This window comes from Ramlibacter sp. AN1015, from assembly GCF_037726105.1.
GTDB lineage: Bacteria > Pseudomonadota > Gammaproteobacteria > Burkholderiales > Burkholderiaceae_C > Ramlibacter.
Map to the genome: position 1 here is coordinate 108,017 of NZ_JBBJUM010000002.1, position 115,343 is coordinate 223,359.

Below are 115,343 nucleotides of genomic sequence, written 5' to 3' on the forward strand. Positions count from 1 at the left end.
GCCAGCCGACCCCGCCGAGGAGCCGCCCGTCGCAGAGCCGCCCATGCCGCCGGCGGAACCCCCGGCGCTGCTGCTGGATCCCATGCTGCTGCTGGTGGGGAAAGGGGTCTTGCTGGTTTCGCTGTTCATGGTGGTCCTCTTGGCGGGTTGGATGAAGCACCAGCGGGCCCGCTGGCTGTCGATTACTCTATGAAGCACAGCGTTTACCCCCTGTCGGCCAAGCATCGGGTCCGACTGTAGGACGCGGCCGCAGCATCCGTGCAGCCGCCTGCGCGGCGGTGAGCGCGGCACGGACCCGCGCCACGCCCAGCCGACAACCGTGCATCATTGCCAACGACACAGGAGCCCAAGATGGAACATCCCGACAACGAAGTACCGGCTTCCACCGCCGAGCCGCGTAACTCGTTCCTTGAAGAAAAAGCGTTCAAATCCCGCACGGTGCTGGTGTTCGGTGCCATCACCGACGATTCGGCGAGCGGCGTCGCCCGGCGGCTGATCGCCCTGGACAGCGACTCGCCCGCGCCCATCGACATGCTGGTCAGCTCCCCCGGCGGCCACCTGGAATCGGGCGACGCCATCCACGACATCATCCGCTTCATCACCGCGCCGGTGAACATGATCGGAACCGGTTGGGTGGGCAGCGCGGCCACCCACCTCTACCTGGCGGTGCCGCGTGAGCGACGCTTCTGCCTGCCGAACACGCGCTTCCTGATTCACCAGCCCAGCGGTGGCGCCGGCGGACAGGCCACCGATATCGCCATCCACGCACAGGAGATCATCAAGGCACGCGAGCGCATCGCCCGCACGATCTCACGGGAGACGGGGCGGCCGCTGGACAAGGTGCTCACCGACATCGAGCGCGACCGCTGGCTGTCGGCCGAGGAGGCGGTGGAGTACGGCCTGGTCGGGCGCGTCATCGCGCACAAGACCGAGCTGCGAAGAGGTTGATCACGGGGCCGCGCGCCCCTGGGCCATTCCACTCGCAACCCAGCGATACGCCGAAGCACACGTAACTCCCGCTCACGGCGCCGCAGCTGCGGCGGCTGCCACACTGCCTCCTGGCAATGGCGCCGCTCACTTCCGGGCGCCGCTCTTCCTTGCCCGCCGGTACGCCGGCGGCGCTTCCTTTTCGCTGCTGGAGCAGTTTGCAATGTCGATAGGCAGCCGTCTGCTGCCGGCGCTGGTCGCCGGGTGCAGCCTGATCGTCGCCCAGGCGCAGCCCTGGCAATCACGGAGCGCCCCTGGCGAAGGGCCGAACCCCGCGCGCGCGCCCGAACCCGTCGAGGTCCATCCGGCCTCGGAACAGCTGGAAGAGGCCCGGGAGGACCTGCTCGAGGCGGTCCACGTGGTCCGCCGCATGAAGGCCGATCCGCAGGTGCTGCAACTTCTGCAGCGCGCACAGGGCCTGTTCATCGTGAACGACTATGCGCACGCCGCGCTGGGCGTTGGCGTCCAGGGCGGCGAAGGCGTGCTGGTGACGCGGCGTGGCAATGATTTCGGCGATCCCATCTTCTTCAACATGGGCGCCCTCAGCATCGGTGCGCAGGCCGGCGCGACGCGCGGGGAGATCGCCTTCCTGCTCATGACCGAGCGTGCGGTGCAGCGCTTCCTGGACGAGCGCACCTTCTCTCTCACGGCGGGTGCGGGCCTGAGCTTTGCGAACTATCAGGCGCGCGGAATGGCCGCGACCGGCAAGCTGAGCGACGTGGTGGTGTGGACCGGCGCGCCCGGCCTCTACGCGGGCATCAACGTCGGCGCCCTCGGCGTCCTTCCAGATGGCGAGGCCAACCGCGCCTACTACGGCCGCGACGACGCCACGGCATTGCAGATCGCGAGCGGCCGCATTCCCAACCCGCACCGCAACGTGCTGGCCATGGTGCTGCGGATATGAGCGGCGGGCGACGTTGTTTCCTGCTGCTGGCGGCGACCGGGATCGCGCACCGCGCATGGGCGCACCACGGATGGGAGGCGTTCGAGCAGGCGGCGCCCGTCTACCTGCAGGGGCCGGTGAGCACGCTGCTGTGGGCCGACCCGCACGCCACGATGGAACTGGTCCACCGGCCGCGCGCGGAAGTGCCCGGTGAAGTGCGGTCGCTGCAGGTGCCGCCACAGCAAGCCGACGTGGACATAGCAGACCTGCTGGCGCGCGCCCGCGTGCCCCAGGGTGAAGACCGCTGGCGCATCGAGCTGCCCGAGCTCGCACGCCTGTCCGCGTGGGACGTACAGCGGCCCGCCATCGGAGATGTGATCGGCGTCCTGGCGCGGCCCGGCCCCGCCTACCGCGGATCGCCCGCCGCGCGCGCCGAGGTGCTGTTCATCCGCGGGCGGGCCTACCCGATGCGCTCCGACCCGCGCTGAGCCGTCAGGGAGCGGCCGTGCTCGGCCACAATGCGGAGCCTCCGCATTCCACCCGCTCCGCATGCCATCCGCCTCCCATCTGCAGGCCCTGCTCGACCGCCCCGCCGGCGCCATTACCGACGTTGCCGGCATCGAGGTCGGCCACCACACCGACACCCGCCGGCCGACCGGCTGCTCCGTGGTGCTCGCGCGCGGCGGCGCGGTGGCCGGCGTGGATGTGCGCGGCTCCGCCCCGGGCACGCGCGAGACCGACCTGCTGGCGCCGGGCAATGCGGTGCAGCAGGTGCATGCCGTGCTGCTGGCGGGTGGCAGCGCGTTCGGACTGGATGCCGCTGGCGGCGTGATGCGCTGGCTGGAGGAGCGCGGCATCGGACAAGCCGTCGGCCCCGTGCGCGTGCCCATCGTGCCCGCGGCCGTGCTGTTCGACCTGATGGTCGGGGACGGCACCATCCGTCCTGATGCCGCCGCCGGCTACGCCGCCTGCATCGCGGCCGGCACGGCGGCGCCGGCGGAAGGGGCGGTGGGCGCCGGCACCGGCGCGGCGATCGGCAAGGTTTTCGGCATCGACCGCGCGATGAAGGGCGGCATCGGCACCGCGTCGTGCCGCGTCGGCGGCATCACGGTCGGCGCGCTCGTCGCCTGCAACGCGCTCGGCGACGTGATCGATCCGGACACCGGCGCCATCCTCGCGGGCGCCCGAAGCGAAGACGGCCGCCACCTGGTCGATACGCGCCGCGCCCTGTTGGCGGGGGTGCCCCCCAAGGCGCTGCTCGCAGCGGCGAACACCACCATCGGCGTGGTGGCCACCGACGCCACCCTCGACAAGGCGCAAGCCCAGCGGCTTGCGCAGGTGGCCCATGACGGGCTGGCCCGGGCGATCAACCCGGTCCATACGGTGTCGGATGGAGACACGCTGTTCGCCCTGGCGACGGGGCAGTCGCAGGCGAGGGGGCAGCCCGGCATGGTGGTGCTGGCGACGATGGCCGCCGAGGCGACTGCGCGCGCTACGGTGCGCGCGGTGCTGGCGGCGCGTAGCCTGCGGATCGGCGGGCTGCACCTGCCGTCGGCGCGGGAACTGCAGCAGCCCTGAAGGACTGCCGCCCGTGCGCAGCGGGCGGCAAGCCTCCCCGGTTACTTCAGGGCCTTGTAGCGCATGCGCTTGGGCTTGGCGCCTTCCTCTCCCAGGCGGCGCTTCTTGTCGGCCTCGTACTCCTGGTAGTTGCCGTCGAAGAACACCCACTGGCTGTCGCCCTCGGCCGCCAGGATGTGGGTGGCGATGCGGTCCAGGAACCAGCGGTCGTGGCTGATCACCAGCACGCTTCCGGCGTATTCGAGCAGTGCGTCCTCGAGCGCGCGCAGCGTTTCCACGTCGAGGTCGTTGGACGGCTCGTCCAGCAGCAGCACGTTGCCGCCCGCGATCAGCGTCTTGGCCAGGTGCAGGCGCCCGCGCTCGCCACCCGAGAGCGTGCCCACTTTCTTCTGCTGGTCGCCTCCGTTGAAATTGAAGCGGCCGCAGTAGGCGCGGCTGGCCATCTGGAACTTGCCCACCGTGATGATGTCCAGCCCGCCCGAGACGTCTTCCCACACGGTCTTGTCGTCGGCCAGCACGTCACGGTGCTGATCGACGAAGGCCATCTTCACGGTCTGGCCGATCACCACCTCGCCTGAGTCGGGCTGCTCCTTGCCCGCGATCAGCTTGAACAGCGTGGACTTGCCCGCGCCGTTCGGGCCGATGATGCCGACGATGGCGCCGGCCGGGATGTTGAAGCTCAGGTTGTCGATCAGGAGCCGGTCGCCGAAGGACTTGCTCACGTTCTTGAACTCGATCACCTGCGTGCCCAGGCGCTCGGCCACCGGGATGAAGATCTCCTGCGTCTCGTTGCGGCGCTGGTATTCGTAGTCGGACAGCTCCTCGAAGCGGGCCAGGCGCGCCTTGCTCTTGGCCTGCCGGCCCTTCGGGTTCTGGCGCGCCCACTCCAGCTCCTTCTTCATGGCCTTGGTGCGGGCGTCCTCGGTGCGCTGCTCCTGCTCGAGGCGCGCCTCCTTCTGCTCCAGCCAGGTGCTGTAGTTGCCCTTGTAGGGAATGCCGTGGCCGCGGTCGAGTTCGAGGATCCACTCGGCCGCGTTGTCCAGGAAGTAGCGGTCGTGGGTGATGGCCACCACGGTGCCCGGATAGCGCTGCAGAAAGACTTCGAGCCAATCGACCGATTCGGCGTCGAGGTGGTTGGTGGGCTCGTCGAGCAACAGCATGTCGGGCTTGGACAGCAGCAGCTTGCACAGCGCCACGCGACGCTTTTCGCCACCGGACAGCAGGCCGACCTTGGCTTCCCAGGGCGGCAGCCGCAGCGCATCTGCCGCGATCTCGAGCTGGTGCTCGGAGTCGGTGCCGGCGGTGGCGATGATGGCCTCCAGGCGGGCCTGCTCCGAGGCGAGCGCGTCGAAGTCGGCGTCGGGCTCGCCGTAGGCGGCGTACACCTCTTCGAGGCGGGCCTTTGCGGCGTTGACCTCGCCCATGGCCTCCTCCACCTCCTCGCGCACGGTGTGCTCGGGATCGAGCTTGGGCTCCTGGGGCAGGTAGCCGATGTTCAGCCCGGGCATGGGGGTGGCTTCACCCTCGATCTCCTTGTCGATGCCGGCCATGATCTTGAGCAGCGTCGACTTGCCGGAGCCATTGAGGCCCAGGACGCCGATCTTGGCGCCGGGGAAGAAGGAAAGGGAGATGTCCTTGAGGATCTGGCGCTTCGGCGGAACGATCTTGCCGACGCGGTTCATGGTGAAAACGTATTGGGCCATGTGCGTGTAATCGGGTCGTGTGTGGGGGGTGGTGCGTAGGGCCGTGGATGCGATGCCGGGGCCGCGCGCTGCGGTGGCAGGCCCCGGCGCGGGCGGGCCGCGCGGTACAACAACCCGGCATTATCGTGCCCCCGGGCTGCCGCGCCCCCTGGCCTGGGCAATCTAGGCCGCGTCGCCGGGTTCGATGCTGTTGCGCAGAGCGGCCCGGGCGACCTGGTCGAGCGCTTCGTCCACGAGGCTGCGGTCCGCCACCATCCGCAGCTGCCCGCCGGACTGCAGCCGCTCGAGCGTGCGGCGTGACATCGAATGTGCACTGCCGCGCGGCGAGGTGAACATGAACAGCGTGCGGTGCGGGCTGGCCCAGCTCAGCTGCACGCGCTCCCAGTTGCCCTGCACCTGCAGCTCGACCCAGGCGCCGATCGCGGGCAGCTCGCCCGTCTGTGCAGCGGCCGGCTGCGCCGGCGCGTCGGCGGGCTCGGCAGCATCGGACGCAGCCGGGCCCGGCTGCCGATCCCGCTCCCGATCCCGATCCGCGTCGGGCTGCGGCTCGAGATAGCCCGATTCCTGCGCCTCCTGAGGGGCCAGCCACACCTGGGCATCGTCGAATGCACTGGGGCCGAACTCCGAAGGCGCCTCGCGCGCCTGCTCCGCGGCGCTGCGCGAGGCGGCATCGCGGCCATCCTTGAGAGCACTGGCGTGCAGGGCGCCGAGCCGCTCGAAGAAACGCTCGGCCAGCTCGGGCGGGTAGTCGATGCTGCGCATGCCCACGCGCAGCCGCGCCACCATCCCGGGAATCAGCTGGGCCAGCCGCTGCAGGCGCCCGCGTCGGGCCGGCGCGGGTTGCACGCTCCATGCAAGCTCGTCCACCAGCGCGCGAAGCCCCAGCGCGTCGTCTGCGCCGTCGAGTCGCCGCAGCTTGTCCTCGGCCACGACATGGCACCACGAAGTCTTGAGGAAATCGGCGACGAACTCCGGCACCTCGGTGCCCGCCAGCACCTGCTCGAATTCCTCGGCCAGCCGCTGTGCAAGGAGGTTGCGCTGCTCGGCATGCACCAGCGCGCGCGCCGCCTCCTCGCGGCGGCGAAGCGCCACGGCGTCGTGGCGCTCCCATTGCTCCTGCAGCTGCGCGAGCGCCGAGCCGAACTCCGCTGCCTCGGGGGCATCGGCGGCTGCCAGCCGGGCGACCACTGCCTCGATGCTGGCGACGAACTGCTGCCAGCCCGGATCGGATTCGCTGCAGAACGCCATGCTGCGCTGCGTCATCTGCTGCAGCAGCTCACGGGCGGGATGTCGCGGGTCGCTGAAAAAGCGCGAGTCGTCCTCCGCCAGCCGGACGATGGCTGGTTCGAGCACGCGCAGCTGCCGGCGGTACTCGGCCACCAGCCTTCCTTCGCGGGCGAGGTTGTCGAACAGGAGACGGATCACCTGCTCGCCCAGCTGGCGCCCCAGGCGAGGCGACTCGACCGCAGCCGGCGCATGAACGGCAGCGGTCCCGTCGCCGCGCTCGGCGCGCGCCTGCTCCAGGCGCTGGACCAGCGCATCGACCTGCCCCATTTCCTGCAGCAGCGACAAGGAGGCCGGCACGGTGTGCAGGAACTCCGGGGGAGTGGACGGCGCATCGAAATCGCCGGCCAGCAGCTTGCGCAGCCGCTCGAGCGTGAGCAGCGTCTTGGCAACCGAGCGGCTGACGGGGGAGTCGGCCACGGCCGCACCCCTGCGACCTGCTGCGGGCGGGGCCGGCTCCACACCGGTAGACCCCAGCCAGTCGGCCATCTCGCGATAGAGGGTGCGCAGCTGCACGCCCAGCAGGCCTGCGCAGGGCACCACGAGCGCCTCGCGCACCGCCGGCTCGGCGAGTCGCGACCACAGGCTCGCCTGCAGCGCCTGCACGAACACTTCGGGGCGCACGGGGTTGAGGCCGGGCTGCACGGTACGCCAGCCGAGCAGCGTGCTGACCAGCGCGTCCAGCGGCGGCAGCACGTCGTCCACCATGCGCGCGACCTCCTGCTCGGCGCGCGCCTGCTCGATGCTCTCGTCGAGCGTGCTGTCGTCCAGCAGGTGCAGATCGTCGAAGCGCAGCGGCTCCTTCGTGCGCTGGTCCCTGCCGCCGCCCTCATACACGAGCCGGGTCAGGGCAGCACGGAAGTCGCTGCACACCTGCGCCTGGCCGGCCCGCAGGGCCTCGATGGCGGTGCGCACCACGGGCTGCTGGAGCGCCGGATTGCGGCGCGGGCCCTGCGCCTCGCTGCCGACGAGCAGGCCCTCGATCACGTTGGCCGCCAGCAGTTCGCACCGCGACAGCAGCGTCTCCAGGCAATCCTGCAAGGAAGGCTGCAAGACGGCGGGATCGTCCGAGACACCCCAGCGCAGGTTCAGGAGCTTGGCCATGGTCCAGCCATTATCAGCACATCCGTTCGCCCAGGCCTGTCCCCAGACGCGCCATGCCCGCGAGCGCGTGTGATCCGTGCGACAATGCCCGGGCCGCGCAACCAGTGCGTGCGGCACCAGCAGTCCTGCTGGGGACGACGCGGCCCACGGCCGACTGGCTCCCACCCCCCAACTGATCAGCCTCAACTGGCCCGGTGCGACGCACCGGTACTGGCCGATCCCATGCGCCTCGGTACGGCGCACACACACTGCATGAATTTCGAAGAACTGAAACTGGCTCCCGCCATCCTGAAGGCTGTCCGCGAGGAGGGATACGAAACCCCCACTCCGATCCAGGCCCAGGCCATCCCCGCCGTGCTCGAGGGGCACGACCTTCTCGCCGGCGCGCAGACCGGCACCGGCAAGACCGCCGCCTTTACCCTTCCCATGCTGCACAAGCTCTCGATGAGCCGCAGCGCCACCAACAAGTTCGGTGGCTATGGCATCCGCGCACTCGTCCTCACGCCCACCCGCGAACTCGCGGCCCAGGTCGAAGAGTCGATCCGCACCTACGGCAAGTACCTGCAGCTGAGCTCGACCGTCATCTTCGGCGGCGTCGGCATGAACCCCCAGATCGACCGCATCAAGAAAGGTGTGGACATCCTCGTGGCCACCCCCGGCCGCCTGCTCGACCTGATCCAGCAGGGTTTCGTGGATCTCTCCACGGTGCAGATCCTGGTGCTGGACGAAGCCGACCGCATGCTCGACATGGGCTTCATCCACGACGTGAAGAAAGTGCTGGCGCTGGTGCCGCGCGACAAGCAGAGCCTGTTGTTCTCCGCGACGTTCAGCGACGAGATCCGCGAGCTGGCCAACGGTCTGCTGCGCAATCCGCAGAGCATCCAGGTCACGCCGCGCAACACGACCGTCCAGCGCATCACGCAGGTGGTCCACCCGGTTGGCCGCGGCAAGAAGAAGGCACTGCTCGCACACATCATCCAGCAGCACGACTGGAGCCAGGTGCTGGTGTTCACCCGCACCAAGTTCGGCGCCAACAACGTCGCCGAATTCCTGAACAAGAACGGCATCACCGCCATGGCGCTGCACGGCAACAAGAGCCAGGGTGCGCGCACGCAGGCCTTGTCGGGCTTCAAGACCGGAGAGATCCGGGCGCTCGTGGCCACCGACATCGCTGCCCGCGGGATCGACATCGACGAGCTGCCGCACGTGGTGAACTACGAAATTCCGAACGTGCCGGAAGACTACGTGCACCGCATCGGACGCACCGGGCGCGCGGGCAACAGCGGCGAAGCCGTGAGCCTGGTCTGCCTGGACGAGGAAGGCTTCATGCAGGAGATCGAGCGCTTCACCAAGCAGCAGATCGTCTCCCAGCTCATCGAAGGGTTCGGCCCCGAACCCGGCGAGCGCGCCGAACCCATCGCCATGGGCCGCCAGACCATCTGGGGCGGCGCCGGCAAGCCGCCGAGCCGTGAAGTGATGGCGGCAGCCGCGAAGGCGGCCCGCCAGGAGATGATGCAGCGCATCCGCGACAACAAGGGCGCCGGCGCCGGCGCCGGGGGTGGCGGCGGTCGTGGCGGCAATGGCGCCGGTCGCGGTGCCACCGGTGCAGCGCAGCAGCCCCGAGCACCGCAGCAGCGCTCGCAGGATGCGCGCCTCGGTTCGGCCAACGGTCACAAGGCGGGTGGCGGCGCACGCACAGGCGGCCGACCGCAGCACCCGCACCAGCACCCGCACCAGCACCCGCACCAGCACCCGCGCCGACCCGAGGGCGAAGCACAGCCGCGCATGGGCGCGCATCACAACGCCAGCCCCTTCGTGCAGCGTGACCCGACTCCCGTGCGGCCAACCGACGGCCAGCCCGACCCGCTGCGCACCAGCGTCGACAGCATGGGCGGCCGCGGTCGTCGGGGCGGCGGCGGTGGCGGCCGCGGAACCGGCGGCGGTCGCAACTGGGGACGCTGATCGGCTGATCGGCTGATCGGCTGATCGCCAATTAGCTGAGCGGCCGATTCGCATTAACTCTGCCGTTCCTCGAAGCGGCTGATCGGACGCTCGTCGATCGATCAGCCGCCGAACCGAACCTGGCACAACGCAGCACAGCGGCGGCCCACGGACTGCCGCTGTGCTGCTTTTGCGTCTGCCGTGCGGCCGGTTCTCGCCGGGCGGGCGTCCCGGTTACTTGCCTCTGTGCGGCGCGCCCCAAAGCCAGCCGTTCTGCCAGCCGCGACGCGGCATCGCGCATACGTCCAAGCGCCCTCGCGCGCCACTACCATCTCGGGCATGTCCACGCCCGCTCCTGCCTCCTCTTCGCCCAACGCCTCCCCGATCTCCTTCGGCCTTGCCGGGCGCGTCTGCCTCGTTACGGGCGCTTCCCAGGGCATCGGAGAGGCCTGCGCCCGGCGGCTCGCGCAGGACGGTGCACAGGTGGTGGCCTGCGACATCGACGACGCCCGCGGCCAGGCGCTGGCCGATGCGATCGGCGCCTTCTATGTGCACTGCGACGTGGGTGACCAGGCGCAGGTTGCCCGCTGCGTCGCGGAGATCGTGCGACGCCATGGCCGCATCGACGTGCTGGTGAACAACGCAGGCATCTTCAGGGCCGCCGACTTCCTGGACGTCACGGAGGCCGATTTCGATGCGGTACTGCGGGTCAACCTCAAGGGCGCCTTCCTGATGGGCCAGGCGGTTGCACGCGTGATGGCCGGTGCCGGACGCGGTGCGATCGTGAACATGAGCTCCGTCAATGGCTCCATGGCCATTCCTTCCATCGCCAGCTACAACGTGAGCAAGGGTGGCGTGAACCAGCTCACGCGCGCCATGGCGCTGGCACTCGCGGACCGGGGCATCCGCGTCAACGCTGTGGCCCCGGGGACCATCGCCACCGAACTGGCGGCCCAGGCGGTGCTGACCAGCGAAGACGCCCGCAGGCGCATCCTCAGCCGCACGCCCTTGCGCCGCCTGGGCACTCCCGCCGAGGTCGCCGATGTGGTCGCCTGGCTGGCGAGCGACGCCGCCAGCTATGTGACCGGAGAAATCGTGGTGGTCGATGGCGGCCGAACGGCGCTGAACTACACCGTAGAGGCCTGACGAGATTGGCTGCGCAGCCGTCGGGGCGGCGCAACACCAGCCGGCCGCGGGCGCTTCCATACGTAACTTTCCGCCTGCTGGCCGGGTAAGCGCTATCCAGCGCTGCTGCGGCCCGCTACTGGATGGGCAGGGTTTTTTGCCACCCACGGCGAGGCGGCGTCCGTGCAGCCTACTTACGTTCTGTGGGCAGAACGCTACAAATGTCGGCGCGGTCCTACTAGCATCGGATTTGTCTCATCCTTAGCCGTTTCCGACATGCGCCGCCCCGGCTTTTCCAGCAGCACCACCGCGTTTCCGCCCTCACCCGAGCTGGCACCGCCGAAAGAGGCCGAGGACGTCCTGGCGCGCTACGGGGCGAGCAAGTGGGAGATGGCCGACGGCACCAGCGGCGGCGACGAGGCCGTCGGGCCGGCGCAGATCGGCGAGCCGTTGCGCTCGGTGCCGGACACCGGCGGCCGCAGGAAATCCATGGACATGCTCAACTGGGTCGATACCCGGCAGCCCCGCGGCGCACGCGTGCTGCCGCCGGTGATGCGCCGCGTCAACGGTTTCGCCTGTTCGGACCACAGTGCCCGCAACACCTGGGGGTTCTGGTGCCGCCGGCCCGCCAGCCAGCCGGGGGTTCTCCCGCTGGCGCCGGTGCGGGTGCCCTACCACCTGCACGACCCCCATTTCATCGTGGTCGCGCTGAGCGTGCCCGGCAGCGGCCACAGCGGCGTGGTGTTCCAGGCGTCCAAGGCCCAGGGCGAACACGCGGCCGAGATGGCCCTCTCGAATAATCGCCCGCAAGCCCGCTGGATCGACACCGAAGGCCAGCGCGTCGTGCTCACCAGCGCCGTCACCCTCGCGCCCGATCGGCCGGTGGTGGTGGCGATGTGTGCACGGCCCGGCCTTCAGCTGCTGCGGGTCGATGGCGTCGAGGTAGCGCAGGCGCACGCGGACTTCGCACCCAGCAATTTCGCGCAGCTGCTGATCGGATGGGGCTTTCGCAGCTACTTCCCCAACGAGGGATTCGGCGGACATGTCTACGCGGTAGCCACCGGCAAGGGTGCACCGGACGAGTCCGAACTGTCCGTGCTCGAGCACTATCTGGGCAGCAAAGCCGGGCTCACCTTCTGAGGTGTGCTGCGGCGCGACCCCACGCCCGGCGCTGCACGGCCGCCCGATAATCACCGGCATGAGACTGCTGCACACCATGCTGCGGGTCGGTGACCTGCAACGCTCCATCGACTTCTACACCCGCGTGCTCGGCATGAAGCTGCTGCGCACCACCGAGCGTCCGGCACAGAAGTACTCGCTGGCCTTCGTCGGCTACGGCAGCAACCCCGAACAGGCCGAGATCGAGCTCACCTACAACCACGGCGTAGACCGCTACGAGATGGGCACGGCCTACGGACACATCGCACTGGGCGTGGCCGACGTGCACGCCACCTGCGAGGCGATCCGCGCGGCCGGCGGCACCATCACCCGCGAGCCGGGGCCGGTTCAGGGAGGCAGCACGGTCATCGCCTTCGTCGCCGACCCCGACGGCTACAAGATCGAGCTCATCGAACGCAAGAACGAGCTACCCGTTTGAGAACGGGCGGTCCTAGATCCCGCACCACAAGGCGATGCGCTCGGCCAGATCCATCCACAGCGCGAACACGGCCGCCCCAGCGAGCAGGCCGCCGGCGGCGCGCGTGCCCCAGTCACCGCGCAGGCGGTTGCCGAGCGACCGCACGCGCGCCAGCAGCAGCGGCCCGGCGATCAGTCCGAGGCTGCTGGCCGCGGCGAACAGCGCCATCGACAGGGCACCCTGCAGCGCGTCGCCGGTGAGGCTCGCCACCAGCAGCGCCGACCACAGCAATCCGCAGGGCATGAACGTCCAGAGCGCGCCCGCCGCGAACACGCCGCCCGAGCGGCGCACCAGCGGCCGCACCCGGTCCCAGGCCGCACGGCCAGCCAGCTGTGCCCAGACAGGCTGCCTCGCCAGCACGAGCAGGGTGAGTCCCCAGGCGAGCACCCCGAGGTGGAACACGGTCCAGGCGGGGCGCAGTGGCGCTGCGTTCGCGGTCAGCCACGCGAGACCCTGCACAGCGCTGGCAGCCGCGGCGCCGGCAACGGCGTAGCCGGCCAGGCGGCCGGCCTGGAACGACCACGCCGCGCGGCGTGGCGACACGCCCGCGCCCCGCGTCACCCCGGCGCAGGCCGCACCGCACATGGCAGCGCAGTGCGGTCCGCCAGCGAGGCCCATCAGCAGCGCGGTCATCGCCAGCGAGGTGCTCATGGGGCGCTCAGATGATCCGCGAGAACTGCGCGCGATGGCGGTCGGCCTGCAGGTAGCGGTCGAACACCATGGCGACCGCACGCACGAAGAACCAGCCCTCGCCGGTCACCTGGATGCTGCGCTCGTCGATACGTACCAGGCCCTGCCCGGCAAGCTCGTCCAGGAGCTCGAGCTCGGCGGCGAAATAGCTGCGGAAGTCCAGCATCCAGGCCAGCTCGATGGACTCGAACAGCACCTGGCCCTGGCACATCAGCGCCATGATGACGGCGCGCCGCGCCAGGTCGTCGCGGGTCAACGCGAGCCCGCGCGTGACCGGCAGCCGACCCTGGTCGATCAGGTCGCACCATTCCTCCATGGTCTTCGCGTTCTGGCTGTAGGTGGCGCCGACCCGTCCGATGGAGGACACGCCCAGGCCGATGAGGTCGCAGTCCGGCTGGGTGCTGTAGCCCTGGAAGTTGCGATGCAGCCGGCCTTGCCGCTTGGCCACGGCCAAAGGATCCTGCGGCAGGGCGAAGTGGTCCATGCCGACATACACGTAGCCCTCCTGCTGGAACGCTTCGAGCGCCGCGGCGAGCATGCCCAGCTTGGATGCGCCGTCCGGCAGTTCGGCCGGCGCGATGCGGCGCTGCGGCTTGAACCGCTCGGGCAGGTGGGCGTAGGCGTAGAGGGCGATGCGATCGGGCCGCAACTGCCCGACCTGTGCGAGGGTGCGGGCGAAGGAGTCGCGCGTCTGCCGGGGAAGCCCGTAGATCAGATCGACGTTGACCGATTCGAAACCGATGCGCCGCGCCTCCTCCACCAGTGCGAACACCTGCTCGGCTGGCTGTACGCGATGCACGGCCTTCTGCACCTCGGGGTCGAAATCCTGCACGCCGAAGCTGATGCGGTTGAAGCCCAGCTTCGCCAGCGCCTGCAGCCGGCCGGCATCGACGGTGCGCGGATCCACCTCGATCGAGTATTCGCCGCCGGGCACCAGCTCGAAGCTGCGACGCAGCATGGCCATGAGCTGGCCGAGCTCGTCATCGGAAAGAAAGGTGGGCGATCCGCCGCCCAGGTGCAGCTGGCTCACCGACTGCCCGGCGCCGAGGTGCGCGACCTGCAGGTCGATCTCGCGGGCGAGGTAGTGCAGGTACTGCGCGCCGCGCTCGCGGTGGCGCGTGATGATCTTGTTGCACGCGCAGTAGTAGCACAGGGAGGCGCAGAACGGCACGTGCACGTAGAGCGAGAGCGGCAGCACCGAGGCGCGGCCGCCGCAGCGCTGTTGCAGCGCCTGTGCGTAGTCGTCGCTGCCGAACGCCTCCACGAAGCGGTCGGCCGTGGGATACGAGGTGTAGCGCGGCCCCTGGATATCGAAGCGCCGCAGCAGTTCAGGCGAAACCGATGTCATGCCGTCCTCAGCGCACCACCAGCACCGGCACCTTGGACTGCGCAACGACCTTGCCCGCCACGCTGCCCAGGAACACACGGCCGACGCCGGAGCGCCCGTGCGAGCCGACCACGATCAGGTCGGCACCCTCGTCCCGGGCAGTGTTCAGGATGCCGTCCAGCGCGCTCACGTCCTCGACCAGCCGCAGCTGCACGTCGAGTGCCTCGCCGGGGCCCCCGGCCAGCTGCGTGACGCGGGTGTGGGCCTGCGCCGCATGGTCGCGCGCGGCGGCCATGTAGGCGTCGAAGCCCATGGGATTGGCTTCGCCGATACCCAGATAGGGATACGGATCGACCACGTACACCGCGGTGAGCCGAGCGCCGTGCGCGCGTGCGAGCTCCACGGCCGTCCGGGCTGCGTTCTCGGAAGCGGCGGAGCCGTCGGTTGCGAGCAGGATGCGCTTGAACATGGGGAACCTCGCTGTGGAAATTGGCAATGCCCCAATGGTGCGCCGAGGCGCCGCACCGCGCATTGACGTGTATCAAACAGTGGGCTGCGCGGCCCCGCCCCCGCGACGGGCACGTTATACATACGAACGTAGTCCGCGTCCTACCCGACGGGTCGGCAGTTTCTGGCATGCTGCGCGGCTTTTGCGAGCAATTTTCGCGTGAGTTGCAGAGTCCGCCGGCGCCCGGCCGGGGAACGCGCCCGGGCCCTCGGCTCCGGACGCACCGGAGCCCCAGACATTGAAGCAAGACCATTCGCCTGACCTCAAGCAATGCGCGGACGAGCCTATCCGCGTTCCAGGCGCCATCCAGCCGCATGGCCGCATGCTGGTGCTTTCCGCGTCGGCGGCCCTGCTGGCCTGGAGCGACAACTGGCCCCAGCAGCGCAGCGCCCTGGCCGCGCTGGCGCAGCTTCCGCGTTCGCTGGAGGCGCTGGAGCCGTCCGCCCCTCCCGCGCCGGTCGGCACCCTCGATATCGACGGGAAGGCGATGGATGCCAGCGCGCACCGCAGCGGCGAGCACATCGTCGTCGAGTTCGAGCCCTGCTCGCCGCAGAGCGGCATCCGGGCACCCATCTACGAACTTGCGCGCAGCTTCCTGCCGCACCTGCAGAAAGCCGATTCGGTCGAAGTGCTGGCCGAAGCTGCCGCGGCCGAGATCAAGCGGCTGACCGGCTTCGGCCGCGCGCTCGTCTACCGCTTCGACGAGGAGGGCCATGGTCACGTGCTCGGCGAGGCATGCGAGCCGTCCTATCCGTCGTACCTGAAGCACTGCTTTCCGTCCTCGGACGTGCCGACGCAGGCGCGGGCGCTCTACTGCCTGAACACCATCCGCCTGATTCCCGATGCGCACTACGAGCCCGTCCCGCTGCGCGGTGCCGATGCACAGTGGGACCCGCGCAGCCTCGATCTGTCCTTCGCCACCCTGCGCAGCGTCTCGCCCGTGCATCTGGAGTACATGCGCAACATGGACACCCGCGCCTCCATGTCGGTGTCCATCGTGGTCGGCGGCCGGCTCTGGGGCCTGATTTCCTGCCACGACCACGCGCCTCGCCACCTGAGCTTCGAGACGCGCGCCGCCTGCGAGCACCTGGGGCGCCTGCTGTCCTTGCAGATCGAGGCGATGGAGAACACGGCCGACGTCGCCACGCGCCTGGAGTTGCGCAAGCTCACGCTGGAGATCGTCTCGCACCTGGCTGACGGCGACGCGACCCTGCAGCGCCTGGTGGACGAGCCGGTGCCGCTGCTGCGGCTCGCCCGCGCGGGTGGTGCGGCGGTGGTGCTGGACGACCAGTGCTGGACCACGGGCGAGACGCCCCGGACGGCTCAGATCCTGGCGCTGGCGCGCTGGATTGCGCAGCGCGGCGCATCGAGCTTCGCGAACGACCGGCTGGCGCAGGAGTTCGCCCCCGCAGCCGAGTGGCAGGCAGTGGCTGCAGGCGTGCTGGCGATCTCGATCTCGCAGGTGCACCAGCACATGGTGCTGTGGTTCCGCCCCGAGCAGGTGCAGACGATCCGCTGGGCGGGCGAGCCGCATGCGAAGCACGTCGATGCCCAGGGGCGCCTGCACCCGAGGCGCAGCTTCGCCGCCTGGCAGGAGCAGGTGCGTGGCCGCTCGCTGCCCTGGGGCGCGGCAGAAATCGCCGCCTCGGTTGAGCTGCGCCACGCGCTCATCGGCATCGTGCTGCGGCGCGCCGAAGAAATGGCCGAGGTGGCCGCCGAGCTGGGCCGCGTCAACAAGGAGCTCGAAGCCTTTTCCTACACCGTCTCGCACGACCTGCGTGCGCCGATGCGGCACATCGCGGGCTACGTCGATCTGGTGCAGGAATCCGACGGTGCGCAGCTGAGCGAGCGGTCGCTGCGCTACCTCGCGAATGTCCGTCACGCCGCGGCCTATGCGGGCCAGCTGGTGGACGCGCTTCTCGACTTCTCCCGCATGGGCCGCGCCGAACTCCGGCGCGGCAGCATCGACATGTCGCTGCTGGTGCGCGAGCTCGCTGCCGAATTCGCTCGGCAGGAAGGCGGCGCACGCATCGCCTGGGACATCGAGGATGGCCTGCCTGCGTTGTGGGGCGACCCGTTCCTGATGCAGGTGGTGGTGCGCAACCTGATCGGCAACGCGGTGAAGTACACGCGCCACCGCGAGGTGCCGCAGATCCGCGTTTGCGCCGTGCGCCGCCCCGAGGGCGCCGGCATCATGGTCAGCGACAACGGCGTCGGCTTTCAGCAGAAGTACGTCGGCAAGCTGTTCGGTGTCTTCCAGCGGCTGCACAAGGCCGAGGATTTCGAAGGCACCGGCATCGGACTGGCCAGCGTGCGGCGCATCATCGAGCGGCATGGCGGCACCGTGTGGGCCGAAGGACAGCCCGATCAGGGCGCCCGCTTCGGCTTCGTCATTCCCCCTGTCGCCGCAGACCGCGCGCCGCATAGCAATCCGAAGGACTGATTACCCCTCATGCTCAAACCCATCCTGCTCGTCGAAGACGATCTGCGCGACCTGGAGCTGACGCTGATCGCGCTGGAGCGCAGCCAGCTGGCCAACGAGGTGATCGTCGTGCGCGACGGAGCCCAGGCACTGGACTACCTGTTTCGCCAGGGCGAGTACGCCGCGCGTGCGGAAGGCAATCCTGCGGTCGTCGTGCTCGATCTGAAGATGCCCAAGGTCAACGGGCTCGAGGTGCTGCAGAGAGTGCGCGAGACGCCCTCGCTGCGTTCGATGCCGGTGGTGATGCTCACCTCGTCGGAAGAAGAGGCGGACGTGGTGCGCAGCTATGAACTGGGCGTGAACGCCTATGTCGTGAAGCCGGTGGAGTTCAAGCAGTTCGTCACCGCCATCGCCGACCTTGGCATCTTCTGGGCCGTGCTCAACGAACCGCCGCCCGGTTCCGCCAAAGCCAGGCGCACCGCATGACGTCCGCGCCCGACGCCTCCGGCGCAGCTGCGGCCGCCGCACGACACGGCGCCTTGCGAGTGCTGCTGCTCGAAGACTCGCGCTTCGACGCCGAACTGCTGCGCGAAAGCCTGCTCCTGAGCTACCCGCAGGCGCTGCTGGCCGTCGTCAACAACGAGCGCGATTTCACCGAGGCCGTGGAGCACGGTCACTGGGACGTCGTGCTGTCCGACTACGAGATTCCCGGCTTCAGCGGCGAGCAGGCGCTGACGCTCGCGCGCGAACGCAGCCCGGCCACGCCCTTCATCTTCGTCTCGGGCGTGATCGGTGAAGACAACGCCGTGGAGATGCTCAAGCGCGGCGCCACCGACTACGTGAGCAAGGGCCGCCTGAACCGGCTGCCGCTGGTGGTCGATCGGGCGCTGCGCGAAGTGGCCGAGCGCAACGCGCGCGGCGAGGCGCAGGTGCGGCTGCGCGAGGCGAACGACGTCTATGCCCGCGTGGTCGATTCACTGCGCGGCTACGCGGTGATCCTGCTGGACCTCCACGGCGAGGTGCGGGCGTGGAACCGCGGTGCGACCGAGATCTTCCGGCTGCAGCCCAAGGACATCATCGGCGCGCCGATCGCCCGCCTGTTCACGCCCGAGGATCGTGCGGCACGCGTTCCCGAGCAGGAGCTGCAGCAGGCGCTGAGCACCGGAAAGGCCGACGACAACCGCTGGCTGCTGCGCGGCGACGGCCTGCGCCTGCGGGCCGAAGGCATCCTGATACCGCTGCGCGGCGACGATGGACGGGCCTCGGGCTTCTGCAAGATCCTGCGCGACGCCACCGCCGACTACCGCGACGCCGAGGCGCTGCGCAAGGCCAAGGAGGAGGCCGAGCGCGCGAACCAGGCCAAGGACCGCTTCCTGGCCGTGCTGTCGCACGAGCTGCGCACGCCGCTCGCTCCCATCGCCACCGCGGCCCACCTGCTCGAACGCGTGGCGACCGTGCCCGAGAAGTTCGGAAACCTGCTGCCGATGATCCAGCGCAACATCGCCCTGGAGTCGCGCCTGATCGAAGACCTGCTGGACCTCACCGCCATCTCGGCCGGCAAGCTGAACCTGAAGATCGACACCGTGGACATGCACAAGGTCTCCCGCGCGGTGGCCGACATGCTCGACGAGCAGGTGCGCGAGAAGCAGCTGACGCTGGAGCTGGATCTGGCCGCGCCCTGCGCGCTGATCGACGGCGACGAGGCGCGCATGCAGCAGGTGGTGTGGAACCTCGTGCGCAACGCCGTCAAGTTCACGCCGACCGGCGGACGCATCCTGCTGCGCAGCCACTGCGAAGGCGGTGATTTCATCCTGCAGTGCACCGACACCGGCATCGGCATCGACACCCAGGCACTGTCGCGCATCTTCGAGGCCTTCGAGCAGTCCGACCGTGAAGTCTCCAACCGCTTCGGCGGCCTCGGGCTGGGCCTGGCCATCGCGCGCGGCCTGGTGGCCGAGCATGGCGGCGACATCTCGGCCGCCAGCGACGGCCCGGGCCGCGGCGCCACCTTCACCCTGCGGCTCGGCTTGCAGCCAAGCGCGGCGGCCGAGCACGGCGTCGTGTCGTCCATTCCGTCCCCGCGCGCGGGCGGCGGCGGAGGCGGCGGCCAGCGGGTGCTGCTGGTCGAAGACAACCTCGACGCGGCTGAAACCATCGCCCTGTGCCTGGAGAGCTTCGGCTGGCAGGTCACCCACGCACCCACATGCGCCGAGGCGCTGCAGAAGGCCGAGCGCGATGAATTCGACGTGGTGCTGACCGACCTCGGGCTGCCGGACGGCAGCGGCATAGAGATCGGGCGTGTCCTCAGCCCCCGCCTGCCGGTGGTGGCGCTGAGCGGCTATGGCGCCACGCCCGACCTCAGGCGCTCGGCCATGGCGGGCTTTTCCGGCCACCTGGTGAAGCCGGCCCACCCGGAGGCGGTGCACGCAGCACTCCAGAAAGCGCTGGCCCGCTGACCGCCGCGAGGGCGCGAGGCCCTCAATGCACGCTGGGCTCGAAGGCGCGCTGCAGGCCCTCGAGATCGACGATGCGGATGTGCCGCTTATCGACCTCCAGCAGCCGCTGCTGCTGGAACGCCGAGAAAGTGCGACTGACCGTCTCGAGCTTCATGCCCAGGTAGCTGCCGATTTCGGCACGCGACATGCGCAGGTGGAACTCGCTGGGCGAGTAGCCGCGTGCCTTCATGCGCTGCGACAGGTTGATCAGGAAGGCGGCCACGCGCTCCTCGGCGTTCATGCTGCCCAGCAGCATCATCAGGCTGTGCTCGCGCACGATCTCGCGGCTCATGAGGCGTGCCATCACCATCTGCATGTCGGCACTGCCGCTCGTGAGCTCGTTGAGGTGCACGTAGGGGATGGCGCAGACTTCGGCGTCTTCCAGCGCCACCGCGGCGCTGGCGTGGCGGCCGTTGGCCACGCCGTCCAGGCCCATCAGCTCGCCGGCCATGTGAAAGCCCGAGACCTGCTCGCGCCCGTCCGCCAGCATGAGGTTGGACTTGAAGGTGCCCGTGCGCACCGCATAGATGAACTGGAAGCGGTCCCCGCCGCGGTACAGCTCGTCGCCCGCCTTCAGCTTGCGACGGCCGAACTGCAATCCGTCCAGCCGGGCGACATCCGGATGCGCCATGCCGCAGGGCAGGCAGATGTCCCGCAGGTGGCAGTTCGAGCACAGCGTCTTCAGAGCAGGCGTTGCCACCGGAGGCAGCGCGGACAGGGAAGCGCCGCGGGGCACGATGCGCACGGGAGCGGTCGGAGTGTCGAGGGTCATGATGGCGGCTCTCGGGAGGTTGGGGGAAGTCGGTGGACGCACGGCGCGGACGTTCAATGCGGCAGGAAAGCCAGGCCGGCACCGGCCTCGGCGATCGCGGTGGGCAGGTGCTCGAACTCGCGGCTCTTGTCCAGGAAGAATGCGGCGCCCTCGCCCAGGTAACGCTTGCGGTAGGCCGGGCCGGCGTTGTTGCTGAACACGACGAAAGCGATGTCGGGTGCGGCGCTGCGCACGGCACGCAGCACCTGCAGCCCGGTCCCGCCCTCGAGCTGGACGTCGAGGACCACCACCTGCGGGTGCGAGGCCAGGATGCCGTCGATGCAGCCTTCGGGCGTGGCGGCCTGGCCGACCACGGTCATGTGGTGGGTGTCCAGCAGGGCCGCGAGACGCGAGCGGATCATGCCGGAGTCGTCGGCCAGGAAGACACGGGGAGCGGGTTGCGAAGCCATGGCGAGACTGTGCCCGCGCACGTCCCGACGGCCTATCGGCGCCGGCTGAATTGACGCCTCGGATTCATCCGGTTGGGCGCGGGGGAGAATTCCGGGCACATCTAGGAATCGTCCTAGGGCGTGGGCGGGCCGCTACTGCGGGCGTGGCTGGCACGCTATCGACCGGGCCGGTGCTCCAGGCCCGTGCTCCAGGCCCGAGTGGAGCGGCGGTCGCGCCCTCGGCGGCGCCAGCCGCGGTCCCCGTAGCGCTCAGGCAGTCGCGCCCGGATACGCCTGCCAGACGCGGGGGGCGCCGCTTCGCTGCAGCAGCAGCACCTCGTAGGCATCCTTGCGCCCGCCGTAAATGGCGCCGTCCATGCCGGGCGAGCCGACGGGCATGCCGGGCACCGCCAGACCCACGGCCTGCGGCTTCTCGCGCAGCAGGCGGTGGATGTCGCGCGCGGGCACGTGCCCCTCGATCGCATAGCCGCCGATCAGTGCGGTGTGGCACGAGCCGTACTGCGCCGGCACGCCGAGGCGGCCGCGCATGGCGCCGTTGCCGCTGTCGTTGACCTTGACCTTGAAGCCGTTGGCTTCGAGGTGCTTGACCCAATCCGCACAGCAGCCGCAGTTCGGGTCTTTCCAGACTTCGGCGAATACGGCGGGACGCGGCGCGCCGCTGCCCTGGGCGGCCGCAGGAAGGGCGAAGGCCGCAGCGGCGGCCAGGAAGGTGCGGCGGGGCAGGCGCTGCGCGCGGGATGTCACTTGGTTCATTGCTTGGCTCCGGTCGCCGAGATCATGCCGGCGCGGCGCGCCGAGGGTGGCTGGCAGGGGTAATCGAACCTGCCGGATGGGCTGAAGTTCCCCTCCCGCGATTCACGCGGGCCGGCGCCCTCCCCCGCCTATCTCATCCGTACCACAGAGCAAATGAATTCTTTCGGACTCAGCCCGTGCCGCTCGTCCGGCTGCCTCAGCCGTTTATCGAAATGGCCGAGCTTGGGCCTGGCTCAGCGGCTAAGTTCCCCTTCACTAGCTTGTCAGTAGTCCGCAAGCCTCGGAAGGAACGCCCTCATGTCAAAGCGCCACGCCCAGCGCGGCTTCACGCTTATCGAACTGATGATCACGGTGGCCGTCATCGCCATCCTCGCGGCGGTGGCTTACCCGTCTTATGTGCAGTACGGCGTTCGGGCCCATCGCAAGGCGGCTCAGAGTTTTCTGCTGTCTATCGCGAATGCCCAGGAACGCTTCCTGCTGGACGCGCGGAGCTACGCGTTCGACACGGTCGCTTGCGACCAGCTTGGACTTGGAGCACTTCGCCTCAACGTGCCGCAGGAGTTGCTGGGCGTCTACCGGTTTTGCATCGAGCCGGTCGCCGGCGCGCCTCTGCGTTACGTGCTGAGCGCCCGTCCGCTGGGCAACCAGCTTGCCAATGATGCCAAGCACGGGTTCTGCGGCAACCTCACCTACGACGAGCAGGGCGTCAAAGGTGTCGCAGGCGGCACGGGCACGCGTGAAGCGTGCTGGGATCGCTGAAAGTGGCCATGCGCACCTCTCACGCACCGGTCGCATCGGCATCGAGATCGGCGGGCTTTACGCTGATCGAGTTGATGGTCGTGCTTGCCGTGGTCGCCGTTCTGGCGACGCTCGCAGCGCCTTCGTTGCGCGGCTACACGGCCCAGCAACGCGTCAAGAACGCCAGCTATGACCTGGCCGCGGCGCTGACCAACGCCAGGAGCGAGGCCGTCAAGCGAAACGAAGCCGTCGTGCTCCGGCCCGTGACGGGCTCCAACTGGAACACCGGCTGGGAGGTGGTCGTCGTCACGCCTGGTACATCGCTGATCACCAACCAGTCGTCCGCCGAACTGACCGTGACCTGCACCGCTGCAGGGACCGGCTGCGCCGGCGTGACGTACGACGGCTCCGGCCGCATCACCGGCGACGCGCCCCGGCTTCAGTTCACGAGCACCGGTGCGTCCGTGCCCCGCTGCGTCTCCATCGATCTGAATGGCCGTCCCGGCACGAAGAAGGGAGCATGCTGATGCAAGGACCTGTCCTGAAACGCCGCCCGCAATCGGGGTTCAGCATCATCGAGGTGCTGATCTCCATGGTGGTGCTGTCATTCGGACTGCTCGCCCTGGCCGGCATGATGATCCAGAGCCAGCGCTCGGAGATGGAGTCGTACCAGCGCAGCCAGGCGCTGCTGCTGCTCAATGAGATGTACGAGCGCATCAATGCCAATCGGCCCGCGGCGCCTTGTTACGTCATCACCACGAATACGGTGCCGACGAGCCCGACGGCCGGCAGCCCCTTCGCCGGTACGGCCTCGGCGGCATTCCCCGCCTGCGTGGCGGTCGGCCCCACCGCAACGCAGATCGCACAGGTCGTGGTCGACCTGAACGCCTGGGACGCGCGCCTCAAGGGGGTTGCCGAGCGCACGGCCGGCGCTGCCGACATCGGCGCAATGGTCGGCGCGCGGGGCTGCATCAGCTATGCAGCCGGCACGGAACTCACCGACACGACACCCTTCGCGAACGTCCTGCCCGGGACGGGCATCTACACGATCACGGTCGCATGGCAGGGGCTCGGCCCCACCGCAGCTCCTGCCGCTCCCTGCGGCAACAACGAGTACGGCGACGAGACCACCCGCCGCACGGTGAGCCTCACCTTCCGCATCGGCGCCATCAACAACACGCTATGACCAGACAGTCGATGCCATCCATCCACCCACGCGCGCCGCGGCGGCGTCAGCAGGCCGGCCTCACGCTGATCGAGCTGATGGTCGCGTTGGTCGTGAACCTCATGGTCATCGGCGGGCTTCTGTTCCTGCTCTTGAACCAGGCGACGACGCGCGACGAGATGTCCAAGGCGACGCAGGCGATGGAGAGCGGGCGGCATGCTTCGCGCGTGCTGCGCGATGCGCTCCAGCATGCCGGCTTCTACGGAAACTACTTCGACGTGCCCGCGCCCACCGCCGCTCCCGGTGCCTGCGAAACCGCGGTGGCAGCCCTGACGGCGGCGTTGAGAATGCCGGTGCAGGGGTTCGCAGGAGCAAGCGGATCACCGATCTCTGCCTGCATTCCCAACGCGAACTACGTGAGCAACACCGACATCCTCGTGGTGCGGCGCGCCGACACGAATGCCGTGACCATCGCAACGGCGGCAGCGGATGCCGGGGGCCGCATGTATCTGCAGGCGACCGGAACGGCGGTCGCCGTAAACACCGCCGCGAATGCAACTGCGGCCAACTTTCCGCTGCTCTACAACACCAGCGTTCTCGTGAACGCTCCGGTGGAACTTCGCAGGCTGGTCGTTCAGGTCTATTTCGTGAGTCCCTGCAAGGACATGGCCAATGGCAGCACCTGTGCCGCCTCGGACGACAACGGCCGCCCGATCCCGACGCTGAAGCGACTCGAGCTGAGTGCCACCGGCGCCACCACGAACTACGCGATCGTGCCGCTTGCTGAGGGTATCCAGGACCTGCAACTCGACTACGGGCTGGATCAGGACAACGACGGATTTGCCGACACCTATGTCGCGCTGCCAGCGACCCTGGCGGACTGGAGCCGCGCCGTCGCGGTCCGCTTCAACATGCTGGCGCGCAATGTCGAGCCCAGCCCGGGCCATGTGGACACCAAGACCTATGACCTCGGAGGCGCCGCCCGCGTCGGCCCGCTCAACGACGCCTTCAAGCGCCACGTCTACTCCGACACCGTCCGACTCGTGAACGTCGGCGGCAGAAGGGCAACCCAATGACCCGCCACCGCACTTCCTCCCATCGTTCGCCGCGGCGCCAGTCCGGCTTTTCGCTGCTGATCGGAATGATCATCCTGGTGATCCTCACGCTGCTGCTCGTCTCGGCCATCCGGACGAACACCGGCAACCTGCGCATCGTCGGCAACCAGCAGGTGATGGACGAATCCATCGCCGCCGCGCAGCAGGTGATCGAAGAGGTGATCAGCCAGAACTTCACCATCGCACCGGCAGCGGCCGTCCGCCCGGTCGATGTGAACGGCGACACGAACGCGGACTACTCCGTCGCCGTCGCCACCCCGGGCTGCAAGAGCAACACGCCGATCTACAACGACTTCCCGAACATCCGCCCGGAGTGCCTGGCCTCGGGTTCCATGATCAACAGCGGCCAGGTGAACGCGGGCGGTGCGCCCATCGGCACCGCGCAATCGTGGTGCAGCCTCCAACTATGGGAGGTGCAGGGCGAATCCACCGGCGCCGCCGGCGGTGGCGCGCTTTCGAGCAACGTGAGAGCGCGCGTCACCCAGGGTGTCTCGCTCTTCGTCCCTACCGGTACCAGCTGCTGAACGGAGCTTCCATGCGAACCACAACCTTGCTCCCCGCGGCCATCGCCGCCCTGACCATCTCGGCCAGCGTCGGCTTGCCAGTCCAGGCCGAGGACATCGACCTCTTCACCAGCCGCGGCGGCACCAGGGTGGCGCCCAACCTGATGCTGGTTGTCGATAACGCGGCAAACTCCAACGCGTCCATGGGCGACTGCAAGTACTTTGACGGCACCTTGGTCAGCAAAGGCAAGTCCCTCGACAATTACAAGTGTGCGCTGGACAACATCATCCTGAGCGAGGCGGCGGCCCCGAAGGGCAAGCCGGCCCGCGTGAACATCGGCGTGATGACCGCCAGCGGCCTCTGGTTCCCGTTGACCCCGCTCGACGACAACCCCTACACCGGACCAAGCTATCCGTTCCTGAACGTCTCCGGTGTCACGTGGACGAACCGCACCGCACTTGCCGCTGCCGTGCGGGCCGTCCCCATCGTGACCGGCAAGGCCAGCCAAGGCGAGACCTTCCAGGAAACCTGGGCCTACTACACCGGCAATGTGGGTGAGATCACCGGTATCAAGTACACCGGCACGGCAGCGCTTACCGGCTGCCAGCGCAATTTCAACCTGTTCCTGAGCGGCGTCGACTCATCGACCCACACATCTTCGGCATCGGACCACGGGCGGCTGACCGCCGCCATTGATCAGGCGGTCACCGATGGCTGGCTGCCCGCGGCGACGGCCCCGGACCTGAAGAAGGTGGTGATGCCCACGAACATCGAAAAGCCCTGGGGCATCGAATGGTCGCGCTTCATGTTCACTGCCGACATGAACACGGCCGAGTTCGACAAGCAGAACATCATCACGTATTCCATCGCGGCCGGCTCGCCCGCCACTCCGCCGGCCAAGATGGGTGATTTCGAAACCTACATCTCCAACACGGCGGTATACGGAGGCGGTCAGTATTTCCCCGCCAAGACCTCCGACGAGGTCTTCAAGTACATCCTGCGCGTGCTCAATGACATCCAGGTCCGCGACAGCGTGTTCGCGTCGGCGAGCCTGCCGGTCTCGGTGAACGCGCAGGGCACCTACGAGAACCAGGTCTACATGGGCGTGTTCCGCCCGGTGAGCGGTGGCCTGCCGCGGTGGCTTGGAAACCTGAAGCAGTACGAGTTCAAGTACGACATCAACACCCGCGGCTTGAGCCTGGTGGACGCGGCAGGCGAACCGGCCATCAGCAACGCGGGATCGGGCTTCCTGTCTTCGAATGCGATCAGCTTCTGGACTTCGAAGAACACCAGCATCGAACCGGACAAGAACGGCGGGTTCTGGCGAACGCAGCCCGAAGGCGTAGGCGGCGGCTACGACTCGCCGGACGGAGAAAACGTGGAAAAGGGAGGCGTTGCGCAGGTGCTGCGTAATGCCAACCTCAAGAACGACTACACGAAAGACGCGGGCACGACGACCAACCCGCGGCGGCTCTTCACCTTCTGTCCTGCAGGCACCGGCTGTAACACCACTTTGACGGCGGCAGCGAATGCCTTCGCGGTAGAGAACTCGCCCGCCTTGCTCAACGGTGTGGCTGACCGAACCGCCCTGATCAATTGGATGCGCGGCGAGGACAACAAGGCTGACGAAGTCCGCCCGAACGCGACCACGATCAATGTGCGCGGATCAATTCACGGCGACGTGCTGCACTCGCGACCAGCGGTCATCAACTACGGTCCGCCCACCGGCAGCGTCGTGTACTACGGCGCCAATGATGGCGTGTTCCGGGCAGTGAACGGCAACCGCATGAACGCCAGCGGCAGCCTGCTGACGGAGCCGGGCAGCGAGCTGTGGGGCATGGTCTTTCCCGAGTTCTATGACAAGCTCAAGCGCCTGCGCGACAACAGTCCGGTGCTGAAGATGCCGAACACGCCGCTCGACATCACCCCTGCTCCGCAACCGAAGTCGTATTTCGCCGACGGGGGTGTGGGCGTCTACCAGGTCGTTGGCGCCAACAACGTCACCACCACCGCCTACATCTACCCCACCATGCGCCGCGGGGGCCGCTTTCTCTACGCCCTGGACGTGAGCACACCCATGACGCCGAAATTTCGCTGGCGCATCTCCCACGACGCGTTCACCAACACCGCCGGAGTCAAGAGCACCACCACGGACTTCAAGGAACTCGGTTTCACCTGGTCGCAGCCCAAGGTAGCCCGCGTGAAAGGCCATGCCAACCCGGTGCTGATCTTCGGAGGCGGATACGACCCGGCCGAGGACGTCGAGCCGCCGACCCCGAAGACCGGCAACACCATGGGCCGAGCCATCTACGTCGTCGATGCGATCAATGGCGACCTGGTGTGGCGCGTGACCGAAGGCACCTCCGACAGCTGCGCCAGCGCGCGCTGCACCCGCTCGGAAATGAAGTGGAGCATTCCTTCCGACATCACGTTGATGGACTCCGACCGCGATCAGTTCGTGGACCGCCTGTATGTCGGCGATATCGGGGGCAACGTGTGGCGGGTCGATCTCGAGACGACGGCAGGCACCGTGGCACCCAACACCTGGGCGGTGCGGCACATTGCGGCTCTGGGCTGTACTTCGGGCGCGTGTGCTTCGGGCGCCACCCCGCGCAAGTTCTTCTACCCGCCGGAAGTCGTTCCCCGCCCGGACTACGCGTACGACGCGGTGTTCATCGGCTCGGGCGACCGCGAGCGCCCGCTGTACGGCTCGTCCTCGTACGCGGTGTCGGACCGCATGTTCATGGTCAAGGACACGAAAGGGAAGGACGGCGTGGATCTGCACACGCAGAACATCGAAACGAACCTGATGGCTGTCGGCCCCACGACTCCGTACAACGGCTCGAACAGGGGGTTCTATGTTCCGCTCGCGACCGGCGAGAAGGTCGTGAACGCACCCACTGTCGTGGCAGGCACCGTCTACTTCGGCACCAACATCCCTGCCATGCCATCTTCGACGATGTGTTCCGACCTGGGCACAGCGATGGGATACGCGATATCCGCATCGGGCACCAGCATCTTCTCCAAGCCGCTGGACGGCGGGGGCTTTCCGCCCACGGCGGTTGCGGGTGTCGTGAACATCGATGCGCCGGGCGATGCGCCCGACTACCAGGTGCCGTTCTGCCTGGGCTGCGTCACGCGGGATAACGCATGCAACTCGCCGATCTGCGCCAGCCGGCCGCCGATTCCGGTGCCCACGAACCGGACCAAGCGATACTGGTTCGTCGATCGGCGCTAAGCGCCCACCTTGAACACGAACGGCCCGGCCCTACTGCCGGGCCGTTCTCACATTCACCGGCAGCGCCCCAGGGTGGCTCGTGCGGAATGGGTTGATATCGAGCCCCCCACGCCGCGTGTAGCGGGCGTACACCGCCAGCTTTACCGGCCGGCAGCGCGCGCGGATGTCCATGAAGATGCGCTCGACGCACTGCTCGTGGAATTCGTTGTGGTTGCGAAAGCTCACCAGGTAGCGCAAGAGCTGGCCCTGGTCGATCTGCGGGCCGCTGTAGCGGATCTGCACGCTGCCCCAGTCGGGCTGGCCTGTGACCAGGCAGTTGCTCTTGAGCAGGTTGCTCACCAGCACCTCTTCGACCGGCTGCTCGTCGAAGGCCGCGGTGAGCAGCTCGGGCGCGGGTGTGTAGTGGCCGCACTCGATGTCGAGCCGATCGAGGGAGAGGCCCTCGAGTTCCACCACGCGCTCGCGCTCGAAGGCTTCGGGCAGCAGGATGCGCACGCCCACCGAGCCGGCCGCCCCGCCGCGCCACACGGCCTCGCCCACATCGGCGCGAATGCGCTCGCGCACCTCGTCGGCCGATGCGAAGGCGGTGTTGCCGAAGCTGTTCAGGTACAGCTTGAAGGACTTGCTCTCGACGATGTTCGGCGATTCGCAGGGGACGGTGACGTGGGCGATGGCGACCTGCGGCTTGCCGCGCGGCGTGAGCCAGGAGAGCTCGTAGGCCGTCCAGAGGTCGGCGCCGAAGAACGGCGCTTGGCGCACATCCGACAAGCCGAGCTCGGCGCGCTTGGCCTGCCGCGCTATCGGATACAGCAGGCCGGGGTCGTAGTGCGTGCTGCCGCCCGCCGCACGTCCGAGCGGCGACTGTTCGGGGGTGTTGTCCATGGGCTCAGTCGAAGCGGCGCTCGCGCAGCCACTTGGTAGCGATCCATTTCTCGCCCGCCAGCACCGGGGCACCGCCGTGCAGGCTGCGGGTGGACGGATGCGCGCGGTCGTAGCTGAAGAACACCCCATGACCCCGCTTGGGGGCGACTTCGAGCTGCACGTCCGGGAAGGTGGTGCCGCCGCCGCGCTCGGGCTCGTTCAGGTACAGGATGATGGTCGCCACCCGCTGGCCGCCACGCTTGAGGATGGTGGGCGTTCCGGGCTCGGCCGGGTCGAAGTAGTCGTAGTGCGGCTTGTATTCGGCGCCGGGGCGGTACTGCAGGACCTGCAGGCCTTCGCCGTTTTCCAGCGGCCAGTTCACCAGCGTCGCGAGGCGCGCCTCGATGCGGCGCAGCAGCTCGGATTCGCCGCGCTGGAAGAACATGCCGTTGCTGGTGCGGTCGTCGTTGAGTTCTTCGCCGCCGGTCTTGGTGGCCACCGTCAGCGAGCGCGCGAGCCGGGGGCGAGCCTCTTCGATGAGAGCGTCGCACTCCTCGTCGGAGAGCAGGTTGCCGAAGACCACGACGCGCGGGTTGCGCATCGATTGCAGCACGTAGACGCGCCGGTCGCCGGCGTCCAGGTAAAGCGGGGACTCGGAAAGCGCGGGCTCGGGCACGGGCACGCCGGTGGGCTGCTGGGTCGCTTCGCCCGACTGCGCAGCCACGCTCGGCTGCGCCGGCGCGCTCGGCTGGACCGGCGTGGCCGGCTGCGAGGCGAGATGCGCGCGCAGCGTGCTCTCCATGGCGTCGATGGCGACGTCTTCGTCCCATCCGGACGCCTTCATGGCCTGGAGCACCGCCTCGGCGGGCTGTCCCGCCTGGGCCTGGGCGACGATCCAGGCGCGCAGCTCGGGCGTGATCTGCTGGTGACTGCGGGTGTTCATGGCTGCATTGTGCGGCGGAAGACCATGCGCTCGGGCGTCGAAACCGACGGGGCGAAGGCATAGCCGTCCAGATCGAAGCCCTCGAGCTGCCGCGGCGTCATGACACGGTGCGTGATGGCGTAGCGGGCCATCGACCCGCGGGCCTTCTTGGCGAAGAAACTGATGATCTTGAACTGCCCGGCCTTACGGTCCTCGAACACGCACTCGACGACCCGCGCCTTGAGCACCTTGCGGTCCACGGCCTTGAAATACTCCTGCGAGGCGAGGTTCACGACCACGGGCGACGCGTCGGCGGCGAGCTGTCGGTTCAGGCATTCGGCGATGCGCGGCCCCCAGTACTGATAGAGGTTGGCGGCCTCGCCCACCTGCAGGGACGTGCCCATCTCCAGGCGGTAGGGCTGCATCCAGTCGAGTGGCCGCAGCACCCCGTAGAGCCCACTGAGGATGGCCAGGTGCTGCTGGGCCCAGTCGAGGTCGGCGGCGGACAGCTCCCTCGCCCGCAATCCGTCGTAGACGTCGCCGTTGAACGCGAGCACGGCCTGGCGCGCATTGCGGGCGGTGAAGCGCGGCGACCAGGCTTCGTAGCGCGCGGCATTGAGCGCGGCCAGCGCGTCGCTGATGCCCATGAGGGAGGCGATTTCCTGGGGCGACTTGCGGCGCATCACCCCGATCAGCTGCTGCGACTGTTCGCCGAACCGCGGAAGCGTGTGCGCGAGCTCCGGCAAAGGTGTTTCGTAATCGAGCGACTTGGCAGGCGACAGCAGGAAGAGCATGGCCCGGATTATCGGCGCCAGCCTCCGGCCAGCAGCCACTGGGCCGAGGCGGTGGCCAGCACCAGCGCGCCATAGGTGGCCATGGCGCCGTCGCGCCCGAAAAGCCACAGCCCGCCGAACTGCGCCGCTGCGGCAACCAGCAGGCAGACCGCGAACTGCACGCGCAGGCGCGGCCCCGCGGCGCCCCGCATGACGAGAAAGCGGCCAGCAAGCGGCAGCGCCAGCGAGAGCGCAAGGGCCGGCGCGAGGAAGCCGGCGAGGTGCAGGATGAGGTCGAGGAAGCCCAAGGGAAAAGCCCATCCATAAGGTCTGCGCAGAACCTGCGGCATCGAGGGGCCGCCGAATTTTATAATTCAGCCATGGCAGTCTGGGCCCTGGGCATCAACCACACGACGGCGCCGCTCGATCTGCGCGGCCGCTTCGCCTTTGCCATCGACCAGATCGCGCCGACTCTGCAGGGTTTGCGCAACACGCTGCACGGCCACGCCGGCGCGCATCCGGAAGCCGCCATCCTGTCCACCTGCAACCGCACCGAGATCTACTGCGCCGGCGAAGGCCAGGTGCTCGAGCCCACCATCGACTGGCTCGCGCAGTCCGGCGGCGTCTCGCCGACCCTGCTGCGCTCGCATGCCTACACCCTGCAAGACGGCGGCGCTGCACGGCACGCCTTCCGGGTCGCCAGCGGTCTCGACTCCATGGTGCTGGGTGAAGCCCAGATCCTCGGCCAGCTCAAGGACGCGGTGCGCGTGGCCGACCAGGCCGGGGCGCTGGGCACCACGCTGAACCAGCTGTTCCAGCGCTCCTTTGCGGTTGCCAAGGAAGTGCGCACCGCCACCGAGATCGGCGCGCACTCGATCAGCATGTCGGCCGCGGCGGTGCGGCTGGCGGGCCAGCTCTTCGAGGACCTCGGCACCATTCGCGTGCTGTTCGTGGGCGCCGGCGAGATGATCGAGCTGGCTGCGACGCACTTTGCCGCGAAGAACCCACGCTCCATCGCGATCGCCAACCGCACGCTCGAGCGCGGCGAGAAGCTCGCCTCGCGCTTCGGCGGCGAGGTGATGCGCCTGGCCGACCTGCCGGCGCGCCTGCACGAGTTCGACGCGGTGATCAGCTCGACGGCGTCGCAGTTGCCGATCATCGGGCTGGGTGCGGTGGAACGGGCCCTGAAGGCGCGCAAGCACCGCCCCATGTTCATGGTCGATCTGGCCGTGCCCCGCGACATCGAGCCGGAAGTGAAGGCGCTCGAGGACGTATACCTCTATACCGTGGACGACCTCGCCCAGGTGGTGCAGACCGGGCAGGCACAGCGACAGGCCGCAGTGGCGCAGGCCGAGGCGATCGTCGATGCGGGCGTGCAGAGTTTTCTGCACTGGATGGACCAGCGCCGCGCCGTGCCGCTGATCCGGCAATTGCATGCCCAGGCCGACGAGTGGCGTGCCATCGAACTGGCGCGTGCGCACCGCATGCTCGCCCGCGGTGAAGATGTCAGTGCGGTGCTGGAGGCGCTGTCGCGCGGACTCACGCAGAAGATGCTGCATGGCGCGATGGCCGAACTGCACGGCGGCGACGCTGCGGCGCGTGAACGCGCCGTCACGGCCGTCGAACATTTCTTCCTGCGCAAGGAGCGTTAGCGGCCGCTGCCGCATCGGCTGCGCAGGGCGCCGCGCCCTTCGCTTGCATCTGCGGGCTACGGCCGCCGCCCGCCGGGCCTCACCTCTGCTTCACCCGCCCTCCTCCGGCGCCCACTGCGAAACCCGCACCACCCCGCACCACCCCGCACAACGCGCCACCTCGCTCCCACCTGCGTCCCACCTGCCGCCATGAAGCTCTTTCTTCGCCAGCAACTCGAACGCTACCCGGTGCGCCTGCAGGAGCTCGACTTCTTTCTGCAGCAACCCGAGGTGGCCAACGACATGGAGCGGCTGCGCGCCCTCACCCGCGAGCATGCGGAGGTCAGCGAAGTGGCGGGGCTCTTCGCGCGCTATTGCCAGCGTGCCGCCGACCTGGACGCCGCTCGGCAGATGGAGTCCGACCCCGACATGGCAGCCATGGCGCGCGAAGAGATCGCGAGCGTCGAGGCCGAGCTGCCGGCACTCGAGGAGGCGCTTCAGCAGTTGCTGTTGCCGCGCGATCCCGACGACGTGCGCAACGTGTTCCTGGAGATCCGCGCCGGCACCGGTGGCGACGAATCGGCCCTCTTCGCCGGCGACCTGCTGCGCATGTACACACGCTATGCCGAGCGACAGCGCTGGCGCTGCGAGATCGTGAGCGAGAGCGCGGGCGAGGTCGGAGGGTACAAGGAAGTGGTGGTGCGCGTGGTCGGCGACGGCGCGTACGGCAAGCTCAAGTTCGAGTCGGGCGGCCACCGCGTCCAGCGCGTTCCCGCCACCGAAACGCAGGGCCGCATCCACACCAGCGCCTGCACCGTCGCGGCGCTCGCGGAGCCGGACGAAGCCCAGGCGGTGCAGATCAACCCAGCCGACCTGCGCATCGACACCTTCCGTGCCTCGGGTGCCGGTGGACAGCACATCAACAAGACCGACTCCGCGGTGCGCGTGACGCACCTGCCGACCGGCATCGTTGCCGAATGCCAGGACGACCGCTCGCAGCACCGCAACAAGGCCAAGGCCCTGCAGGTGCTCGCCGCGCGAATCCAGGAGGCCGAGCGCAGCGAACGCGCAGCTCGGGAAGCCGCCACGCGCAAGGGCCTGATCGGCAGCGGCGACCGCAGCGACCGTATCCGCACCTACAACTTTCCCCAGGGCCGGGTGACCGACCACCGCATCAACCTGACTCTCTACAAGCTGGGCTTCGTGATGGAGGGCGAACTCGACGAGTTGATCGAGGGCCTGCTGCTCGCGCGCAAGGCGGAGCAGCTCGCCGAGCTCGAGGCCGGCATGGGCGTGCGCGCATGAGCGTCACGGCAAATGGGACGGACGCCGGTTCGGGCGACGGCACCGTGGCGCAGGCGCTGGCGCGCGCAGGCGCAGCGGGGCTGGAACGGCTAGACGCACAGCTGCTGCTGCTGTCGGCGCTGGGCCGCGACCGGCAGGACCGCGCCTGGCTCATCACGCACGATGACGCGCCGCTGCCCGCGCCCGTGCGCCGGCGCTTCGACGCCTTGTGCGCACGCCGGCTCGAGGGCGAACCGCTCGCCTACCTGGTGGGCGAGAAGGAGTTCTTCGGCATGACGCTGCAGGTGGACGCGCGCGTGCTGGTGCCAAGGCCGGACACCGAGACGCTCGTGGAATGGGCGCTGGAGCTGCTGGCAGCGCGCAGCCGCCCGCGCATCATCGATCTGGGCACCGGCAGCGGCGCCATCGCCCTCGCGCTGCAGCGCGCGTGCCCCGATGCTTTCGTGCAGGCCGTGGACCGCAGCGCCGAAGCACTCTCCGTAGCCCGGGACAACGCCCGTCGGCTGGAGCTGCCGCTGCACCTGCGGCAGGCGTGCTGGCTCGAAGAAGACGCGGGCGGCTGGGACCTGATCGTGGCCAATCCGCCCTATATCGCCGCGGGCGATCCGCACCTGCCGGCGCTGCGCCACGAGCCTGTGTCGGCGCTGGTCGCCGGCCCGGACGGCCTCGACGATCTGCGCCGCATCGCGCAGGCCGCGCCGACCCAGCTGGCGCCCGGCGGCTGGCTGCTGCTGGAGCATGGGTGGGACCAGGCCGCCGCCGTGCGCGACCTGCTGCGCTCGGCCGGCTTCGTGCAGGTCGCAAGCCGCCGCGACCTGGGCGGGGTTGAACGCTGCAGCGGCGGACGCCTGGAGACTTGAAGCGGGATAATCCGCACCACATCTGCGCGCAACCGCCCCGCCTTGCGCACGCACCGCGCGCAGCCGCGCCCCATTACCGACCGATTTCGAAGGAACGCCATGACGACCGACGCCCAACAACGCATCGACGAGCTCGTGAAGAAGAGCGAGGTGCTGCTCTTCATGAAAGGCAACGCCAGCTTCCCCCAATGCGGCTTTTCCGGCCGCGCCATCCAGATCCTGAAGGCGTGCGGCGTCGATCCGCGCAGCGTGACCACGGTCAACGTGCTCGAGGACGACGGCATCCGCCAGGGCATCAAGGAATACAGCAACTGGCCCACCATCCCGCAGCTGTACGTGCGCGGCGAATTCATCGGCGGCTCGGACATCATGATGGAGATGTACGAGAGCGGCGAGCTGCAGCAGGTGCTGGTGTCGGGCGCCACCCGCGCGTCCTGATGAGGCGGCGGCCGTCGGCACAGCAGCGCGGCGGCTGCCAGGCGCGTCGGTAAATTGCCGACGCGCGATTGCGTCAGTCCCGATTGCGGAGCTGGCACAGCCTGTGCTGGAATGATCAGCATCTCTCGTGGAAGGAGGTGCGGATGTCGTCCAACCCATTGGTGCCCTGTGATGGATCGGCTTTCAAGCTGCCGATCGCCCGCGTTCGCAACGTGTTCCACCCGCATGAGGTGGAGCGCAAGCTCGCCAAGCTTGCCACCCGCGAGCACGAGAACCTGCGCTCCACCTACGAACGCATGCTCGAGCGCGGTCCGGAGCGCTTTCAGGTGAAGCCCAGCGGGGTGCCGGACATGTCGCAGCTCTACGAGCAGTTGCCCAACTTCAGCGAGGCGCTGGACGACGTCAAGCGGCACGTCGCGCTCGCCCAGGACAGCCGCGACGGACTCGAGGTCACGCCCATGCTGCTGCTGGGCCCTCCGGGCATCGGCAAGACCCACTTCGCGCGAAAGCTCGCCGAGTTGCTGGGGACCGGCATGTCCCTGGTGCCCATGAGCGCCATGACGGCAGGGTGGCTGCTGTCGGGCGCGTCCTCCCAGTGGAAGGGCTCCAAGCCCGGCAAGGTTTTCGAGGCACTGGTGGACGGGCAATATGCCAACCCGGTGATGGTGGTGGACGAGATCGACAAGGCGGCCGGCGAAGCGCAGTACGACCCGCTGGGCGCCCTCTACGGCCTGCTCGAACACGACACCGCGGGCGCGTTCATCGACGAGTTCGCCGAGGTTGCGATCGACGCCAGCCAGGTGATCTGGATCATGACGGCCAACGACGAACGCTGTATTCCCGAGCCGATCCTCAACCGCATGAACGTCTTCGAGATCGAGCCGCCCGATGCCGACGCGGCGCGGCAGATCGCTCGCAACCTGTACCGCGGCATCCGTCTCGACCATGGCTGGGGCACGCGCTTCGACGCCGAACCGTCCGACGAACTGCTGGACCTGCTGGCCGACATGGCGCCGCGCGAGATGCGCCGGGCGCTCATGACCGGCTTCGGCAACGCCCGCCTGGACGGACGCGGCGAAATCCGTGCGGACGACCTGCCCAAGCAGGGCAGCAAGCCCCGCATGGGCTTCATCCAGTAAGAGGCAGCGTCTTCAGTTCCGGTCGTCGCGCCATGCCCAGTGGCGCGATGCGGCGAACACCGCGTTCGGGTACTGCGGCTTGCCGCGGCTGCCGTTGTAGCGCCCGAGCGCCAGGAAGAGGTCACCGGCCTCGCGGTCGATGTAGTGGCGCAGGATGACGCAGCCAAAGCGCAGGTTGGTCTGCATGTGGAACAAGGTGCCCGGGTCTCCATTGCCGATCACGCGCGTCCAGAAAGGCATGACCTGCATGTAGCCGCGTGCGCCGGCGATGCTCACCGCGAACTTGCGAAAGGCGCTCTCGACCTGCACGAGACCCAGCACCAGCCCCGCATCCAGCCCCGCGCGGCGGCTCTCGTACCAGAGGGTCTGCAGGAATTCCTTGCGCTCGTTGAAGTCCGGCATGCGCCGCGCGAGCCGCACACTCATCGCCTGCAGCCAGCGCAGGTGGGCGAGGCGCGCCTCGGTGCTGGCGAATTCGAGCATGGGCGGCGCTGCATTGGCGATGGCCGAACTCAAGGCGGAGCGGACCGAATCGGCAAGCGGCTCCTCGAGTTGGCGGCCCGCGTGCGCGGAGGACAGCAGCGGCAGCAGCCCTGCCCCCGCAGCCGCGCGCAGGCAGCTGCGGCGCGAGATCATGGTTGCAGGCGGCTACGCAGGAAATCGAGGATGCCTTCGGCAGCCACCTTGGTGGCCGATGCGTCGCGGCGATGCTGGTATTCCAGCTGGCCTTCCTTGAGCCCGCGGTCGGAGATGACCACCCGGTGCGGAACACCGATCAGTTCCCAGTCCGCGAACATGGCGCCGGGGCGCTCGCCGCGGTCGTCGAGCATCACGTCGATCCCCGCCTGCTCCAGCGCGTCGTGCAGGCCCTGCGCCGCGGCGCGCACCTCGGCGCTGCGGTCCATGCCGATGGGGCAGAGCACCACCGTGAACGGGGCGATCGCGTCCGGCCAGATGATCCCGCGCTCGTCGTGGTTCTGCTCGATGGCGGCGGCCGGAAGTCGGGTGATGCCGATGCCATAACAGCCCATCTCGAGGAACTGCGGCTTGCCCGATTCGTCGAGGAAGGTGGCGTCCATGGCCCGGCTGTACTTGGTGCCGAGGTAGAACACATGGCCGACTTCGATGCCACGCTCGATCGCGAGCAGGCCGGCACCGTCGGGCGAACGGTCGCCCTCGACCACGTTGCGGATGTCGGCGACGTGATCGGGCTCGGGAAGGTCGCGCCCCCAGTTGACGCCGGTGAGGTGCAGGTCGGCCTCGTTGGCGCCGCAGATCCAGTCGGACATGACCGCCACCTCGCGGTCGGCCACGATCTTCACCGGCTTCTTCAGGTTGACCGGGCCGAGGTAGCCTGGCGGGGTGCCGAAGTGCTCGACGATCTCGGGCACCGTCGCGAACCGGAACCCCCGGTCGAGGCCCGGCACCTTCGACACCTTGATCTCGTTCATGTCGTGGTCGCCACGCACCAGCAGCAGCCACAGCTGCGTGCCTGCGGGCTGCCCGCTCGCGTCGGTGCGTTCGGTGGCCAGCACCAGCGACTTCACGGTGGTGGACAGGGGCACTCCCAGCAGCTCGGCCACGTCGGGACAGGTGCTCTTGCCCGGAGTGGGGGTGCGCGTCATCGTCACGGCCGCGTTTGCGCGGCCGGTGGACGGTGCCAGCGCCTCGGCCTTTTCCATGTTGGCGGCGTAGTCGCTCTGCGGGCAGTAGACGATGGCGTCCTCGCCGGTCGCAGCGATCACCTGGAATTCCTCGGACAGATCGCCGCCGATGGCGCCGCTGTCCGCGGCGACAGCGCGATAGCGCAGCCCGAAGCGGTCGAAGATACGGCGGTACGCCTGGGCCATCACTTGGTAGCTGGCCTTGGCCGACGCAGCATCGCGGTCGAAGCTGTACGCGTCCTTCATGATGAACTCGCGCCCTCGCATGAGGCCGAACCGCGGGCGACGCTCATCACGGAATTTCGTCTGGATCTGGTACAGATTTTTAGGCAACTGCTTGTAGCTGCGCAGCTCCTGGCGGGCAATGTCGGTGACGACTTCCTCGCTGGTGGGCTGAACCACGAAATCGCGGTCGTGGCGATCCTTGATGCGCAGCAGTTCGGGGCCCATCTTTTCGAAGCGGCCGGTCTCCTGCCACAGCTCGGCCGGCTGGACGACGGGCATCACGCACTCCACCGCGCCCGCGCGATTCATCTCCTCGCGCACGATGGATTCGACCTTGCGGATCACCCGCAGCCCCATCGGCATATAGGTGTAGATGCCCGCTCCCAGCTTCTTGATCATGCCGGCGCGGGTCATCAGCCGGTGACTCACCACCTCGGCGTCGGCTGGCGCTTCCTTGAGGGTGGAAATGAGGAACTGGGAGGCTTTCATCTGCGGGCGAAACGGGGGGGAGATCGAACGGCCGAGTCACTTTGCCTGCACGCACCCGGCGTGCATAATGAACTCAGTTCAAGAATTGGGGTTTGATTATGCTCGACCGCGACGGCTTCAGGCCCAACGTCGGCATCATCCTGCTCAACCAGAAAAACCAGGTGTTCTGGGGCAAGCGCATACGCACCCACAGCTGGCAGTTCCCGCAAGGCGGCATCGACCGGGGCGAGACGCCCGAGCAGGCGATGTACCGGGAGCTCCATGAGGAAGTGGGCCTTCGGCCCGAGCATGTGCGCATCATCGCCCGCACCCGAGACTGGTTGCGCTACGAGGTGCCTGATCGATACATCCGCCGCGACGCGCGCGGCCACTACAAGGGTCAGAAGCAGATCTGGTACCTGTTGCAGTTGACGGGCCACGACTGGAACCTGAACCTTCGCGCCACCAACCATCCCGAGTTCGACGCCTGGCGGTGGAACGACTACTGGGTGCCTCTCGACGTGGTGGTCGAGTTCAAGCGCGGCGTCTATGAAATGGCACTGACCGAGCTCGCGCGATTCATTCCGCGGCACGAGCACCATCGCAACCGGTATCTGCGTGGCGGCGTTCGCACCCGCGACGGCATGGACGGACCGCACGATGGCGGGATGACGCCGGTACCTGGCCCCGAGTTCGAACTTCCGCCTGGCGCCACGTTCGAGCCCGATCCGCAGACCGGCCTGCACCAGCTGGCGCGAGGAACGCAGCGTGTCCCTTGAGCGAAGGCGCATCGGACTGTCTGCGCTCCTGCTGTCGAGCGCGGTCGGCGTGGCCGCGGCCGCGGACGGCGAGTGGCAGGAAGCAGAGGCGCCTGCGCCACCTGCTTTGCGTACGAGCGAGCTGATTCACATCGAGGTGCCCCGCTCCGAGTTGCGTTTCGGGGTACAGCCTGATTCGGTGTCCATCGGCGCCGACGATGTCGTGCGCTATACGGTGGTGGCCACGAGCCGGTCGGGCGCCGTCAACGCCATGTACGAGGGCATTCGGTGCGTGAGCGGCGAGGTCAAGGTCTATGCCCGCCACATCGACGGCACCTGGGCGCCCACCAAGGAGCACGACTGGCAATCACTGCACGGCAACGCCGCCCATCGGCACAGCCTGGCAGTTGCGCGGCAGGGCGCCTGCGTCGGCCGCGGGGCCAACCGTCCCGCCCGGCAGATCCTGCGCGACCTTGCGGCTCCGGTCGATGAACGCTTCGTGCGGGAACTGCGGTGAGGCAAACCGGTTTTTGCGCCGCCGCAGTGCGCCGACCTGCCGCTCGGGAGCCAGGCACCCCTCACGCAAGCGCGAGTTACCGGGTCACCACCAAATTGGTGCGATCGATCATTTCCGGCTCGGCCACGTAGCCCAGCAACTTCTCGATCTCGCTGGACGGCTTGCGGCACAACAAGCGGGCCTCCGCACTCGCGTAGTTCGCCAGGCCGCGCGCGACTTCGCGCCCGGAAGCATCGCGCACCGCGATCACGTCCCCGCGCGAGAAGTCCCCTTCGACGGTCACCATGCCGATCGGCAACAGGCTCTTGCCGTCGCTGCGCAACCTCGCGGCGGCGCCGTCATCGACCGTCACGGCCCCGCGCAACTGCAGATGGTCTGCAATCCAGCGCTTGCGCGCCTGGCTCTTCTGCGTAGGGGCCACCAGCAGCGTGCCGACCACCTCGCCGGAGAACAGCCTAAGCAGGGCATCGGGCTCACGTCCCCAGGCGATCACAGTGGACGCGCCCGAGCGCGCCGCGCGCGCGGCCGCAAGGATCTTGGTGATCATGCCGCCCTTGCCCAGGCTTGAACCCGCACCGCCCGCCATGGCTTCCAGCGCGGGATCGCCGGCGCGCGCTTCATGGACGAAACGCGCGGAGGGATCGCGGCGAGGATCGGCCGTGTACAACCCCCGCTGATCGGTGAGGATCACGAGAACGTCGGCTTCGACCAGGTTCGCCACCAGTGCGCCGAGCGTGTCGTTGTCCCCGAACTTGATCTCATCGTTGACGACGGTGTCGTTCTCGTTGATGACCGGCAGCACGCCCAGCCCGAGCAGGGTCAACAAGGTCGAGCGCGCGTTCAGATAGCGCTCGCGGTCGGCCAGGTCCGCATGCGTGAGCAGCACCTGGGCCGAACCGAGGCCGTTCTGGCGCAGCTTGGTCTCGTACATCTGCGCCAGACCCATTTGCCCCACGGCGGCGGCGGCCTGCAGCTCGTGCACCTCGTGCGGCCGGACCGTCCATCCAAGGCGCTTCATGCCTTCGGCGATCGCGCCGCTGGACACCATGATCACCTCGCGGCCTTCACTCGCCAGCACTGCGAGCTGGCGGCACCACTCGCCGATCGCGGTTTCGTCGAGCCCCCGGCCTTCGTCGGTCACGAGGCTGGAGCCGACCTTGACGACGACGCGCCGCGCGTCACGCAGCAACTGCGCTGCGCGCGCGCTCGGAGTGGCAGAAACGGACGGGGCAGCGGGGTGGTGCATGGAAATATGCTTGCGGGACTCAGGCGGGCGGATCGCCTTGGGCAAAGCGCGGATCGACTTCGGCTTGAGGAGGTTGTTCGGCCACCTGCTGCGCGCGCACCTGCTGATAGACGGCCCGGATGAGCGGCTCGAGGCCCTCTCGCGTGAGCGCGGAGATCTCGAACACCGGCCCCTTGTATCGCAGGCGCTTGACGAAATCCTTGACCAAGGATGCGCGGTCCTGCGGCGCCACCATATCGAGCTTGTTCAACACCAGCCACCGCGGCTTCTCGTACAGCGCGCGGTCGTACTTCTTGAGCTCCAGCGCGATCGCGCGTGCCTGCTCGACCGGATCGACGGCATCGTCGAAGGGCGCCATGTCGACAAGGTGCAGCAGCAGGCGCGTGCGTTGCAGATGCCGCAGGAACTGGTGCCCCAGACCGGCGCCTTCTGCGGCGCCCTCGATCAGGCCGGGAACGTCCGCGACGACGAAACTCTGCTCGGGACCGACCCGCACCACCCCCAGGTTCGGGTGGAGCGTGGTGAAGGGATAGTCCGCGATCTTGGGACGGGCATTGGAGATGGCCGCGATCAGGGTGGACTTCCCCGCGTTCGGCATGCCGAGCAACCCCACATCGGCGAGCACCTTCAGTTCGAGCTTGAGGCTGCGGCGTTCGCCGGGCCAGCCCGGCGTCTTCTGGCGCGGCGCGCGGTTGATCGCGCTCTTGAACCGCATGTTGCCGAAGCCGCCGTCGCCGCCCTTGGCGATCATGATCGTTTCGCCCGGTGTGAGCAGCTCCCACAGCACGTCGCCGGTTTCGGCGTCGCTGATGATGGTGCCCACCGGCATCTTCAGCGTGATGTCGCTGCCGGCGGCGCCGAACATGTCCGAGCCCATGCCATGCTGGCCCCGGTGCGCTTCATGGCGACGCGAAAACCGGAAATCGACCAACGTGTTCAGGCTGGCATCGGCCACTGCGAAGACGTGCCCGCCGCGCCCGCCATCGCCACCGTTCGGTCCGCCGAACTCCTTGTACTTCTCGTGCCGGAACGAAACACAACCGTTGCCGCCGTCGCCGGCCGCAACATCGATAAAGGCTTCGTCGACGAACTTCATGCGGGGATTCTAGGAGTGGGGCAACAAAAAAGCCCTGCGCGGAACGCAGGGCCCTTATGCCGAATGACCTGAGGACGTCAGGCCGGCGTGACGTTCACCATGTGCTTGTTCAGCCCGCCCTTGACGGCGAAGGACACATGTCCGTCCACGAGCGCGAACAGGGTATGGTCCTTGCCGATGCCGACGTTGGTGCCGGGGTGGAAGCGCGTGCCACGCTGACGCACGATGATGGAGCCCGCGCTGATGAGTTCGCCGCCGAACGCCTTCACGCCGAGCATCTTGGGCTTGGAGTCACGCCCGTTGCGCGTAGAGCCGCCGCCTTTTTTCTGTGCCATATCAGTTGCTCCTTTTTAGGCTGCGATGGCGCCGATGTGCAGTTCGGTGAACTGCTGGCGATGCCCCTGGCGCTTCTGGTAGTGCTTGCGGCGACGCATCTTGAAGATGCGCACCTTGTCGTGCTTGCCGTGAGCCAACACAGTGGCTTTCACGGTTGCGCCGGACACCAGGGGAGTACCAACCTTGAGCTCGCTGCCATTGCCGACGGCAAGCACCTGGTCGATCACGATCTCCTGGCCTACGTCCGCAGCAATCTGTTCTACTTTAATTTTTTCGCCGGAAGCAACGCGATACTGCTTGCCACCGGTTTTTATGACCGCGTACATTGAAGACCTCTTGAGAAAGAGAAGCTCCCCGCGGACGGATTTCCGGGGGAGCCCGCGAATATAGCATGCGGGGGCTTGGCGGCTTGCCCCCAGGAACCGGAAAGCCCTGCCTGCTCAGGGGCCCTCCCTATAATTCCGGCACCTTTTTCACGACCCCACCTTGACCTCCGCTGCCAGCACCACTTCCCCGCTCGCCCTCATCGCCGACGACATGCGCGAGGTCGATGCCGTGATCGCCCGGCGGCTTGACTCGGGCGTCCCGCTGGTAGCAGAGGTCTCTCGGTACATCATCTCCGCCGGCGGAAAGCGGTTGCGCCCGGCCCTGCTGCTGCTCGTGAGCGGCGCACTGGGATTTCGAGGAGAGCAGCGCTTCAACCTGGCGGCGGTGGTGGAGTTCATCCATACAGCCACCCTGCTGCATGACGACGTCGTGGACGGCTCCACCCTGCGTCGGGGCCGGGCCACCGCCAACCAGAACTTCGGCAATCCGGCCAGCGTGCTGGTCGGCGACTTTCTCTATTCGCGGGCTTTCCAGATGATGCTGGACGCGCGGGACATGCGGGTGATGGAGATCCTCGCCGAAGCGACCAACGTCATCGCCGAGGGAGAGGTGCTGCAGCTGATGAACATGCACGATGCCTCGCTCGACGAGGAAGCATACCTTCGCGTCATCCGCTCCAAGACCGCCAAGCTGTTCGAGGCAAGCACTCGCCTGGCCGCGGTCCTTGCGCGCAGTTCGCCCGAGGTGGAGCGGGCCTGCGCCGACTACGGGCAAGCGCTCGGCACTGCATTCCAGGTGATCGACGATGTACTCGACTACGACGGCGACGCCGAGGAGATGGGCAAGAACCTGGGCGATGACCTTCGCGAAGGCAAGACTACCCTGCCCTTGATCGCGGCCATGCACCGTGCAACCGGCCCGGACCGCGACCTGATCCGCCGCGCGATCGAAGAAGGCACCATCGACAATCTCGACGCGATCGTGCGTATCGTGCGGGCCACCGGAGCATTGGAAGTGGCCCGGGCCGCAGCCTCCTCCGAGGCGCAGCGCGCCATCGACTGCCTTGCGGCACTTCCGCGCAATGAGCACAGCGAAGGTTTGCTACAATTGCCGTCTTCGCTGCTCGAGCGGCGTCACTGATACCTCAGACGACGACAATCGGCACACATCGGGGTGTAGCTTAGCCTGGTAGAGCGCTACGTTCGGGACGTAGAGGCCGGAGGTTCGAATCCTCTCACCCCGACCAGTTTTTCCGCAGTTCGTCGGTTCTTCCCCACTCACTCCCCTCACGCTGCCGGCAGTCGCCGACCGCTGCGTTTACAGGGGAGAGCCTTTCAGCGATGATCGGCAATCATTCTTACAACTGGTCAAGCGCCCATGAGGAGTGCGGAGTGTTAGCCGATGGCTGCCGTTGAAACCACCACTGCCGAAGCCACCGCCGTCGCCCTTCCGGGCCTCGCGCGCGCCCTGATTTCGGCGGGGAAACTGCACCAGAAGGCGGCCGAAGATCTGTACCGCAAGGCGCAGGTGCGGCGCACCAGCTTCATCGCCGAACTCACCGGTTCCGGTGCGGTGTCGGCTTTCGATCTGGCCCACACCATGTCCACCGCGTACGGAGCCCCCCTGCTGGACCTGGAGGCGGTTGACATCCAGCGGCTGCCCAAGAACCTGCTCGATGCCAAGATCTGCCAGGACTTCCGGGTGGTGGTCCTGGCCAAACGCAGCAACCGACTGACCGTTGCCACGGCCGACCCCTCCGATCAGCAAGCTGCCGAAAAGATCAAGTTCGCAACCCAGATGGGCGTGGACTGGGTCATCGCCGAATACGACAAGCTCCTGCGCATGGTGGAGGCCAGCGCCACCAGCGCCGGCGAGGCGATGGAAAACCTCATCGGAGAGGATTTCCAGTTCGACGAAACGAGCATGGAGTCCTCGGGCGAAGACGAGGACAAGCTCAGCACCTCCGAGGTGGACGACGCCCCAGTCGTCAAGTTCCTGCACAAGATGCTGCTGGACGCGATCAACATGCGCGCGTCCGACCTGCACTTCGAGCCCTTCGAGCACCAGTACCGCGTGCGCTTCCGCGTCGATGGCGAACTGCGCGAGATCGCGTCGCCCCCCGTGGCCATCAAGGAAAAGCTCGCATCGCGGATCAAGGTGATCTCGCGTATGGACATCAGCGAGAAGCGCGTGCCGCAGGACGGCCGCATGAAGCTCAAGATCGGCCCCGAGCGCGTCATCGACTTCCGCGTGAGCACCCTGCCCACGCTGTTCGGCGAGAAGGTCGTGATCCGTATCCTGGATCCGAGCAGCGCCCGGCTCGGCATCGATGCGCTCGGCTACGAGCCCGACGAAAAGGCTCGCCTGCTCGACGCGGTCAAGCGCCCCTACGGAATGGTGCTGGTCACCGGCCCAACCGGCTCCGGAAAGACGGTGTCGCTCTATACCTGCCTCAACCTGCTGAACGAGCCCGGCGTCAACATCTCGACGGCCGAAGACCCCGCGGAAATCAACCTGCCCGGCGTGAACCAGGTGAACGTCAACGAGAAGGCCGGCCTGACCTTCGCAACGGCCCTGCGCGCGTTCCTGCGCCAGGATCCCGACGTCATCATGGTCGGCGAAATCCGCGACCTGGAAACCGCCGACATCGCCATCAAGGCCGCACAGACCGGGCACATGGTGCTCTCCACCCTGCACACCAACGACGCCCCCAGCACGTTGGTTCGCCTGCGCAACATGGGTGTGGCGGCCTTCAACGTGGCCTCCAGCGTGGTGCTCATTTCCGCCCAGCGCCTCGCGCGCCGCCTGTGCGTGAATTGCAAGGCGCCCGCTGATATCCCGCATGAGGCCTTGCTGGAAGCCGGCTACACCGACGAGGACCTCGACGGCAGCTGGGTTCCCTATCGCGCAGTGGGCTGCTCGGCGTGCAGCAACGGCTACAAGGGCCGCGTTGGCATCTACCAGGTCATGCCGGTGAGCGAAGAGATCCAGCGCATCATCCTGCGCGACGGCAGCTCGCTCGAGATTGCGGAGCAGGCGCAGCGGGAAGGAGTCCGTACCCTGCGCCAATCCGGCCTGCACAAGGTCAAGTTGGGCGTCACCTCCCTCGAGGAAGTGATCAACTGCACCAACGTCTAAACAACCACAGGCAACCAGCCCAGGAGTGAGCCCGGATGGCGACGGCAGCAGCAGCGACAAGCAAGATCAAGGTCACCGAATTCGTGTTCGAGTGGGAGGGGCGAGACCGGAACGGCAAGCAGGTTCGCGGCGAAGCTCGGGCAGCCGGCGAGAACCAGGTGCAGGCCTCGCTGCGCCGGCAGGGCATCACGCCCCTGAAGATCCGCAAGCGTCGCATGCGGCGCGGCCAGCGCATCAAGCCCAAGGACATCGCGATCTTCACCCGCCAGCTCGCCACCATGATGAAGGCCGGTGTGCCGCTGCTGCAGGCGTTCGACATCGTCGGGCGGGGCAATCCGAACGGCAGCGTGACCCGCATGCTGGCCGACATCCGTGCCGACGTCGAAACCGGAACCTCCCTGTCGGCGGCTTTCCGCAAGTATCCGCAGCACTTCAACAGCCTCTACTGCAACCTGGTCGAGGCCGGAGAGGCCGCCGGTATCCTGGAGTCGCTGCTGGACCGCCTGGCCACCTACATGGAGAAGACCGAGGCGATCAAGTCCAAGATCAAGACGGCGCTGATGTATCCCATCGCGGTGGTGTCTGTGGCGTTCATCGTGGTGTCCGTCATCATGATCTTCGTGATTCCGGCCTTCAAGGACGTGTTCACGTCCTTCGGTGCGGACCTGCCCGCCCCCACGCTGCTGGTCATCGCCATCAGCGAATTCTTCGTCTCCTACTGGTGGGCCATCTTCGGCGGCATCGGCGGCGCGCTCTACTTCCTCATGGAGTCGTGGAAGCGCAGTGAGAAGGTGCAGAACTTCATGGACCGCCTGATGCTGCGCCTGCCGATCTTCGGCGACCTGGTCTACAAGTCCACGGTGGCGCGCTGGACGCGCACGCTCTCCACGATGTTCGCCGCCGGCGTGCCGCTGGTCGAGGCGCTCGACTCGGTGGGCGGAGCAGCAGGCAACTCCGTCTACGCCAAGGCCACCGAAAAAATCCAGCAGGAAGTCTCCACCGGCACCAGCATCACCACCGCCATGACGAACGCCGGCGTGTTCCCCTCGATGGTGCTGCAGATGTCGGCCATCGGCGAAGAGTCCGGCTCGCTGGACCACATGCTGGGCAAGGCGGCCGATTTCTACGAGGCCGAGGTCGATGACATGGTGGGCGGTCTGTCCAGCCTGATGGAGCCGATCATCATCGTGTTCCTGGGGACCATCATCGGCGGTATCGTGGTCTCCATGTACCTTCCCATCTTCAAGCTGGGCGCCGTGGTCTGATGGCCTTCTCCGCGGTCGATGCCGCACTGGCAGCCGTGTTCGGGCTGCTGATCGGCAGCTTCCTCAACGTCGTCATCTACCGTCTCCCCAAGATGATGGAGCGGCAGTGGGCCGAGGAATGCGCCGAGCTGTCGGGGAACGCTGCGCAAGCGGCGGCCGTCGCGCCGTTCAACCTCATGCATCCGCGCTCCGCTTGCCCTCGATGCGGGCACCAGATCCGGTGGTGGGAAAACATTCCGGTCCTGAGTTATCTGGCGCTGCGCGGGCGCTGTTCGGCCTGTGGCACGGCCATCTCGCTGCGCTATCCCGCCGTCGAGCTCGCGACCGGCGCCTTGTTCGCCTATGCGGTCTGGCGCTGGGGCGCGACGGCCACGGGATTGGCCTGGTGCGGTTTTTCGGCCGCGCTGCTGGCGCTGGCGCTGATCGACTGGGACACCACCCTGCTGCCAGACGACATCACCCTGCCCCTGCTGTGGGCGGGGCTGCTGGCCGCCGCGCTGCACTGGACGCCTGTGCCATTGGAGGCCGCCCTCTGGGGCGCCGTCGCCGGATACCTTTCCCTCTGGCTCGTCTACCACGTCTTCAAGCTGGCCACCGGCAAGGAGGGGATGGGCTTCGGTGATTTCAAGCTCTTCGCCGCGCTCGGCGCCTGGTTCGGTTGGCAGGCGCTGGTGCCCATCATCCTCATGGCCTCGGTCATCGGCGCCATCGTGGGAATCGCCATGAAGCTCACCAGCGGGCTGCGCGAAGGCGGCTACGTTCCCTTCGGCCCCTTCCTCGCGCTTGCGGGCCTCACGGCCATGGTGTTCGGTCCCGGCGCGGTGCTGGGTGTACTCGGCCTCTGAGGCAACGAATCCAATGCTGCGCCTGGGCCTGACGGGTGGCATCGGCAGCGGCAAGAGCACCGTGCTGGCGATGCTCGAACAGCTGGGCGCCTTCCCCATCGACGCGGACGCCATCTCCCGCGAAACCACGGCACCGGGCGGCCCGGCCATCGAGCCTATCCGCCAGCAGTTCGGCGCCGAGTTCGTCGGCCCCGACGGCGGCCTCGACCGCGCCCTCATGCGCGAGCATGCCTATGCGCACCCCGGCGCGCGCCGGCGGCTCGAGGCCATCGTCCACCCCCTCGTCGCCGCCGGCATCCAGCGCAGAGTCGATACAGCCCTCGCCGAGGGCCGCCGCTGCGCCGTCTTCGACATCCCCCTGCTCGTCGAGTCGGGCCGCTGGCGCCGCGCACTCGACCGCGTGCTGGTGATCGACTGCAGCGCGCATACGCAGATCGAGCGGGTCAAGGCCCGCAGCAATCTGTCCGAAGCACAGGTGGAAGCGGTCATTGCAGCCCAGGCGCCGCGCGGGCTTCGACTCGCCGCTGCCGACCTCGTCATCTGCAACGAAGGGCACGGACTCGCGCAGCTGCAGGCGCACGTTCACGAAGCCGCAAAAGCCTTCGGGCTATGATGACGCCGCCGTGATCCTCTACGAATACCCGTTCAACGAACGAATCCGCACGTATTTGCGCCTGGAGCACCTCTTCCAGCGGCTGGCGGTGCTGGTGCCGCGCGAGCATCCCGACGACCACCATTTCGCCATTGCCACCCTGTTCGAGATCATGGACGTGGCTGCTCGCGCCGACCTGAAATCCGACGTCATGAAGGACCTGGAGAAGCAGCGCACCGCCCTTGCCGGCTTTCGCGGCAACCCGGCCATCGCCGAGACCGTGCTGGACCAGGTCATCGCCCAGCTCGACGGCTGCTTCGAGGCCCTGAACACCCAACCGGGCAAGGCCGGCCAGGCGCTCACCGACAACGAATGGCTCATGGGCATCCGCAGCCGCATCGGCATTCCGGGCGGCACCTGCGAGTTCGACCTGCCCGGATACTTCGCCTGGCAGCACCTCGAACCCGAGCGTCGCCAGGCCGATCTTGCACGCTGGGCCCAGACCTTCGGCGCCACGGCCGAGTCCATTCACATGCTGATGAAACTGCTGCGCGATTCCGGCGTGCCGCAGAAAGTGATGGCCAACAACGGACAGCTCCAGCAGACGCTGCCGCAGGGCCGCACGTTCCAGCTGCTGCGCCTGCGCATCGACCCCGAACTCCACCTGGTGCCCGAGATCAGCGGCAACCGGCTGATGGTGTCGGTGCGGCTCATGAAGCACGAGCCGGCCGAACGCCTGCACCCCAGCACCGACTCCGTGCCGCTCGAACTCACGCTCTGCTCCTGACTCGAAAGCGGCATGAGCACGCCCGACCAACCCGGCGCACCGACCCGCGCGCGCATCGTCAGTTGCCCGCACTGCCGCGGCGACAGCCTCTACGCTGCCTCGAACCCCTATCGGCCGTTCTGCAGCGAGCGGTGCAAGAACTACGACCTGGGAGCCTGGGCGAGCGAAGACTTCCGCGTGCAGAGCGACGCGCCCGCGGACGACCAACCCTTCGGCGACCCGCATCTGCAGTAGTCGAACGGCCGTGGCCGCGCGGCGGTTGCTGGCACGGCGTCGCCCACCCACCACGCTCGGACATCGGCAGCGCGCCTGGTGCTTGACCAGCAGCCACCATCGATCGAACGCAACCCTGGGGTCTGCCCTCGCAACACGCCGCCACCCATGTCGCTCAGGCCTGCGCCACGTGCGTGGCGCCGCTGAAGCCCCGCTCTGCCGCGAACCAGGCGAGCACCGGCACCGTGCCGGGCAGCACCGGCGTCGAACGCACCGGCAGATGCTCCCAGGCGTACTGCTGTCCTTCGTGCATGTGCAGCGTGCCCGTCCAGTCGAACACCTTGCAGAAGTTCAGGCGCACCAACGCGTGCGGGTAATCGACCACTTCGACGCGCCACGGCTGCACCGGCCCGATGGTCACGCCGATTTCTTCACGCAGCTCCCGGCGCAGTGCTTCCTCGACCGTCTCGCCCGGCTCCAGCTTGCCGCCCGGAAACTCCCAATAGCCCGCGTACACCTTTCCGGGCGGGCGCGACGTGAGCAGGAAGCTGCCGTCCGGGCGCACCAGCACACCCACGGCTACCTCGACAGCGGCGCGGTTCGCACCGCCTTCGCGCGGCCGCTCGCCGTCGGCCACCAGCACCCGCCCAGCGCTCACTGAAGCCGGCCCGCGAAATCGCGCGCGAACTGATAGGCCACCCGGCCCGACCGCGAGCCCCGCTCCAGCGCCCACACCAGCGCCTGCGGACGCGCGGCCACGATCTGCGCATCGTCGATGCCGAAGGACGCGAGCCACTGGCGCACGATGGCCAGGTACTCGTCCTGGCTGAACGGATAGAAGCTCACCCACAGGCCGAAGCGCTCGGACAGCGAGATCTTCTCCTCCACCACCTCACCGGGGTGGACCTCGCCGTCGTCCGTATGCGTGTAGCTCAGGTTCTCCTTCATGTATTCGGGCAGCAGGTGCCGCCGGTTGCTGGTCGCATAGATCAGCACGTTGGGCGAAGCCGCCGCGACGGAACCGTCCAGGATGGACTTGAGCGCCTTGTAGCCGGCCTCGCCCTCCTCGAAGCTCAGGTCGTCGCAGAAGACGATGAACTTCTCGGGACGCTCGGCGACCACGTCGATGATGTCCGGCAGATCGACCAGATCGGCCTTGTCGACCTCGATCAGGCGCAGGCCGCGCCCGCTGTATTCGTTCAGGCACGCCTTGATCAGCGAAGACTTTCCGGTTCCGCGCGCGCCGGTGAGCAGCACGTTGTTGGCGGGCTGTCCCTGCACGAACTGCAGGGTGTTGCGCTGGATCTTCTCCTTCTGTGCATCGATTTCCTGCAGCTCGTCCAGCCGGATCGCCGCGACGTGCCGCACCGGCTCGAGGCTGCCGTGCCCCGTGGAGCGCTTGCGATAGCGGAAGGCGATGCTGGCGTCCCACTGGGGCGCCCCCAGGGGCTGCGGCAGCACCGCCTCGATGCGGGCGAGCAGCTGGTCGGCCCGCTGCATCAGGCGTTCGAGATCGGTCATGAGCGGTAGTCGGCGTTGATGGTCACGTAGTCGTGGCTGAAGTCACAGGTCCACACCGTGTCGCTGGCGCTGCCGCGACCGAGGGCCACGCGCACCGTGATCTCGCTCTGGCGCATCACGCGCTGGCCGTCCTCCTCGCGGTAGGCGGGGTTGCGCCCGCCCGCCATCGCAACGTGCACGTCGTCCAGGAACAGGTCGATCGCGCCCTGGTCCAGGTCCTCGATGCCGGCGTAGCCGACCGCTGCGAGGATGCGCCCGAGGTTGGGATCGCTCGCGAAGAAGGCCGTCTTCACCAGCGGCGAATGGGCGATGGCATAGGCGACCTGGCGGCATTCGGCGGCGGTGCGGCCGCCCTCGACGCGGACGGTGATGAACTTGGTGGCGCCCTCGCCGTCGCGCACGATGGCCTGCGCAAGCAGGCGGGCGACTTCCAGCATCGCGGCGAAGAGAGCCTGGCCGTTCGCGTGGTCCAGGGACGCGATGGGCGCATTGCCGGCCTGGCCGGTGGCCAGGACCACGAAGGAATCGTTCGTCGAGGTGTCGCCGTCCACGGTGACGCGGTTGAACGAGCCTTCGGCCAGCTCCCGGGCGAGCCGGGGCAGCAAGGCGGGCGCGACGGCGGCGTCGGTCGCGAGGAAGCCGAGCATGGTCGCCATGTTCGGCCGGATCATCCCGGCGCCCTTGCTGATGCCGGTGACCGTCACCGTGCGGCCCTCGATGGTCACCTGGCGGCTGAAGGCCTTGGCCACCGTGTCCGTGGTCATGATGCCCTCTGCCGCGCGCAGCCAGTGCTCGGGGCGGGCGTCGGCCAGCGCCGCCGGCAGCCCCGCCTCGATGCGCTCAAGCGGCAGCGGCTCCATGATCACGCCGGTCGAGAAGGGCAGCACCTGCTCGGGGGCGAGGTCGAGGTGGCGCGCGAGTGCGATGCAGGTGGCCCGTGCCCGCACCAGGCCATCCTGGCCGGTGCCGGCGTTCGCGTTGCCGGTGTTGACCACCAGCGCACGGATCTCCTGCCCGGAATTCAGGTGCTCGCGGCACACCTGCACCGGGGCCGCGCAAAAGCGGTTCTGGGTGAAGACGCCGGCCACGGCCGCGCCGGGCTCCAGCAGGAACACGGTCAGGTCCTTGCGGCCAGCCTTGCGCACCCCCGCTTCGGCCACGCCGATGCGGACGCCGGGCACGGGCAGGATGTGGGCCGCGGTCGGTGCGGCCAGGTTCACGGGCATTGCTTCTTTTCCTTGTGGTCTATGGTTTGCACTGCGCACCGCCAGCGGCTGCTTCTGCTTGCGCGGCTGCAGCTGCGGCGGCGGCGCCGTCGATGCGCCCGGCTGCGGCGGTCCCCGGCCTACTTCTGGCGCCAGGGCAGCCCGCGGCGGCGCCAGCCCCCCACGGTGTTGCGATGCCCCTCGGCATCCGCATCGCCCTCGAAGCCCTCGAGGATGTTGTAGGCCTCCAGGCCGAGTTCGGTCGCGCGGCGCGCCGCGGCGACCGAACGCACGCCGCTGCGGCACATCATCAGTGCCTTCTTGCCCGCAGGCACGGCAGCCCGCAACTGCGCCTCGAAGTCAGGATTGAAGGCCATGCCGGGCCAGTGCTTCCAGGCGACGGCAGCCGCTCCGGGAACGAAACCGACCCACTCGCGCTCGGCATCGGTGCGCACGTCCACCAGCACGGCGTCGCCGCGCTGGCACCAGTCGTGGGCCGTGGCGGGCGTCACATCGCCGGCATAGCCTTCGGCGGGGCGGATCGGATCGGTTTGCGTGGTCATGCGGGAATTCTGCCAGCGACCGGGCTCGCGCCATCATCCCCGCGCGCACCATACCGGAGCGAAGCGCAGCTCAGGGTCAGCGCCACGGACCAAGCTCCACGGTTCAGCTGCTGTGGGCCGCGCTGGTGGAAACCCCGTTGCGCAGATGCCGCACACGCGGGAAATTGCCGGGTGCCACACCACTCAACTCAGGAGACAGACCAATGACCGAATCGAAGTCGCCGCGCCGTCGCAGCGTACTCAAGGGCGCCGCCGTTGCCGCAGGTGCCATGTCCGCGCCCATGGTGGCCGTCGCGCAGACCACCTCGATGCGCTTCCAGAGCACCTGGCCTTCCAAGGACATCTTTCACGAGTTCGCGACCGACTTCGCCAAGAAGGTCAACGACATGGCGGGCAACCGCCTCAAGATCGAGGTGCTGCCCGCCGGCGCCGTGGTGCCCGCGTTCCAGCTGCTCGAAGCGGTGAACAAGGGCACGCTGGACGGCGGCCACGGCGTGGTGGCGTATCACTACGGCAAGAACTCCGCCCTGGCCCTGTGGGGCTCGGGCCCTGCGTTCGGCATGGATCCCAACATGGTGCTGGCCTGGCACTACTACGGCGGCGGCAAGGCGCTGCTGGAAGAGATCTACAAGTCCATCAACATGGACGTGGTGTCCTACCTGTACGGTCCCATGCCCACGCAGCCGCTCGGCTGGTTCCGCAAGCCGATCGCCAACGTCGCCCAGATGAAGGGCCTGAAGTTCCGCACCGTGGGCCTGGCGGTGGACGTGTTCAACGAACTGGGTGTTGCCGTCAACCCGCTGCCGGGCGGCGAGATCGTCCCCGCCCTGGACCGCGGACTGCTGGACGCGGCGGAGTTCAACAACGCCTCCTCTGACCGGGTGCTGGGCTTCCCCGACGTCGCCAAGAACTGCATGCTGCAAAGCTTCCACCAGTCGGGCGAGCAGTTCGAGATCCTGTTCAACAAGACGAAGTACAACGCGCTGGCTCCCGAACTGCGCTCGATCATCGACTACGCCGTCCAGGCTTCGTCGGCCGACTTCAGCTGGAAGGCCATCGATCGCAACTCCAAGGACTACCAGGAGCTGCGGACCAAGGACAAGATCAACTTCTACAAGACGCCCGATGCCATCCTCCGCGCGCAGCTCGACGCCTGGGACAAGGTGACCGCCAAGAAGGCCCAGGAGAACCCCTTCTTCCAGAAGGTGCTCGACTCCCAGAAGGAGTTCGCGCGCCGCGCCGGCCAGTGGCAGAACGACTACACGGTGGATTTCAAGATCGCCTACAACCGCTATTTCAGCGGCAAGAAGTCCTGACCGTGCAGGACTGAACGGAGGGCGGCCGCTGGGCCGCCCTTTTGTTTGTCTAGCGTGCCGACACAGCGAAAGAGACGACGAGGAAGAGGATGCAAAAGTTATTGCTGGCCGTGGACCGGCTATCGACCTGGCTGGGACAGCTGTTCGCCTGGGCCATCGTGGTGCTGACGGTGATGGTGTCCTGGGAGGTGTTCTCGCGCTACGTCCTGGGCAATCCGCACGGCTGGATGCTCGACGTGCAGATCATGCTTTACGGGGTGCTGTTCATGATGGCCGGCGCGTACACGCTGTCCAAGAACGGGCACGTCCGCGGCGACGTGCTCTACGGGTTCTTCCGCCCCCGTACCCAGGCCTGGAGCGATCTGGTGCTGTACGTGCTCTTCTTCCTTCCCGGGGTGGTGGCACTGACCTGGGCCGGCTGGACCTACTTCAACGAGTCGCTGGCCATTCGCGAGCAGACCTTCAACGCCGACCCGATCCCGGTGTATCCGTTCAAGTTCTTCATTCCGCTGGCCGGCGCCATCCTGCTGCTGCAGGGCATCGTCGAGATCGTGCGCTGCATCGTGTGCATCCGTGACGGGCAATGGCCCGCGCGCATCGGTGACGTCGAGGAGGTCGATGTAGACAAGATCAAGGCGATGGTGGGCAAGAACGAGCCGGGCCGACCGCTGGTCGCGCCGCCGGCCGAATCGGAGGGGAAGCTGTGAAAGTGCGCAAGGAACTGTGGTTCGGATTCACCCTGATGGGGCTGATCGTGATGGCGGCGCTGACGATGCTCGTCAGCGTCGACCAGATCGAGCGTGGCCACATCGGCCTGCTGATGCTGTCGCTGGTGGTCGTGGCCATCATGCTGGGCTTTCCCACCGCCTTCACCCTGATGGGCATGGGCATGATCTTCACCTGGCTGGCCTACAACCAGGACACGGGGCTCACGCTGAACCTGATGGTGCAGTCCGCGTTCCGGGTCATGACCAACGACGTGCTGATCTCCATACCGCTCTTCGTCTTCATGGGCTACCTGGTCGAGCGGGCCAACCTGATCGAAAAGCTGTTCCACAGCATCCACCTCGCGCTCTCGCGCCTGCCGGGTGCGTTGGGCGTTGCCACGCTCGTCACCTGCACCGTCTTCGCCACCGCCACCGGCATCGTGGGCGCGGTGGTCACGCTCATGGGCCTGCTCGCCATGCCGGCCATGCTGCGCGCCGGCTACAGCGTGCAGGTGACAGCGGGTGCGATCACCGCCGGAGGCTGTCTGGGCATCCTGATCCCGCCCTCGGTCCTGCTGATCGTCTATGGCGCCACCGCAGGCGTCTCGGTGGTGCAGCTCTACGCCGGAGCCTTCTTTCCCGGCCTCATGCTGGCGAGCCTGTATGTGCTGTACATGATCGTGCTGGCCAAGGTGAAGCCCTCGCTGGCGCCTCCGCTGTCGGCCGCGGACCGCTTCGTGCCGCTGCCGCCTCTCACCCAGCGCATCACCGCCCCCACGGGCGAACGGCACGCACTGGTGGGGCTGCTCAACGCCCTCAAGGGCCGCGCCAATGCCGACGTGCCGGCCTCCTATCTCCTCAAGCAGCTCGCCGTCGTCGCGCTGCCGCTGCTGCTGTTCGTAGCCGTGGCCCTGTGGACCTGGCGCGGCGTGACTGCCCCGCTCCCGGTCGAGCAGACCTATGCCGGGCTGGTGGAAATGGGCCAGGGCACTGCCGTTCGCTCCCGCGCTTCCGGCGGGTTGCAGGAGCCGCCGCGCGCCGGCGGCCTGGCCGAGCCCCCGGGCTCCGCAGGCCTGGCCGAGCCTCCGGCCGCAGGCGGGCTCGCCGAGCCTCCCGGAGCCTCGGCCGGGCTGTCCCCGCCCCCGGGTGCGGCCGGTGGGCTCGCCGAACCGCCCAGCAACGGCGGCTTGGCCGAACCTTCCGCTGCAGCTGGAGGGCTGGCGGAGCCGCCGGCTGCGTCGGGGGGCCTGGCCGAACCGCCGGGGGCCGGCGGGCTGGCCGAACCACCGGGAGCCGCTGCCCCGCCAGCCGCGGGTGGCCTGGCCGAGCCGCCCGGAGCGCGGTCGGCGCCTTCGGAAGGAGCCGCAGACAGCCCGGCCGCCGAGCGCCGCGAGGCACCGCGCAGCTTCTGGATCGGCCTTGCGGCCGGCGCTGCGGCGCTGGCGGTGTTCTACGCCCTGCTCAGCTTCGCGCGTCTGGAGATCTTCAAGATGCTGCTGACCAGCTTTTTCCCGCTGGTCTTGCTCATCCTGGCGGTGCTGGGATCGATCGTGATGGGGCTGGCCACGCCGACCGAAGCGGCCGCCGTCGGCGCTCTGGGCGGCTTCCTGCTGGCGGCCGGTTACCGGCGGCTGACCTTCGGCATCGTCAAGGAGAGCGTGTTCCTCACGGCCAAGACCTCCGCCATGGTGTGCTGGCTGTTCGTCGGCTCCGCGATCTTCTCGGCGGCCTTCGCGCTGCTGGGCGGCCAGGAACTGGTCGAGCGCTGGGTCCTGTCGATGAACCTCACGACCATCCAGTTCCTCATCCTCTCGCAGGTCATCATCTTCATCCTCGGCTGGCCGCTGGAATGGACCGAGATCATCGTGATCTTCATGCCCATCTTCATTCCGCTGCTCGACAACTTCGGCGTGAGCCCGCTGTTCTTCGGCCTGCTGGTGGCGCTGAACCTGCAGACGGCCTTCCTCAGCCCGCCGGTGGCGATGTCGGCCTTCTACCTCAAGGGGGTCAGCCCGCCGCATGTCACGCTCAACCAGATATTCCTGGGCATGCTGCCGTTCATGGGAATCCAGATCGTGGCCATCGTGCTGCTGTACATCTTCCCCGGAATCGGCATGTGGCTGCCGTCGGTCTTGTACGCGCGCTGATCTCCGCAGTGCCCGGCCGTGCCCCGAGGCGCACGCCGGGCCCTGTGCGCGGCCCAGTCGGTTTGTTGCCGGCCCCCTGAGGCGTGTGGGCCGTGCAGGGCACGCCGGCTGCGCGCCGCACGCGGCGGCGCGCGTCAGCCCCGTTCGGACGCGACGCGCGTTGACGTTGACGTAAACGTCACTTATGGTCGGGGGTCCACGAGGAACCCCCGACATGACCGACCTGTCCGCAGAGCACCAGGCCCTCGCCGGCTACCGACCCACGCACAAGGTGCGCTTCGTCACCGCCGCCAGCCTTTTCGACGGCCACGATGCCGCCATCAACATCATGCGGCGCATCCTGCAGGGCATGGGCGCCGAGGTGATTCACCTGGGCCACAACCGCAGCGTCGACGAGGTCGTCACCGCGGCCCTCCAGGAAGACGTGCAGGGCATCGCCGTGAGCTCCTACCAGGGCGGGCACGTCGAATACTTCAAGTACATGGTCGATCTGCTGCGCGAGCGCGGCGGCGAACACATCCAGGTGTTCGGCGGCGGCGGCGGCGTCATCGTGCCCGACGAGATCCGTGATCTGCAGCACTACGGCGTCACCCGCATCTACAGCCCCGAGGACGGCCAGCGCATGGGCCTGCAGGGGATGATCGGCGAGATGGTCATGCGCTGCGACCGCGACCTGGCGGCGCATGCGCCGCGCACCGTGGCGGCCGTGCAGGGCCACGGCGAAGCCGCCTGGCGCGCCCTGGCACAGCTGATCACGGCGCTCGAAGCCGGCGAGGTCGAGGCAGGTTTGCTGCAAGAGCTGCGCGACGCCGCCGCGACGCGAAACGTGCCCGTGCTGGGCGTCACCGGCACCGGCGGCGCGGGCAAGTCCTCGCTCACCGACGAGCTGGTGCGGCGCCTGCGGCTGGACCAGGACGATCGACTGCACGTCGCGGTCATCTCCATCGATCCCTCGCGCCGCAAGAGCGGCGGCGCCTTGCTCGGTGACCGTATCCGCATGAACGCGATCGGCCCATGGCAGCAAGGCCCGCGGGTGTACATGCGCTCGCTCGCCACGCGCGACTTCGGCAGCGAGATCACCGCCGCCCTGCCCGACGTGGTCGCGGCCTGCAAGGCGGCGGGCTTCGACCTGGTGGTGGTCGAGACCTCCGGCATCGGGCAGGGCGACGCGGCGATCGTGCCGCACGTCGATGTCCCGATGTACGTGATGACGCCGGAGTTCGGGGCGGCCAGCCAGCTCGAGAAGATCGACATGCTCGACTTCGCCGAGTTCGTGGCGATCAACAAGTTCGACCGCAAGGGCGCGCAGGATGCGCTGCGCGATGTCGCCAAACAGGTCCAGCGCAACCGTGAAGCCTTCGGCACCCCGCCCGAGCAGATGCCGGTTTTCGGCACCATGGCCGCGCGCTTCAACGACGACGGCGTGACGGCCCTCTACCAGGCGCTGCTGCCGCGCCTGCGCGAGCTGGGCCTGCAGGTGCGCGAGGGCCGCCTGCCGCAGGCCGGCGTGCGCCACAGCACGCACCAGACGCCCATCGTGCCGCCGGCGCGCAGCCGCTACCTGGCGGAGATCTCCGACACCGTGCGCGGCTACAAGCGACGCGCCCGGGCCCAGGCCCGGCTCGCGCGCGAGATCCAGCAGCTGCGTGCCGCCGCCGACATGCTCACCGAGGGCAAGCCGGAGCGCGCGGCGGCAGCCGAGGCCACGCGCGACCTGGCTGCGGAGCGTGAAGGCCGCCTCGACGCCGACGCCCGCAAGCTGCTCGTGCAGTGGCCCGAGATGCAGCGCGCCTACGCCGGCGACGAGTACGTCGTGCGCATTCGCGACAAGGAGATCCGCACCCAGCTCACCACGCGCTCCCTCTCCGGAACGCCCGTGCGCAAGGTCAGCCTGCCCCAATGGGAGGACCACGGCGAGATCCTCAAATGGCTGATGCTGGACAACGTGCCCGGCAGCTATCCGTACACGGCGGGCACCTTCGCCTTCAAGCGCGAGAACGAGGACCCGACGCGCATGTTCGCCGGCGAAGGCGACCCCTTCCGCACCAACCGGCGCTTTCGCCTGTTGTCCGAGGGCATGCCGGCCAAGCGCCTGTCCACCGCCTTCGACTCGGTCACCCTGTACGGCAACGACCCGGCCCCTCGCCCCGACATCTACGGCAAGGTCGGCAACTCGGGCGTTTCGGTGGCCACGCTGGATGACATGAAGGTGCTCTATTCGGGCTTCGACCTGTGCGCGCCCAGCACCTCCGTGAGCATGACCATCAACGGTCCCGCCCCCACCATCCTGGCCATGTTCATGAACACCGCCATCGACCAGCAGATGGACAAGTTCAAGGCCGACAACGGACGCGAGCCGACCGACACCGAAGCCGCCAAGATCCGCGAATGGGTGCTGGCCAACGTGCGCGGCACCGTGCAGGCGGACATCCTCAAGGAAGACCAGGGCCAGAACACCTGCATCTTCTCCACCGAGTTCAGCCTGAAGGTGATGGGCGACATCGCCCAATATTTCGTGCACCACAACGTGCGCAACTTCTATTCGGTGTCCATCTCCGGCTACCACATCGCCGAAGCCGGCGCCAACCCGATCTCACAGCTCGCGTTCACGCTGTCCAACGGCTTCACCTTCGTCGAGGCCTACCTCGCACGGGGCATGCACATCGACGACTTCGCGCCCAACCTCAGCTTCTTCTTCAGCAACGGCATGGACCCGGAGTACACCGTCATGGGCCGGGTGGCGCGGCGCATCTGGGCGGTGGCGATGCGGGAGAAATACGGCGCCAACGAGCGCTCGCAAAAGCTCAAGTACCACATCCAGACCTCCGGGCGCAGCCTGCACGCGCAGGAGATCCAGTTCAACGACATCCGCACCACGCTGCAGGCGCTGATCGCGATCTACGACAACTGCAACAGCCTGCACACCAACGCCTTCGACGAGGCCATCACCACGCCCACCGAAGACAGCGTGCGCCGGGCCATGGCCATCCAGCTGATCATCAACCGCGAGTGGGGCCTGGCCAAGAACGAGAACCCGAACCAGGGCTCGTTCATCGTCGATGAGCTCACCGAACTGGTGGAAGAGGCGGTACTCGCCGAGTTCGAGCGCATCGCCGAACGCGGCGGCGTGCTGGGCGCGATGGAGACGGGCTACCAGCGCGGCCGCATCCAGGACGAAAGCATGCACTACGAAATGCTCAAGCACACCGGCGAGCTGCCGATCGTCGGCGTGAACACGTTCCGCAGCCCGCACGCCGAGCCCGTCGAGGCCAAGCTCGAGCTCGCGCGCTCGACCGAAGGCGAGAAGCAGGGACAGTTGCAGCGCCTGCGCGAATTCCAGGAGCGCCACGCGCAGGCGGCCGCTCCCATGCTGCGCCGGCTGCAGGAGGCGGTCATGGAGCAACGCAACGTGTTCGAAGTGCTGATGGACGCCGTGCGGGTGTGCTCGCTCGGCCAGATCACGGCGGCCCTGTTCGAGGTCGGCGGTCAGTACCGGCGCAACATGTGAGCGAGGCCCGGCTGCCGGGCTCTACCACGGGCGGGGCGCCCGCGCCTGATCGAACGCAAACGAAGTGGGTGCGGACAACTACCTAAGGTTTCCCCCTCTGTCGCGCCAGCGCAACCCTGACTACAGTCGGCCGGTCTGCGGAGGAGAGGAAACTCCGCGTCGTCCCGAAACGTTTGCGGAGAGCGCGCTTGCCATCTGAGTCCGAGTACATCCTGGAAACAAAGGGCCTGACCAAGGAGTTCAGGGGCTTCGTCGCCGTCAACAGCGTAGATCTCAAGGTCCGCCGTGGCGACATCCACGCACTCATCGGCCCCAACGGCGCAGGCAAGACCACCTACTTCAACCTGCTGACCAAGTTCCTGCCGCCCACGCGCGGCACCATCCTCTACCAGGGCCGCGACATCACCCACGAGAAGCCTGCCCAGACGGCGCGTCGCGGCATCGTCCGGTCCTTCCAGATCTCGGCCGTCTTCCCGCACATGACCGTGCTCGAGAACGTCCGCGCCGCGCTGCAGCGCAACCTCGGCACCAGCTTCCACTTCTGGAAGTCCGAGCGCTCGCTGCACCACCTGCACGACCGTGCGCACCAGTTGCTGGTCGAAGTCGATCTGCAGGAGTTCGCGGACGAGCTCACGGTCAACCTGCCCTACGGACGCAAGCGTGCCCTGGAGCTGGCCACCACCATGGCGCTCGAGCCCGAACTCATGCTGCTGGACGAGCCGACGCAGGGCATGGGCCACGAAGACGTCGGGCGCGTCACGCAGTTGATCAAGAAAGTCTCGGCCGGCCGCACCATCCTGATGGTCGAACACAACATGAACGTCGTCTCCTCCATCGCCGACCGCATCACGGTGCTGCAGCGCGGCGCCGTCATCGCCGATGGCCCCTACGAGCAGGTCTCCAAGGACCCGCAGGTCATCGAGGCCTACATGGGCTCGACCGAAAACGAACTGCAGGGAGCGCACTGAGATGTCCTCCCGCGAGCTCCTGCGCATCGAGAACCTGCATGCCTGGTACGGCGAGTCGCACGTGCTGCACGGCGTCAACCTGTCGGTCAACGAAGGCGAGGTGGTCTCGCTGCTGGGCCGCAACGGCGCCGGCCGCACGACCACGATGCGCGCCATCGTGGGCCTCACCGGCCGCCGCACCGGCTCCATCCGCATCGCCGGCCAGGAAGCCATCAAGCTGCCGCCGCACAAGGTCGCCCGCCTGGGCGTGGGCTACTGCCCCGAGGAACGCGGCATCTTCGCCAGCCTCTCGGCCGAGGAAAACCTCATGCTGCCGCCCACGGTGGGCTCCGGCGGCATGAGCATCGCCGAGATCTACGACATGTTCCCCAACCTCAAGGAGCGCGCCGCCAGCCCCGGCACGCGCCTGTCCGGCGGCGAACAGCAGATGCTGGCAGTGGCCCGCATCCTGCGCACCGGCGCACGGCTGCTGCTGCTCGACGAGATCTCTGAAGGCCTCGCCCCCGTGATCGTGCAAAAGCTCGCCGAGATGATCCGCATGCTGCGCGCCAAGGGCTACACGATCGTGCTGGTCGAGCAGAACTTCCGCTTCGCCGCACCGCTCGCCGACCGCTTCTACGTCATGGAGCACGGCACCATCGTGCGCGAGTTCGCGCAGCGCGAGCTGCTCGAGAACACCGCCATGGTCCACGAATACCTGGGCGTCTAGGCCCCATTCCCCGGGTTCGCCGCCTTCGCCTCACCCGCTTTCGCATCCCCCGATTCCTATCCACACAAGGAGACCCCCGATGAAACTCAAGACCCTCGTAGCCGCCATGGCCGTCGCACTGGGCAGCGCCTCGGCGCTGGCCCAGGCCAACAACCAACCCGTGCGCATCGGCTTCATCACCGACATGTCCAGCCTGTACGCCGACATCGACGGCCCGGCCGGCGGTGAGATGGTCAAGTGGGCGGTGGAAGACTTCGGCGGCAAGGTGCTGAACCGCCCGGTCGAGGTGCTCACGGCCGACCACCAGAACAAGGCCGACGTCGCCGCCTCCAAGGCCCGCGAGTGGATCGACAACAACGGCCTGAACATGCTGGTTGGCGGCACCAACTCCGGCACCGCCCTGGCCATGGCCAAGGTCGCCAACGACAAGAAGCGCCCCTTCTTCGTGATCGGCGCCGGCTCGGCGCGCCTCACCAACGAGGACTGCACGCCCTACACCGTCCACTACGCCTACGACACCGTGGCCCTCGCCAAGGTGGCCGGCTCGGCGCTGGTCAAGGCCGGCAACAAGCGCTGGTACTTCCTCACCGCCGACTACGCGTTCGGCCACTCGCTCGAGAACGATGCGGCTTCCGTGGTCAAGGCCAACGGCGGCCAGGTGGTCGGCACCGTCCGCCATCCCCTGAACGCCTCCGACTTCTCCTCCTTCCTGCTGCAGGCCCAGGGCTCGAAGGCCGACATCCTGGCGCTGGCCAACGCCGGCGGCGACTTCACCAACGCGGTGAAGGCGGCCAAGGAGTTCGGCATCGGCAAGACCATGAAGGTCGCCGGCCTGCTGGTGTTCATCAACGACGTGCACAGCCTCGGGCTGAACAACACCGAAGGCCTGCAGCTGGCCGACAGCTGGTACTGGGACCAGGACGACGCGAGCCGCAAGTTCGCGCAGCGCTTCTTCGACAAGTACAAGCGCATGCCCTCGAGCCTGCAGGCCGCCGACTACTCCGCCACCCTGACCTACCTGAAGGCCGTGCAGGCCGCCGGCTCGACCGACGCCGACAAGGTGATGGAGCAGGTCAAGAAGACGCAGGTCAACGACTTCTACACCAAGGGCAAGGTGCGCCAGGACGGCCGCATGATCCACGAGATGAGCCTGTTCCAGGTCAAGGGCCAGAAGGAATCGACCAAGCCTTGGGACTACTACAAGCTCGTGACCAAGGTGCCGGGCGACCAGGCCTTCACCACTTTGGCCGACAGCAAGTGCCCGCTGGTCAAGAAGTGATCTAGGCCCGCCACACTGGCTCCACAGCGCTGGGGCGGGCCACGCAGCGCGTGTCCCGCCCCTTTCACCGAGAACTCTCCGCGCAGGAGGGCGAGACAAGAACATGGAAATCTTCGGCATACCCCACCAGGCCTTCCTGGGCCAGCTGATGCTGGGCCTGGTCAACGGCGCGTTCTACGCCATCCTCAGCCTCGGGCTGGCCGTCATTTTCGGTCTGCTGGACATCGTCAACTTCGCGCACGGCGCCCTCTACATGCTGGGCGCCTTCGCCGCGTGGATCGCGCTCGACAGCTTCGGCATCAATTACTGGCTGGCACTGATCGTCGCGCCGCTGGTCGTCGGCATATTCGGCGTCGTCGTCGAACGCCTGCTGCTCAAACGGCTCTACGGGCTCGATCCACTGTACGGATTGCTGCTCACCTTCGGACTCTCCCTGATCCTCGAAGGATTGTTCCGCGAGCGCTACGGCGTTTCGGGCCAGTCCTATCCGGTGCCCGACCTGCTGGCCGGCGCCACCAACCTCGGCTTCATGATCCTGCCGAATTACCGCGCCTGGGTGGTCGTCGCCTCGCTCGTGGTCTGCCTCGGCACCTGGTTCCTCATCGAGCGCACGCGCCTGGGCGCCTACCTGCGCGCCGGCACCGAAAACGCCAAGCTGGTGCAGGCCTTCGGCGTGAACGTGCCCTTGATGGTCATGCTCACGTACGGCGCCGGCGCCGCGCTGGCCGCTTTCGCCGGCGTGCTCGCCGCGCCCATCATCCAGGTCACGCCGCTCATGGGCTCCAACCTCATCATCGTGGTGTTCGCGGTGGTGGTCATCGGCGGCATGGGCTCCATCATGGGATCCATCCTCACCGGCCTCGGCCTGGGCATCGTCGAGGGCTTCACCCGCGTGTTCTATCCCGAGGCATCCAACGTGGTCGTCTTCGTGATCATGGCCATCGTGCTGATGCTGCGCCCGGCTGGCCTTTTCGGAAAGACAGCGTGATGATCCTCCCAACCCGCGCCGCGCCGGCTCCTTCCACCGCTACGTTCGTTGCCCAAGGCCTCCTGTGATGTCGAACAGCCTCATCCGCCTGCTCTCACTGGCCCTGCTCGCGCTGGCCGTCGCCGCGCCCTTCCTCGGGCTCTACCCCATCTTCGTGATGAAGCTGCTGTGCTTCGCGCTGTTCGCCTGCGCGTTCAACCTGCTGCTGGGTTTCACCGGGCTGCTGTCCTTCGGCCATGCCGCCTTCTTCGGCGGTGCGGCCTACGTGACCGGCTGGTTCATCCGGGCGCAGGGCTGGACGCCGGAGCTGGGCATGCTCGCCGGCGTGGTGATCGCCGCGGTCCTTGGCCTGCTGTTCGGCCTCGTGGCCATCCGGCGCCAGGGCATCTATTTCGCGATGATCACGCTCGCGCTCGCGCAGATGGTGTTCTTCATCTGCCTTCAGGCGCCTTTCACCGGCGGCGAGGATGGCCTGCAGGGCGTGCCGCGGGGCGCGCTGTTCGGCCTGATTCCGCTGAACGAGCCGCTCAACATGTACTACGTGGTGCTCGTCATCTTCCTGGCCTGCTACCTCGGCATCATGCGAATCGTCACCTCGCCGTTCGGCCAGGTGCTCAAGATGATCCGCGAGAACGAGCCGCGCGCGATTTCGCTGGGCTACGAGGTCGATCGCTACAAACTGGTGGCGTTCGTGCTGTCGGCGGCGCTGTCCGGCCTGGCCGGTTCGCTCAAGACGGTGGTCATGGGCTTTGCCACGCTCACCGACGTCCACTGGTCCATGTCGGGCGAGGTCATCCTCATGACCCTGCTGGGCGGCGTCGGCACCTTCCTTGGCCCGGTGCTCGGCGCTGGCCTGGTCATCGCGCTGCAGAACATGCTGGCCGACAAGGTCGGCGCCTGGGTCACCGTGATCATTGGCGCCATCTTCGTCGTCTGCGTGCTCGCCTTCCGCAAGGGGCTCGTCGGCGAACTGCAGGCCTGGCTCGACCGTCGCCGCTCGCGCCAGACCACCGCTGCAGCGCCCGCCGCCCGCGACCAGGCCGTCTGACCCGGTCGGATGGCACGGTGCACCGCTACCGCCGTGTGCCGTGCGCCCGACAGAGCGCACATCCGAGGTGGGCCGAGCGTCGTCCCGGCCCTGGACGTGCGCCTGTCGGCGACCAGGGCTGCCATGCAGGTCGGTGCGGCGCGCAGCTGCTGCGGGCTTGCTCGGCTGCGGGTCATGCCCTGGCCCGGCTCACCCCTTCCCAACTGAGCGCGACCTGCGTTGCCGGCCGCGTGGCGCCCTGCAGGTCCTGCGCTGCCCGGGACGCGTGCGCCCTGCGTTTCGAGCCCTGCCCGTCGCACGCGGCTTGCCGCGTTCCCTCTCCCGATGCCTCTGCCCCGCACCGGTCTGCCCGCCCTGCGACGCTGTCCTGCAGGTGATTGCCGGGCGCCACCGGCCGCGTACCCTCGCCAAGCTCGCTTCAGCCCCGGACGAACGAAACACCATGAACGATCTCTTCAGCCTCACCGGCCGCGTGGCCCTGGTCACCGGCGGCTCGCGCGGCATCGGCCGCATGATCGCTAGCGGCTTTCTGCGCCAGGGCGCGCGCGTCTACATCACCGCCCGCAAGGCCCCGGCCTGCGAGGCCGCGGCGCGCGAGCTGTCGTCGCTCGGTGACTGCGTCTCGCTGCCCGCCGATGTATCGACCGTGGAGGCCGCGCGCGCGCTCGCCATCGACATCGGCCGACGCGAGGGCGGAGCCCTCGACATCCTGGTGAACAACGCCGGCGCGGCCTGGGCCGAAGCCTTCGACACGTTTCCCGAGCAAGGCTGGGACAAGGTGGTCGATCTGAACCTCAAGGCGCCATTCTTCCTCACGCAGGCGCTGCATCCGCTGCTGAAGGCGGCGGCCACCCGCAGGCCGGCGAAGGTGATCAACATCGCATCGATCGACGGCCTTTCGGTCAACCCATGGGAGACCTACTCGTACGCGGCGAGCAAGGCCGGCTTGATCCATCTCACCCGGCGCATGGCCCTGCGCCTGGCCGAGGACAACATCGTCATGAGCGGCATTGCGCCGGGCCCCTTCGCCTCGGACATGAACCGGCAGGCGCGCGACCACGCGGACGAGGTTGCCCGCCGCGTACCGGCGGGACGCATCGGCAGCGAGGACGACATGGCCGCCGCGGCCGTCTACCTCGCCTCACGTGCCGGTGATTTCGTGCTGGGCGAGACCCTGGTGGTCGATGGTGGCGTCACCTTGACGCGCGGCTGAGCCGCAGGCGCAGGGTACCGCGCGGCGCGAGCGCGGCGCAGTGCTCGGCATCAGGTAGGGGCGGCAACTACAGCGTGTAGTTCTGCGGTCCGCGGCTCGAGATCTTGATCGCGCCGACGCGGTTGCCGAGCTCGGCGCAGCGCGCCAGCGACCACCCCTGCTCCAGCCCGAACAGCAACGCCCCGCGCCATGCGTCGCCGCATCCGGTCGGATCGACGATGTCGCGCGCGGGAACGGCCGGGACATGGGTGCGCTCACCGTCGATCCACACCTCGCAACCGTCACCGCCCAGCGTGACTACCAGGGCGCGCACCCGACGCGAGATCTCGGCGATCGACCACCCGGTGCGCTCGCACAGCATCTTGCCCTCGTAGTCGTTCACCGTGACCCAGCTCGCCTGCGCGATGAAAGACGCCAGCTCGGCGCCGTCGAACATCGGCAGGCCCTGTCCGGGATCGAAGACGAACGGGATGCCGGCGGCGTGGAACTGCTGCGCATGCTCCAGCATGGCGTCGCGTCCGTCCGGCGAGATGATTCCGAGGCGGATGTCCGGCCGCGCCTCGATCCTGGTGCGGTGCGCCTGCATCATCGCGCCGGGGTGGAAGGCCGTGATCTGGTTGTTGTCCAGGTCGGTCATGATCATCGCCTGCGCGGTGTAGGCGTCGTCGATCTGGCGCACGAACTCGGTTGCGATGCCCAGCGTCCCCAGGCGCTCGAGGTAGCCAGCGCCGTCGCTGCCGAGCGTTGCCATGGGGAGAGGATCGCCCCCCAGCAGCTTGAGGGCGTAGGCGATGTTGCCGGCGCAGCCCCCGAAGTCGCGCCGCAGCGCCGGCACGAGGAACGACACGTTCAGGATGTGCAGCTGCTCGGGCAGGATCTGCTGCGCGAAGCGCCCCTCGAAGTTCATGATCGTGTCGAAAGCGAGGGAGCCGCAAATCACTGCTGCCATGTCGTGTGCCTTGGGTCTGAGGTGAAAAAGTGTGGGGTCGGGACGGCGCAGCGCCTCGCACTCAGGGATAGAAGGCGACCAGCCGATAGCCCGCGATGCGGCCACCGGTCACCTCGGCGCCGAGCGTCATGTCCACGTTGGCAGACCAGTCGCCGGCCGCAGCCAACACGTCCGACGGACCGGCGCCGAGCTCGGCCGGAGAAAACACGCGCCGCAGTACCGGCTGATCGCCCGCGTCGGTCAGGGTCAGCTCCATCGAAGGCAGGGCCAGCGCGAAGGCCGCCTGATTGCGCAGCGTGAAGGCGAGCCGATAGCTCTCGGGGCCCAGGCGGTTGAAGGCGCTGCTGTCGATCACGATCGATTCGATCTGCCGTGGCACGCCGACGGTGCAGCCGGTGGGGCGGCACAGCAGCTCGAGCAGCGGCACCAGCTGCGGCTGCAGGGCAGCGATCCGGTCGCGCCAGGTCACCGCCATCTGCACCGCGAGCAGCAGTGCCAGCAGCAGCGCCAGCAGCGCGAGCAGCCCGCGCACCAGCGGGCGCTGCCAGAAAGCGCGATGGCGCGCTTCCCGCACGAAGCGCATGTCGTCCAGGCCCACCCCCTCCAAGGGCTCGTCCGCACCCAGCGGGGGCTCGCCCCCCGGCTCGGCCGCAGCACCGCCCATCGATTGCCTGAACTCGGCATACCAGGCGGGTTCGCCGGAGTTGCGTGAACGCGCGGGCTTCGAGGCGGGCGGTGTGGTGGCGAGCGCCCAGGCGGGCTCGACCTTCGGATCGGCAAGGGGCTCGATACGCTGCGCGGCGTCTCCGAACGAGGGCTCGCGCCCTGCCCCCGGAGCGTATCCAGCTGCAGCGGACGGGGGCGGCGGCTCCCAGTCCGAGGCATCGGGGCGTCGGGGGAGCGGCACCTCGACCGCGGGCCCGAGCTCCGCATCTGCAGCCGTGGCGCGCAAGGGAGGCTCCGGCTCCAAGGAAGGGGGCGGCGCCGCGCCGCCCAGGGGATCGGCGGGGCCGAGGTCGTCGAGCAGCAGGTCCACGTCCACGTGCCGCGGTTCGTCGGTGGCCGGATCACGCATGGAAGCATCGAGAGCGGGTGCGTGGTCGTGCCGTGCATCCGCGACGGCGTCCCATGAGGCCTCGGTTCCGCCGCCGGACGCGGCGCTGTCGTCGATGGTCCGGCCGGAACTTGCGTCGGAGTCCGGGTCGAGCGCGTCGGGCACTGCTCGGGCGCCGCGTCCGGAAGCCGTCTCGACGTGCGGTGACATCCCGATGGCTACCGGATGCTCCGGTTGCGGCGCAGTGCGCGGCGCAGTGTCGGAGGCCGCTGCGGCACGTCGCGCAGGCTCCGGCGCCGTATCGACAGCGTCATCGGCTGCTGCTGCCGTACCCCCCACGGCCTGCGCGCCGCCCTGGGCGGTGCGAGGCGCAGCCGCTGCTGCGGAGTCTCCCGCGTCCACCCGGTCCTTCGCGCCGATCGGCGCGCCGGGCACCGCCGGCGGCTGCACCGCGTCCTGCTGTTCCAGATGCGCGTTGGCGTCGAAGATTTCGCTGCACTGCCCGCAGCGCACCCAGCCGTCGGAGATCCGCAGCTGATCCGCGACGACGCGGAACATCGTCTGGCAGGCGGGGCACTGGGTGATCACGGACGCGGGCTCCGGTCCGGCTGCCGTCCGCACGTGCCGCCCGGCGCATACGCGGACGGTGGAACCTGCGCGATGGCGGCCGGGACGCACGGAACGGAAGGAGCGGGACTCATGTCCCGGCGATTCTAGGGCCAGCCCCTAGAGCCGTGCGGTCATCAGCACCCAGCCGTCCTGCGTGTCGGCGACGGACAGGGTGCACCAGGGTGCATATGCCGCCGTGAGCTCCTCGGCCTGCCGCTCCAGGATGCCCGCCAGCACCAGCGCGCCGCCGGCGGCCACCTGGCCGCACAGCAGCGGTGCAAGCACTTTCAATGGCGTGGCCAGAATATTTGCAAGCACCACGCCGTACGGGCCCGCAGCCATCTCCGGCAGGCCGGCGCGCAGGCGCACCCCGTTGGCCTGCGCGTTGTCCAGGGTCGCGCGCACCGCGGCCTCGTCGATATCGACCGCATCGACCTCGCGGGCACCGAAGCGGGCCGCGCCGATCGCCAGGATGCCCGAGCCGCATCCGTAGTCGAGCACGCGCTGTCCGGCGACCGGGTGGCCGGCAATCCAGCGCAGGCACATCCGGGTGGTCGGATGGGTTCCGGTGCCGAAGGCAAGGCCCGGGTCCAGCCGGATGACCTGGACTGCCTGCGCCGGCGGCTCATGCCAGGTGGGCACGATCCAGAACTGCGGAGTGATCTCCACCGGTGCGAACTGCGACTGGGTCAGCCGGACCCAGTCCTGCTGCACCACTTCGGCCAGGCCCAGCACGCTGCAGCCGGCGAAGAAATCCTGGGCCTGCAGCAGCTGCGCCGCCTCTTCGGCAGCCTCGCGTCCGGCAAACAGCGCCACCACCCGCGAGCGCTGCCACCCTTGCGCGGGCGGCGGCAGCCCGGGTTCGCCGAACAGCGCCTGCTCGGCATCGGTGTGCGCATCGGCGTCCTCGACCGAAACGCTGAGGGCATCAAGTGCCTCCAGCGCATCGCTCACCGCTTCAACGGCGGACTCGCAAACCAGCAGGGACAGCTCGAACATGCGGGGCAGTCTATACAAGGCGGTGCCAGCGACAGGGAGGCAGGAAACGCAAGGGGAAGTCCCTGCGCGGCCAACCCTAGCGCTTGTGGTGCACCAGCCAGTCTTCCAGGTAATGGATGTTGGTTCCGCCCGCCATGAACTTGGCGTCCACCATCAGTTCGCGGTGCAGGGGAATGTTGGTGTTGATGCCTTCGACCACCGTCTCCAGCAGCGCGGTGCGCATGCGCGCCAGCGCCTGCTCGCGTGTGTCGCCGTGCACGATGATCTTGCCGATCATGGAGTCGTAGTTGGGCGGCACGAAGTAGTTGTTGTAGACGTGCGAATCGACCCGCACCCCTGGGCCGCCCGGCGCGTGCCACAAAGTGATGCGTCCGGGCGAGGGAACGAACTTGTAAGGGTCTTCGGCGTTGATTCGGCACTCGATCGCGTGCCCCCGGACCTGGACGTCGCGCTGCGAAAAAGGCAGCTTCTCGCCGGCGGCCACCATGATCTGCGTCTTGACGATATCGACGCCCGTGATGAGCTCGGTCACCGGATGCTCCACCTGCACCCGCGTGTTCATCTCGATGAAATAGAACTCGCCGTTCTCGTAGAGGAACTCGAAGGTGCCCGCGCCGCGATAACCGATCTTCTTGCAGGCTGCGACGCAGCGGTCGCCGATGCGGTCGATCAGCTTGCGGGGGATGCCGGGCGCCGGGCCTTCCTCGATGATCTTCTGGTGGCGCCGCTGCATGGAGCAGTCGCGCTCGCCCAGGTAGACGGCGTTGCGATGCTTGTCGGCCAGCACCTGGATCTCGATATGCCGCGGGTTCTGGAGAAACTTCTCCATGTACACCGCCGGATTGTTGAAGGCAGCGCCGGCCTCGGCCCGCGTCATCTGCACGGCGTTCACCAGGGCCGCTTCGGTGTGCACCACGCGCATGCCGCGCCCGCCACCGCCACCGGCGGCCTTGATGATGACGGGATAGCCGATCGTGCGGGCAATGCGCCGGATCTGCACCGGATCGTCGGGCAACTCGCCCTCCGATCCCGGAACACAGGGCACGCCGGCCTTGATCATGGCCTGCTTGGCCGAAACCTTGTCGCCCATGATCCGGATCGACTCGGGCGTGGGGCCGATGAACTGGAAGCCGCTCTTTTCGACGCGCTCGGCGAATCCCGCGTTTTCCGAAAGGAAGCCGTAGCCCGGATGGATGGCTTCGGCGTCGGTCACCTCGGCGGCTGAGATGATGGCCGGCATGTTCAGGTAGCTCTGGGCCGACGGCGCGGGGCCGATGCACACCGCCTCTTCGGCCAGCTTCACGTACTTGGCCTCGCGGTCGGCCTCGGAGTAGACCATCACGGCCTTGACACCCAGTTCACGGCAGGCGCGCTGGATGCGCAGTGCGATCTCGCCGCGGTTGGCGATCAGGATCTTCTTGAACATGCGCCGGTCACTCGATCACGAACAGCGGCTGGCCGTATTCGACGGGTTGACCGTTCTCGCACAGGATCTGGGTGACGGTGCCGGCCTTGTCGGCCTCGATCTCGTTGAGGATCTTCATCGCTTCGATGATGCAGACCGTTTCGCCGGCCTTCACCTGCGCGCCGATCTCCACGAAGGGCTTGGCGCCAGGGCTGGACGAGCGATAGAAGGTGCCGACCATCGGCGACTTCACGGTGTGGCCGGCGGCGGGCTGGGGCGCGGGGGCCGGGGCCGGGGCGGCCAGCGCCGCAGCGGGTGCGGGCGCGGGCTGGGGCTGCTGGGCAGGGGCACTGATGGGCGCGGGCGCATGCACCACGGGCGGATGGCCCTTCACGATGCGGACCTTGCCCTCGGCCTCGGTGATCTCCAACTCGGAAACGTTGGAGTCCGACACCAGATCGATCAAGGTCTTCAGTTTGCGTAGGTCCATTGTGGCTCCCGATCCAGAAAAGCGGCGAATGTACCTTAAATCACCACTATTTACGCTTTTTTGCGTTAATTTCTTGAGTCGGAGTCAGCTCACGCACCTGCGGCAGCCTTCCAGCGAGCCAGCTCATCAGCAGAAACCTGGCCGATTCTACGCTGCAGCACCCGTCCGTCCGCGCCGATCAGCACCGTGAACGGCAGCCCGCCCACCTGGTTGCCGAAGCTGCGACTGAGTTCGGTGCCGTCGAGCCCGGCCATGCCGATGCGGAAGCTGACCGGGGTGCGCTGGAGGAACTGCCGCACGGCCGGAGCCTGGTCCACCGCGAGCCCCAGCACCTCCCAGCCTTGTGCGGCATTCGCGCGGTAGAACCGGTCGAGCAGCGGCATCTCCTCCACGCAGGGCGGACACCAGGTCGCCCAGAAATTGACCAGCAGATAGCGCCCACGCAGCCCGCCCATGGCCAGGCTCTCGCCGTCGGGCGTAAGGAAGCTGCGGGCCCAGAACTCCGACGGCACCTCCCCCTCCCCCGGCGGATCACGGAAGCGCCACCAGGCAAATGCCCCACCCGCCAGGCCCGCGGCCACGGCGACTCCGGCCGCGAGGGCCGTGCGACGCCTAGTGGCGGCCATCGTGGTCCTCCCGCGCCATGAGTGACCGCAGCGCCGCCAGGTCTCCGCGCGGCTGGCGTCCCCGCTTGTCGGGCCGTAACGCGCCGCGCAGATCGTCGTGGTCATGGATCAGCAAGTGCACGCCCACGTGCTCCCCAAGCTCCGGGCAGCGGCTGGACAGGCTCAGTGCCTCGACCGGCTCCCCCTGGAATCCCATGACCGAGCGGGGTTCGTAGGCGATTCCGCGCTCGATCAGGGCGATCTCCGCCGATTTGGAGTCGTCGCAAAACAGCTGCAGGTAAATGTCGGACAGGCGGGTGGCCGTTCCGTGCCACACGGCACCGCAGAGGTGCGGCCGGAACAGCGCCAGGCGTTCCATCCAGGCGGCGGCCAGGCGGCGCAGCGCGGCCAATTCCCGGGGCTGGGTGTCGCCGCAGAAGATCTGCAGGTACTCGCGCACCGCGTCCTCGACCGCGTCGTTGTCCGGCAGGGCCGTGCGCGGGCCCAGGCCCAGCTGCCGGACCGCGCGTCGCTTGGCAGGGCCCCATTCCAGGCCCTCCTCGACGACCATGCGCGCGGCGGTGGCGGCGATTTCGGATTTGAGGCTTTCCATAACCGGCCCATTTTCCCTCCATCCGATCGCGCGCAGTCGCGGCGGCACGCCCGCAGCCGATCCGATAATCGGCCCCCATGCATATCCACATCCTGGGAATCTGCGGCACCTTCATGGGCGGCCTGGCCGCGCTGGCCCGCGAGGCCGGGCACCGCGTGACCGGCTGCGATGCCGGCGTCTATCCCCCGATGAGCGACCAGCTGCGGGCCCTGGACATCGAGCTCATCGAAGGCTTCGGTGCCGAGCAGATGGCGCTGCGCCCCGACGTCTGGGTGGTCGGCAACGTGGTCTCGCGGGCGCGGCAGGCCGACGGCAGCCCCAGGTTCGCGCTGATGGAGGCCATCCTGGAGGCCGGCGCGCCCTACACCAGCGGTCCGCAGTGGCTCGCCGAGCACGTGCTGCAGGGGCGCCATGTGCTGGCCGTGGCCGGCACCCACGGCAAAACCACCACCACCTCCATGCTGGCCTGGGTGCTCGATCAGGCCGGCCTGGAGCCGGGCTTCCTGGTGGGGGGCGTGCCGGTCAACTTCGGCGTGTCCGCGCGCCTGGGCACCGGCCGGTGCTTCGTGATCGAAGCCGACGAGTACGACACCGCCTTCTTCGACAAGCGCAGCAAGTTCGTCCACTACCGCCCACGCACCGCGATCCTCAACAACCTCGAGTTCGACCACGCGGACATCTTCGACGACCTTGCGGCCATCGAGCGGCAGTTCCACCACCTCGTGCGCACCGTGCCGGCCTCCGGTCGGGTGGTGGTGAACGGGCTGGAAGAGAGCCTCGTGCGGGTGCTGCATGCCGGCTGCTGGAGCGAGGTGCGCAGCTTCGGCGCCGCCGTGAGCGATTTCTGCGCCCGCGGCGAGCCGGAAGACTTCGAGGTGCTGGAAGGCGGCTCCTCACGGGGCCGCGTGACCTGGGCGCTCGGCGGAGTGCACAACCAGCTCAACGCGCTGGCGGCCATCGCGGCCGCCCAGCACGTCGGCGTGGCGCCTGAAGCGGCGGCCGGCGCACTGGCGTCGTTTCGCAACGTGAAGCGGCGCATGGAATTGCGCGGCACCGCGGCGGGCGTCGCAATCTACGACGACTTCGCCCACCACCCCACCGCGATCCGCACCACGGTCGATGGACTGCGGCGACGCCTGCCTGCCGGCCAGCGCATCCTGGCCGTCTTCGAGCCGCGCAGCAACACCATGAAGCTGGGCACCATGAAGGCCCAGCTGCCCTGGAGCCTGGAGCAGGCCGACCTCGCGTTCTGCCACAGCGGCGGACTGGGCTGGGACCCGGCACAAGCGCTGGAGCCCATGGGTGCACGCGCCCAGGTGGCCGACAACATCGATACGCTGGTGGTGCAGGTGCTGGCGGCGGCGCGCGCCGGCGACCAGATCCTGTGCATGAGCAACGGCGGCTTCGGCGGCATTCACGCCCGCCTGCTCGAGCAGCTCGCGGCACGGGCCTGAGCCACACCTGAAGCGCCCCGTGCTCGCACTGCGCCCGCGAGCACCTCGGGCGTCGGCGGCAACTGCCGCAGGCACAGGGAGGATCAGCCGCGCCGGGCCCGCACCGCGCCCGCGAGTACCTCGAGCGCCTGCAGCGAGTGGTCCCAGCCCAGGCACGCGTCGGTGATGCTCTTGCCGTAGGTGAGGCTGGCCGCATCGTCCTTGCCGGGCGTGAACTTCTGCGCGCCGGCTTCGAGGTGGCTCTCGATCATGACGCCGAACACCTGGCGTCCGCCGGCGGCGATCTGGCCGGCGATGTCCTGGGCGACCACGATCTGCCGCTCGTGCTGCTTGCTGCTGTTGGCATGGCTGCAATCGACCATCAGGCGCGGCGGCAGGCCGGCCGCCTGCAGCTCGGCGCAGGCATGGGCGACGCTGTCCGCGTCGTAGTTGGGTGCCTTGCCGCCGCGCAGGATGACGTGGCAGTCGCGGTTGCCCTGCGTCTGCACGATGGCCACCTGCCCGTTCTTGTGCACAGACAGGAAGTGGTGGCCGCGCGCTGCCGCCTGGATCGCGTCGGTGGCGATGCGGATGTTGCCGTCGGTGCCGTTCTTGAAGCCGATCGGAGCGGACAGGCCCGAGGCCAGTTCGCGGTGGACCTGGCTTTCCGTGGTGCGCGCACCGATCGCGCCCCAGGAAATCAGGTCGCCGATGTACTGGGGCGAGATCACGTCGAGGAACTCGCTTCCGGCCGGCAGGCCCAGGCGGTTGATATCGATCAGCAGCTGCCGCGCGATGCGCAGGCCCTCGTCGATGCGAAAGCTTTCGTCGAGGTACGGATCGTTGATCAGCCCCTTCCAGCCGACGGTGGTGCGCGGCTTCTCGAAATACACCCGCATCACGATCTCGAGCGTGTCGGCGTAGCGGGCGCGGACCTCCTTCAGGCGGCGCGCGTAGTCCAGCGCCGCCGCGGGATCGTGGATCGAGCAGGGACCGATCACCACCAGCAGGCGGTCGTTGCGGCCGGCCAGGATGTCCTGGATGTGCCGTCGCGTCTCGCTGATGAGGCGCTCCACCGGTGTGCCGCTGATCGGAAAGAACCGGATCAGGTGCTCGGGCGGGGGCAGCACGGTGATGTCCTTGATGCGCTCATCGTCGGTCTGGCCGGTCTTGTCGACAGGGTGCGCATACCAGCCATCGACGGCGGGGGTGGACTTCGCGGACATCGGGAGGCTCCTTCCTCTGGTTCAGATCAAGAATTGCAAACGGGCGGGGCAAAAAAAAACCGCCGGTGGGGACCGGCGGTGTTCTCGGGATTCCTTGCGCTTGTCAGTTCAGGCTACGCACAGGTCTCTCGGCCGCCGGGGCTGGAGAAAACCAGAAATAGCCAAAAAAGAATGCGCGGCTGCAGGACATCGGGAGGCAATGTAGCACAGGGCCTGGGAGCTGCCGCCCGTCAAGCGGTCCCGCCCACGGTGAGGCCGTCGATCCGCAGGGTCGGCTGGCCTACGCCCACGGGCACGCTCTGGCCTTCCTTGCCGCAGGTGCCGACGCCCGAGTCGAGTCGCATGTCGTTGCCGATCATGCTCACGCGGGTCAGCGCGTCGGGACCGTTGCCGACGATGGTCGCGCCCTTGACCGGATAGAGGATCTTGCCGTTCTCCACCCAGAAAGCCTCGCTGGCCGAGAAGACGAACTTGCCGGAGGTGATATCGACCTGGCCGCCGCCGAAGTTGGTGGCGTACAGGCCTTTCTTGATGCTGGCGACGATTTCCTCGGGAGACCTGTCGCCGCCGAGCATGTAGGTGTTGGTCATGCGCGGCATGGGGACGTGGGCGTAGCTCTCGCGCCGGCCGTTGCCGGTGGGCTTGACCCCCATGAGCCGCGCATTGAGCGCGTCCTGGATGTAGCCGCGCAGGATGCCGTCTTCGATGAGCACGTTGCGTTGGCTGGCGTTGCCCTCGTCATCGACGTTGAGGGAGCCGCGGCGGTCGGCGATGGTGCCGTCGTCGAGCACCGTCACGCCCTTGGCAGCCACACGCTTGCCGATGCGCCCGGCGAACGCGCTCGAGCCCTTGCGGTTGAAGTCGCCCTCCAGGCCGTGGCCGATCGCCTCGTGCAGCAGGATGCCCGGCCACCCGGAGCCCAGCACCACGGTCATCTCGCCGGCGGGCGCCGGACGCGACTCGAGGTTGGTGAGCGCCGCCCTCGCCGCCGCATCGACGTACTCGCCGATGCGCTCGTCGTCGAAATAGTCCAGCCCGAAGCGGCCGCCGCCGCCGTTGGAGCCGACCTCGCGACGGCCGTTGTGCTCGGCGATGACGGTGACCGACAGCCGCACCAGCGGCCGCACGTCGGCCGCCAGCGTGCCGTCGGCGCGGGCCACCAGCACCACGTCCCACTCGCTGGCAAGGCCGGCCATCACCTGCACGATGCGCGGATCCTTGGCGCGCGCGAGCTGCTCGACCTTGCCGAGCAGCTGCACTTTCTGCGTGCTGTCCAGCGTGGCGATGGGGTCGAGCCCGCCATAGAGCGAGCGGCTGCTGGCGACCTTGCGCGACGGCACCCGCACGCGGCCTCCGCGCTGGTTGCCCGACGCTGCGATGGTGCGCACCGTGCGCGCCGCGTCCAGCAGCGACGCCTCGGAAATGTCGTCCGAATAGGCGAAGGCGGTCTTCTCGCCGCTCACCGCCCGCACGCCTACGCCCTGGTCGATGCTGAAGCTGCCCGTCTTGACGATGCCCTCTTCGAGGCTCCAGCCTTCGCTTCGGGTGTACTGGAAGTAGAGATCGGCGTCGTCGATGCGGTGCGCGGCGATCTCGGCCAGCGCGCGCGAGAGGTGGGATTCGTCGAGCCCGAAAGGCTCCAGCAGCATGCGCTGGGCCGTGGCCAGCCGTTCGATGGTGGGTTCGCGGGAGATCATCGCGGCATTCTAGGCGGCGCCCTCCGCGCCCGGGGGCAGACCGCCCGGTACGCTGGCGCAGCGCCCGGGAATGCCGGGGCCGCTCAGCTCTGCACCAGCCGCTTGGTCTTGGCGATCGACATCAGGATGCCCAGCGCGAGCCCCAGCGTCACCATGGCCGTTCCACCGTAGCTGATGAACGGCAGCGGCACGCCCACCACGGGCAGGATGCCGCTGACCATGCCCATGTTCACGAACGCATACGTGAAAAAGATCGTGGTCACGGCGCCCGCGAGCAGGCGCGAGAACAGGGTCGAAGCTTCCAGCGCGATCGCCAGGCCGCGCAGGATGAGGAAGATGAAACAGGCGATCAGCAGCAGGTTGCCGACCAGTCCGAACTCCTCTGAGAAGGCCGCGAAGATGAAGTCGGTGGTGCGCTCCGGGATGAACTCCAGGTGCGTCTGGGTGCCCTGCATGAAGCCCTTGCCGAACAGGCCGCCCGAGCCGATGGCGATCATGCCCTGGATGATGTGGAAGCCTTTGCCGAGCGGGTCCTTGGTGGGGTCGAGCAGCGTGCAGATGCGCTGCTGCTGGTAGTCGTGCAGCACCGGCCAGCGGTTGCCCGCCGCGCACAGCTGCGGCTCGAACACCAACAGCATCAGGATGCCGGCGACGGCCAGCAGGAACGGCGGAACGATCAGCTTCCAGGGCAGCCCGGCAAAGAAGATCACTGCCAGCCCCGCCGCCATGACCAGCAGCGAGGTGCCGAGGTCGGGCTGCTTCATGATCAGGCCCACGGGCAGCATCAGCAGGGCGCCGGCCACCAGGAAGTCGAAGGGCCGCAGCTGCCCTTCGCGCTTCTGGAACCACCAGGCCAGCATCAGCGGGGTGGCGATCTTCAGGATTTCGCTGGGCTGGATCACCACCCCGACGTTGACCCAGCGCTTGGCGCCCTTCTTGGTGATGCCGAACACGGCGACCGCGATCAACAGCGCCACGCCCAGCACATACAGCGGCACCGCGAGCGACATCAGGCGCTGCGGCGGTATCTGCGCCACCACGAACATCACGAATCCGGCGATCAGCATGTTGCGGCCGTGGTCCATGAAGCGGGTGCCGTGGTCGAAACCCGAGGAATACATGGCCAGCAGGCCAGCTCCCGCCAGCAGGAACACGGCGAAGGCGAGCGGCCCGTCGAAGCCGTGCAGCCAGGGCGCGGCGCGGCGCCACAGCGGAGGGTTCTCGAACACGGCGGACATGGGCCGCGATTATGGCCGGTGGCATCATGGCCCCCATGCCTTTCGCGCAGAACCCGAGCCCGCCGCCGACCCATCTTCTGTACCTGCACGGCTTCCGCTCGTCGCCCCGATCGCACAAGGCCGTGATGGTCTCCCGGTGGGTGGCGCAGCACCAGCCGCAGGTGCGTTGGTGGTGTCCACAGCTGCCGCCCTCGCCGCGCGAGGCGATGGACCTGGTGACGGAGGGCATCGCCGACTGGCCGCGCGAGCGCATGGGCGTGATCGGCTCCTCGCTCGGCGGCTTCTACGCCGCGTGCGTGGCCCAGGCCACCGGCTGCCCCGCCGTGCTGCTGAACCCGGCCGTGCACCCCGCGCGCGACCTGGCACGGCACATCGGCGAGCAGACGGCCTGGCACGACCCCTCGCAGCGCTTCCATTTCGATGCCGCCTTCATCGACGAACTCCACGCCCTGGAGCCCGGACCCCTCGCCGAGCCCCACAAGCTGTTCGCCGTGGTCGCCAAGGGCGACGAGGTCCTCGACTGGCGCGAGATGGTGGCGCGCTTCGCGGGCGCGCGCATCGAGCTGATCGAGGGCGGCGACCATGCCTTGTCCGATTTCGAGCAGCGCATCGACGAGGTCATGGGTTTCCTGGGCCTGGCACGCGGAAGTCCGTTCCAGGCCGCATAGCGGCTGCGCACTCGACGCGCGTGATGTAAGCGGCGAGCGCACCGCAGCGCCGGCGCCTTATCCACGACTTCGCCAGGATGCGCGCCGTTGGCCCGCCGGGGGATGGGACAATCCCGCCCCATGTTTGCTCTCTTCGAAGAAGCCGGAAAGTTCCAGGCCGGCCGCATCCTCTCGGAAGCCGAGGCCTCCGCGCAGGTCGAGCTGGATTCCGGCAAGCGCGTCAAGGTCAAGGCCGCCAGCATCCTGCTCAGGTTCGACAAGCCGGCTCCCGCCACGCTGATCGCGGATGCCCAGGCGACCGCGCGGGACATCGAGCTGGACCTGGCGTGGGAGTTCGCCCCCGAGGAGGAGTTCGGATTCGGCGACCTGGCGCGCGACTATTTCAGCGAGAACGCCAGCCTCACCGAACAGGCCGCGGCCCTGTTTCGCCTCTTCGAGGCGCCGCACTACTTCCGCCGCGCCGGCAAGGGTCGTTTTCGCAAGGCGCCGGCCGACGTCCTGCAGCAGGCGCTGGGCGCCATCGAGAAGAAGAAGCAGCTGCAGGCCCAGATCGACGCCTGGGCGGCCGAGCTGGCCGGCGGCACGTGCCCCCAGCCGGTGCACGATCAGCTCTATCGCATCCTCTTCAAGCCCGACAAGAACGCGCCCGAGTACAAGGCGGTGGTGGAGGCCGCGCGCAACACGCAGCTCGCTCCGCTCGCCCTGCTGCAGCGCGCGGGCGCCATCCGATCGGCCTACCAGTTCCACTGGCAGCGCTTCCTGTTCGAGCACTTCCCCAAGGGCACGGGCTTTCCTCCGGTGCCCGTGCCGCAGCCGACTTCGGAGTTGCCGCTCGCGCCGGTGCAGGCCTGGTCCATCGACGACTCCAGCACCACGGAAATCGACGACGCGCTGTCGGTGCAGGGCCTGGGCAGCGGCACGGTGGTCGTCGGCATTCACATCGCCGCCCCCGGGCTGGCGCTGCAGCCCTCCGATGCGCTCGACCAGATCGCGCGGCAGCGCCTGTCCACGGTGTACATGCCGGGGCACAAGGTCACCATGCTGCCCGACGCGGTGGTCGGCGCCTTCACGCTGGAGGCCGGGCGCGACTGCCCCGCGGTGTCGCTCTACGTGCACTTCGACGAAACCACGCTGGCCGTGGCATCGACCGAAACACGCCTGGAGCGGGTGCCGATTTCGCTGAACCTGCGCCACGACCAGCTCGACGCCGTCATCACCGAGCGCTGGCTGCAGGATGCGGACGCGCCGGCGCAGGCTCCCGGCATGCCCGGCGAGGTCGCGGCCCTGCGCGCGCCGCTGTCCTTCCTGTGGCGTCTCGCGCGGCACCTCAAGGCGCAGCGCGAGGTGGTACGCGGCAAGCCCGAGAACTTCAACCGGCCCGACTACAACTTCCGCCTCGTGGACCTGGAAGCGGGCGAGCCCACGGGTGACGAGCAGGTCGAGATCGGGGTGCGCCGTCGGGGCGCGCCGCTCGACCTGATCGTGGCCGAAGCCATGATCCTGGCCAACAGCAGTTGGGGCCAGTGGCTCGCCGACCTGGGCGTTCCGGCCATCTACCGCAGCCAGGCCAGCATGGCCCCCGGGGTCAAGGTGCGCATGGGCACCAAGGCCGCGCCGCACGCGGGCATCGGCGTCAAGTGCTATGCGTGGAGCACCTCGCCGCTGCGCCGCTATACCGACCTGGTCAACCAGTGGCAGATCATCGCGGCCGCCCGCCACGGCCGCACCGCTGCACTGGCCGCGCCGTTCAAGCCCAAGGACGCCGAGCTCTACTCCATCATCTCCAGCTTCGACGCGGCCTACGGCGCCTACAACGCCTACCAGGCGGGCATGGAGCGCTTCTGGACCTTGAAATACCTGCGCCAGCAAGGCATCGCCGAGCTCGACGCAACGGTGATCAAGGAGGGTCTGGTGCGCGCCGACACCCTGCCGCTGGTGCTGCCGGTGCTGGGTGCGTCGGAGCTGCCGCGCGGCTGCGGCGTGCGGGTGCGCCTGGGCGAGATCGACGAGATCGCGCTGGACGTGCACGGCACCGTGACCGAGCGCCGCGAGCTCACGCCGGCCGCGGTGTCGGCCGAAGACGACAGCGCGGAGGAGGAAACCGTCGCGGGGCCGATCGCCATCGCGGTCGATGTCGCCGACGCCGAGGCCGGCCCCGATAATCCGGCCTCGTGAACCTCAAGCGCCTGAGCACCCTGCAGATCGCCCTCGCCGTGTCGGTCGCCGTCCATGCGGCGCTGCTCACGGTGCGCTTCGTCGATCCCCAGGCGTTCAACCGCGTGTTCCAGGACACGCCGCTCGAAGTGGTGCTGGTGAACGCGCGCAGCAACGAAACGCCCGACAAGGCCCGTGCCATCGCCCAGTTCTCGCTGGCCGGAGGCGGTGATGCCGAGGCCGGTCGTGCCACCTCCCCGCTGCCGCCGTCCGCCCTCACCTCCGCGGGCGACTCGACCGAAGAGTCGCGCAGCGAAATCGAGGCGATGCAGGAGCAGCAGATGGTGCTGCTCGCCCAGGTGCAGCGCATGCTGGCCGCCCTGCCCCCGCCCGATCCGCGCAAGCGCGCCGACAGCCCCAATGCCAAGGCACGCGAAGAAAAGCGCCGCCAGCTGCTGCAGCTGCTCGCCGAGATCGAGCGCCGGGTCAACGAGGAGAACGCCCGGCCCAAGAAGCGCTACATCAGCCCCGCCACCAAGGAGGCGGTGTATGCGGTCTATTACGACGCGCTGCGCCGCAAGATCGAAGACCGCGGCACCCAGAACTTTCCCGAACTCGCCGGCAGCAAGATCTATGGCGAGCTCACCATGCTGCTGACCGTCAACCACGATGGACGCATGCTCACCGCCGAGGTGGTGGACAGCTCGGGCAACGCCACCCTCGACCGGCACGCCATCGGCGTTGCCCGCGCCGCCAGTCCGTTCGGCCGCTTCAGCGACGGAATGCGCCGGCGCGCCGACCAGATCGTGGTGGTCTCGCGCTTTCGCTTCACCCGCGAAGAAACCCTGCAGACCAACCTGTCCAACCGCTGAAGGTTCGACCGCCATGGACTCCTATTGCCTGATCGGCAATCCGGTGGCGCACAGCAAGTCGCCCTGGATCCACGCCCGCTTCGCCGTACTGACCGGACAGTCGCTCGAGTACCGGCGCCAGCTCGTGCCGCTCGGAGGCTTCGCCGACGCGGTGCGTGCCTTCCGCGCGTCGGGCGGGCGCGGCTGCAACGTCACGGTGCCGTTCAAGTTCGAGGCCGCGGCCTTCGCCGGTGCGGCACTCACGCCGCGCGCCGCGCTCGCCGGCGCCTGCAACACCCTGCGCTTCGAGCCCGACGGCAAAGGCCTGCTGGCCGACAACACCGACGGCATCGGCCTGGTGCGCGACATCGAGCACAACGGCGGCTTCCGTCTGGCCGCAGCGCGCATCCTGCTGCTCGGCGCCGGTGGTGCCGCCGCCGGTGTGCTGGGCCCGCTGATCGAGGCCGGCCCCGCTGCGCTCACCGTCGCCAACCGCACCCCTGCCAAGGCCGATGCACTGGTGCATGCGCACCAGGCGCTGGCGGCGCGCCACGGCGTGCTGCTGCGGCCCGCGTCGCTGGACGACGCCGGAGAGGGCTACGACCTCGTGGTCAACGGCACGGCCAGCAGCCTGGCCGGCGCGCAGGTACCGGTGGCAGGCCGCGTGCTGCGCACCGGCGCCCTGGCCTGCGACATGATGTACGGGCCTGCCGCCGAGCCCTTCCTGGCCTGGGCTCGTGCCCAAGGTGCGCAGGCCCGCGACGGCCTGGGGATGCTGGTCGAGCAGGCGGCCGAGTCCTTCGCGCTCTGGCGCGGACTGCGCCCGCCCTCCGCACAGGTGCTGGCCGAGCTGCGCGCGGCGCAGGAACAGCCCGCCGCATGAAGCGGGCGCTGCTGCGCTGGCTGCTGTTCGTGGCGGTGGCCCTGCTGGTTTTGCAGCTGTTCTTCGTGCTGCGCATCGCGCTCATGGCGGTGCTCGACCCGCAGTCCACCAGCTTCCAGCGCTCGGAGGCCTGGCGCCTCGCCACCACGCCCGGCAAGCCGCTGCGCTGGCGCCAGGAGTGGGTGCCCTATCCGCGCATCTCCGAGCACCTCAAGCGCGCGGTGATCGCTTCGGAAGACGACAGCTTCGTGCGTCACGACGGCATCGACTGGGACGCGCTCGAGAAAGCGTGGCAGCGCAACTCGCGCGCCGAGGAACGCGCGGCGCGACGCGCCCGGCTGCAGCCCGCGCGCGCTTCGGCGCCCCGCGTGATCGGCGGCTCCACCATCACGCAGCAGCTGGCCAAGAACCTGTTCCTCTCGGGCGAACGCACCCTGCTGCGCAAAGGACAGGAGGTGGTGCTCACCTTCGCGCTGGAGGCGCTGCTCACCAAGGAGCGGCTCCTGGAGATCTATCTCAACAGCGTCGAATGGGGCGAAGGCGTGTTCGGCGCCGAGGCCGCGGCCCAGCGCTACTACGGCAAGAGCGCCGCCCGCCTCACGTCCTACGAAGCGGCGCGGCTCGCGGTCATGCTGCCGCGCCCGCGTCATTTCGAGCGGCTGCCCCAGTCGCCCTACCTCGCCGACCGCGCCGGCGTCATCCAGGGCCGCATGCAGGCCGCGACGCTGCCCTGAACGGACCGAGGCGCCGGCGGGGCCCCTCCGGCTACTGCGCGGCCTCGCGCAGCGTGGCGACCACCGGCCTGTTCAGCACCTCGCGCAGGCCCCACCAGCCCGCCGCCAGCGCCAGCAGTGCGCCCGCCAGTGCGCCGGCCAGCGGCACCAGGGGAGAGGCGCGCCAGGCGAAGTCGAACACGTAGCGGGCCAGCGCCCATCCCACCGCGATCGCCACCACGCTCGCCAGGAACCCCGCCAGCATGCCCACGCCGGCCAGCTCGGCCCGCTGCACCTGGCGCAGCAGCGAAGCGCGCGCACCGACCGCGCGCATGACGGCGAACTCGCGCGCCCGCTCCTCGCGGGTGGCGGTGACCGCGGCGAACAGCACCACCAGCCCCGCCGCCAAGGTGAAGCCGAAGAGGAACTCCACCGCCCGGATGACCTGCGCCAGCACCGCTTGCACCTGGTTGATGGTGGCGGTCATATCGACGTTGGTGACGTTGGGGAAGGCCCGCACCAGCGCGTTGTCGAAGCCGGCCCGCTCGGGCGCGCGGTAGGCGCCCATGTAGGTGACCGGCACGTCGGGCATGCTCGCGAGCGGATACATCACGAAGAAGTTGGCACGCATGGAGCCCCAATCGACCTTGCGCAGCGAGGTGATGCGCGCCTCGGACGTGACGCCGCCGATGTCGAAGCGCAGCGTGTCTCCGAGCTTGAGCCCCAGCGTCTCGGCGAGCCCCTCCTCGACGCTCACCGCGCCGGCCTCGCCCGGCGTCCAGCCGCCCGCCACCACCTGGTTGTGCGGTGGCTGCTCGGCGCTGTGCGAGAGGTTGAACTCACGATCGACCAGCCGCTGCGCACGCTCGTCGGTGTACTGCTCGGGCGCCACCGGCCGGTCGTTCACCGCGACCAGGCGCCCGCGGAACATCGGGTACCAGTCGTAGCGCGTGACCCCCGCCTCGCGCAGCATCTCGCGCAGCGGCTGCTCCTGTTCGGGCATCACGTTGATCACGAAGCGATTCGGCGCGTCCGGCGGCGTCGCCTGGCGCCAGCTGGCGATCAGGTCGGTGCGCAGCAGCACCAGCAGCACCAGCGCCAGCAGGCCGACCGCCAGTGCGCTCACCTGAACCACGGCATACGCGGGGCGCGCCCCGATCTGCCGCGTCGCGAGCACCAGCCAGCGCGGCGCCGTGGCCTCGTTCACCGCCAGGCGCAGCAGCTTCACCGCCACCCAGCTCAGGCCCGCGAAGAGCAGCACGGCGCCGGCAAAGCCCCCCACCGCGATGGCGCCCAGCTTGAGATCGCTGCTGGCCGCCAGCAGCAGGGCCGCGAAACCGGCAACGCCCACGGCCAGCACCAGCGCGGACGCGGGTTTGAGGCCGCCGAGATCGCGGCGGATCACGCGCAGCGGCGGCACCCGCGACAGCTGCAGCACCGGCGGCAGCCCGAAGGCGAACAGCAGCGTGAGGCCCATGCCGAGGCCGAAGGCCACCGGCCACAGCCCCGGAGCCGGCAGGGCCGTTTCCACCAGGCCGGCCAGCAGCAGCACGAAGGCGAAGTGCACGCCGAAGCCCAGTGCCACGCCCAGCACGCTCGCCGCCAGCCCCACCACGGCGAACTCCAGCGAATACGCCAGCGCGATGCTGCGCTGGCTCTGCCCCAGCACCCGCAGCATGGCGCAGTCGTCCAGGTGCCGGCCCGCGAAGCCGCGTGCCGCCAGCGCAACCGCCACCGCGCTGAGCAGGGCCGCCAGCAGCGCCACCAGGTTCAGGAATTTCTCGGCCCGGTCCAGCGTCTGGCTCATTTCGGGACGCCCCGCTTCCAGCGACTCCACGCGCATCCCGCGCGCGCCGCCGGAATCGACGCGCGCATGCGCCCAGTCCACGAAACGCGTCACGGCCGCGTCGGGCCCGGCGACGGCGAAGCGATAGCGCACGCGGCTGGCCGGCTGCACCAGCGCCGTCGCGGCGAGATCGGCCTCGTGAATCATCACCCGCGGCGCGAAGCTCATGAAGCCTGCACCCCGGTCGGGCTCCACGGAAATCACCCGCCCGATGCGCAGGCGCGCGTCCCCCAGCAACAGCGGATCGCCGATCGCCAGCCCGAGCGCACCCAGCAGCGGCGCATCGACCCAGGCCTCCCCGGGCGGCGGGATCTCGCGGGTCGTTTGCGCCGGCGCGCCAGGCGCCGGCGCCACCTGCAGCTGCCCGCGCAGCGGATAGCCGGGCGCCACCGCCTTCAGGGCCACCAGCCGTGCCGCGCCGCCCTGCTGCTCGTCGGCGCGCCCCATGGTCGGAAAGCCGAGCGTGGTGACGCTCGCCAGCCCCAGCGCACGCGCCTGCTGCACGAATTCAGGAGGTACAGGGTTGTCGCTGGAGACCACCGCGTCGCCCCCGAGCAGTTGCCGCGCATCGCGGCTCAGGCCGCCCTTGAGGCGGTCGGCGAAGAAACCGACAGCGGTGAGCGCCGCAACGGCCAGCATCACCGCGACGATCACGAGCCGCAGCTCGCCGGCGCGCAGGTCGCGCCAGAGGCTGCGCCAGCCCAGGTGCCAGAAACTTGTCATGGCCGGCACCTTACCCGAAGGCCGCGGCGCCGGCCGGCTGCGGGATATGGTGGCGCCGGCACGAAGCGACGCTCGGGCCTGCGGTGGCGAGCGCGGCGTGACGATCGCCGCGTTGCGCGACGCAGCGGCGGGCGCGACGTCGCGGCACGATGCGCCTTCAGCCCGCCAGCAGCCTCCACCAGCCGCGCACGCCGGCCGGGCGGGCCTCCTGGGCATGCGGCTGGCCGCTGCCGTCCAGGCGCGCCAGCTCGTCGCGTATGCCGTGGGCCAGTTGCGTGATGCCGGGTTCGTTCATCATGGAAAAGTGCGAGCCGTCGATCCGCATGACATGGATCTCGCCCTGCACATGCTGCTCCCAGCCGAGGGTGCGGCCAGCCTGCAGGTACTGGTTTTCGCACTCGCGCGCCTTGAACAGCACCATGTCGCCGGCGTAGGACTGCGCTTCGTAGCGCGCCTGGGCCTCCATGAAGTTACGGAACAGGTGGAAGTCGACCAGCTCCGGCGGCAGCGGCTCGCCCCGCGCGAGGCGCTCCAGCGCCTGGCCGTAGCGCACCTCGATCTCGCGGCCGCGGCGGCGCCGTGCGGGCCAGCCCATCGCGAAGGCCAGCGACCACTTGCGCAGCAGCCACAGCTTGCGCCATAACGGCACCGGCCGCCGGGCGGCGTCCGGAGACAGCGTGTCGATCATCAGCAGCAGCTCGATCTGCTCACCCTGGGCGCGCAGTTGCTGGGCCATCTCCAGCGCAATCAGCCCGCCCGCCGAGTAGCCGGCGAGCCGGTACGGCCCGCTCGGTCGGACACTGCGGATCGCCTGCAGGTACTGCCTGGCCATCTCCTCCACCGTGCGCAGCGGCGGCAGACGGCCATCGACCCCCTGCGCCTGCAGCCCGAAGAAGGGCTGGTCGGTGCCGACCCGGTCGGAGATCAGCTTGAAATTGAGCACGTTGCCGCCGGCGCCATGAACGCAGAACAGCGGCTGCCGCCCCGGCGTGCCCTTGCAGATCTCCACCAGCGGCGACCAGGCGCGCTTGCCCAGCGGGATGACGTTGGAAACCGCGGGCCGCTCCGACGCCTCGGCCGCAGCCGGCGCCGCGGCCTGCGCCTCGGCGCCCGCATTGTCGGCAGCGCCGCCTGCCGCCGCGCCGTCCTCGGCCGCGGCCTGCTCGGGCTGCATCTCGGCCACCAGGGCGGCGAGCCGTCCCAGGGTCGGTGCCTCGAACAGCGTGGCCAGCGGCAGGTCGGCACCGAACTGCTTGCGCAGCCGCGCGAACAGCCGCACGGCAACCAGCGAATGGCCTCCGAGGGCGAAGAAATCGTCGTCGCGGCCGACCTCCTCCACCCCGAGCAGCTCGCGCCAGACCTGGGCGATGGCCGCTTCGAGCCGGTTCAGCCCGGCCGCCGCGCCGGCCTCGGCAGACACGGCGGACGCGGCGACGCCAGGCTCGGCCGCCGGCCGCGCGGTGCGGGCAGCCGGCGCGGCCATCGCGCGGCGCACCTGCTGCAGATCGATCGAGGAGATGGTGAGCACCGGCGCGCCGAACATGAACAGGCGCTCGAACACCGCCGGCGCATCCTGCACGCGGATGCCGCACGCCACCAGCTGCTCGGTCATGCCGGGCGGCCGCGCCGCGCCCGCCCCACGGCGTGGCAGCGATAGCACGGCCGGGTCGATGGCCCGCATCGCGAAGCCTTCCAGGGCCGCCACGGGCGTGCCGTCCGCAGCGTGCAGGCTCACGTCGAAGCAGGCCATGCCCTGTTCCGGGCGACCGCGCAGATCGACCCGGCTCGTGCACTCGGCGCCCAGCGGGGCGGCCAGGCGCACACGGTCGATCGAGACCGGCACCCAGAGGCGACCCGCGCGTTCGGCCTCGTCCAGCAGGTGCAGCCCGAAGGTGGCCGCCATGTCCAGCATGGCCGGATGGCAGCTCCAGGTGTCCAGGTCGCTGCGGCAGGGCTGCGGCAGCGCCAGTTCGGCCACACCAGAGCGCTGGGACAGGCGCATGCGCGCGAGGTTGTTCCAGCGCGGACCGAAGGCCAGCACGCTGTTGCCCGCCTGCGGTGCGCGGCCGGGCTCCCACGGACCCGCGGCCGGCGCAGCAGCCGACAACCCGGGCGTTCCGCGCCGCAGGGTGGCCCGCGCGTGGTCGGTCCAGCCAGACTCACCCGGCCCCTGGCTGCGCACCAGGAACTCGTGCCCCTGTGCATCGGGGCGCAGGCGCACCTGCACCCGGCGCGGTGCGCCTTCGACCACCAGGGCCTCCTCGAAGGACAGCGAGCGCAGTTCCAGCGGCTGGCCCGGGTCGATGACGGCCGCCGCCGCGCGGGCGATCTCGATGTAGGCCGTTCCGGGCAGCACGGCGCGGCCGGCCACGCGGTGCTCGTCCAGCACCCACAGGCGCGCGGCGTCGTAGAGCGCCTCGAAGACCACCGCGCCGTCGGCATCGGCGCGCACGCCGAGCAGCGGGTGCAGCGGCGTTGCGGCCGACGCCGCCAGGGCGTGCGCGGTCCCGGCGGCGCGCGCCGCCATGCCGGTATCGGCCCAGACGCCCCAGCGCAGCACCAGGCCGTCGGGGCGCGAGAGCGCCAGCGACTCGAGCAGGGCGTTGGCCGCGACGTAGTCGATCTGCCCCGGCGGGCCGAGCTCCACGCTGGTGGAGGAAAACACCGCGAACAGCTCCAGCGAGCCCGCCGGCAGCAGCTCGTGCAGCAGCAGCGCGCCCTGGGCCTTGGCCGACAGCAGCCGGTGCATGGCCTCCAGCGGCTTGGTGGCCAGAGGAGCGTCGCCCATCTCCCCGGCGGCGTGGAAGACGCCGTCGAGCGTGCCGAACTCCGCGCGGCAGGCGTCCAGGGCGCGCGCCAGGCTGGCGCGCTCGCCGACGTCCGCCTGCAGCACGCGGACCTCGCCACCGGCCTGTTCGAGCGCGACCAGGCGCGCCGCCAGCCGGCTGGCTTCGGAGCCGTCTGCACGGCCCGCCACGGCGGCCCATTGGGCGCGCGGCGGCAGCTCGCGCCGGCTCAGCAGCGCCAGGCGCGCCCGGTGCCGCCGCGCCAGGTACTCGGCCAGCTCCAGCCCGATGCCGCCCAACCCGCCGGTGATGAGGTAGGTGCCGCCGTCGCGCACCCGGCTGGCCGCGCCCGCCTGCGGCGCCACCTTCTGGGCCGCCTGCGGCTGCCAGCGCCGCCCCTCGCGCCAGGCGCACAGGTCGGCTTTGCTGTCGGTGGCGGCGGCTTCGGCGAGCAGTTGTGCCGCGCAGTCGGACTCGGAGGCGTGCGGGTCCAGATCGATCAGCCGCGCGCGCAGGTGGGGCAGCTCGCGCGGGATGACGCGGCAGGGCCCGAGCGCGAGCGCCTGCTCGGGCGCCGTCGGGGCGCCCCCGGTCGGCGCCTGCGCGCCCGCGGTGGCGACCAGCAGGGTGCACGGCTGTGCCAGATCGAGCTGCTGCAGGGCCTTGGCCAGCAGCACCGGCGTGTCGAAGGCTCCGGCGACGGCGGCGGCGTAGCGCCCGTTCCCGGCGGCGGCGGCAGGTCGCAGCGCGCCCAGGTGAACGACCCCTTCCGGCAGGCAGCCTTCGCGCTCGAGCGATTCGAAGAGCTGCAGCACGTCCTCCTGCCGCTGCGAATCGACGGTGTAGCGCCGGGCATCGTGGCGCGCGAACCCTGCGCCCTGCGCCACCGCGATCACGGCAGCGCCCGCGTCGCCGAGGGCGCGCACCAGCGCGGCACCCAGCGGAAGCTCGCTGCCAAGCACCAGCCAGCGGCCGGTGCATCCGGCCGCAGAGGCCGCAAGCGGCGCCGGCTGCCATCCGTCGGCATGGAACCAGTCGTCCACCGCGGGCAGCCGCTGCAGCGCCGCGGATGCCGGCGCCGGCACCGCCGCGGCGCCAGCGTGGGGCGCGGCGCCCTCGGCCGCCACCATCCGGCCCGGCTCGATCCAGTGGCGCTCGTGGTCGAAGGCATAGGTGGGCAGCGGAATGCGCCGGCAGCTGGCCGGGCCGCGCACGGCAGCCCAGTCGAGCGGCACGCCACGGCTCCAGAGTGTGCCGGCGCTGCCCAGTACCGCGGGCAGGTCGCCGCCAGCCGCATCGTCGGCCTTGCCGGTCGAGGCGAGCACCGGATGCCGCGCCCCCGAGCCGTTGTGGCGCGCCAGCGAACCCAGCCCCTGGCCGGGTCCGACTTCCAGCAGCATCGCATCGGGCAACTCGTCCATGAGGCGGCGCAGGCCGCGCGCGAACTGCACCGGCTGACGCAGGTGGCGCAGCCAGTACTCACCGTCCACCGCCTGCTGCGGGGTGATCCACTCGCCGGTCAAGCTGGACATGACCGGCACCGAAGGAGCCGCCGCGCGAATGCCGCGGATGCCCTCACGGAACTCGTCCAGGATGCCGTCGAGCAGGCGCGAGTGGGCGGCGACGTCGATGCGCAGCCGGCGCGCCTCGACGCCCTCGGCCGCAAGCATCTGCTGCAGCTCGGCCAGGGCGTCCTTGCTGCCGGAGACCATGCACAGGTCGGGCGCGTTGATGGCGGCGATGTCCACGCCGCATCGCTCCACCAGTGGCCGCAGCGCTACTTCGCCGAGATCGACGGCGATCATGCCGCCAGGCGGCGCGGCCTCGAACAGGCGCCCGCGCAGCACCACCATCGATAGCGCATCGGGCAGCGTCAGCATGCCGGTCAGGCAGGCGGCCGCGTACTCGCCCGCGCTGTGCCCGATCATCGCCGCCGGCCGCAGCCCCCAGGAGAGCCACAGCCGCCCCAGCGCGTACTCGAGGATGAACAGGGCCGGAATGGCATTGGCCGGCGCCTCGAGCCAGGCGACATCGGCCGGCTGGCCGGGCGTTCCGGCGAACAGGCGGTCGCGCAGGCCAGCCGGCGCGTTCGGCGGCAGCGCGTGCAGGCACTCGTCGACCGCGCTGCGGAAAGCGTCGAAACACATCAGCGCCGCACCGGCGCCGGGGAAATGCGCGCCGCCGCCGGGGAACAGGAACGCCACCGGCGGTGCGGTGCGCGCCGCCTGCGCCGGCTGCGGACCCGGACGACCGGGCTGCGGGCCCCGCAGCCCGGCGCGCAGGCCCTCGAGGTCGCGTGCGACCACAGCCAGCCGATGCGGGAAGGCGCGACGGCCCTCCTGGGTGGTGAAGGCGGCGTCGGCCAGGGTGAACTCCGGCGGCGGCTCGGCGGTGAAGTCCAGCCAGCGCGTGCGCAGCGCGGCCAGCGCAGTGGGCGTGCGCGCCGACAGCGTGAACACCTGCCAGGGCTGCGCCAGATCGTCGCCCTTCGCCTGGCGCTGTCGCTGCGGCGGCTCCTCGACGATCACGTGGGCGTTGGTGCCGCCCACGCCCAGCGAGTTGACGCCTGCGCGGCGTGGCTGCGCACCGCGCGGCCACGGCCGCGGCTGGTGCAGCACGTGAAACGGCATGCGCGCGGTGTCGAAGCGGCTGTTGGGGCGCGAGAAGTTCAGGCTGGGGGGCAGCAGGCCATGGCGCAGGGCCAGGCACACCTTGATCAGCGAGGCCACTCCGGCCGCGGTGTCGAGGTGACCGATGTTGGTCTTGAGCGAGCCCAGGCCCAGCGCGCCGGGCCCGGCGGCGCCGTAGGCCTGGGTGAGCGCCGCCACCTCGATGGGGTCGCCCACCGGCGTTCCGGTGCCGTGCGCCTCCACGTAGCCGACGCTGGCCGGATCGACGTCCGCCACCGCCAGCGCTTCGACGGCGGCTCGGGCCTGGCCGTCCACGCTGGGCGCGAGGTAGCCGGCCTTGCCGCTGCCGTCGTTGTTCACGGCCGAACCGCGGATGACGGCGTAGATATGGTCGCCGTCGCGCAATGCATCGTCGAGGCGGCGCAGCACCACCAGGCCCACGCCGCTGCCGAACAGGGTGCCGGCGGCTTCGTCGTCGAAGGCGCGGCAGTGCCCGTCAGGCGAGAGGATTTCGCCGTCGGCGTAGCGGTAGCCGCGCCGGTGCGGCAGGTCGATGCTGGCGCCGCCGGCCAGGGCCATGTCGCACTCGCCCGACAGCAGGCTCTGCGCGGCCATGTGCACCGCCACCAGCGAGGTCGAGCAGGCGGTCTGCACGCCCACGCTCGGCCCTTTGAGGTCGAGCAGGTAGGACACGCGGGTGGTGAGGAAGTCCTTGTCGTTGCCGGTGTGGCGCAGCAGGAACAGCCCCATGGACTGCACCAGCTGGGGATTGGTGAGCAGGTTGTAGGGCAGGTAGGCCTGCATGCCGCAGCCGCCGAACACGCCGATGGCGCCGTCGAAGCGTTCGGGCAGGTGGCCCGCGTCCTCCAGCGCTTCCCAGGCGCACTCGAGGAAGTGCCGGTGCTGCGGGTCCAGCACGGCTGCCTCGCGCTTGCTGAAGCCGAAGAAATTGGCGTCGAACATCTCCATGTCCGGCAGCGGCAGGCTGGCGCGGACGTAGTTCGGGTCGGCCAGTTCGCCCGGCGTCACGCCGGCGCCGAGCAACTCCTCGTCGCCGAGCCACTGCGTGGCCTCGCGGCCTTCGCGCAGCAGGCGCCACAGCTCGCCCACGTTGCGCGCGCCCGGGAAACGCCCGGCCATGCCGACGATGGCGATCTGGCCGCTCGTTGCGTCATCTCCACCCCTGTCCTGCTCGATCTCTTGTGTCATGCATTTCCCTCCCTGACCTGTCTGACTCTGCTGTCTCGCTGCTCTGTCCCTGTCTCTGTCTCTACCTTTGTCTCTGCCTCAATGTCTTTCGCGGTCGCTTGCGTCCTGTCCTGTCGCGGCCTTCAGGCGGTGCGGGCCGCACGGTTGCGCAGCGCGCGCCGTGCATGCGCACGGCCCAGGCCTTCGCTGACGGCGCTGTCGCGCGTGTTGCCGCGCAGGTGCTCCGCGATCGCCGCCACGGTGGGCAGGCGGAACATGTCGGTGATGGAGATCTCACGGCCCAGCGTCTCCTTGATGCGGCGCTGCACCTGGATCACGAGCAGCGAATGGCCGCCCAGATCGAAGAAGTTGCTGTCGCGGCCGACGTCGGTAACGCCGAGCACCTGGCTCCAGATGGCCGCGACGCCCTGCTCCAGCGGGTCCTCCGGCGCCGCCAGGGCCGCCGCCGGTGCCGCGGCGCTGGTGGGCGAGGCTTCCGCCAGCGCCTTGCGATCGGTCTTGCCGTTCGGCGTGAGCGGGAAGCTCTCCCGCACCGACACCAGCCGCGGCACCATGATCTCGGGCAGCAGCTCGGAGAGCGCCTTGCGCAGGGTGTCGGCATCGGGCGCCGGTGCGGACGGCGCGGCGGTGACGTAGCCCACGAGGATGGCCTCTCCGGCGGCGTCCTGCCGCGCCACCACCACCGCTTCGCGCACACCCGGCTGCCGCGCCAGGGCGTTCTCGATTTCGCCGAGCTCGATGCGGTGTCCGCGGATCTTCACCTGGTGGTCGATGCGGCCGAGAAACTCCAGGCGTCCATCGGGCTGCCTGCGCACCAGGTCGCCGGTGCGGTAGAGGCGCTCGCCCGGGTGCAGCGGATCCTCGACAAAGCGCTCCGCCGTGAGCTCGGGTCGGTTCAGGTAGCCACGGGTGACGCCACGGCCGCCGATCAGCAGCTCTCCGGGCACCAGGGCCGGGCACTCCTGCTGCCACGCGTTGCGCACGTACAGCCGCGTGTTGGCGATCGGCTCGCCCAGCGGCACGGAGTCACCCACCTGCGCGAGCTCGCAGCAGGTGGACCAGACCGTGGTCTCGGTCGGGCCGTACATGTTCAGCAGCGTGCCGGGCACGGCCTCGCGCAGCTGGCGCGCCAGCGCCAGGGGCAGGGCCTCGCCTCCGACGAGCAGCGCCTGCAGTCGCGAGAGCGCCTCGCGCCCTTCCCTGTCGGCCACCAGCATGGTCGCCATCGAGGGCGTGCATTGCAGGTGCGTGATGCCCTGGCGCAGCATCTCGCCCGCCACTCCGAGCGCCTGGCCGGTGGCACGCGGGCGGCGCGCCATCTGCATCAGCCGCTTCAGCGGCTCCAGGTGCGCGAGCACGGCGTCGGTGTCGATGCCGAAGTCGATCAGGCAGGCGATCTCGCTGACGCCCGCGTCCTGCAGCCGCCGAACCATGGTCAGGCAGCGCTCGGGCGTGCCGATCAGGGCGCTGGTGTTCCAGTAGCGCGAGAACGCGTGGTCCAGCAGCGCGTCCATCTCCTGGTCGGACAGCGGCTGCTGCTGCATCACCTCCAGCGGCGTGCGGCCGTCCGCGGCCCCGCGCTGCACGAAGGTGGGAAAGCTCCAGGCAGCCTGGCGGATCAGATCGACGGAGCTGCGCAAGTAGGCCTTCATCGGCTCGCGGGCGGTGGCGAGCACGGCCTCTTCGTCGGGCCCGACGAAGGTGTGCAGCATCACCGTGACCTGGCCTTCTCCCGGGTGCCCGGCCTCTCGCCAGGCCGCGCGGTACAGCGCGATCTTCTGCGCCACGTCCTCCACGGTCTGGCCGAGCAGGTGCGTCAGCACATGGCAGCCCTTCTGGCCAGCCTGCTGGAAGGTCTCGGGGTTGGAGGCCGCCGTGAGCCACACCGGCAGCTCGGACTGCACCGGGCGCGGCAGGGTGCGCACGTTCACGGGCTTGCCGTCCGGCCCCGGGAACGCCACCGACTCGCCGCGCCAGAGGCGCCGCACGGTGTCGATGCCGTCCAGCAGCGCCTGCTTGCGCTCGGCGAACGCGTGCGGTGCGAGCACGAAGTCGTTGGGCTGCCAGCCCGACGCGAAGGACACGCCCACCCGGCCGTGCGAGAGGTTGTCCACCAGCGCCCAGTCCTCGGCCAGCCGGGCCGGATGGTGCAGGGGCAGCACGCAGCTGCCGGCGCGGATCTGGATGCGCTTGGTCACCGCGGCGATGGCGGCGCTGGTGAGCATGGGATTGGGATACAGCCCGCCGAAGGCGTGGAAGTGGCGCTCGGGTGTCCAGACGGCGGCGAAGCCGTTCTCGTCGGCGAACCGTGCGCCCTCCATCAGCAGGCGGTACCGGTCGTTGCCGGCGGCGGATTCGTCGCTGGAAAAGTAGAACAGGCTGAAATCCGGCCCTGCCGAGGCGCCGGCGCGCGCGGGCGGCGCCGAATGCAGCACCACCGTGACGCCGCGCGAGAGCGTCCACAACAGCTCCAGCACCGAGATGTCGAAGGACAGGCTGGTCACCGCCAGCCAGCGTGCGCCCGCCTCTCCCGGCACGCGCTGGTCCATGCCGGCGAAGAAGTTCAGCACGTTGGCATGGGTCACCACCACGCCCTTGGGCTTGCCCGTCGAGCCGGAGGTGTAGATGACGTAGGCGGCTGCGTCTTCGGACACCTGCGGCCACGGCTGGTGCGCCGGCGCGCTTGCCGGCACGTCCGGCGACAGCACGTGGCCGGCCGGCAGTTCGAGCAACGCCGCCATCGGCTCGCGGCACACCACCACCCGCGTGCCGGAGTCGGCCACCATCATGCGCAGGCGGTCGCGCGGGTAGTCCGGATCGAGCGGCAGGTAGGCAGCCCCGACCCGCAGGATCGCCAGCACCGCCACCAGCAGGTCGGGGCTGCGGTCCAGGCACACGCCCACGATGTCGCCCGGGCGCACGCCGCGCTGCAGCAGCTGCTGGCCCAGCGCCGCTGCGCGGGCCTGCAGCGCCTCGTTGCTGAGGCTCTCGTCGTGCCAGCGCAGCGCCTCGGCATCCGGCCGCACGGCGGCCGCCTCGGCGATCACCGCGTGCACGCCGGAGCCGCTGCGTGGCGCCACCATGGTGGCGTCGTTCACCGCATCGCGGCGGGCGCGCTCGTCGGCCGGCATGAGCGGCACCTCCCCGACGCAGCCGTCGGCCGCGGCGAAGGCCGCCAGCCACGCCTGCAGGTGGCGGGCCATCTGCTCGCCCACTTCGGGGGCGAACACCGCAGCGTCCAGGTGCAGCTCGAGGGATGCACCCGGCTCGGCAGCGCGCAGTTCCAGCAGCAGCTGCGTCGATGGCGTCGGTGCACCGATGCCCATCCCGAGGCGCGGCAGCGGCGCGAGCGGCCCGGCACCGGCCGTACGCAGGCGCAGATCGACCGTCATCGGGCCGGCCTCACGCGCTTTCGCGAGCGCGCTGTCGGCCTGCTCGCGCACCGAGCGTACCGGCGTGCGCGCATCCAGCGCCAGGCGCAGCGGCACCCACGGGCTGGCCCAGGCTTCGATGCCCTGCGCCTGCGCGACCAGGCTCGGGTCGGCATAGCGCAGCGAGACGGCGTCCTGGCCGGCCAGAGCACACAGCCAGGCCGCGAAAGCGGCGAGCGTCGCGGCGCCCTGCTCGGGCACCTGCAGCGGCAGTCGCAGGGGCTGCGCGGCACCGGCGCCCTCCCCCGCGGCTTCCATGGCGGCGGCCCGCTGCGGGTACGGCAGCTCCACGTCGCGCACCGCGCCCAGTGCCGGGCGCCAGGCCACTTCACCGCGGGCCAGCCGCGTGGAGCGCTCCTGCAGCAGCGCCAGCGGCGCGCTCGCCAGCGGCGGCAGCACCTGACCCGTTTCGATGCGCGCGAGGTCGCGCGAGCCGTCGGGCCAGCGGCAGCCCTCGAGCAGCACCTCACCACCCGCTACCGCGACGCGCACGCGGTCGGCCGCGACTTCCAGCACCGTGCCGGGCGCCGCCGGCGAAGCCGCGTCGAGCGCGCGCACGGACCGCACCAGCAGCACCAGATCCTCGCCCAGCCAGGCCTTGCACATGGCCAGCGGATTGGCGTAGTTGCCGAAGTCGAGGCCCCGTGACAGTGCCGACAATTCGGCGCCGGTGCGCAGCCAATCCAGGGTCGCGAGCGCCGGCGGCCGCGCATGGCGACCGAAGTAGCCGCGCGTGCCGCTCTGATCGGTGAATGCAGGCGTGCCGCTTGCCAGCTCCTGCAGCACCTCCTTGAAGGACTGGAAGCCCACCTCGTAGCAGCGCGCGTTCAGGCTGAAGGCCGTCTCGTCCGGCGCCAATGCGAACTCGGTCTGCCGCAGGATGCGCCCGGCATCGACCTCGGGCGTCATCTCGTGCCAGGTCACCGCATGGCGCGTCTCTCCGGCCATGAGCGCCCACGCGGGGACGTTGAGGCCGGCATAACGCGGCAGCGGGCCGTCGTGGAAGTTCAGCGCGAGCCGGCGGGCGCGTCGCAGCAGCCGCTCGGGCAGCACGTGCAGCCACGCGACGCTGAACAGGTAGTCGAACTCGACGCCCGCGAATTGCGGCTCGCCCTGCACCTGCTCGGTGGCGATGCCCAGGCCGCGCGCCCACTCGAGGATGGAGGGGTCGGTGCTTGCCACACCGGCGATCTCGTGGCCTTCCTGCCGGAACGCTTCGGCGCAACGGATGAGGAGGGTGCCGTCGCCGACAAATACTGCACGCAAGGTATTGGACATTCAACGTCTCGCAATAATGTGAATCACGAAGTGGTCATGGCACAGCCAGACGAGCGCAGCCCAACCATGGTTTGCGGCTGCTCTTCTTTGGGGAATTTTTCGCGTGCCCACGTCGCTATTGGATGCCTGCGCAGGGCCTCTGGTGCACCCCCGAAAGGGCTATGGACATACCAGACCGCCGACCTGGAACAGGACGTTTGCCCACTGCTGGCGCGCAAATAACGGTTCATTGCAGGTATACGAAATACGAGGAGCCTGACGCGGGGAGCGGCGGGCCGACGTGCACGCCATATTGCTACGAGACTGTCGAGCCGTGGGGTGCGAAGGACTGCAGAGGCAGCCCAAACGGGGCCGATTACAGAAGGAAGCGGCTCTTACCTACATGCGCTCGACGGTGCCGCGGCTGCCGGCCCGCAGCGGCGTTGAGCACGTGCGACGCAGGGAGGAACTATTCCCAGCTGCCAAGCGGGGCGGCTGGCGACGCAGGGCCTGCGATCAGGCGTTCGACCGGGGCGGTGCCCGGCGCCCAGCCTCTGGGCGAGGCTGCGACGACGAAGCGCTCAGGCTTCCCCGGCGGCGGAGGAGCGCGGCTGGGGACGCGGCCCTGCCAGCCCAGGCTGCAGCACCAGCCGCTCGGGGGCGCTGTAGCAATAGAAGTGGCGGTTGGTGGCTCGCCCGATGGCGCACAGGCCGAGCTGCTGCGCGATGGTGTGTCCCATCTGGGTCATGCCGCTGCGCGAGACCACGAGCGCGACGCCCATCTGCGCGGACTTGATGACCATCTCGCTGGTCAGCCGGCCCGTCGTGTAGAACACGTAAGGCTGGTCCGGATCGGCGTCGTCGGTGGAGACGCCCTCCATCCACATCCATCCCGCGATGGTGTCGATGGCGTTGTGCCGCCCGACATCCTCGACGAAGACCAGCATGTCGGCGCCTCGAAACAGCGCACAGCCGTGCACCGACCCGGCCGATTTGTAGGTGCTCTCCTGGATGCGGATCGCGTTGACGAGCGCATAGAGCTGCGCCTGCGTGAGCCGGGCCTCGGGCAGCACCAGCGCATGCACCTCGTCCATCAGCCCGCCGAAGACGCTGCCCTGGCCGCAGCCCGTGGTCACCACGCGCCGGGCGGTGCGCTCCTCGATGCGCTCGACCCCGCTGCGGGTGCGCACCGCGGCGGCATTCACGTCCCAATCGACGGTGACGGACTCCACCTCGTCGGGTGTGCGCACCAGCCGCTGGTTGCGCAGGTAGCCCAGCACCAGCCACTCGGGATGCGCGCCCAGGGTCATCAGGGTTACGAGCTCGCGCTTGTCGATGTAGATCGTGAGGTCGCGCTCGGCGGGAATGTGCAGCGCCTGACGCTCGCCCCACGCGTCCACCACCTCGATCGCACGGACCAGGGGGGCATGGGCTTCGGTCAGGCGGGGCAGAGGCGACATGGCGCTGTGGGCAAGGAGAAGTGGGTGCCGGGGAGCCCGTCGCGACGCGGGCTGCGGTACATGGTACGACGGGCGCAGGTGCAGGCCCGGTGTGGCGTCGGCACCGGCATCGATGGCCCCTGCATCCGTAGCCGAGCTACCGACGGCGGCTGTCGGCGTCTGGAGCGCGGTCGCCGCCGGGTCTGCGTGCGGACCGGGTGCCCTACCCGCAACGGCTTCTGGGTCAGCACCCGCCCCCCGCCTTCGGCTGAGGCCGCGGCTGCGGCTGCCGGGCTCGCTGCCAGCGCGAGCTGCTCGCCCGCGCCGGCTGCCGTTCTACTTCTTGGCTGGCTCCATCTGCGCAGCGGGCGTGTTCACGCTCGGCGGGCTGCTCGCCGTTCCGGCAGGCGAGTGCGCCCCCGAGCTTTCCAGCGGCTTCTGCGCCGGTGGCGTAAAGGCGAAGGGGCCGGGGTCCATGCAGGGTGCACTGGCGGCGGCAGCAGTGACGGAAGAAGCCGCCACCGGCATGGGCGAGGGCGGGGCGGGGCTGGCCGCCGCGGCGGGCGTCCCGCCGGAAGCGCCGTTGGACGAGGGCTTGGCTTGCGATCCGCTCGCGTGCTTGCGGTAGCTGGCGGCGGCGCGGTCCTGCGCCTGGCACAGCTGGTAGGCATCGACCTTGGCCTGCCACGCCGTCTTGGCCTTGGCTTCTTCGGCTTTGGCCTGGCCGGCGGCGTCCAGGGGGGCGGCTGCCGGCAGCTTGGCGAACGCCAGCGGCGCGGCGAGCGCGATGAGTGCGGGAACGATCAGGTGTTTCATCGTGAATCTCATCGGATCATGCGGGACGCACATCGGCCGGCGCCACGGGCGCCACGGTGGCGGGCTTGCTGCGCTGCGCCGGAATCTTGCCGGCTGCGACGTCCTCGGCCCAGTACTGGTGGTGCTCGTGTGCCCAGGCTTCATCGACATAGCCGGTGCGCATGGCCTTGTAGGCACCGCGCATGCCCAGGGTACCCATGTAGATGTGCAGCAGGAACATGGCCATCATGAACATGGCCGCGACGGCATGGATCATGTGCGCCACCTGCATGGTGCCGCGCTCGTACAGCAGGCCCGGAATGAGCATGTCCAGCACCAGCCCGGAGCCGACCACGATGGCGCCCAGCAGCAGCACGCCGCCCCAGAACACCACCTTTTCGCCGGCGTTGAAGCGGTGCGAGGGAACTTCGTGCTTGCTGAACACGCCGCCGGCCTTGAGCATCCAGCGCAGGTCGCCCCGTTGCGGCATGTTGTCGCGCAGGAAGGTGAAGAACACGATCACCAGCGACACCGCGAACAAGGGTCCCACGAAGTTGTGGATGTTCTTGAGCGCGTAGGCGAGCCAGCCGAACAGGGTCAGGCCGATGAGCGGCTGCAGGAAGAACTGGCCGAAGGCCATGATGATCCCCGACACCGCCAGCAACACGAAGGCGATGGCGTTTGCCCAGTGGGCCGAGCGCTCGAACGGGGTGAAGCGTTCGATGCGCCGCGTGGTGCCCGGCTGGCTCTCGGCACCCATCGGTCCCTTGGTGAAGTAGAAGATGGCCAGGGCGCCCAGCACGATCAGCAGCAGGGAGCCGCCGTACGGCAGGATCCAGTTGTTGCGCACCTGCCGCCAGGCTTCGCCGGCGGTGGTCAGCCGCGAGCCGGGGTACTGCACCTGGGGCTGGATCAGCACGCCGGCTTCCGGTGCCTGGCTGCGCGGCAGGCTGGTGGTGCCGGCCACGCCGTCACCGACCGCGCGCCACATGGGCGCGTTGTTGCCTGGCTGCACCGCGTTGCGCTGGGCGTTGTTCTGCTCGGCGTAGCCGGGCAGCTGGTCGGCGTCGGGCTTGACGTCGAAGATGTTCTGGCTCTGGATGCCGCCCGTGGCGGGCGCCGCCGGTCGGGCAGCGGGAGCCGCAGGCACCTCGTCGGCCGGTCGCACCGTCTGGGCCCAGGCGCCGCCAGCCGCACAGGCGATCGCGAGCGTGGCCCCGAGGGCGCGCAGGGCGCGGCCCGCCCGTTCAGTTCTTGACGCGCACATATTCGTTCTGCCCCTGGCCGCGCACGCGCAGCTGTTGTTCCCAACTGGCCTTGTCGCCCTGCTTCCAGTCGGTGAGCGCAAACGGAGGTGGCGCTCCCGTGCCGGAAAACACGGGCCGGTCGCTCTTGACGCCGCTGGCGTCCTGGGGCTGCTCGGAGCAGCCGGCCAGCAGCGCCAGCGCGCCTGCGAGGGTGGCGATGCGAACGATCATGACTTGCCTCCCGGCTTGCCAGCCTGTTGCGAGCCGTAGGCGGTGCCCCAGCCCCAGACCTCGGCACCCTTGCCGCGCGCCAGCACGCGGGTGCGGAAGATGTCGGCGACCATGTCGCCGTCGCCGGCCAGCAGCGCCTTGGTCGAGCACATCTCGGCGCAGGCCGGAAGCTTGCCCTCGGCGAGGCGGTTGCGACCGTACTTCTCGAACTCCGCCTGCGAGCCGTGGTCCTCGGGACCGCCGGCGCAGAAGGTGCACTTGTCCATCTTGCCGCGCACCCCGAAGGTGCCGGCCGAGGGGAACTGCGGGGCGCCGAAGGGGCAGGCGTAGCTGCAGTAGCCGCAGCCGATGCAGACATCCTTGTCGTGCAGCACCACACCCTCTTCGGTGCGGTAGAAGCAGTTCACCGGGCACACCGCCATGCAGGGCGCGTCGGAGCAGTGCATGCACGCCACCGACACCGACCGCTCGCCGGGGACGCCGTCGTTGAGCGTGACCACGCGGCGGCGGTTCACGCCCCAGGGCACCTCGTTCTCGTTCTTGCAGGCGGTGACGCAGCCGTTGCACTCGATGCAGCGCTCGGCGTCGCAGACAAATTTCATTCGTGCCATTGCGCTCTCCTTAGGCAGCCGTGGCGCGTTCGACGTTGCAGATGGTCGTCTTGGTTTCCTGCATCATCGTCACGCTGTCATAACCATAGGTCGTGGCCGTGTTGACGGCTTCGCCGCGCACCACGGGATAGGCCCCCTTGGGGTAATAGGCAAGCATGTCCTGCCCCTGCCAGCGCCCCGAGAAGTGGAAGGGCATCCAGCAGGTGTCCGGACCGACCCGCTCGGTCACCATGGCCTGCACGTTCAGGCGCGCACCCGTGGGGGTGGTCAGCCAGACGCGATCGCCGTTGCGGATGTTGCGCTGCGCGGCCGCCTGCGGATTGATCTCCACGAACGCCTCCTGCTGCAGTTCGGCCAGCCAGGGGTTGGAGCGGGTTTCTTCGCCGCCGCCCTCGTACTCGACCAGGCGGCCGGAGGTGAGGATCAGCGGGTACTTCTCGTGCACCTTGTCCTGCACGTTCTTCTGCTGCAGGGTCTTGTACAGGGTGGGCAGGCGCCAGAACGCCTTCTTGTCGTCGTGCGACGGGTACTTGGCCACCAGGTCCGGACGGGTGCTGTAGATCGCTTCGCGGTGCAGCGGGATCGGGTCGGGGAAGTTCCAGACCACCGCCCGCGCCTTGGCATTGCCGAAGGGGTGGCAGCCATGGTTCTTCATGGCCACGCGGATGATGCCGCCCGAGTTGTCGGTCTTCCAGTTCTTGCCTTCGGCAGCCTTCTGCTCCTCGGGCGTGAGCTCACCCCACCAGCCCAGCTTCTTGAGCAGCACATGGTCGAACTCGGGGTAGCCCGTGGTGATGTCGGCGCCCAGCGAATGCGAGCCGTCCTCCGCCAGCAGGCTCTGGCCGTCGCGCTCCACGCCGAAGTTGGCGCGGAAGTTGCCGCCGCCGTCCATGACGTGCTTGCTCGGGTCGTACAGGTTCGGGGTGCCCGGATGCTTCATCTCGGGCGTGCCGAACGCCGGCCAGGGCAGGCCGAAGTAGTCGCCCGTGAGGTCGTAGCCGGTTTCCTTGTCCTTCACACCGGCCTTGGCCTTGAGCGTCTTGACGTCGAAGGCGTGCATGTTCTTCATGTGCGCCTTCAGCCGCTCCGGGCTCTGCCCGGTGTAGCCGATGGTCCAGACCGAGCGGTTGATCTCGCGCAGGATGTCCTCGGGCAGAGGCTCGTCCAGGCCCTTGATCTTCTGCATCTTGAAGTTCTTGACCAGCTCCGTGCCGAAGCCCAGCTTCTGGGCGAGCTGGTACATGATCATGTGGTCGCTGCGGCTCTCCCACAGCGGATCGATCACCTTCTCGCGCCACTGGATCGAGCGGTTCGACGCGGTGGCCGAGCCCGAGGTCTCGAACTGCGTCGCCGCCGGCAGCAGGTAGACCGCGCGGTTCGCGTTGCGGTCCTCGGCGCGCCCCGGCATCGCCGCCATGGCGGCGGTGGCCGAGGGGTAGGGATCGATCACCACCAGCAGGTCCAGCTTGTCCATGGCCTGCTTCATCTCCAGACCGCGCGTCTGGGAGTTCGGCGCATGGCCCCAGAAGACCACGCCGCGCAGGTTGGGGTCCTGGTCGATGTTCTCGTTCTTCTCGAGCACGCCGTCGATCCAGCGCGAGACCGTGATGCCCGGCTTGGTCATCATGCCGGGGCTGGCGAAGCGGCCCTTGATCCAGTCGTATTCGACGCCCCAGGCGGTGGCGAAGTGCTTCCAGGAGCCGTCGGCGATGCCGTAGTAGCCGGGCAGCGAATCGGGGTTCGGGCCGACGTCGGTGGCGCCCTGCACGTTGTCGTGGCCGCGGAAGATGTTGGCACCGCCGCCGGCGACGCCGACGTTGCCCAGCGACAGCTGCAGCAGGCACGAGGCACGCACCATGGCGTTGCCGATCGAGTGCTGGGTCTGGCCCATGCACCAGACGATGGTGGACGGCCGGTTCTTGGCCATCATTTCGGCGACCTTGGCCATCTGCGCCTCGGGCACCCCGCAGGCTTCCTCGACCTTGTCCGGCGTCCACTTGTTCAGGACTTCCTCGCGGACCTTCTCCATGCCCCAGACGCGGTCGTTGATGTACTTCTTGTCTTCCCAGCCGTTCTTGAAGATGTGGTGCATCAGCCCAAACAGGAAGGGAATGTCGCTGCCCGAGCGGATGCGCACGTACTCGTCGGCCTTGGCCGCCGTGCGCGTGAAGCGCGGATCGACCACGATCATCTTGCAGCCGTTCTCCTTGGCATGGAGCATGTGCAGCATGGAGACCGGGTGCGCCTCGGCGGCGTTCGAGCCGATGTACAACGCGCACTTGCTGTTCTGCATGTCGTTGTACGAGTTGGTCATCGCACCGTAGCCCCAGGTGTTGGCGACACCGGCAACCGTGGTGGAGTGGCAGATGCGCGCCTGGTGGTCGCAGTTGTTGCTGCCCCAGAGGCTCACGAACTTGCGCATCAAATACGCCTGTTCGTTGTTGTGCTTGGACGAGCCGATCCAGTAGATCGAGTCGGGGCCGCTCGCCTTGCGCAGCTCGAGCATCTTGGCGCTGATCTCGTTGAGCGCCTGGTCCCAGGAGATGCGCTGGTATTTGCCGTCCACCAGCTTCATCGGATAGCGCAGGCGATATTCGCCGTGGCCGTGCTCGCGCAGGGCGGCGCCCTTGGCGCAGTGGGCACCCAGATTCAGGGGCGAGTCGAACACCGGCTCCTGGCGCACCCAGACGCCGTTCTCGACGACGGCATCGACCGCGCAGCCGACGGAGCAGTGGGTACAGACGGTGCGCTTGACCTCGATCGTGCCCTTGCCGATGGCCGGGCCGCTGGTGGAAGCGGCCTTCGCCTTCTTCACCAGCAACAGGCTGGAGGCCGCGATACCGACGCCGACTCCCAGGCCCGAGCGGCGCAGGAAACCGCGCCGATCGACGGTGGGAATGGCGTGTGCCAGCCCGCGCTGCAGGCTGTGGACGAAAGGCGAGCGGGCGACGCCGGAGGCGCTGCCCGATTTCTTGGTGAGCAACATGGGGACTCCCCGTTCGACGTTAGATGAGGGTGGTCTTGAAATAGCGGCGAACGTGTTCGCTCAGGTGGTAGCCACCGCCGCGGGCGGGCGGCTGGCGTTCGGCGGTGGGGGGCGGGGCTTCCTCGCGGATGGCGGGCAGCAGGCTCACGGCGGCCGCGGCGGCCCCGACGGTACCGGCGCCGGCAAACAGGGTGCGCCGCGAGAGCTGGCGGTTGGGCTTGCTCATGTTGTCTCCTACATGCACAGGCTATGCAACAGGCTGCATAGCGCACGGCGAATGTAGCCCTCGTCCGTCAAGCGGACAACGGGATTGACCCTAGCCATCCGCAATGCAGAAAGCGTGCCACGGCTGCGTTCGGCGACCGGACCGCACGCATCAGAAGAGGTTGCACTGCAACATGGCGCGCGTCGCGTCATCCTGTCGCATCGATCGCGACAATTTGTCGTGCCGAACCGCGTGGTTGCCACGCATCGCAGGCGATACCCGAGCAATTCGCTCGGGTGTCCCTTCCTAGAATCGGGGCTGCCCTGTCGTACCGCCCCGTGAGCACCACCACCGCATCCATCCCGTCCCCCGCTGGGCCGCTTGCCGGCGCCGAGCGCGCATCCGAGAGCTGGCCGTTCTGGAACATCCTGGTCGTCGACGACGAACAGGGCATGCGCAACTTCCTGTGCAAGGCGCTGGCGCCGCGTTGCCATGCGGTGATGGAGGCCGGCAGCGCCGAACAGGGCGAGGCGGTGCTGCGGGCCCACCACATCGACCTGATCATCCTGGACATCTCGCTGCCGGGGAAGAACGGCGTCGCCTGGCTGAAGGAGCTGCGCGAGCACGGCTTCACCGGCGACGTCATCCTGATCACCGCCTTCGCCGACCTCGACACCGCCATCGAGGCGCTGCGCGCCGGTGCCTCCGACTTCATCCTCAAGCCGTTCCGCATGCCGCAGATCCTCACCGCGGTGCGCCACTGCTGGGAGCGTTCACGCCTCACGCGCGAGAACTACATCCTGCGCCGCAGCCAGTCGGCCGAAGGCATCCAGCGCGGCGGGCTGGTCGGCTCGTCGGGCGCGATGGAGCAGCTGTGGCAGGCGGTGCGCCGCGCGGCCGCCGTGCACAGCACCGTGCTGCTGCAGGGTGAATCGGGCACGGGCAAGGAATTGGTGGCGCGGGCGCTGCACGCCCTCAGCGCACGCGCGCAGGGACCTTTCGTGCCGGTGAACTGCGCCTCGATGTCGCCCGAGCTGATCGAGAGCGAGCTGTTCGGGCATGCCAAGGGCGCGTTCACCGGCGCGACGCGCGCACGCGACGGGCTGTTCCACTACGCCCAGGGCGGCACCCTCTTCCTGGACGAGGTGGCCGAGCTGCCGCTGGCGCTGCAGGCCACGCTGCTGCGGGCGCTCGAGGACCTGAAGATCCGCCCCGTGGGCAGCGAGCGGCTGGTGCCGGTGAACGTGCGCATCGTGGCCGCCACCAACCGCCAGCTTGCCGGCGAAGTGGCCGCCGGACGCTTCCGCAAGGACCTGTACTACCGGCTGCAGGTACTGGAGCTCACGCTGCCGCCCCTGCGCGAGCACAAGGAAGACATCCCCGAGCTGGCGGCGCACTTCACGGCGCAGCTCGCGCCGGCCCTGGGCGCCGATCCTCTGGTGCTGACCGAGACCGAGCGCAGCTTCCTGATGCGCTACGACTGGCCGGGCAACGTGCGGGAGCTGCGCAACCTCATCGAGCGCTCGCTGATCCTGGGCGCGCTGAACGTGTCGGCGCTGTACGCGCAGCCGCCGGCCGCGCGCCTGACCTCCGCCGCCGGCCAGCCCACCGACCTGCACACCCTGGAGAAGCAGCACATCCTGTCGGTGCTCGACTCGGTGCAGGGCGACAAGACCCGCGCCGCACAGCTGCTCGGCATCTCGCGCCGCACGCTGGAGCGCCGGGTCGCCGAGTGGGCACTGCCATGAACTTCGCGCCGCGCTGGCCCTGGCTCGCGCAGTCGGTGCGCAACAAGCTGCTGGCGATGGCGCTGCTGCCGCTGCTCGGGGCCTTGCCGCTGCTGGTGGGCGCCCTCGCCGTCTGGGGCGACCAGGCCTACGATCGGCTGCTGATCACCAAGGTGCGCAGCGATCTCGCGGTGGCGCACGGCTATTTCGACCAGGTGGTGGCCGAGGTCGGCGGCGGCACCGAATCGGTGGCGCAGTCGCATGCGCTGCACCGGGCGCTGGCGCAGCGCGATGCGGCGCAGCTGCAGGCTCTGCTGGCGCGCCAGCGCGAAGCCCTCGGCCTCGATTTCCTCGTGCTGGTGAAGCCGCAGGAGGCTGCCGCCGCCGGCGCCGGCGCGATTTCCGCCGGCCGCGCGGCGCGGCTCGAACTGCTCGACGGCGATCGTTTTGCGCAGCTGGCGCCGCACCTCGCGAGCCGGGTGGCGGTGCCGCTGGTGCCCACGCGCAACGCCACGCCCACCGAGCGCACGGTGGAAGACCGCGCCCTGACCGTGCTCGCCTCCGTGCCGGTGCGCGGCGACGCGGGCGAGACGATCGCCGTGCTGCGCGGCGGGGTGCTCCTGAACCAGAACCTGCCCTTCATCGACCACATCAACCGCATCGTCTATCCCGAGGGCGCCCTCCCCTTCGGCAGCCAGGGCACGGCCACCCTGTTCCTGGACGACGTGCGCGTCACCACCAACGTGCGACTGTTCCAGGACCGCCGTGCGGTGGGCACGCGGGTGTCGCAGGCGGTGCGCGACGCCGTGCTGGGCCGCGGCAGCACCTGGCTGGACAGCGCCTTCGTGGTGAACGACTGGTACGTCTCGGCCTACGAGCCCCTGCTGGACGGGCAGGGACGGCGCGTGGGCATGCTGTATGTCGGCTTCCTGGAGCAGCCTTTCCGGCTGGTGAAGTGGGCGATGCTGGCGGGTATCGGCGTGCTGTTCCTGGCCGTCATGGCGCTCGCGGCGATGTTCTCGCTGCGGCTGGCGCGCGGCATCTTCCAGCCGGTCGAGCAGATGGACCGCACCATCCGCCGGGTCGAAGAGGGCGACGCGGGCGCGCGCGTCGGCCCGGTGGCCGCGCGCGACGAAATCGGCGCGCTGGCGCAGCACCTGGACCACCTGCTGGACGTGGTGGCCGACAAGACCGAACGGCTGCAGCGGTGGGCCGACGAGCTGGACCTGAAGGTGGCCGAGCGCACCCGCGAGCTGGCGGCCAGCAACGCGTCGCTCGTGGAAGCGCAGCGCCAGCTGGTGAAGTCGGAAAAGCTCGCCGCCATCGGCCAGCTGACCGCCAGCATGGCGCACGAGATCAACAACCCCATCGCGGTAATCCAGGGCAACCTCGACCTGATGCGCGAGACCCTCGGCCCCGCGGCCGCACCGGTGGCGGCCGAGCTCAAGCTGCTTGACGACCAGATCGACCGCATGCGCCTGATCGTCGCGCAGCTGCTGCAGTACGCGCGGCCCACCGAGTACGCGGGCTACACCGAGCCGCTGGACGTGAACCGCGTCATGGACGAGTCCCTGGTGCTGGTGGGGCACCTGCTCGCGCGCTCCGGTGTCGTGGTGGAAAAGCGCTACGCCGCCACCCGTCGCGCCGGCTTCAACCGCCAGGAGCTGCAGCAGGTGCTGCTCAATCTCATCATCAATGCGATCCAGGCGATGGCGGACGGTGGCCGCCTCACGCTGAGCACCCGCGACCAAGGCGCCGGCGTGGAACTGGAGGTGCGCGACACCGGGCCCGGGCTGCCCGCCGGTGCGGTGGAGCGGCTGTTCCGGCCCTTCTTCACCACGCGCGAGGACGGCAATGGACTGGGCCTGTGGATCTGCACCAGCCTGGTCGAGCGCTACGGCGGCAGCATCGAGGCGGCCGATGCGCCGGGCGGCGGCGCCGCCTTCCGCGTGACGCTGCTCACGGAGCCTGAAGCCTCTCGCGTCGATGCGGCGCTGGCCGCCTCCTGATCGCCGTGCGCTGTGTGCGAGCCCTGCCTCAGCGCCGCGGCGCGGGCAGCGCGACGAAGGCCCAGGTTCCCGCCAGCAGCAGCAGCGTGACCAGTCCGAACACCCAGGCGTAGGGATCCCAGCCCTGCGCGGTCGCCACCGACGCCGCGAGGCCGGTGAGCCACTGCACGAACGCGACCCCCAGGAACATCGCCATGGTGAAGACCGCCATCGCCCGCCCGGTCATGTGCGCGGGGTAGGCCGATTTCACGTCGGCGTACTGCAGGATGATGTAGCCTGCCACCAGGCTCATGACCACGCTCAGGCCCACGTCGATGGCGGCGCTGCGGCTGAACGCGAGCACCGCATACATCGCCGCGACCGAGAGCGTGCCGATCGCGATCCAGCGCCTGCGAAGCCGCTCACCGGGGTCGATGCGGCCGAACAGGGGCGGCCCGAACATGCCCACCACCGACACCGCGAGCGCCACGTGCCCGCTGGCCACCAGCCCGAAGCCGTGGCGGTCCACCAGCAGCGGCCCCAGCCACAGGCCGCGCAGCGCGAGGAAGGCGGCATAGGTGACCAGGGCCAGCGCCACGATGCCCCAGGTGTGCGCCAGCGTGAACAGCGCTCCGTAGCCCCGCAGCGCGGCCAGCACGCCCGGGCGAGTGCGGCCGCCCGGTGGCTCGGGCGCCTCGCGCACCAGCAGCAGCACGGCCAGCCAGGCCAGCGCCGCGCCGACGGCCAGCGCCTGGAATCCGGTGCGCCAGGACCACTGCTCGACCACCCAGGCCAGCGGCGTTCCCGTGAGCAGCAGCCCCGCCCCACCCAGCCCCATGACCAGGCCCGAGAGGGCGGCGAAGCGCTCGGCCGGATAGCGCGTTGCCACGAAGACGGTGCACACCACGAAGGCCGGCGCGCAGCCGATGCCGATCAGCACCTGCCCGGCCACCAGACCGCCGAACCCCTGCGCCACCGACGCGAGCAGCGCGCCCACGATGGCCAGCGGAAACACCGCCAGCATCGTGCGGCGCGTGCCCCAGACATCGATGCCCAGCCCCATGAACAGCTGCAGGGCCCCGAATGAAAAATGGAACGCACCCGCGAACAGGCCGAGCTCGCCGGGCGTGAGGCCGAAGTCGCGCTGCAGCGGCGGCGCGAGGATGGCCGCCACGGTGCGAAAGGCCTGGCTCATGGCAAAACCCGCCGTGAAGGCCAGCAGCATCACCCACAGGCGGCGCGACGCCGCGGCGCTCGCGCCTGTGTCGGGCGCGGGGGCGCTGGCGTCGGGAGTGGCGCGCACGGCGCCGCTCAGGCCAGCAGGTCGAAGCCCTGCTGCTCCACGTCCAGGAAGGCCTGCGTGAAGGCCCCGAGGCTGCGGTAGAAGCGTGCGCGCGGATGCGCCTGCAGCGCCTCGCACAGGGCCGCGCCCCACGGCTGCAGGTGGGTGGTGAAGAACTCGCGCTGGCGGGTGAGGTTGGCCACGGCGACGTCGTCACCGGCGATCAGGTAGCGCATGACCTCGCACACGTACGCGAAGTGGTCCTCGGTCTCGGACATGCTGTCGTCGCGCGTGAGGCCGAGGGCCGCCAGATCCTCGCGCAGCCGCGCGAGCGGCCGCTCGTTGAGAAACCCCGAGAGGTAGTGCGAACCGTAGAGGTAGACCTCGGGCCGCCCGACGCCGCCGAAGAGCGCGTCGTATTCGGCGGCGACCTCGGTGGCGCTCAGACCGCGGCAGGTGCCCACGAAATGGCGCCACGGCTCCTCCAGGAAGCCGCCTTGCGCCGCAGCCTCGGTGGGTGCCACCTGCAGCGCCGAGAGCAACTCCTCGCCGGGCGCCGCGTAGAACAGCTGGGCGAACAGGCCGTAGACGTCGGCGCGTGCGGTTTCCTCGTCCAGCGCCGAGGTGGGGGTAAAGGTCTCGCTCATAGGTCGGTGATCTTGACTTCGTTGTCGCCCGCGTAGATGTCGATGACGCGGCAGTCGCCGCACATCTTGAGCCGCTCCAGCGCGGCGCCCTGGAACATGGCGTGACCTGCCAGCTTGCCCAGCATGGATTCGATGGCGCGCAGCGTGCCGAAGGGCTTGCCACAACGCACGCAGCCGTAGGGCTGGGTCTCGTTGAGCACGCGCGGCTGGCGGCGCTCGGGCGTGAGCAGCAGGCGCGGCTCGAGGGTGATGGCGTCTTCGGGGCAGGTGCTGGCGCACAGGCCGCACTGGACGCAGTTGCGCTCGATGAACTTGAGCTGCGGCATCTGCGGGTTGTCCTGCAGCGCGCTGGCCGGGCAGGCACCCACGCAGCTCATGCAGAGCGTGCACTTGTCCTTGTCGACCGCGATGGTGCCGAGAAGCGCGCCCGTCGGCAGTGCAATGGCGTCGGGACGCGCCGCGGCGTGCTCGACCAGGTGGTCCAGCGCCATCTCCAGCGCCGGGCGCTTGTCGCCGGTGATCGCGAAGCGGGCCACGGACGCCGGCACCTCGCCGAGGCGGCGGATCGCCAGCTGCAGGGCCTGGTCGAGCTCGCTCGGCTGCGCACAGCGCAGCAGGCTGAAGTGCGTGCCGCCATAGCCCAGGCCGGTGAGCACCGCCTGCGCCATCTCCATCTGGCGCTCCAGCGCGAGCAGATAGCCGGGCGCCTCTTCGCCGGTGGCCAGCACGGCGATGTGTCGCGCGCCCCCGGCCACGGCCGCCAGCCACAGCTCGATGCCCGTGCTGGCCACGTGCCACAGCCCGAAGGGCAGCACATTAGCCGGAACGCCGTGGGCGCGATCGATGCGCGCGGCCCGACCGAGCTCTTCGACCAGGCGCCGGCCGGCTTCCTGACTGTGCAGCAGCAACACGGGCGCGCGGCCGCCGGCGCGGCTGTAGGTGTTCAGCAGCGCACGCAGGCGCGCGCCCTGCTCCTGCGGTCGCGGGGTGGCGTAGGTCAGCGCACCGCTGGGGCAGACGGTGGTGCAGGCGCCGCAGCCGACGCACAGGTTGGGATTGACCTTGATCTGCTGGCGCGACTTGTCCGAGGAGATCGCCTCGGCCGAGCAGATGTCGATGCAGGCGCGGCAGCCGACGGTCTCGTTGCGGCTGTGGGCGCACAGCTTCTGCTTGTAGCTGAAGAACTTGGGCTTCTCGAACTCGCCGACCAGCTCGCGCAGCCGCAGCACGGCCTCCAGCCGCGCCTGCGGCGCGGTGCCCTCGGGCAGGTGCAGGTAGCCCTGGGGCAGCGCGTGGCGCACAAAGGCCGGCTGGGCCCGCAGGTCGAGCACCAGATCGAAGGACTGGCGCTCGCTGCGCGGATCGCGGGTGAAGTCGATGGCGCCCGCGGCGTCGCAGGCCTTCACGCAGGCGCGGTGGCCGGTGCAGGCCTCGAGCTTGACCTGGTAGTCGAAGCCGATCGCGCCCTCGGGGCAGGCTTCGATGCAGGCGTTGCAGCGCGTGCACAGGTCGAGGTCGATGGGGTTTTCCTGGGTCCAGGCGAGCTCGAATGCGCCGAGCCAGCCGCCCAGGGAATCGATGCGCCCGGCCAGCACCGGCCAACGCCGCTCCTGCCCGCCGCTGCCGCCCTGGGCGAAGACGGTGACCTGCAGCACGTCGCCGACGCTGGCGGCGAGCTTCTCGGCCTCGTCCAGCGGCCCGATCACGAGCAGGCGGCCCTCGCTGCGGTAGGTGACGGTGGTGACCGGCTCCGGCTCGGGCTGGCGCGCCTGGTCGATCAGCGCCGCCAGCTTGGGCATGGCCGCAGCCGCGTCGCGGCTCCAGCCGCCGGTCTCGCGGATGTTGACGAAACGCAGCGGCGCCCAGGCGGCACCTTCGGTCTGCTCGGCCAGTTCGCCGAACAGGCGCTGCTCCTGGGTGCAGGCCACCACCAGGTCCCCGCCGGCGCGCAGCGCCTGCTGGAAGGCGCCGGCTTCGCGCCGGCACAGGGTGGAGTGGAGCGTCAGCTCCTCATCGAGTGCCTTGCCCAGGGCCTTCGGGTCCAGGGGCATGGTCTTGTTGCAGTCGCAGATCAGGGTCGGCATGGTGGCTCGGATATTCGGGGGCGGGGCCGCCGCCCTCGGGCGCGGTTTCGTCGGGTCCGGTCGGCCCGGTCGCGGTGGTGTTCGGCGACCGGTCCCGCGGGTCGTCGCCGGCAGGCGGCTGCGACTGTGCCACGGATTGCAGCGCAGGGTTATCCGCAGCATCCCTCGCAGCGGCAGGCGCGGCTTCGGCGGCCTCCTCTTTCTCGCGGAAGAGGCCGAGGAACTCGGCGCTGGCCAGCTGGCGCAGCATCGACTCGGGCATCGGGTCGGGCTTGGAATAGTCGTCGATATAGACGTCCAGCCCGTCCATCACGTTGAAGTGCGGGTCGGCGAACAGCTTCTTCACCGCGGCGTTCTTCACCTCGGGCGACACGTCGGACGCAACGAAGCGGCGGAAGTCGGAGTCGGCGGTCAGCGCCTGCACGTCGTCCAGGCTGGGCGGCAGCGGGCGCTCGGTCGAAGCAGAACTTGCCGGCTCCTGCGCTGCGTCGGCGCCGCCCGCGCCCTCCGGGTCGCCGCGGCGCACCAGGCGCGCTTCGTCGGGCGTGAAGGCGACGGGCGCCGGCATGCCAGCGGGCGGATCGGCAGCGGCGGGCGCGGCGGGTGGATCCGCTTCCACCGGCTTGCCCTCGCGAATGTCCAGCTTGCGGCGTGACCAGCGCCCCAGGAAGCCATCAGCCATGATCGCCTCCCGTATCCGTGCTGCCGCGGCTCGCACCCGCGCTGGACCCCGAGTCCGATCCTGCACCGGCACCCATGCCGCCGCCGCCGCGAACCTTGTCCGTGCTGATGCTGGCCGGGTTGCCGAAGCGGTCCTGCAGCGGCCGGAAGCTCTCCGGCCGCTTGCGGCGCTTGGGCTCGGGCACGTAGTGCGCATCGGTGAAGGCGCGCAGCCATTGCACCACCGGCGGGGGCGCCGGAACGTTCTCGACCGTCTCCTGCGCATCCAGCCAGCGCCCGGCATCGTGGTAGCTCAGGCTCACCATCACCGGCCGCGCGATCGGCTCGTCGGCCAGGCTGGCCTCTTCGTCCATGCGCCACAGCACGAACCAGCAGGGCGCCTCGGTGGTCACGTTGAGGTAGTAGCCTTCGGCGTCGTCGCGAAACAGCTGCACGGTGAAGCCCGGGTGCAGCCAGCGTTCCTGCGTGTCGTCCTTGCGCAGCAGGCGCGCCTCGCTCCCCCAGGCGTCCTCGTGCGGAACCACCTCGTCCAGCACCCAGCGCCAGGGTTGCCAGCGGTTGTCGATCTTCTCGCGGCGCATCACCACCGCAACCTGGAGGCTGGGACGTTCGGTCATGGGGAAATCCTCACGGCGCAGTACTTGAACTCGGGAATTTTCCCGAACGGATCGAGCGCGGCATTGGTCAGCAGATTGGCCGCGGCCTCGGCATAGGCAAAGGGCATGAACACCGCGCCGTCGGGCGTGCCGTCGTCGCGGCGCAGCCGGCACTGCACGGCGCCGCGGCGCGACTGCAGCGACACCATCTGCCCGGGCGCAAGGCCGAGGCGCGCCAGCTCGGCGCCGTTGACCGATGCGGTGGCCACCGGCTCGATGGCATCGAGCACGGCCGAGCGCCGCGTCATGCTGCCGGTGTGCCAATGCTCCAGCTGCCGGCCGGTGATCAGCACCAGCGGG

98 protein-coding genes and 1 tRNA gene (2 of these 99 running past the window's edge) are annotated in these 115,343 nt (G+C 69.1%); 50 read left to right on the plus strand and 49 right to left on the minus strand.

All coding sequences use genetic code 11. From position 1 onward, the window contains the following. Positions 1–129, minus strand: the start of a protein-coding gene (locus WG922_RS03320) for a hypothetical protein (RefSeq protein ID WP_340280666.1). 246 nt of this gene lie to the left of the window's left edge; the window shows 129 of its 375 coding nt (coding positions 1–129); it begins with the start codon at positions 127–129; the stop codon falls past the left edge of the window. Between the two features lie 222 nt (positions 130–351). Here WG922_RS03320 and WG922_RS03325 point away from each other — a divergent pair, with 222 nt between their 5' ends. From WG922_RS03325 to WG922_RS03340, 4 genes are all read left to right on the plus strand, one after another. Continuing rightward, positions 352–948: an ATP-dependent Clp protease proteolytic subunit gene (locus WG922_RS03325; protein ID WP_340280667.1), complete on the plus strand. Its 597-nt coding sequence runs from the start codon at positions 352–354 to the stop codon at positions 946–948. 202 nt (positions 949–1,150) lie between these two features. Then, positions 1,151–1,891 carry a lipid-binding SYLF domain-containing protein gene (locus WG922_RS03330; protein WP_340280668.1) on the plus strand — a complete coding sequence of 247 codons (741 nt, stop codon included), beginning with the start codon at positions 1,151–1,153 and terminating at the stop codon, positions 1,889–1,891. Continuing rightward, positions 1,888–2,358: a DUF6152 family protein gene (locus tag WG922_RS03335; protein WP_340280671.1), complete on the plus strand. Its 471-nt coding sequence runs from the start codon at positions 1,888–1,890 to the stop codon at positions 2,356–2,358. Before WG922_RS03330 ends, WG922_RS03335 begins: the two co-directional genes overlap by 4 nt. Before the next feature lie 61 nt (positions 2,359–2,419). Then, the gene (locus WG922_RS03340; protein WP_340280672.1) at positions 2,420–3,448 is read left to right on the plus strand and encodes a P1 family peptidase; all 1,029 of its coding nucleotides are present in this window, start codon (positions 2,420–2,422) and stop codon (positions 3,446–3,448) included. A 41-nt stretch (positions 3,449–3,489) separates the two neighbouring features. Here WG922_RS03340 and ettA read toward each other — a convergent pair whose 3' ends face one another. Continuing rightward, entirely contained in the window at positions 3,490–5,151 is a 1,662-nt protein-coding gene (gene ettA / locus WG922_RS03345) for an energy-dependent translational throttle protein EttA (RefSeq protein ID WP_340280674.1), read from the minus strand. Positions 5,152–5,313: 162 nt separating this feature from the next. Further along, a complete protein-coding gene (locus tag WG922_RS03350) occupies positions 5,314–7,539 on the minus strand; it encodes a DUF1631 family protein (RefSeq protein WP_340280675.1) in 2,226 nt (741 codons plus the stop codon). A gap of 252 nt (positions 7,540–7,791) precedes the next feature. On the opposite strand from WG922_RS03350, the gene WG922_RS03355 reads away from it, so the two are divergent. The 4 genes from WG922_RS03355 (at position 7,792) to gloA (ending at position 12,202) form a co-directional block, all read left to right on the plus strand. Next, positions 7,792–9,501, plus strand: a complete 1,710-nt coding sequence (locus tag WG922_RS03355) for a DEAD/DEAH box helicase (RefSeq protein ID WP_340280676.1) — start codon at positions 7,792–7,794, stop codon at positions 9,499–9,501. 318 nt (positions 9,502–9,819) lie between these two features. After that, positions 9,820–10,626 (plus strand): SDR family NAD(P)-dependent oxidoreductase, encoded by an 807-nt coding sequence (locus WG922_RS03360; protein WP_340280678.1) that lies wholly within the window; start codon positions 9,820–9,822, stop codon positions 10,624–10,626. 255 nt (positions 10,627–10,881) lie between these two features. After that, entirely contained in the window at positions 10,882–11,745 is an 864-nt protein-coding gene (locus WG922_RS03365; RefSeq protein ID WP_340280679.1) for a hypothetical protein, read from the plus strand. Positions 11,746–11,803: 58 nt separating this feature from the next. Further along, a complete protein-coding gene (gene gloA, locus WG922_RS03370) occupies positions 11,804–12,202 on the plus strand; it encodes a lactoylglutathione lyase (RefSeq protein ID WP_340280680.1) in 399 nt (132 codons plus the stop codon). A gap of 12 nt (positions 12,203–12,214) precedes the next feature. On the opposite strand, the gene WG922_RS03375 is transcribed toward gloA, so the two are convergent. From WG922_RS03375 to WG922_RS03385, 3 genes are read right to left on the minus strand one after another with little or no spacing between them, the layout of a single operon-like run. After that, positions 12,215–12,892: a sulfite exporter TauE/SafE family protein gene (locus WG922_RS03375; protein WP_340280681.1), complete on the minus strand. Its 678-nt coding sequence runs from the start codon at positions 12,890–12,892 to the stop codon at positions 12,215–12,217. 7 nt (positions 12,893–12,899) lie between these two features. Further along, positions 12,900–14,279, minus strand: coding sequence for an oxygen-independent coproporphyrinogen III oxidase (gene hemN, locus WG922_RS03380; RefSeq protein ID WP_340280682.1), 1,380 nt, complete (start codon positions 14,277–14,279; stop codon positions 12,900–12,902). Between the two features lie 7 nt (positions 14,280–14,286). Then, positions 14,287–14,727, minus strand: a complete 441-nt coding sequence (locus WG922_RS03385) for a universal stress protein (RefSeq protein WP_340280684.1) — start codon at positions 14,725–14,727, stop codon at positions 14,287–14,289. A 277-nt stretch (positions 14,728–15,004) separates the two neighbouring features. Between WG922_RS03385 and WG922_RS03390 the strand changes: the two genes are divergently transcribed. The 3 genes from WG922_RS03390 to WG922_RS03400 are packed head-to-tail and all read left to right on the plus strand — an operon-like array spanning position 15,005 to position 19,644. After that, positions 15,005–17,209, plus strand: a complete 2,205-nt coding sequence (locus WG922_RS03390) for an ATP-binding protein (RefSeq protein WP_340280686.1) — start codon at positions 15,005–15,007, stop codon at positions 17,207–17,209. A gap of 9 nt (positions 17,210–17,218) precedes the next feature. Next, on the plus strand, positions 17,219–17,674 hold the full coding sequence (locus tag WG922_RS03395) for a response regulator (protein ID WP_340280688.1): 456 nt from the start codon (positions 17,219–17,221) through the stop codon (positions 17,672–17,674). Next, positions 17,671–19,644, plus strand: coding sequence for a hybrid sensor histidine kinase/response regulator (locus WG922_RS03400; RefSeq protein ID WP_340280690.1), 1,974 nt, complete (start codon positions 17,671–17,673; stop codon positions 19,642–19,644). The genes WG922_RS03395 and WG922_RS03400 overlap by 4 nt, the downstream gene beginning before the upstream one ends. Positions 19,645–19,666: 22 nt before the next feature. On the opposite strand, the gene WG922_RS03405 is transcribed toward WG922_RS03400, so the two are convergent. The 3 genes from WG922_RS03405 to WG922_RS03415 form a co-directional block, all read right to left on the minus strand. Continuing rightward, the gene (locus tag WG922_RS03405; RefSeq protein ID WP_340280691.1) at positions 19,667–20,455 is read right to left on the minus strand and encodes a helix-turn-helix domain-containing protein; all 789 of its coding nucleotides are present in this window, start codon (positions 20,453–20,455) and stop codon (positions 19,667–19,669) included. Positions 20,456–20,508: 53 nt separating this feature from the next. After that, the gene (locus tag WG922_RS03410; protein ID WP_340280692.1) at positions 20,509–20,904 is read right to left on the minus strand and encodes a response regulator; all 396 of its coding nucleotides are present in this window, start codon (positions 20,902–20,904) and stop codon (positions 20,509–20,511) included. A 249-nt stretch (positions 20,905–21,153) separates the two neighbouring features. Beyond that, a complete protein-coding gene (locus tag WG922_RS03415) occupies positions 21,154–21,657 on the minus strand; it encodes a DUF411 domain-containing protein (RefSeq protein WP_340280693.1) in 504 nt (167 codons plus the stop codon). Between the two features lie 297 nt (positions 21,658–21,954). Between WG922_RS03415 and WG922_RS03420 the strand changes: the two genes are divergently transcribed. From WG922_RS03420 to WG922_RS03445, 6 genes are read left to right on the plus strand one after another with little or no spacing between them, the layout of a single operon-like run. After that, on the plus strand, positions 21,955–22,416 hold the full coding sequence (locus WG922_RS03420; RefSeq protein WP_340280694.1) for a type IV pilin protein: 462 nt from the start codon (positions 21,955–21,957) through the stop codon (positions 22,414–22,416). Next, positions 22,401–22,922 (plus strand): GspH/FimT family pseudopilin, encoded by a 522-nt coding sequence (locus tag WG922_RS03425; RefSeq protein ID WP_340280695.1) that lies wholly within the window; start codon positions 22,401–22,403, stop codon positions 22,920–22,922. The genes WG922_RS03420 and WG922_RS03425 overlap by 16 nt, the downstream gene beginning before the upstream one ends. Continuing rightward, positions 22,922–23,581, plus strand: a complete 660-nt coding sequence (gene pilV, locus WG922_RS03430; RefSeq protein WP_340280697.1) for a type IV pilus modification protein PilV — start codon at positions 22,922–22,924, stop codon at positions 23,579–23,581. Before WG922_RS03425 ends, pilV begins: the two co-directional genes overlap by 1 nt. 11 nt (positions 23,582–23,592) lie before the next feature. Continuing rightward, entirely contained in the window at positions 23,593–24,636 is a 1,044-nt protein-coding gene (locus tag WG922_RS03435) for a PilW family protein (protein ID WP_340281161.1), read from the plus strand. Continuing rightward, a complete protein-coding gene (locus tag WG922_RS03440) occupies positions 24,633–25,199 on the plus strand; it encodes a PilX N-terminal domain-containing pilus assembly protein (protein WP_340280699.1) in 567 nt (188 codons plus the stop codon). Before WG922_RS03435 ends, WG922_RS03440 begins: the two co-directional genes overlap by 4 nt. An 11-nt stretch (positions 25,200–25,210) precedes the next feature. Further along, positions 25,211–28,417, plus strand: a complete 3,207-nt coding sequence (locus WG922_RS03445; RefSeq protein ID WP_340280700.1) for a pilus assembly protein — start codon at positions 25,211–25,213, stop codon at positions 28,415–28,417. A 30-nt stretch (positions 28,418–28,447) separates the two neighbouring features. Here the strand turns inward: WG922_RS03445 and queF are convergent, their stop codons facing one another. The 4 genes from queF to WG922_RS03465 are packed head-to-tail and all read right to left on the minus strand — an operon-like array spanning position 28,448 to position 31,281. Further along, positions 28,448–29,299 carry an NADPH-dependent 7-cyano-7-deazaguanine reductase QueF gene (gene queF, locus WG922_RS03450; RefSeq protein ID WP_340280701.1) on the minus strand — a complete coding sequence of 284 codons (852 nt, stop codon included), beginning with the start codon at positions 29,297–29,299 and terminating at the stop codon, positions 28,448–28,450. Between the two features lie 4 nt (positions 29,300–29,303). Then, the gene (locus tag WG922_RS03455) at positions 29,304–30,221 is read right to left on the minus strand and encodes a 2OG-Fe(II) oxygenase (protein ID WP_340280703.1); all 918 of its coding nucleotides are present in this window, start codon (positions 30,219–30,221) and stop codon (positions 29,304–29,306) included. Further along, positions 30,218–30,994, minus strand: coding sequence for a peroxide stress protein YaaA (gene yaaA, locus WG922_RS03460; RefSeq protein WP_340280704.1), 777 nt, complete (start codon positions 30,992–30,994; stop codon positions 30,218–30,220). Before yaaA ends, WG922_RS03455 begins: the two co-directional genes overlap by 4 nt. An 8-nt stretch (positions 30,995–31,002) precedes the next feature. Continuing rightward, positions 31,003–31,281 (minus strand): hypothetical protein, encoded by a 279-nt coding sequence (locus tag WG922_RS03465; RefSeq protein ID WP_340280705.1) that lies wholly within the window; start codon positions 31,279–31,281, stop codon positions 31,003–31,005. A 72-nt stretch (positions 31,282–31,353) separates the two neighbouring features. Here WG922_RS03465 and hemA point away from each other — a divergent pair, with 72 nt between their 5' ends. The 5 genes from hemA (at position 31,354) to WG922_RS03490 (ending at position 36,346) form a co-directional block, all read left to right on the plus strand. Continuing rightward, entirely contained in the window at positions 31,354–32,625 is a 1,272-nt protein-coding gene (gene hemA, locus WG922_RS03470; protein WP_340280707.1) for a glutamyl-tRNA reductase, read from the plus strand. A gap of 189 nt (positions 32,626–32,814) precedes the next feature. Beyond that, the gene (gene prfA, locus WG922_RS03475; protein WP_340280708.1) at positions 32,815–33,909 is read left to right on the plus strand and encodes a peptide chain release factor 1; all 1,095 of its coding nucleotides are present in this window, start codon (positions 32,815–32,817) and stop codon (positions 33,907–33,909) included. Continuing rightward, complete coding sequence (gene prmC / locus WG922_RS03480; RefSeq protein WP_340280710.1) at positions 33,906–34,769, plus strand: peptide chain release factor N(5)-glutamine methyltransferase; 864 nt, start codon at positions 33,906–33,908, stop codon at positions 34,767–34,769. The genes prfA and prmC overlap by 4 nt, the downstream gene beginning before the upstream one ends. 99 nt (positions 34,770–34,868) lie before the next feature. After that, positions 34,869–35,207 carry a Grx4 family monothiol glutaredoxin gene (gene grxD / locus WG922_RS03485; RefSeq protein ID WP_340280711.1) on the plus strand — a complete coding sequence of 113 codons (339 nt, stop codon included), beginning with the start codon at positions 34,869–34,871 and terminating at the stop codon, positions 35,205–35,207. 143 nt (positions 35,208–35,350) lie between these two features. Further along, a complete protein-coding gene (locus WG922_RS03490; protein ID WP_340280713.1) occupies positions 35,351–36,346 on the plus strand; it encodes an AAA family ATPase in 996 nt (331 codons plus the stop codon). 12 nt (positions 36,347–36,358) lie between these two features. Here WG922_RS03490 and WG922_RS03495 read toward each other — a convergent pair whose 3' ends face one another. After that, positions 36,359–36,982, minus strand: coding sequence for a lytic transglycosylase domain-containing protein (locus WG922_RS03495; RefSeq protein WP_340280714.1), 624 nt, complete (start codon positions 36,980–36,982; stop codon positions 36,359–36,361). Further along, positions 36,979–38,724, minus strand: coding sequence for a proline--tRNA ligase (locus WG922_RS03500; RefSeq protein WP_340280715.1), 1,746 nt, complete (start codon positions 38,722–38,724; stop codon positions 36,979–36,981). Before WG922_RS03500 ends, WG922_RS03495 begins: the two co-directional genes overlap by 4 nt. Before the next feature lie 98 nt (positions 38,725–38,822). On the opposite strand from WG922_RS03500, the gene WG922_RS03505 reads away from it, so the two are divergent. Further along, entirely contained in the window at positions 38,823–39,482 is a 660-nt protein-coding gene (locus tag WG922_RS03505; RefSeq protein ID WP_340281162.1) for an RNA pyrophosphohydrolase, read from the plus strand. Then, positions 39,472–39,978, plus strand: coding sequence for a CNP1-like family protein (locus tag WG922_RS03510; RefSeq protein WP_340280716.1), 507 nt, complete (start codon positions 39,472–39,474; stop codon positions 39,976–39,978). Before WG922_RS03505 ends, WG922_RS03510 begins: the two co-directional genes overlap by 11 nt. Positions 39,979–40,054: 76 nt before the next feature. Here WG922_RS03510 and proB read toward each other — a convergent pair whose 3' ends face one another. The 4 genes from proB to rplU form a co-directional block, all read right to left on the minus strand. Beyond that, positions 40,055–41,224 (minus strand): glutamate 5-kinase, encoded by a 1,170-nt coding sequence (gene proB, locus WG922_RS03515; protein WP_340280717.1) that lies wholly within the window; start codon positions 41,222–41,224, stop codon positions 40,055–40,057. Between the two features lie 19 nt (positions 41,225–41,243). Then, positions 41,244–42,320: an Obg family GTPase CgtA gene (gene cgtA / locus WG922_RS03520; protein ID WP_340280719.1), complete on the minus strand. Its 1,077-nt coding sequence runs from the start codon at positions 42,318–42,320 to the stop codon at positions 41,244–41,246. 77 nt (positions 42,321–42,397) lie between these two features. After that, positions 42,398–42,655 (minus strand): 50S ribosomal protein L27, encoded by a 258-nt coding sequence (rpmA, locus tag WG922_RS03525; protein WP_340280721.1) that lies wholly within the window; start codon positions 42,653–42,655, stop codon positions 42,398–42,400. 15 nt (positions 42,656–42,670) lie between these two features. Then, complete coding sequence (gene rplU / locus WG922_RS03530) at positions 42,671–42,982, minus strand: 50S ribosomal protein L21 (protein ID WP_340280722.1); 312 nt, start codon at positions 42,980–42,982, stop codon at positions 42,671–42,673. Positions 42,983–43,193: 211 nt separating this feature from the next. Between rplU and WG922_RS03535 the strand changes: the two genes are divergently transcribed. The 8 genes from WG922_RS03535 (at position 43,194) to WG922_RS03570 (ending at position 49,844) form a co-directional block, all read left to right on the plus strand. After that, complete coding sequence (locus WG922_RS03535) at positions 43,194–44,123, plus strand: polyprenyl synthetase family protein (protein WP_445322786.1); 930 nt, start codon at positions 43,194–43,196, stop codon at positions 44,121–44,123. A 29-nt stretch (positions 44,124–44,152) separates the two neighbouring features. Then, a tRNA-Pro gene (locus tag WG922_RS03540) sits at positions 44,153–44,229 on the plus strand. A gap of 155 nt (positions 44,230–44,384) precedes the next feature. Beyond that, positions 44,385–46,121, plus strand: a complete 1,737-nt coding sequence (gene pilB, locus WG922_RS03545; protein WP_340280724.1) for a type IV-A pilus assembly ATPase PilB — start codon at positions 44,385–44,387, stop codon at positions 46,119–46,121. Positions 46,122–46,156: 35 nt separating this feature from the next. Continuing rightward, a complete protein-coding gene (locus tag WG922_RS03550) occupies positions 46,157–47,386 on the plus strand; it encodes a type II secretion system F family protein (protein ID WP_340280725.1) in 1,230 nt (409 codons plus the stop codon). Beyond that, positions 47,386–48,231 carry a prepilin peptidase gene (locus WG922_RS03555; RefSeq protein ID WP_340280726.1) on the plus strand — a complete coding sequence of 282 codons (846 nt, stop codon included), beginning with the start codon at positions 47,386–47,388 and terminating at the stop codon, positions 48,229–48,231. The genes WG922_RS03550 and WG922_RS03555 overlap by 1 nt, the downstream gene beginning before the upstream one ends. A gap of 13 nt (positions 48,232–48,244) precedes the next feature. Then, on the plus strand, positions 48,245–48,844 hold the full coding sequence (gene coaE, locus WG922_RS03560) for a dephospho-CoA kinase (protein ID WP_340280728.1): 600 nt from the start codon (positions 48,245–48,247) through the stop codon (positions 48,842–48,844). A 10-nt stretch (positions 48,845–48,854) separates the two neighbouring features. Then, positions 48,855–49,610, plus strand: a complete 756-nt coding sequence (gene zapD, locus WG922_RS03565) for a cell division protein ZapD (RefSeq protein ID WP_340280730.1) — start codon at positions 48,855–48,857, stop codon at positions 49,608–49,610. Between the two features lie 12 nt (positions 49,611–49,622). Next, complete coding sequence (locus WG922_RS03570) at positions 49,623–49,844, plus strand: DNA gyrase inhibitor YacG (RefSeq protein ID WP_340280731.1); 222 nt, start codon at positions 49,623–49,625, stop codon at positions 49,842–49,844. Positions 49,845–49,998: 154 nt separating this feature from the next. Here WG922_RS03570 and WG922_RS03575 read toward each other — a convergent pair whose 3' ends face one another. The 4 genes from WG922_RS03575 to WG922_RS03590 all read right to left on the minus strand — a co-directional run bounded on the left by WG922_RS03575 (position 49,999) and on the right by WG922_RS03590 (position 53,112). Then, a complete protein-coding gene (locus WG922_RS03575; RefSeq protein ID WP_340280732.1) occupies positions 49,999–50,481 on the minus strand; it encodes an NUDIX domain-containing protein in 483 nt (160 codons plus the stop codon). Then, on the minus strand, positions 50,478–51,344 hold the full coding sequence (locus tag WG922_RS03580) for an ATP-binding protein (protein WP_340280733.1): 867 nt from the start codon (positions 51,342–51,344) through the stop codon (positions 50,478–50,480). The genes WG922_RS03575 and WG922_RS03580 overlap by 4 nt, the downstream gene beginning before the upstream one ends. Beyond that, entirely contained in the window at positions 51,341–52,570 is a 1,230-nt protein-coding gene (gene argJ / locus WG922_RS03585; protein WP_340280734.1) for a bifunctional glutamate N-acetyltransferase/amino-acid acetyltransferase ArgJ, read from the minus strand. Before argJ ends, WG922_RS03580 begins: the two co-directional genes overlap by 4 nt. 119 nt (positions 52,571–52,689) lie before the next feature. Next, positions 52,690–53,112 carry a rhodanese-like domain-containing protein gene (locus WG922_RS03590; RefSeq protein ID WP_340280735.1) on the minus strand — a complete coding sequence of 141 codons (423 nt, stop codon included), beginning with the start codon at positions 53,110–53,112 and terminating at the stop codon, positions 52,690–52,692. A gap of 203 nt (positions 53,113–53,315) precedes the next feature. Between WG922_RS03590 and WG922_RS03595 the strand changes: the two genes are divergently transcribed. From WG922_RS03595 to WG922_RS03640, 10 genes are all read left to right on the plus strand, one after another. Next, the gene (locus tag WG922_RS03595) at positions 53,316–54,428 is read left to right on the plus strand and encodes a TRAP transporter substrate-binding protein (RefSeq protein ID WP_340280736.1); all 1,113 of its coding nucleotides are present in this window, start codon (positions 53,316–53,318) and stop codon (positions 54,426–54,428) included. A gap of 89 nt (positions 54,429–54,517) precedes the next feature. Beyond that, complete coding sequence (locus tag WG922_RS03600; protein ID WP_340280738.1) at positions 54,518–55,135, plus strand: TRAP transporter small permease subunit; 618 nt, start codon at positions 54,518–54,520, stop codon at positions 55,133–55,135. Next, complete coding sequence (locus WG922_RS03605; RefSeq protein WP_340280739.1) at positions 55,132–57,282, plus strand: TRAP transporter large permease subunit; 2,151 nt, start codon at positions 55,132–55,134, stop codon at positions 57,280–57,282. Before WG922_RS03600 ends, WG922_RS03605 begins: the two co-directional genes overlap by 4 nt. Before the next feature lie 214 nt (positions 57,283–57,496). After that, positions 57,497–60,790: a fused isobutyryl-CoA mutase/GTPase IcmF gene (gene icmF / locus WG922_RS03610; RefSeq protein ID WP_340280740.1), complete on the plus strand. Its 3,294-nt coding sequence runs from the start codon at positions 57,497–57,499 to the stop codon at positions 60,788–60,790. A gap of 188 nt (positions 60,791–60,978) precedes the next feature. Further along, the gene (locus WG922_RS03615; RefSeq protein WP_340280741.1) at positions 60,979–61,758 is read left to right on the plus strand and encodes an ABC transporter ATP-binding protein; all 780 of its coding nucleotides are present in this window, start codon (positions 60,979–60,981) and stop codon (positions 61,756–61,758) included. A 1-nt stretch (position 61,759) separates the two neighbouring features. Next, entirely contained in the window at positions 61,760–62,467 is a 708-nt protein-coding gene (locus tag WG922_RS03620) for an ABC transporter ATP-binding protein (protein WP_340280742.1), read from the plus strand. A 79-nt stretch (positions 62,468–62,546) separates the two neighbouring features. Then, on the plus strand, positions 62,547–63,746 hold the full coding sequence (locus WG922_RS03625; protein ID WP_340280744.1) for an ABC transporter substrate-binding protein: 1,200 nt from the start codon (positions 62,547–62,549) through the stop codon (positions 63,744–63,746). Between the two features lie 103 nt (positions 63,747–63,849). Continuing rightward, positions 63,850–64,734, plus strand: a complete 885-nt coding sequence (locus WG922_RS03630; protein WP_340280746.1) for a branched-chain amino acid ABC transporter permease — start codon at positions 63,850–63,852, stop codon at positions 64,732–64,734. A 67-nt stretch (positions 64,735–64,801) separates the two neighbouring features. Further along, positions 64,802–65,782 carry a branched-chain amino acid ABC transporter permease gene (locus tag WG922_RS03635; RefSeq protein ID WP_340280747.1) on the plus strand — a complete coding sequence of 327 codons (981 nt, stop codon included), beginning with the start codon at positions 64,802–64,804 and terminating at the stop codon, positions 65,780–65,782. Between the two features lie 442 nt (positions 65,783–66,224). After that, a complete protein-coding gene (locus tag WG922_RS03640; RefSeq protein ID WP_340280749.1) occupies positions 66,225–66,995 on the plus strand; it encodes an SDR family oxidoreductase in 771 nt (256 codons plus the stop codon). A 67-nt stretch (positions 66,996–67,062) separates the two neighbouring features. Here WG922_RS03640 and WG922_RS03645 read toward each other — a convergent pair whose 3' ends face one another. From WG922_RS03645 to WG922_RS03675, 7 genes are all read right to left on the minus strand, one after another. After that, the gene (locus WG922_RS03645; protein ID WP_340280751.1) at positions 67,063–67,944 is read right to left on the minus strand and encodes a carbohydrate kinase family protein; all 882 of its coding nucleotides are present in this window, start codon (positions 67,942–67,944) and stop codon (positions 67,063–67,065) included. A 61-nt stretch (positions 67,945–68,005) separates the two neighbouring features. Next, positions 68,006–69,586, minus strand: a complete 1,581-nt coding sequence (locus WG922_RS03650; protein ID WP_340280753.1) for a DUF3426 domain-containing protein — start codon at positions 69,584–69,586, stop codon at positions 68,006–68,008. A gap of 138 nt (positions 69,587–69,724) precedes the next feature. After that, a complete protein-coding gene (gene prmA, locus WG922_RS03655; RefSeq protein WP_340280755.1) occupies positions 69,725–70,606 on the minus strand; it encodes a 50S ribosomal protein L11 methyltransferase in 882 nt (293 codons plus the stop codon). 76 nt (positions 70,607–70,682) lie between these two features. Further along, entirely contained in the window at positions 70,683–72,032 is a 1,350-nt protein-coding gene (gene accC, locus WG922_RS03660; RefSeq protein WP_340280756.1) for an acetyl-CoA carboxylase biotin carboxylase subunit, read from the minus strand. A gap of 7 nt (positions 72,033–72,039) precedes the next feature. Beyond that, positions 72,040–72,501 (minus strand): acetyl-CoA carboxylase biotin carboxyl carrier protein, encoded by a 462-nt coding sequence (gene accB / locus WG922_RS03665; RefSeq protein WP_340280757.1) that lies wholly within the window; start codon positions 72,499–72,501, stop codon positions 72,040–72,042. Between the two features lie 89 nt (positions 72,502–72,590). Beyond that, positions 72,591–73,127, minus strand: coding sequence for a TlpA family protein disulfide reductase (locus WG922_RS03670; RefSeq protein ID WP_340280758.1), 537 nt, complete (start codon positions 73,125–73,127; stop codon positions 72,591–72,593). Beyond that, positions 73,114–73,719 (minus strand): hypothetical protein, encoded by a 606-nt coding sequence (locus WG922_RS03675; RefSeq protein WP_340280760.1) that lies wholly within the window; start codon positions 73,717–73,719, stop codon positions 73,114–73,116. Before WG922_RS03675 ends, WG922_RS03670 begins: the two co-directional genes overlap by 14 nt. Positions 73,720–73,796: 77 nt before the next feature. Between WG922_RS03675 and mpl the strand changes: the two genes are divergently transcribed. Beyond that, the gene (gene mpl / locus WG922_RS03680; RefSeq protein WP_340280762.1) at positions 73,797–75,173 is read left to right on the plus strand and encodes a UDP-N-acetylmuramate:L-alanyl-gamma-D-glutamyl-meso-diaminopimelate ligase; all 1,377 of its coding nucleotides are present in this window, start codon (positions 73,797–73,799) and stop codon (positions 75,171–75,173) included. An 83-nt stretch (positions 75,174–75,256) separates the two neighbouring features. Here the strand turns inward: mpl and WG922_RS03685 are convergent, their stop codons facing one another. The 3 genes from WG922_RS03685 to rodA all read right to left on the minus strand — a co-directional run bounded on the left by WG922_RS03685 (position 75,257) and on the right by rodA (position 79,313). Continuing rightward, entirely contained in the window at positions 75,257–76,378 is a 1,122-nt protein-coding gene (locus WG922_RS03685; RefSeq protein WP_340280764.1) for a 3-deoxy-7-phosphoheptulonate synthase, read from the minus strand. Between the two features lie 230 nt (positions 76,379–76,608). Further along, positions 76,609–78,075, minus strand: a complete 1,467-nt coding sequence (tldD, locus tag WG922_RS03690; protein ID WP_340280766.1) for a metalloprotease TldD — start codon at positions 78,073–78,075, stop codon at positions 76,609–76,611. 83 nt (positions 78,076–78,158) lie between these two features. Further along, on the minus strand, positions 78,159–79,313 hold the full coding sequence (gene rodA / locus WG922_RS03695; RefSeq protein ID WP_340280767.1) for a rod shape-determining protein RodA: 1,155 nt from the start codon (positions 79,311–79,313) through the stop codon (positions 78,159–78,161). 26 nt (positions 79,314–79,339) lie between these two features. Here rodA and WG922_RS03700 point away from each other — a divergent pair, with 26 nt between their 5' ends. The 5 genes from WG922_RS03700 (at position 79,340) to mtgA (ending at position 84,603) form a co-directional block, all read left to right on the plus strand. Beyond that, positions 79,340–79,981, plus strand: a complete 642-nt coding sequence (locus tag WG922_RS03700; protein WP_340280768.1) for a YqiA/YcfP family alpha/beta fold hydrolase — start codon at positions 79,340–79,342, stop codon at positions 79,979–79,981. Between the two features lie 120 nt (positions 79,982–80,101). After that, a complete protein-coding gene (locus WG922_RS03705; protein ID WP_340280769.1) occupies positions 80,102–82,156 on the plus strand; it encodes a ribonuclease catalytic domain-containing protein in 2,055 nt (684 codons plus the stop codon). Continuing rightward, a complete protein-coding gene (locus tag WG922_RS03710; RefSeq protein WP_340280770.1) occupies positions 82,153–83,007 on the plus strand; it encodes an energy transducer TonB in 855 nt (284 codons plus the stop codon). The genes WG922_RS03705 and WG922_RS03710 overlap by 4 nt, the downstream gene beginning before the upstream one ends. A gap of 13 nt (positions 83,008–83,020) precedes the next feature. Next, the gene (aroE, locus tag WG922_RS03715; protein WP_340280771.1) at positions 83,021–83,869 is read left to right on the plus strand and encodes a shikimate dehydrogenase; all 849 of its coding nucleotides are present in this window, start codon (positions 83,021–83,023) and stop codon (positions 83,867–83,869) included. Then, a complete protein-coding gene (mtgA, locus tag WG922_RS03720) occupies positions 83,866–84,603 on the plus strand; it encodes a monofunctional biosynthetic peptidoglycan transglycosylase (RefSeq protein ID WP_340280772.1) in 738 nt (245 codons plus the stop codon). The genes aroE and mtgA overlap by 4 nt, the downstream gene beginning before the upstream one ends. 31 nt (positions 84,604–84,634) lie before the next feature. Here mtgA and WG922_RS03725 read toward each other — a convergent pair whose 3' ends face one another. The 10 genes from WG922_RS03725 to WG922_RS03770 form a co-directional block, all read right to left on the minus strand. Beyond that, complete coding sequence (locus WG922_RS03725) at positions 84,635–87,151, minus strand: ABC transporter permease (RefSeq protein ID WP_340280774.1); 2,517 nt, start codon at positions 87,149–87,151, stop codon at positions 84,635–84,637. Between the two features lie 157 nt (positions 87,152–87,308). After that, complete coding sequence (locus WG922_RS03730) at positions 87,309–93,776, minus strand: SDR family NAD(P)-dependent oxidoreductase (RefSeq protein WP_340280775.1); 6,468 nt, start codon at positions 93,774–93,776, stop codon at positions 87,309–87,311. A 122-nt stretch (positions 93,777–93,898) separates the two neighbouring features. Next, the gene (locus WG922_RS03735) at positions 93,899–98,485 is read right to left on the minus strand and encodes a MupA/Atu3671 family FMN-dependent luciferase-like monooxygenase (protein WP_340280776.1); all 4,587 of its coding nucleotides are present in this window, start codon (positions 98,483–98,485) and stop codon (positions 93,899–93,901) included. Between the two features lie 560 nt (positions 98,486–99,045). Continuing rightward, entirely contained in the window at positions 99,046–99,924 is an 879-nt protein-coding gene (locus tag WG922_RS03740; protein WP_340280778.1) for a formate dehydrogenase accessory sulfurtransferase FdhD, read from the minus strand. Positions 99,925–100,239: 315 nt separating this feature from the next. Next, the gene (locus WG922_RS03745) at positions 100,240–100,719 is read right to left on the minus strand and encodes a hypothetical protein (protein WP_340280779.1); all 480 of its coding nucleotides are present in this window, start codon (positions 100,717–100,719) and stop codon (positions 100,240–100,242) included. Between the two features lie 16 nt (positions 100,720–100,735). Beyond that, a complete protein-coding gene (locus WG922_RS03750; RefSeq protein WP_340280780.1) occupies positions 100,736–101,965 on the minus strand; it encodes a formate dehydrogenase subunit gamma in 1,230 nt (409 codons plus the stop codon). After that, positions 101,946–102,176: a hypothetical protein gene (locus WG922_RS03755; protein ID WP_340280782.1), complete on the minus strand. Its 231-nt coding sequence runs from the start codon at positions 102,174–102,176 to the stop codon at positions 101,946–101,948. Before WG922_RS03755 ends, WG922_RS03750 begins: the two co-directional genes overlap by 20 nt. Continuing rightward, on the minus strand, positions 102,173–102,787 hold the full coding sequence (gene fdh3B, locus WG922_RS03760) for a formate dehydrogenase FDH3 subunit beta (RefSeq protein WP_340280784.1): 615 nt from the start codon (positions 102,785–102,787) through the stop codon (positions 102,173–102,175). The genes WG922_RS03755 and fdh3B overlap by 4 nt, the downstream gene beginning before the upstream one ends. A gap of 10 nt (positions 102,788–102,797) precedes the next feature. Continuing rightward, positions 102,798–105,773, minus strand: coding sequence for a formate dehydrogenase subunit alpha (locus WG922_RS03765; protein ID WP_340280786.1), 2,976 nt, complete (start codon positions 105,771–105,773; stop codon positions 102,798–102,800). Positions 105,774–105,792: 19 nt separating this feature from the next. Beyond that, the gene (locus tag WG922_RS03770; protein WP_340280787.1) at positions 105,793–105,999 is read right to left on the minus strand and encodes a formate dehydrogenase; all 207 of its coding nucleotides are present in this window, start codon (positions 105,997–105,999) and stop codon (positions 105,793–105,795) included. Positions 106,000–106,316: 317 nt separating this feature from the next. Between WG922_RS03770 and WG922_RS03775 the strand changes: the two genes are divergently transcribed. Together WG922_RS03775 and WG922_RS03780 are read left to right on the plus strand one after the other, a co-directional pair. After that, positions 106,317–107,726, plus strand: a complete 1,410-nt coding sequence (locus tag WG922_RS03775; protein ID WP_340280789.1) for a sigma-54-dependent transcriptional regulator — start codon at positions 106,317–106,319, stop codon at positions 107,724–107,726. Beyond that, positions 107,723–109,714, plus strand: a complete 1,992-nt coding sequence (locus tag WG922_RS03780; protein ID WP_340280791.1) for a cache domain-containing protein — start codon at positions 107,723–107,725, stop codon at positions 109,712–109,714. The genes WG922_RS03775 and WG922_RS03780 overlap by 4 nt, the downstream gene beginning before the upstream one ends. A gap of 28 nt (positions 109,715–109,742) precedes the next feature. Here WG922_RS03780 and WG922_RS03785 read toward each other — a convergent pair whose 3' ends face one another. The 6 genes in view from WG922_RS03785 to fdhF are tightly spaced (at most 8 nt apart) and all read right to left on the minus strand, a layout consistent with a single transcriptional unit that may run on beyond the window. After that, entirely contained in the window at positions 109,743–110,996 is a 1,254-nt protein-coding gene (locus WG922_RS03785; RefSeq protein WP_445322787.1) for an MFS transporter, read from the minus strand. Positions 110,997–111,004: 8 nt separating this feature from the next. Next, entirely contained in the window at positions 111,005–111,622 is a 618-nt protein-coding gene (locus WG922_RS03790) for a TorD/DmsD family molecular chaperone (RefSeq protein ID WP_340280793.1), read from the minus strand. Continuing rightward, the gene (locus WG922_RS03795) at positions 111,619–113,706 is read right to left on the minus strand and encodes a 4Fe-4S binding protein (RefSeq protein ID WP_340280795.1); all 2,088 of its coding nucleotides are present in this window, start codon (positions 113,704–113,706) and stop codon (positions 111,619–111,621) included. The genes WG922_RS03790 and WG922_RS03795 overlap by 4 nt, the downstream gene beginning before the upstream one ends. Continuing rightward, positions 113,633–114,388 (minus strand): DUF3306 domain-containing protein, encoded by a 756-nt coding sequence (locus WG922_RS03800; RefSeq protein WP_340280797.1) that lies wholly within the window; start codon positions 114,386–114,388, stop codon positions 113,633–113,635. The genes WG922_RS03795 and WG922_RS03800 overlap by 74 nt, the downstream gene beginning before the upstream one ends. Then, entirely contained in the window at positions 114,381–115,004 is a 624-nt protein-coding gene (locus tag WG922_RS03805; protein WP_340280799.1) for a DUF3305 domain-containing protein, read from the minus strand. The genes WG922_RS03800 and WG922_RS03805 overlap by 8 nt, the downstream gene beginning before the upstream one ends. Continuing rightward, positions 115,001–115,343 carry the 3' portion of a formate dehydrogenase subunit alpha gene (gene fdhF, locus WG922_RS03810; protein ID WP_340280801.1) on the minus strand. It continues 2,555 nt past the right edge of the window, so 343 of the gene's 2,898 nt are visible here — the last part of the coding sequence; its start codon lies beyond the right edge, outside the window; it ends in the stop codon at positions 115,001–115,003. The genes WG922_RS03805 and fdhF overlap by 4 nt, the downstream gene beginning before the upstream one ends.

Coding starts and splice junctions, on each gene's coding strand:
- WG922_RS03325 (WP_340280667.1), top strand. CDS start 352: ATGGAACATCCCGACAACGAAGTACCGGCTTCCACCGCCGAGCCGCGT.
- WG922_RS03330 (WP_340280668.1), top strand. CDS start 1,151: ATGTCGATAGGCAGCCGTCTGCTGCCGGCGCTGGTCGCCGGGTGCAGC.
- WG922_RS03335 (WP_340280671.1), top strand. CDS start 1,888: ATGAGCGGCGGGCGACGTTGTTTCCTGCTGCTGGCGGCGACCGGGATC.
- WG922_RS03340 (WP_340280672.1), top strand. CDS start 2,420: ATGCCATCCGCCTCCCATCTGCAGGCCCTGCTCGACCGCCCCGCCGGC.
- ettA (WP_340280674.1), bottom strand. CDS start 5,151: ATGGCCCAATACGTTTTCACCATGAACCGCGTCGGCAAGATCGTTCCG.
- WG922_RS03350 (WP_340280675.1), bottom strand. CDS start 7,539: ATGGCCAAGCTCCTGAACCTGCGCTGGGGTGTCTCGGACGATCCCGCC.
- WG922_RS03355 (WP_340280676.1), top strand. CDS start 7,792: ATGAATTTCGAAGAACTGAAACTGGCTCCCGCCATCCTGAAGGCTGTC.
- WG922_RS03360 (WP_340280678.1), top strand. CDS start 9,820: ATGTCCACGCCCGCTCCTGCCTCCTCTTCGCCCAACGCCTCCCCGATC.
- WG922_RS03365 (WP_340280679.1), top strand. CDS start 10,882: ATGCGCCGCCCCGGCTTTTCCAGCAGCACCACCGCGTTTCCGCCCTCA.
- gloA (WP_340280680.1), top strand. CDS start 11,804: ATGAGACTGCTGCACACCATGCTGCGGGTCGGTGACCTGCAACGCTCC.
- WG922_RS03375 (WP_340280681.1), bottom strand. CDS start 12,892: ATGAGCACCTCGCTGGCGATGACCGCGCTGCTGATGGGCCTCGCTGGC.
- hemN (WP_340280682.1), bottom strand. CDS start 14,279: ATGACATCGGTTTCGCCTGAACTGCTGCGGCGCTTCGATATCCAGGGG.
- WG922_RS03385 (WP_340280684.1), bottom strand. CDS start 14,727: ATGTTCAAGCGCATCCTGCTCGCAACCGACGGCTCCGCCGCTTCCGAG.
- WG922_RS03395 (WP_340280688.1), top strand. CDS start 17,219: ATGCTCAAACCCATCCTGCTCGTCGAAGACGATCTGCGCGACCTGGAG.
- WG922_RS03400 (WP_340280690.1), top strand. CDS start 17,671: ATGACGTCCGCGCCCGACGCCTCCGGCGCAGCTGCGGCCGCCGCACGA.
- WG922_RS03405 (WP_340280691.1), bottom strand. CDS start 20,455: ATGACCCTCGACACTCCGACCGCTCCCGTGCGCATCGTGCCCCGCGGC.
- WG922_RS03410 (WP_340280692.1), bottom strand. CDS start 20,904: ATGGCTTCGCAACCCGCTCCCCGTGTCTTCCTGGCCGACGACTCCGGC.
- WG922_RS03415 (WP_340280693.1), bottom strand. CDS start 21,657: ATGAACCAAGTGACATCCCGCGCGCAGCGCCTGCCCCGCCGCACCTTC.
- WG922_RS03420 (WP_340280694.1), top strand. CDS start 21,955: ATGTCAAAGCGCCACGCCCAGCGCGGCTTCACGCTTATCGAACTGATG.
- pilV (WP_340280697.1), top strand. CDS start 22,922: ATGCAAGGACCTGTCCTGAAACGCCGCCCGCAATCGGGGTTCAGCATC.
- WG922_RS03435 (WP_340281161.1), top strand. CDS start 23,593: ATGCCATCCATCCACCCACGCGCGCCGCGGCGGCGTCAGCAGGCCGGC.
- WG922_RS03440 (WP_340280699.1), top strand. CDS start 24,633: ATGACCCGCCACCGCACTTCCTCCCATCGTTCGCCGCGGCGCCAGTCC.
- WG922_RS03445 (WP_340280700.1), top strand. CDS start 25,211: ATGCGAACCACAACCTTGCTCCCCGCGGCCATCGCCGCCCTGACCATC.
- queF (WP_340280701.1), bottom strand. CDS start 29,299: ATGGACAACACCCCCGAACAGTCGCCGCTCGGACGTGCGGCGGGCGGC.
- WG922_RS03455 (WP_340280703.1), bottom strand. CDS start 30,221: ATGAACACCCGCAGTCACCAGCAGATCACGCCCGAGCTGCGCGCCTGG.
- yaaA (WP_340280704.1), bottom strand. CDS start 30,994: ATGCTCTTCCTGCTGTCGCCTGCCAAGTCGCTCGATTACGAAACACCT.
- hemA (WP_340280707.1), top strand. CDS start 31,354: ATGGCAGTCTGGGCCCTGGGCATCAACCACACGACGGCGCCGCTCGAT.
- prfA (WP_340280708.1), top strand. CDS start 32,815: ATGAAGCTCTTTCTTCGCCAGCAACTCGAACGCTACCCGGTGCGCCTG.
- prmC (WP_340280710.1), top strand. CDS start 33,906: ATGAGCGTCACGGCAAATGGGACGGACGCCGGTTCGGGCGACGGCACC.
- grxD (WP_340280711.1), top strand. CDS start 34,869: ATGACGACCGACGCCCAACAACGCATCGACGAGCTCGTGAAGAAGAGC.
- WG922_RS03490 (WP_340280713.1), top strand. CDS start 35,351: ATGTCGTCCAACCCATTGGTGCCCTGTGATGGATCGGCTTTCAAGCTG.
- WG922_RS03495 (WP_340280714.1), bottom strand. CDS start 36,982: ATGATCTCGCGCCGCAGCTGCCTGCGCGCGGCTGCGGGGGCAGGGCTG.
- WG922_RS03500 (WP_340280715.1), bottom strand. CDS start 38,724: ATGAAAGCCTCCCAGTTCCTCATTTCCACCCTCAAGGAAGCGCCAGCC.
- WG922_RS03505 (WP_340281162.1), top strand. CDS start 38,823: ATGCTCGACCGCGACGGCTTCAGGCCCAACGTCGGCATCATCCTGCTC.
- proB (WP_340280717.1), bottom strand. CDS start 41,224: ATGCACCACCCCGCTGCCCCGTCCGTTTCTGCCACTCCGAGCGCGCGC.
- cgtA (WP_340280719.1), bottom strand. CDS start 42,320: ATGAAGTTCGTCGACGAAGCCTTTATCGATGTTGCGGCCGGCGACGGC.
- rpmA (WP_340280721.1), bottom strand. CDS start 42,655: ATGGCACAGAAAAAAGGCGGCGGCTCTACGCGCAACGGGCGTGACTCC.
- rplU (WP_340280722.1), bottom strand. CDS start 42,982: ATGTACGCGGTCATAAAAACCGGTGGCAAGCAGTATCGCGTTGCTTCC.
- WG922_RS03535 (WP_445322786.1), top strand. CDS start 43,194: ATGCGCGAGGTCGATGCCGTGATCGCCCGGCGGCTTGACTCGGGCGTC.
- pilB (WP_340280724.1), top strand. CDS start 44,385: ATGGCTGCCGTTGAAACCACCACTGCCGAAGCCACCGCCGTCGCCCTT.
- WG922_RS03550 (WP_340280725.1), top strand. CDS start 46,157: ATGGCGACGGCAGCAGCAGCGACAAGCAAGATCAAGGTCACCGAATTC.
- WG922_RS03555 (WP_340280726.1), top strand. CDS start 47,386: ATGGCCTTCTCCGCGGTCGATGCCGCACTGGCAGCCGTGTTCGGGCTG.
- coaE (WP_340280728.1), top strand. CDS start 48,245: ATGCTGCGCCTGGGCCTGACGGGTGGCATCGGCAGCGGCAAGAGCACC.
- WG922_RS03570 (WP_340280731.1), top strand. CDS start 49,623: ATGAGCACGCCCGACCAACCCGGCGCACCGACCCGCGCGCGCATCGTC.
- WG922_RS03580 (WP_340280733.1), bottom strand. CDS start 51,344: ATGACCGATCTCGAACGCCTGATGCAGCGGGCCGACCAGCTGCTCGCC.
- argJ (WP_340280734.1), bottom strand. CDS start 52,570: ATGCCCGTGAACCTGGCCGCACCGACCGCGGCCCACATCCTGCCCGTG.
- WG922_RS03590 (WP_340280735.1), bottom strand. CDS start 53,112: ATGACCACGCAAACCGATCCGATCCGCCCCGCCGAAGGCTATGCCGGC.
- WG922_RS03595 (WP_340280736.1), top strand. CDS start 53,316: ATGACCGAATCGAAGTCGCCGCGCCGTCGCAGCGTACTCAAGGGCGCC.
- WG922_RS03600 (WP_340280738.1), top strand. CDS start 54,518: ATGCAAAAGTTATTGCTGGCCGTGGACCGGCTATCGACCTGGCTGGGA.
- icmF (WP_340280740.1), top strand. CDS start 57,497: ATGACCGACCTGTCCGCAGAGCACCAGGCCCTCGCCGGCTACCGACCC.
- WG922_RS03620 (WP_340280742.1), top strand. CDS start 61,760: ATGTCCTCCCGCGAGCTCCTGCGCATCGAGAACCTGCATGCCTGGTAC.
- WG922_RS03625 (WP_340280744.1), top strand. CDS start 62,547: ATGAAACTCAAGACCCTCGTAGCCGCCATGGCCGTCGCACTGGGCAGC.
- WG922_RS03630 (WP_340280746.1), top strand. CDS start 63,850: ATGGAAATCTTCGGCATACCCCACCAGGCCTTCCTGGGCCAGCTGATG.
- WG922_RS03635 (WP_340280747.1), top strand. CDS start 64,802: ATGTCGAACAGCCTCATCCGCCTGCTCTCACTGGCCCTGCTCGCGCTG.
- WG922_RS03640 (WP_340280749.1), top strand. CDS start 66,225: ATGAACGATCTCTTCAGCCTCACCGGCCGCGTGGCCCTGGTCACCGGC.
- WG922_RS03645 (WP_340280751.1), bottom strand. CDS start 67,944: ATGGCAGCAGTGATTTGCGGCTCCCTCGCTTTCGACACGATCATGAAC.
- prmA (WP_340280755.1), bottom strand. CDS start 70,606: ATGTTCGAGCTGTCCCTGCTGGTTTGCGAGTCCGCCGTTGAAGCGGTG.
- accC (WP_340280756.1), bottom strand. CDS start 72,032: ATGTTCAAGAAGATCCTGATCGCCAACCGCGGCGAGATCGCACTGCGC.
- accB (WP_340280757.1), bottom strand. CDS start 72,501: ATGGACCTACGCAAACTGAAGACCTTGATCGATCTGGTGTCGGACTCC.
- WG922_RS03670 (WP_340280758.1), bottom strand. CDS start 73,127: ATGGCCGCCACTAGGCGTCGCACGGCCCTCGCGGCCGGAGTCGCCGTG.
- WG922_RS03675 (WP_340280760.1), bottom strand. CDS start 73,719: ATGGAAAGCCTCAAATCCGAAATCGCCGCCACCGCCGCGCGCATGGTC.
- mpl (WP_340280762.1), top strand. CDS start 73,797: ATGCATATCCACATCCTGGGAATCTGCGGCACCTTCATGGGCGGCCTG.
- WG922_RS03685 (WP_340280764.1), bottom strand. CDS start 76,378: ATGTCCGCGAAGTCCACCCCCGCCGTCGATGGCTGGTATGCGCACCCT.
- tldD (WP_340280766.1), bottom strand. CDS start 78,075: ATGATCTCCCGCGAACCCACCATCGAACGGCTGGCCACGGCCCAGCGC.
- rodA (WP_340280767.1), bottom strand. CDS start 79,313: ATGTCCGCCGTGTTCGAGAACCCTCCGCTGTGGCGCCGCGCCGCGCCC.
- WG922_RS03700 (WP_340280768.1), top strand. CDS start 79,340: ATGGCCCCCATGCCTTTCGCGCAGAACCCGAGCCCGCCGCCGACCCAT.
- WG922_RS03705 (WP_340280769.1), top strand. CDS start 80,102: ATGTTTGCTCTCTTCGAAGAAGCCGGAAAGTTCCAGGCCGGCCGCATC.
- aroE (WP_340280771.1), top strand. CDS start 83,021: ATGGACTCCTATTGCCTGATCGGCAATCCGGTGGCGCACAGCAAGTCG.
- mtgA (WP_340280772.1), top strand. CDS start 83,866: ATGAAGCGGGCGCTGCTGCGCTGGCTGCTGTTCGTGGCGGTGGCCCTG.
- WG922_RS03725 (WP_340280774.1), bottom strand. CDS start 87,151: ATGACAAGTTTCTGGCACCTGGGCTGGCGCAGCCTCTGGCGCGACCTG.
- WG922_RS03730 (WP_340280775.1), bottom strand. CDS start 93,776: ATGACACAAGAGATCGAGCAGGACAGGGGTGGAGATGACGCAACGAGC.
- WG922_RS03735 (WP_340280776.1), bottom strand. CDS start 98,485: ATGTCCAATACCTTGCGTGCAGTATTTGTCGGCGACGGCACCCTCCTC.
- WG922_RS03740 (WP_340280778.1), bottom strand. CDS start 99,924: ATGTCGCCTCTGCCCCGCCTGACCGAAGCCCATGCCCCCCTGGTCCGT.
- WG922_RS03745 (WP_340280779.1), bottom strand. CDS start 100,719: ATGAAACACCTGATCGTTCCCGCACTCATCGCGCTCGCCGCGCCGCTG.
- WG922_RS03750 (WP_340280780.1), bottom strand. CDS start 101,965: ATGTGCGCGTCAAGAACTGAACGGGCGGGCCGCGCCCTGCGCGCCCTC.
- WG922_RS03755 (WP_340280782.1), bottom strand. CDS start 102,176: ATGATCGTTCGCATCGCCACCCTCGCAGGCGCGCTGGCGCTGCTGGCC.
- fdh3B (WP_340280784.1), bottom strand. CDS start 102,787: ATGGCACGAATGAAATTTGTCTGCGACGCCGAGCGCTGCATCGAGTGC.
- WG922_RS03765 (WP_340280786.1), bottom strand. CDS start 105,773: ATGTTGCTCACCAAGAAATCGGGCAGCGCCTCCGGCGTCGCCCGCTCG.
- WG922_RS03770 (WP_340280787.1), bottom strand. CDS start 105,999: ATGAGCAAGCCCAACCGCCAGCTCTCGCGGCGCACCCTGTTTGCCGGC.
- WG922_RS03780 (WP_340280791.1), top strand. CDS start 107,723: ATGAACTTCGCGCCGCGCTGGCCCTGGCTCGCGCAGTCGGTGCGCAAC.
- WG922_RS03790 (WP_340280793.1), bottom strand. CDS start 111,622: ATGAGCGAGACCTTTACCCCCACCTCGGCGCTGGACGAGGAAACCGCA.
- WG922_RS03795 (WP_340280795.1), bottom strand. CDS start 113,706: ATGCCGACCCTGATCTGCGACTGCAACAAGACCATGCCCCTGGACCCG.
- WG922_RS03800 (WP_340280797.1), bottom strand. CDS start 114,388: ATGGCTGATGGCTTCCTGGGGCGCTGGTCACGCCGCAAGCTGGACATT.
- WG922_RS03805 (WP_340280799.1), bottom strand. CDS start 115,004: ATGACCGAACGTCCCAGCCTCCAGGTTGCGGTGGTGATGCGCCGCGAG.